Genomic DNA, 115343 nt, shown 5'->3' on the forward strand with positions numbered 1-115343 from the left:
CTTGCCTGCGAGGCCGCCGTCTGTGCCTGCAGGCGATCGGCGGGCGTTGCAGTCCCGACCTGATAGCGCAACTCTGCGGCGGCCAGACTTTCCTGTGCCGAACGCTCATTCTGCTGCGCAGCCACAACCGCAGCCTGGGTTGCCTGAGCATTGTAATAGGCCTGCAGAGCAGCGAGAAAAACCGCCTGCGCAACACTGTCACGATTGGCCAGCGCCATATCCAGCAAGGCTGCCGCGTTGTCTTCGTTGGCACTGCTTTCCCCGCCATCAAACAAAAACCAGGACAAAGAAAGGTTGGCATTTTGCTGCTTGCTGCTGCGCCCATCGATCGTATTGCGGCTCGTCGCCAGACGTGCGTCCAGCGTCGGCAACCAGGCGGCGCGCGCCACACCCAGTTGTGCCGCCTGCGCCCGCGCTGCAGCCCAGGCCTCACGCGTCTGCGGTTGCCGGCACAACGCTATATCCACCACATCGGCAGCAGTCAATGGCCTGCCTGGCAACACATCGGCACAGGGACGCTCGGCCACGCGACTGGCAAGCAACGAGGCGCCACGCAAGTGCAAAGCCTCCTCTGTCCGCAGAGGATCATCAAAAAACGGTTCTGCGGCACCGGCCAGGCCGGAAAACACACCACAGGCAACGAACAATAGTTTTTGCAAGCGAGACATGGAGGCAGTTTAACGTCCACCCTATCGTCATGGCTGTTACAAATTGTTGATTCCCCTTCGCAGATACCTTGCGGCAAATATCGGCACTTCCTCTTGGCACGCCGCCTGCTGACTGGCACAATCGCAATGGGAGCTCAATCGGCGGCAGTGTTTTCTCGGCACGGCCCAGCCTGAAATCATAAAAAGGTCACAACAATGTCACGTTTTTCCGACTTGAAAATCTGGGTCCGTCTCACTGCTGCCATCTGGCTTGCCCTGGCGCTGATCTGGGCCGGTGCCATTGTCTGGACCACGCAGGTCAACCGCGACACGTCGATCAAACAGGCCAAGGAATTTGCGCAAAGCATTCACGAAATGACCATGGCTGGCCTGACCGGCATGATGATCACCGGTACAGTCGGCCAGCGGGAAGTGTTCCTCGACCAGATCAAGCAACTCTCCATCATCAAAGATTTGCACGTCGCCCGTAGCGAAGCGGTGAGCAAGTTGTATGGCCCGGACAGCAAGAGCAACCGCTCGCTCGATGCACTCGAACAGCAGGTCATGCAAACGGGTGAGCCCTACATGGCGGTTGAGCACGAGGACGGTCATTCCTTCCTGCGCGTCATCAATCCGACCAATGCGGCCAAAAACTACCTCGGCAAGGATTGCATCATTTGTCACCAGACCCCGGAGGGGACGGTACTGGGGCTGGTGAGCATGAAGGTTTCGCTTGATTCCGTGGAAACGGAAGTCTCGGCCTTCCGCCTGAAAATTGCCGGAGCCGCACTCGGCGCGCTGGGGCTGTTGCTCGTCATCGTGTACGGCCTGACCCGCCATTTCGTCACCGTGCCGCTGGAACATCTGCGCAACGGCCTGAGCGACATCGTCCGTGGCGACGGCGATCTCACCCGCCGCCTGCCGGTCAATGGTCAGGATGAAGTGGGGCAGGCATCCGCTGTTTTCAACGATCTGATGGCCAATTTCCAGCAACTGATTAGTCAGGTACGCGACGCTGCGAGCCAGGTTTCGGTGCGCATCAGCAGCCTTTCGGATAGCGCCGACCAAGTGGCCGACAGTTCGCGTCAGCAAAATGAAAAATCCAATGCTGCTGCCGCCTCTGTCGAACAGCTGGTGGCAAGCATCTCTGCCATTGCGGAAAGCGCCGAGCGGGTACAGAAACAATCGCAGGAAAGCCTGGATCGCGCCAACGAAGGCAATCAGAACCTGCAAACCCTGCTCACTGAAATGGCTGTCGTTGAGCGCGCGGTCAGGGAAATGGCCGAATCAGTCGAGAACTTCGTGCACAACACGGACGCCATCAGCGCCATGACGCGGGAAGTCAAGGACATCGCCGACCAGACCAACCTGCTGGCTCTCAATGCCGCCATCGAAGCAGCCCGCGCGGGTGAACAGGGACGAGGTTTTGCTGTCGTCGCCGACGAGGTTCGCAAACTCGCCGAAAAATCAGCTCGTTCAGCCAGCGAAATCGACACCATTACCGCTGCTCTCAATGCACAGTCGGTCTCTGTACGCCGCAGCATCGAAGCCGGGGTGAGCCACCTGAACAGCAGTCAGTCCGCCGTTGCCGCCGTTGCCAGCGTACTCGAAGCGACCAGTGGTTCGGTGGCCGAAGTGGATCGCGGCCTTGACGAAATCGCCGCGGCGACCGAACAACAGCATCACTTCTCCGGTGACGTCGAGCACAACATCGAAGCCATTGCCGGCATGGCGCGTGACAACGACAGTGCCGTCGGCCGTACCACGCATACTGTGCACGATCTCAAGCGTCTGGCAGAAAGCCTGGCCAATCTGGTCGGCCGCTTCCGGGTGTAACAAGGAAAACCCAAGCCAGACGAGAGACATCCCCCCACGGTCCATGACCGGGGGGGGGCCAGCTAGCCGCTACCGCCTCGTCAGTCGACCAGCTTCAAACCGAAACCGCTTCCGTATTGCGAGCTTTGCAGCGGATCTACCGCCCGCGCGCCCTGCGCCGCGACAAGTTTATTGACGTTGCGGAAACGCTCGATCAAGCGCACCAGCAAACTGTTGCGCATTCGCTCCAGGAGTTCCTCCGAAGCCAGCAGGAGTGCCGAGGCATTGATTTCGAGGAAGCGAGTCGGCTCCAGCGTCACCACGCTGCCATGGCGCAGATCGCTCGACGGATGCAGAAAAGCCACCTCACCCACCGGTTCGCCGGGGCCCAGGCGACAGATCGACTTGCCCCCCTGCGAAACCTCCACATTGCCTTCGATGATGATACCGAACAGCCGGTTGTGTTCGCCTTCGCGGATCAGGGCCACATTGGCGGCCACCTCGCGCCAGACCGCGACACGCAGCACTTCCCACAGTTCGACATTCTCGAATTCGGTGAAGAACGGCAGGCGGCGTAGGCATTCGAAATGGCTCTGGTCATTGACCGTTTCGTCTTCTTCCAGAATCTGGAAACGGACTGAAGAAAGATCCTTTGCCATTTCCGCCCCATTACGGTAGCGGCTGTACAAATCCTTTTCCAGCGCCTTTTTCACCACCGCATTCAAGCCTTCGGGCAGATTCGGGTTGAGCGCAGTCACCGAGGGCGCATCGGTGTTGATGATTTTGTATACCAGAGTCGCCTGGTTGTTGGCCCGAAATGGCAGACGCCCTGTCAACAACTGGAACAGCAGCACCCCAAGCGAATAGAGATCGGTTTTCTGGTTGAGCGGGTAACCCTTGATCTGCTCCGGCGACATGTAGGCCGGCGAGCCCACTCCCATGATGAAGGTCGAATCGCGGTCGAGGTCCTTGTTGAGATTGAGGGCCAGGCCGAAATCGGCAATTTTCGGTTCGTCATTCGCCGCAATCAGGATATTGGCCGGCTTGATATCCCGGTGGATGATGCCCTGGCGGAATGCCGCATCCAGGGCCATGGCGCATTTGAAGATGATGCCGACCACCCGGTGCATGGGGAGCAGCCTATCGATCCGGCAATGATCTTCCAGGCTGAAACCATCGACAAACTCCATCGCCAGATAAGCGTAATCCGCCTCCACCACCGCATCGTACACCTGTACGATATTCGGGTGATTGAGGCGGCGCGACACCATCCCCTCGTTCTGGAACAGCTTGCGCAAGCGGCGCGACATGGCGGCGCAGTCCTTGCCAAACTGGATCACCTTCACCGCCACCTGACGATCCGCATCGGGGTCATCGCACAGATACACCGTAGCCGTCGCGCCCTTGCCCAATTCGCGAATGACGCGGTATTTGCCGATTGTTTCCATAGCCGTCGCTTTCCAGGTCACCTTTCTGTGCGGCGCGGCACCACTAAAGGTACGCCGCCTGTTTTCGCCGATGCTAGCACGCCGGGGAAATCCGCAATACGCAGCCTGTGTGAAAAATGTCGCACACAGACTTGAAATGCGTCACTACACCCCCATGTAGGTAAGAGTTTTTTTGGAGAATGACGCATGTCCCACGAAGCACCCCAGCCGGAAAACCACGAACTTTCCCCGCCCCCGACGGATGACAGCAGCGCCCCCCCTGCTGCTGCCAACGATTTACAAACCGCCAACGACGCCCTGACTGCTCAGGTTGCCGAACTGCAGGACGCCTGGCTACGCGCCAAGGCAGAAGCGGAAAACGTGCGCCGGCGGGCGCAGGAAGACGTCAGCAAGGCACATAAGTTCGCCATCGAGAAATTCGCTGCCGATCTCCTCGCAGTCAAGGACAGCCTGGATGCTGCCCTGGCGGTCGAAGAGCAGACTGTGGATACCTTCCGTACCGGCGTCGAACTGATTGCCAAACAGTTGATCGCTGCATTCGACAAGAATGCGCTGCAGGAAATCAACCCGGTCGGACAAAAGTTCGATCCGCACCAACATCAGGCCATCAGCATGGTGGAATCGGAGCAGGAAGCGAACACCGTGGTCAGCGTGCTGCAAAAAGGCTACCTGATCGCCGATCGTGTCCTGCGCCCGGCCATGGTCATGGTTGCCAAAGGTAAATAACAGCGCAAAACGCTCTTGAATTCCCGGGGCCACGCCCCATCTCACGAACATCGACAATTTCTTTGAAGGAACACCAACATGGGCAAGATCATCGGTATTGACCTCGGCACCACCAACTCCTGCGTCGCCATCATGGAAGGCGGTACGCCCAAGGTCATTGAAAACGCAGAAGGTGCTCGCACCACGCCATCGGTCATCGGTTACACCGAAGACGGCGAGATCCTGGTTGGGGCCCCGGCCAAACGCCAGGCCGTGACCAACCCGAAGAACACGCTGTACGCCGTCAAGCGCCTGATCGGCCGCCGTTTCGAAGAGAAGGAAGTGCAGAAGGACATCGCCCTGATGCCGTTCAAGATCGTCAAGGCCGACAACGGCGACGCCTGGGTCGAAGCGCGCGACAAGAAGATCGCGCCGCCGCAGGTTTCTGCCGAAGTGCTGCGCAAGATGAAGAAGACCGCCGAAGACTACCTCGGCGAGGAAGTCACCGAAGCGGTCATCACCGTGCCGGCCTACTTCAACGACAGCCAGCGCCAGGCGACCAAGGACGCCGGCCGCATCGCCGGCCTGGAAGTCAAGCGCATCATCAACGAGCCGACCGCCGCCGCACTGGCCTTCGGCATGGACAAGGTCGCCGGCAAGGACAAGAAGGTGGCGGTATACGACCTTGGCGGCGGCACCTTCGACATTTCGATCATCGAAATCGCCGACGTCGATGGCGAAATGCAATTCGAAGTACTGGCCACCAACGGCGACACCTTCCTCGGTGGTGAAGACTTCGACCAACGCCTGATCGACTACATCATCGGCGAATTCCAGAAAGAACAGGGCGTCGACCTGAAGAAGGACGTGCTCGCCCTGCAACGCCTCAAGGAAGCGGCCGAAAAAGCCAAGATCGAACTCTCTTCCAGCCAGCAGACCGAAGTCAATCTGCCGTACATCACCGCCGACGCTTCCGGCCCCAAGCACCTGGCCGTCAAGATCACCCGCGCCAAACTGGAAGCTCTGGTGGAAGATCTGGTTGATCGCTCCATCGAGCCGTGCAAGACCGCGCTCAAGGATGCTGGCGTGAAGGCCAGCGACATCGACGACATCATCCTCGTCGGCGGTCAGTCGCGCATGCCCAAAGTTCAGGAAAAGGTGAAGGAATTCTTTGGCAAGGAACCCCGCAAGGACGTCAATCCGGATGAAGCCGTCGCCGTGGGCGCTGCCATCCAGGGTGGCGTGCTGCAGGGCGACGTCAAGGACGTGCTGCTGCTCGACGTCACGCCGCTGTCGCTCGGTATCGAAACCCTGGGCGGCGTCATGACCAAGCTGATCCAGAAAAACACCACCATCCCGACCAAAGCCAGCCAGGTGTTCTCCACCGCCGACGACAACCAGTCCGCGGTCACCATCCACGTGCTGCAGGGCGAACGGGAGATGGCCGGTGGCAACAAGAGTCTCGGTCAGTTCAACCTGGAAGGCATCCCCCCAGCACCGCGCGGTCTGCCGCAAATCGAGGTCATTTTCGACATCGACGCCAACGGCATCATGCACGTCACCGCCAAGGACAAGGCCACCGGCAAGGAAAACAAGATCACCATCAAAGCCAACTCCGGCCTGAGCGAAGAAGAAATTCAGCGCATGGTGAAGGATGCTGAACTGCACGCGGAAGAAGACAAGAAGGCGCACGAACTGGCGGATGCCCGCAACCAGGCCGACAGTGCTGCCCACATGGCGAAAAAATCGCTGACCGAGCATGGCGACAAGCTCGATGCCTCCGAGAAGGAAGCCATCGAAAACGCCATCAAGGAAGTGGAAGAAGTGCTGCGCGATGGCGACAAGGACAAGATCACCGCCAAAACCGAAGCCCTCACCCAGGCCGTGATGAAGGTCGGCGAAAAGCTTTACGCCGCGCAGCAGGCCCAGGAAGCTCCGGCCCAAGGCCAGCCGCAAGGTGAAAAGACGGTCGATGGCGACGTGGTCGATGCCGAATTTACCGAAGTGGAAAAAGACAAGAAGCAATAATCCTTGGCCTGACCACACGGCACCGAGCCTCCCGGAATCCTCCGGCGGTGCTCGGTGCCTTTGTCACATAGACGGTATACAACATGTCAAAACGCGATTTTTACGAAATACTCGGCGTCAACCGCGATGCGGGCGATGACGAAATCAAGAAGGCCTACCGCAAGCTGGCCATGAAGTACCACCCGGACCGCAATCCGGACAATCCGTCTGCCGAGGAAAAATTCAAGGAAGCCAAGGAGGCCTACGAAATTCTCTCCGACAGCCAGAAACGGGCTGCCTACGACCAGTACGGACATGCCGGGGTAGACCCCCAGGCTGGCATGGGTGGCGGTTTTGGCGGTGGTGCCGGCATGGGTGGCTTCGCCGATGCCTTTGGCGGCATCTTCGACGAGATTTTCGGTGGCCGTGGCGGCAGTGGTGGTGGCGGTAGCCGCTCCAACATCTACCGTGGGGCCGATCTACGCTACAACCTGGAAATCACGCTGGAGCAAGCTGCCAAAGGAACGGAAACCAAGATCCGCATTCCCACCATGGAAGTCTGTGAACCATGCAAAGGCAGCGGCGCCAAGGCCGGCACCCAGCCCAAGACCTGTCCGACCTGTAACGGTTCTGGTCAGGTCCGCCTGCAGCAGGGTTTCTTCTCCATTCAGCAAACCTGCCACAAATGCCACGGCACCGGCCGCTTTGTTGCCGACCCTTGCAAGAGTTGCGGCGGTGCTGGTCGCACCAAGCAGCACAAGACGCTGTCAGTAAAAATTCCGGCGGGTGTCGATACCGGTGACCGCATCCGGCTGGCCGGCGAAGGCGAACACGGCGTCAACGGCGGCCCTCCGGGCGATCTCTACGTCCAGATCCACCTCAAGCAGCACCCGGTCTTCCAGCGCGACCACAACGACCTGCACTGCGAGATGCCCATTTCCTTCACCACGGCAGCCCTTGGTGGCGAAATTGAAATCCCGACGCTGGACGGTGCCGCGGCCATCAAAATCCCACCGGAAACGCAATCGGGGCGTGTCTTCCGCCTGCGCGGCAAGGGAATCAAAGGCGTCCGCAGCAATAACCACGGCGACCTGATGTGCCACGTCATTGTCGAGACCCCGGTCAACCTTACCGACCGCCAGAAGGAACTGCTGCGCGAACTGGAAGAATCGAGCAAGGATTCCGACCACAAGCACAACCCGCGCGCCAAGTCATGGATGGACAAGGTCCGCGAGTTCTTCGGCGAATAAACAGGACAAAAAAGGCCGGGCTATCACCCGGCCTTTTTTTGAGTGCCCACTTCACTGGCGAGCATTGAAGATGGCATTTGCCAGCAGCAGATAGACCAGGATCAACACCGCCGAGATCACGATATAAGCAGTCGCCGACAGGTCGAAAATGGCGAATAGGGTATTCAAGCCCAGTGCAATCCCGAAGAAAACCCCGCTGACCACACGGAGATTGACCCCGCGCCGAGCACTGGCATACCCCCCCAGCAGCAAGGGCAGCAAGGTAGCAATGAAGAAGATCGCACTCCCGGCTGCCACGTAGTTGCGTAATGGCCCATCCAGGCTCCACAAACCGTAACTGAGAACAGCGCCCAACAGAACGGCAATCAATGCATTGACTGGATTAAGCCTCATGCTTGCACCTCGGGCGGCAGGGGGGGCGGGCACAGGGCAACCAGCTTGAGCACTTCCGGCACATCCTGGCAATGCGCCCAGCCGGCCATACCGGCACGCCAGACATACGTCATCTTGTGGATCCGGCCTTGCACAATCAGTCGACTCAGTTCCTCGGCGGAAAACGGCCCCGCCTGCTTGCCGTCGAGCACCACGAAATAGCTGACGGGCAGGCTATTCACCTCTCCTGGCATGGCGGCCAGGCCATTCATCGGCCCCGGAATATGCACATTCTTCATGGCCTGATTCATCGAATTGACCATCTGCTGGGCAATCCCCATACCAAGTCCGAACTCGACCAGACGTTCGATCGAAAAGAAATTGTCATCGTTCATCTAACGATCTCCTGAAAAGTATCAAGGCGCTGGCGGCGGCGGAGGCGGCGGCGTGAATTGCTGCAGCAGGGGCGCCAGCTCGGCAACGTTGGCGAGCAACTCCCACTGACTCATGCCTGCCTTCCAGACATGCACACCGGCATGCAGCTGACCGGCCGCTGCCAGTTGCTGCAACTGGGCCATATTGAAGGGGCCGCTGTTCTGCCCATTGACCGATACGTGGTAGAGCGCCTGCGGGGGCGGCGGTGGCATGTTGGCAGGATTCATCTGCTGCCCCATAGTGCCCATCATGTTCGCCATCTGCCCGCCCATGGCGCCACCCAGTGCCATGCCCATCATCATCCCCGCCGGATTCAGGCCGCCATCGCCGCCCCCCTGGCTGCCGCCCCCAAGATCAACCTGCCCCATGCTGCCCAGATTTTCTGCGGCCGCAGTCAGTACTGCCGTCTGCTGGTTGATCTGGTGTGCCCCCAAGTATTGCTGCTGGGTCTGCAGGGCAGCCAGACGTTCGGCCTGCTCACGCTGGATGCGCAAGGTTTCGCTCATGTTTTCGGCATTGATTGCTTGCGTTGCTTCGAGGTTGCGCATGTTGATCTCGTTCTGTTTCTGGCGCATTGCCGTTTCCAGATCGGCAGTCACTGCACGCAGCTGACGGTATTCCTCGGAATCCTTGTTCGGCTCGATGCTGCTCAGATCGAAGCTGTGCAGGTTCACCCCGAACTGCTCCTGGAATACCTGACTCAGCTGCGGTGTAATCAGGTCATTCACCTCGGCCAGCTTGCGCTCCAGCTGCAGCACGGGCAAACCATGCTCGGCAGGTGCGTTGGCAACAACCTGCTTGACACGGCGCACCACAGCATCGCGCACCAGATCGGCAAAGGCCGAAATTTCGAAATTCACCAGCCGATGCAGGCGAATGAACGCCCGGTAATCGGTGATGTTCATCCGCAATGAACCCCCGGCGGCCATACGCACCGGGAAATCCAGGGCCCGCGGATCGAACACGTCGAAATAAGGTACCCGGAAGTCGATCTTGATGTTCCCGGCCAGGTTGATGAAATACACCTCGGCCTGAAACGGCGAGTCTCCGGCATAGGCCATGCCGAGGATATTTGACAGCACAGGAAAGTTGGCCGTCCGCAGGGTATCGTCAAACGGGCCCTCGATGAAATCCTGAACTGCCCCACTCTCCTGCTTGTAGACAAAAACGGCCACCTCGCCGTCCTTGACCCGCAGGCTGCTCCCCCAGCGAATGGCGTTTTCCTTGCGCGTAGCTGCACCGTCACCCGGTCGCCATTTCCAGACCAGATAGGTCGGCTCATCGCAGCGTATGACGTCAAGCACGCCGCCTTCGTTTTTCTTGCCAAACAAAGCCATGCCAGCTCCTTTTACCGTTGTTCGGTGCGTGCCTGAGGCACGTCACACAACATGATCATTAGTCCCTTGCCTGGCGCGTTTCTGCACCACGCCGTGCCCGCTGGGCCAGCTCAGCCTCGGCCCTGGCAATGCGCCGGGCCTCTGCCTGCGCGGCCACAGCTCGCTGCTGCTCAGCTTCCCGCGCTTTTTCCTGGTCGAGCTCAGCTTGCTGGGCCGCTTTTTCGCGCGCAATCTCGGCCGCTGCCTGTTCCCGTTCAGCCGCCTGAGCCGCTTCGATACGCGCGGCCAGTGCCTGTCGGCGTGTTTCCCAGGCCGCCGTCTCCTGCGCAACCGCTTCCGCCTTGCAGGCTTCCTGGTATTGCCAGCGCAACTGCGCCAGTTCAGCCTGGGCCGCAGCGTAGTCCTTCTGTTGCAGCTTGCCGTCAAAAATAGCCACAATGCTTTCCAGACGCGCCGTTTCAGCCTGGGCAGCGGGTGTATAGGCCGCCGTGCAGCGAGCTTCCTGCCAGCCTTGCCATTGCGTGCTGATCAGACCGACAACCGCCAGCACGGCAACCCCGCCAACTAGCAAAAAAAGCATCGGATTACGCCGGGTACGCTCCTTCACCGCCTCGGTAAAACCAAGATTGGCACTGCGCTCAAGCGCTTCCAGTTCCTCCCGCGTTTTCACGTCGCCACGGTAGGCGTTTCTGGCCAGGTTCATCACCTCGGTGAACTTGACCCGCCAGTCTTCTTCGTTGGGGTCGCGTTTACCCACCCCTTGCAGTTTGGGCAGGATGAAATGGATCAGACTCAACAGATCTTCGCGCGCATTGGGAATGGGCAGATCGCGGATCACCCGCGCCCGCCGGGCGCTGACTTCCTTTTCCAGCTTGCTGCCCTGCAGGCCAGCAGCCACCAGCGTAGCCTCAATTTCATTAAATTTATTGACCAGCTCAACCACCGTACGATTGGCGCCCACGCCGGTCAGTTCATGACCACACAGCTCGCAGCGTGCGGCAAAGGCTTTCAGCGCGCCACCGCAGCTCGGGCATTTAGGGACCACCCCGTTTTGCTCACTCATGTTCGCCTACTTTCATTCAGTTCATCATCGCAAAACAAACACCGCCCCGGGCGGGGGCGGTGTCAAGACAGCACCTTTTCAACGGAAGATCATCACTTCTTCCTGCCGCGACTGCCCACGCTCCATTACCGTTTCCCGCTGCACCGGAGCTTCTCCCCCCAGCGCCGCGAGCTGCTCCTCCATCTGGCGGATGACGTCTTCACCCAGACTCTTGGAGACTTCCGACACGACCTTGCCGCGGTTGAGGACAAGGCGGCCGCCGCGTGAAGACATCAGCTTCACATCACTCCCCTCGCCCATGGCAGAAAAGGCTGCTTTCACTTCGTAGGTCCGGGTACTGATCAGGCTGAACTCTCCCACGAGCTCAAGACTCAGCGTATGCGATACGGTGTCGGTATGGTCAATCGGGTTGGCCTCCTGGCGAAACTGGATGTTATTGACCGAACCAAACAGCACGTAATCGGCGCCCGGATACATCCCCTGCTTGATGCGGGCAATCACGTCGTACAGTTTCTCAGTGTTCTTGGCAGTGAAGGGCTTACCCTGCACCACCTTGAAATACCCCGACTTGACGATCTCCCCCTTGATATCGGCAGTGAACTTGCGCAGCTCACCCCGCTCGATATAAGAATAGACCCCTTCGTCATAGGAGTAGGTCGACTCCGAACGGGCATTGAGCGAACCGCTGGCACGACGGGAATAGGAATGATCGCTGTCCCGCTCGCTCTCGCGTGCAGAAGCCCGCAGCGAGGACTTTTCCGTCGCCCGGATCGAACGGAAATACTCCTGCACCCGTTCCTCATAAGCCAGATCGGTAACGGCCACCTTGAGACTGGGGCCCGCCTGCGCCAGCAGGGTAGCCCCCAGCAAGACACTCCCGAGCAACGCTTTCTTCAAGATTTGCATGATGCGACTCCCGACTCAGCGCTTGGCCGATTTGCGAATTTCCTTCTCGTCCGACCACTCGACGATGCCGCTTTCGATCTCGATCAGGCGCATGTTGATCTTGTAATAGACATCCTTCATCGAACTGTTGCGCTTGACGATGGAAGACACGCTACCGTCGATCCGGTATTTGGCCCCCTGCATGTTGCCCATCTTGGCCGTTTTGGATTTCTTGTACAGACCGCTTTGATTCTGGCGACGCAATTCATCCACCTGATTCTGCATGTCTTCGCCCTCGATCACGTAACGGATACCGTTCTTCTGCAGTTGGGTCAGGATGGTATCGGTAATCAGCCGGGTGTCGAAATATTCGCTGGTCTTGTTCTTTACCGGCGAGGCCATGAGCAATTCGCGCTTCCTGATGGCGGTCTGAATCACCGGATGCTGGATCATGGACTGGGTCATCTTTTCCGACGTCATCTGGATGTCGGTGGATCCCAGGTCGGTAGTGACTGCTTCCACCGCTTTGGCATCGCCATAGCTGACACTACCGTCGCCCAGTGTCGGTGAAGTGGTCTGGCAGGCGGACAAGGAAAAACCAAGCACTGTAGCCAACAACAGGGCACGGGAAGAAGATGCGGATTTCATGAAATACCTTTCAGTCAAACAAATGAACAATCACAACGCACGGCGAGCATCGGGCAAGCGCCCCCGATCCCCCGGCGAAAAAAAACAGCAAACATTTTGCTTCAGCGCCCGGACATACCTTCCATACCGGGGCTGTTGCCGGAATAAGGCGCCCCGGCATTTTTCGGACTCTGCAGTTCGATACGGAAGTCCGTCGCCTTGAAACTGGGCGACACGGCATTGATCACTTTTTTCTGCAACCCATAAACGGTTTCCGGCTTCCAGGGTTCTTCCTCCCAAACCACGAAACCGTCTTCATCCAGCCAGCGGAAACGGTAGTACAGCTGCTGCACATCGCTGCTGCTGTTCTCCAGAGTGGCCTGGATACGCAGCAGCCCGTCACGTTTGACGGCACGCAAATCCACCACTTTCAAGTACGTCATTTTCCCCAGTTCTTCAACCTTGCTGGCGATCGTACCGGGCTCAGCCGCCAGAGCCGCAAGCGGCGTCAAGCCAAGAAGGGCGCAGCCGAGCAAGCCACGGATGAGCGTCTGTTTCATGAATAAAACCTCCAGAAAATTTTCCCTAAATACAATGTCGCGGAACAGCAACAGCAGGCTTCCCGCCACCGTGACAATCATTAACCGTCAAGCTACTGCGCCGCAGCACCTGCCTTCTTCGGCGCTTGCTTCGCACCTGCCCGACGCGCCCGCGGCGGCGCCTTGACCGGTTCATCAGTAAACGCGTCGGCCCACGCCTCGATCCGCGGCTGACCGACATACACCGTGCCATTGGCCAGGCGGATCGGAATCACCGTCACCCGATTACCCACCATCACCTCACCTCGAAACAGGCCATTACCCGTATCGAATTCAAGCGCAGCACTCCCCCGTGGCAGAACTGCCCGCGCCACCGCCAGCCGCTCGGGCAACGTTCGCCAGGCACGCTCATCAGCCTGCTCGGTCACCACCGAAGCAATGCCGGTGATGATCCCCGCCACTGCTCCGCCTTTTTTCTGCGCCTGGTATTGCAGGGCCGATTTGGCAACTGCACGGACGACAGTGCGTCCCATGATCCCCGGCAGCTGATCCCTGAGCTGACGCCGGGCCATGGCATCCACATCGACCAGAGTTTCCACCGGATAGTCTTTGCCATTGATGCGCAGCGCATTCGGCATGTAGCCCTTACCCTCCGACTTGACGATAGGAAAGGATAGTGGCGTTGCGACGAAACGGCCATTTACCGGGATCGGCAAGGGAATGGTGACCGACTTCCAGGCCGGCGCAAACCCGCTTTCAACAACGAACAGCACATCGGTCTGCCCCGGGCCAGCGCGCCGGCTGCCTGTCCGCCCGAGTTTTTCCTTGATCAGCTTGCTATCTGGTTGCAATGCCAGAGCATTGCGATAGCCCGGCTCGGCCATCGACGGCTCGCCGGTGACCTCGAAGAAATAGCCCGCCAGATAATGGGCAAAGGCATTCTGGTAACCGTTCTTCAGCCGCCGCACTTCGGGCGCATCAAGTTCGTCGAGTGGATAACCGTGCGCCGACAGATCCTTGGTGTCGGTCTTGACGCCTTTCTGTTTCTGCTCCTCCTGCAGTTTTTCATACTCCTTCTCGCGGAAGCTCTCGATCAGCTTCTCCCGCTCCACCGTTTTCTTCATCTCGACCCGAGCGTGGTCGAAATTGCCGAGCAGGATGTGGTCGAGGGCAAGTTTCGCCGACAAAAAGACCTTTTCGTAATCCTGGCCGTCATAGCGGCGGACCCGGTCACTGACCAGGAAAGCACCGATGTCGCCCAGCAGCTTGGTCGGGTTGGTGCGGTAGTCATCTTCCCAGGTGCGTACGATTTCATCAGCCATCAACCAGCTGTCGCGACTTCCCTCGTAATCGGTCTTCAAGCTGAGCAGTTCGCCCTTCTCGAAGTAATAGAGGATATCGCGCCCATTGACCGAATCCAGTACGGTTTTTTCCTTGGCACGTCCTTCCTTGTCCCTGGCCTCATCGGCTGCGAACAAGGGCTTGTTGTTCTTCTCAAGAAGCTGCAGCGCCTGCTCCAGCTGCCCTCCCTGCACCAGCGCCACCGTCGTACGCATTTCACTATCGTAGCTGCGCAAGGGATTCCCCGCACAGCCCGCCAGCACAAGCAGCCCGGACAGCAAAATGGGCAGACGGCCCCGTTTAAATAATTTAATGGAATTGTTTGTGCGCACTATAAAACTCACCGGAATATGCTATTTTGAAATGTGACGGATTGTTTGTGTTTCGTAAATTTTTGTCAATAAACTCGTTACGCACATCCCAAAGCAGCCACCACGACAGCACTCTCGGTCCATTCATCCTTGCTCTCCTTCCCAATTCAACTGCTAGAATCAGCGCATATTTTTCGGGGGAGACGCCAACCATGCTGAGTCTGAAACACCTTGCCGCCGCCGCACTGCTGGCCTTGTCAACAATTTGCGCCGCCGAACCCGGCGTCACCGACACGACCGTCACGCTCGGCATGTCTGCTCCTTTCAGCGGGCCCAACGGCGCTTATGGCGAGGACATGCGGCAGACCATTCAGGCCTACTTCGGACAACTCAACAAAGCCGGCGGTGTCAATGGCCGCAAGATTGAGCTGATCGCCCTTGATGATGGCTATGAAACCGACCGCGCCCTCGCCAACACCAAGACCCTGATCAAGGACAAGCAAGCCTTTGCCCTGCTGGGTTTTTTCGGCACCACCCCCACCGAAGCGACCATGAATACCGTGTTCGGCCCCGCCGGCGTTCCCCTGGTCGGCACCATCTCCGGCGCGCCCAGCCTGCGCCAGCCAATTTCCAGCAATCCGCATGCGCGTTTCATGTTCCACATTCGTGCCAGCTACAACGACGAAACCGAAGCCATCGTCAACCAGATGGTCGCCATCGGCCTGCGTCGCATCGCCGTGTTCTACCAGAACGATGGCTTCGGCAAAGCCGGCCTGGACGGTGTCACTGCGGCCCTCAAGCGGCACAACCTGACTCCGGCAGCGGTCGCCACCGTCGAACGTAACTCGCTGGATGTCAATACCGCCGTCCAGAGCGTTGCCAAAGCCAACCCGCAGGCAGTGGTCATGGTCACGTTGTACAAACCCAGCGCTGCCTTCATCCGGGCCATGAAGCAGGCCGGACAACACCCGATGTTCATGACGCTCTCCCCGGTCGGCACCGAGCAACTGGTCGACACCCTGGGCAATGAGGCCCGTGGCATCGGTATTTCACAAGTCGTTCCCTACCCGTGGAATGACACTATTCCGGTCGTGCGCGACTATCAAAAGATTGCGCCCAAGCCCGGCAAATACTCCTATTACGGGCTTGAGGCCTACCTCACCGCGCGTGTCATGGTGGAAGGACTGCGCCGTGCCGGACGCGACCTGACCCGGGAAAAACTGGTCAGCGCTCTGGAGAGCATCAACAATGTGGATTTCGGTGGTTACCGGGTGAATTACTCGACCACCGCCCGCGGTGGTTCGCGCTTTGTTGAAATGACCGTCATCGGCCCAGGCGGTAAGGTATTGCGCTGATATCAGGCAACAGATCGGAGCGGGCAGGCGCAAGCCTCGGCAGTACGAAGAACACGTCTGCCTGTCCCTCCTGATTCGGAAAGACCATTTGTCGCAGCGCCAGCACGGCAAGCATTCAAAAAAGACCGGAGCCGTGAAAGTAGCGCGTTACCAGCAATTGGCGTACGAAACAGAAAAGCTGATCGCTGACGGCATCCTGCGCCCCGGCGACCGGCTCCCCTCGGTACGGCAGACCTGCCGTACCTACGCCATCAGCCCGGTCACCGTCACCCAGGCTTACTACCTGCTGGAAAGCCGAGGTCTGATTGAGGCACGCCCGAAATCCGGCTATTTCGTGCGCCCTCGTCTTGGCCAACGCCTTGACGAACCGCAGATGAGTCATCCACGCAGCCAATCGACAGCACTCCAGGTCAGCGACTTCATCTTCCAGATTCTCAATAGCGTCAAAGATCCGGCGGTAGTCCCGCTGGGATCGAGTTTTCCCAGCCCGTTCCTATTTCCACTCGACAAATTGGGCCGTTTTCTCGGTCAGTCAGCACGTAACAGCAACCCTTTATCCACTGTCACCGACCTGCCTCCGGGCAATGCTGAGCTGCGCCGCCAGATCGCGCTGCGCTATCTGGCGCGGGGCGCGACCGTCTCAACCGATGAAATTGTCATCACCTCAGGCGCAATGGAAGGAATCAATCTGTGCCTGCAAGCCGTCACACAGCCAGGCGACCTGATCGCCATTGAATCCCCGACCTTTTATGCCGGACTGCAGGCCAGCGAGCGACTCGGACTGAAAGTCATCGAAATCCCTTCACATCCGCGCGAAGGGATCGATCTGCAGGCCCTGGCGGCTGCCTTGCAACAGCACCCGATCAAGGCCTGCCTGCTCATGCTCAACTTCGGCAATCCAACCGGTTGCCTGGTCAGCCCGGAACGCAAGCGGGCGCTGATCGACCTGCTGGCACGGCACGCCGTGCCGCTCATCGAAGACGATGTCTATCAGGAACTCTACTTCGGAACGCAACCGCCCCTGTGCAGCAAATCGGTCACGCCAGCAGACCATGTGATGCACATAGGTTCATTCTCCAAGTGCCTGGCCCCTGGTTACCGCCTAGGCTGGGTGGCGGCCGGTCGCTACGCGGAAAAAATCATCCGCCTCAAGCTGGCTACCAGTCTGGCCACGACCATTCCGGTGCAGATTGCCATCGCTGAATATCTCAAACACGGTAGCTATGACCTTCATTTACGCCGCCTGCGGCAGCAGTTGATGCTCCAGGAAGCCCGCCTGATCGAGGAAATTGAACGGCATTTTCCTGCCACCACCCGTCTGGCCAGGCCTGCCGGAGGATATTTCGTCTGGATCGAACTGCCGCAAACCGTCGACGCATTGAACCTGCAACGGCAAGCCCTCGAGCAGGGCATCAGCATCGCCCCCGGGCCGATTTTTTCTGCCAAGAAGGAATTCCGCCACTGCATCCGCCTCAATTTTGGTCATCCACCCGACACCCACACACAGCAGGCCATCGCTACCCTGGGCCGGATCATCAGCAGTCATATTTGATCCTGCAGAGCCACTTCCGGCATCTCCATCTGTGCTTATTGAAAACATGAACATCTGAAACTGTTACCCGGTGCGTTTCAATGTTCTACTCGCGTCCATTCGCCAAAGAAGGAAATGGACATGAACAAGCCACTCGGCAAAGCCCACGAAGCAAGGCTGACACGCCACCGCGCGCAGGGAAAAATTCACGCCAAAGCAGTGCAGGGCCGCTTCAATACGGCGCGCTGGGTCATGGTATGGCTCACCCAGATTGTCTTTTATGGGCTGTGCTGGCTGAACTGGGATAGTGCCGACGGCCGTCGCCAGGCCGTATTGTTCGACATTCCAGGGCAGAAGCTCTATGTCTTCGACCTGATCCTGTGGCCGCAGGACGCCCTGATCCTGGCCTTCGTCCTGATCATCGCCGCCACCGCGCTGTTCCTCGTCACCGCGCTGGCCGGACGCCTGTTTTGCGGCTTTGCCTGTCCGCAGACGGTCTACACCAGCATCTTCACCTGGATCGAGGCACGCATCGAAGGCGATCACCTTGCCCGTCGCAAGCTCGATGCCAGTCCGTCGCATCCGCGCAAACTGCTGCGCAAGGCGGTCAAGCACACCCTCTGGTCTATCGTCGCCGGATGGACCGCGATCACCTTCGTGGGCTATTTCACCCCGATCCGGGAACTTCTACCCGCGCTGGCTCAATTGAACATCAGCCCATGGGAAACATTCTGGCTCATCTTCTACGCCGTCTTCACCTACGTACAAGCCGGCTTGGCCCGCGAAGCCGTGTGCCAGCACATGTGCCCCTATTCGCGCTTTCAAGGCGTCATGTTCGACCCCGCCACACGTAACGTCGCTTATGACCGGAGACGTGGAGAACCTCGCGGTCAGAAACAACAGGACGGAAAGTGCATCGACTGCGCCATCTGTGTTCAGGTGTGTCCTACCGGAATCGATATCCGCGATGGTTTGCAATATCAGTGCATCAACTGCGGCCTGTGCATCGACGCCTGCGACCAGGTCATGGATAGAATCGGCGCCGCCCGGGGCCTGATTCGCTTTGCTTCAGAACATGAATTGAGCGCGGCAGCATACAACCCCCCTTGGTACTCGCGCCCGCGGGTGCTCATCTACTCCATCCTCGGCGTGATTTTCTGCACGTTAGCCGCATGGACATTGCATGAACGGCCGGAACTACGGCTCGACATCCTGCGCGACCGGGGGGCCCTGCTGCGGGAAACGCCAGACGGTCTGATCGAGAACGCCTATACCCTGAAACTGATCAACTTTGCCGAACGGCCGCGCGAATTTGCCATCAGCGTCACTGGCGTTCCCGGTGCCGAGATCGTCGGCACACACCGCTTCAGTGCAGACCCAGGTAGCCTGCGCACGCTCTCGTTAACGGTTGCCGCGCCCGCCGACACGACCTTATCGGGCATCCAGCCGCTCTATTTCAAGGTTCAGGCGGAGGATGATCCCTCGGTCCACATTCGCGAGAAGAGCAGCTTTGCCCTGCCAGGGCTCCGCTGAGCGTAGCCCGCGCGGCGGAACAAGTTGCAGCGGCGCAGCATGGGGCGAGAGATTGCCCCATTGCCCAACACCACCGCAATAGCTCAGCCCGCCCGCCGCCAGGTCGTCCCCTGCGGGCTGTCATCAAGGATCACGCCAGCGGCCTTCAATTCATCCCGCAGCCGGTCGGCGCTGGCAAAATCACGCGCCTTCTTGGCTTCGGCACGCGCCACAATCATCGCCTCGATCTGTGTCGCATCAAGCTCGCCGCCGGGAGCCGCTTGCAGGTAAACCTGCGGGCTACGTTCCAGTAACCCGATCACTCCGCCCAGCGCCTGCAGCAGTCCGGCAAGCTCTGCCGACTTCTGGCGATTGGCGTCAGCGGCCAGCTCAAACAACACGGCAATGGCCCCGTGCGAATCGAAATCCTCGTTCAAGGCCGCGGCAAAACGAGCCGCATATCCTTGCGTCCAATCGATCGTCACCGCTGCGGGTGGCACATCGCGCAGGGTGAAATACAAGCTGTCGAGCGAGCGCTTGGCGTCGTCGAGATGGGCATCCGAGTAGTTGAGCGGGCTCCGATAGTGCGCACGCAAGATGAAGAAGCGCACCACCTCGGGATCGTATTTTTTCAGCACCTCGCGGATGGTGAAGAAATTACCGAGTGATTTCGACATCTTCTCGTTATCGACGCGCACGAATCCGTTGTGCATCCAGTAATTGACGTAAGAACAGCAATTGGCGCCTTCCGACTGGGCAATTTCGTTCTCGTGGTGCGGAAACTGCAGATCCTGACCGCCGCCGTGAATGTCGAAATGCTCGCCGAGCAGGGAAGAACTCATCGCCGAGCACTCGATATGCCAGCCCGGACGACCGCTACCCCAGGGCGAATCCCAGGCCGGTTCACCCGGTTTTGCACGTTTCCAGAGCACGAAGTCGAGCGGATCTTCCTTGGCCGTATCGACCTCGACCCGCTCGCCGGCCCGCAGATCATCCAGCGATTTGCCCGACAACTTGCCATAGCCCGCAAATTTGCGGACCGCATAATTCACATCCCCGTCGCCGGCCTGATAGGCCAGACCTCGTGCTTCGAGGCGGCGGATGATGTCCTGCATCTGCGGCACGTAATCCGTCGCGCGCGGTTCATGATCAGGGCGCTGGACGCCGAGCGCATCAGCATCTTCGTGCATGTAGGCGATGAAACGGTCCGTCAGCTGAGCGATGGACTCACCGTTTTCGACAGACCGGCGGATGATCTTGTCGTCGATATCGGTAATGTTGCGCACATAAGTCACCTGGTAGCCGGAAGCCTTCAACCAGCGGTACACCATGTCAAAAACCACCATCACCCGCGCGTGACCGAGGTGGCAATAGTCGTACACCGTCATGCCACAAACATACATACGCACCTGTCCGGAACGGATCGGTTCGAACACTTGCTTCTCACGTTTAAGCGAATTGTATATTTTTAGCATGTTGGAATTAAAAATAGTTGCGATGAAACGCTTGGAAAATCAATAAAACGCCCGGATATTTGCTAGAATCCGTCGATTCGAAACTCACGGATTGTAACACGGCAATGAATACCCCTCTGCGCTCTCGTTCCCGCATCGACACATCGATTCCGTCCAGTTTTAAAACCCTGCGTGCCATCGCGCTCGGCCTTACGATCAGCTTAGCGGCACCCGCTTTTGCCGACAATCTCCCCGAAATCCAGCGCCTCATCAAGCAAGGACAACACGCTCAGGCCCTGGAAAAAACGGAGCAATACCTGAGCAGCCGCCCAAAAGATGCACAAGGCCGTTTTCTCAAGGGCCTGATCCTGACCGAAATGAATCGCCCCACCGAGGCGATCGGGGTATTCACCAAGCTTTCCGAGGACTACCCGGAACTCCCCGAGCCCTACAACAACCTTGCCGTGCTCTACGCTCAGCAAAAACAGTACGACAAGGCACGGACCGCTCTGGAAATGGCCATCCGCACCCACCCGTCGTACGCCATCGCCTATGAAAACCTGGGCGACGTTTATGCCAAACTCGCCAGCCAGGCTTACGACAAGGCCCTGCAACTCGATGGTGCCAACACCAGCATGCAGAACAAGCTGGCGCTGATCCGCGACCTCATCAGCACCTCCGGCAAAGGTAATGTCCGCCCGCCAGCCGCCCTCGCGGCAAACACCGAGCAGCCGCCAGCCACCCGCCCGGCGGCACCTGTCAACCAAACCCCCACCAGCAAACCGGCCGCTACCGCCACCGTCGTCACCACCACTCCCGGCGCTGCCGCACAACCCCCGCAGGCAACGCCCCCCGTTACCACCCCGGCAGCAAGTGTCGCGCCGGCTGAAAAACCGCAGGTTGCCGAGAAGCCCGCGAACAGCAAGACTGCCGCCGCAAACAGCGATACCGAGGGTGTCAACAAGGCGATAAAAAACTGGGCAAACGCTTGGTCAAACAAGGACATGAAAGCCTATTTCGCCGCTTACACCAGCAGCTTCGCCCCCAGCGGCATGAGTCGGAAAGCCTGGGAAAACGAACGGCAACAGCGTATCGGCAAGCGGGGCGGAAAAATTTCCGTGACAGTGGAAGAGCCGACCATCAGTATCGACGGTGACGAGGCAAAAGCCCGCTTCCGCCAGCATTACAAGGCCCCGGGATTGAACAGCTCCAGCACCAAGACCCTGGTTTTCGTGCGTAGCGGCAGCAAGTGGCTGATCAAGGAAGAAATCGCCCGCTGATGCAGAAGAAGTCCTGGTTACCGCTGCTCCTGATCGGTCTGGCAGCGGCGATCGCCATCCCCTCGGTCATACAACTCGCTACCCGCCAGACGCCGGCCCCTGAGCCGGCGTTGCCGCGTAGTGCCGAGACCACCCTGCCCGTATGGCCAAGCAAGCCGACAACCAGTGCAAACCCGTCGGACACGCCGGCACAATCGCTCGCCAGCAACCCGGAACTTGCCCTGACGCAGATCTTTGCGGAAATCGAGCAAAACAATCTTGGCCTGGCCCTGCAGCACACTGAAGCCCTGATCGAACGCCACCCCAATTACCGTCTGGCGCATCTCATCAAGGGTGACCTGTTGCTTGCCCGCAGGCACCCCCTCACCACCTTTGGCGCCGCCCCCTCCGGCACGGAAAAAATTTCCGATTTGCGCGCCGAAGCGCTGCGCCGTCTACAGGCCTACCGGGAAAAACCAGCTCCCGAACAAGTACCGCGCTATCTCCTGCAGATGCGGCCAGATCAGCGTTACGCCGTCGTCATCGACACCCAGCGCTCGCGCCTCTACATCTACGAGAACGACCTTGCCACCGGCGGTCGACCGCGCTTCGTCGCCGATTACTATGTCACCCAGGGCAAACTGGGCGCTGACAAGTTTTACGAGGGTGACAAGAAAACCCCTCTTGGCGTCTATCACGTCACCGCCGACCTGTCGCGCCAAAAACTACCCGATCTTTACGGCAGCGGAGCTTTTCCGATCAACTTCCCCAACGAATGGGACCGCCGCCGTGGTCGTGGCGGCAGTGGCATCTGGCTGCATGGCACACAATCGGACACCTTTGCCCGCCCCCCGCTCGCCTCTGACGGCTGCGTGGTCCTCACCAACCAGGATCTCGATGCCATCCGCGACCACCTCCAGGTCGGTCTGACACCGGTCATCATCAGCCCGCAAGTCGAATGGCTGTCGCTCGACGACTGGGCCAAAGAGCGGGAAGAGTTCAACCGCACCATCGAAGCCTGGCGCGCCGACTGGGAAAGCCGCGATACGGACCGCTACCTTGCCCACTATTCGCGGCAGTTCAGCGCCGGCGGCCAGGATTTCACGCAATTCGCAGCGCAAAAACGCCAGGTCAACGCCGGAAAAACCTGGATCAAGCTCAAACTCGATAAAATCTCCATCCTGCGGAATCCCGGCGCGGAAGAAATGGTGGTCGTCACCTTCGAGCAGGATTACCGCAGCAACAACCTCGACAACCGCATGAAGAAGCGCCAGTACTGGGTGCGCGAAGGCGGTCAATGGAAAATCATTTACGAAGGAGCCGCCTGATGCGCAAACTGATCCCTACCCTCGCCCCCACCCTGCTTCTGCTCAGCAGCCTGAATCTCAATGCAGCCTGGGCAGCGCCGACGCTGGAACTGGAAACCAGCCTGGGCAACATCACCGTTGAACTCGATGCTGAGAAAGCGCCAAAATCCGCCAGCAATTTCCTGACTTACGCCCGTGAAGGCTTCTACAACGGCACGGTATTTCACCGCGTCATCCCGGGCTTCATGATCCAGGGCGGCGGTTTTGATGCCAGCATGAATCAGAAGAAAACGCACTCCCCGATCGAAAATGAGGCCAAAAATGGCCTGAAAAACCGGCGGGGCACGCTCGCCATGGCCCGAACCGGCGATCCACACTCGGCCACCGCGCAGTTCTTCATCAACCATGCCGACAACCTGCCGCTCGATTATCCAAGCCGCGACGGCTGGGGTTATGCCGTATTCGGCAAGGTCACCAGCGGCATGGATGTCGTCGACAAGATTGCCAAGGTACGCACCGGCAATGCCGGCTTCCATCAGGACGTTCCGACCACCCCGGTGGTCATCAAGAACGTCCGCATCATTTCGGATAAATAAGGAACAGACATGATCAAACTCACCACCAACCACGGCACCATCACCCTCGAACTGGATACCGTCAACGCGCCCAAGACCAGTGCCAACTTCATTGCATACGTCGAATCCGGCCACTACGACGGCACCATCTTCCACCGCGTCATCAAGAACTTCATGATCCAGGGTGGCGGCATGACCCCAGACATGGAACAGAAACCGACCCAGGCTCCGATCGAGAGCGAAGGCGAGCAGACCGCCAAGGCCGGCCTGAAGAACGTGCGTGGCAGCATTGCGATGGCCCGCACCAATGACCCGCACTCGGCGACCGCCCAGTTCTTCATCAACACCGTCGACAACGACTTTCTCGACTTCAAGGCACCTTCCGGCCAGGGTTGGGGTTACTGCGTTTTCGGCAAGGTAGTCGAAGGCATGGACGTGGTCGACGCGATCCGCGCTCTGCCCACAGGTAACAAGGGTTTCCACCAGGATGTGCCCAAGGAAAGCGTAATCATCGAAAAGGCCGAAGTCCTGGCCTGATCGCTGTCGAAGAAGACCGGGCAATGTGCTGAGCACTACCCGCTCGGTCTCTCTTCATCACCATGCATCTGTTCGCTTCCGATCTCCATCTGTCGCCCCGCTCACCCGGGGCGACTGCGTTGTTCCTCGACTTTCTCGCCGGCCCGGTGCGGCAGGCAGAAGCCCTGTACATCCTCGGCGACCTGTTCGAGGTCTGGGTCGGCGACGATGTCGCCGACGCCTGGCACCGCAACATCATCGCCGCCCTGCGCCAGACCAGCGATGCCGGCGTGCGCCTCTACGTCATGCACGGCAACCGCGATTTCGCCCTCGGCGAGGCGTTTGCCGCAGCAGCAGGCGTCCAGCTGATTCCCGACCCCTTCGACCTGCACCTGCCAACATGGTCCTTCGTCCTGGCCCACGGTGACGCACTCTGTCTCAGTGACCCGGCCTATCTGGCCTACCGCGCGAAAGTGCGCGATCCCGCCTGGCTCGCCCGCATGCTGAAAAAACCACGCTGGCTGCGTACCCTGCTCGGCCGCTACATCCGCTGGCGCAGCAGCCGCAACAAACGCGGCGGGCAGACATACGCCGACCTCAGCCCGGATGCCACCGACGATTTCCTGCGCACCCACGGCTACGCCACCTTCATTCATGGCCACACCCACCAGGCGGCGACGCATGATCACATCGTTGACGGCATTCACGTCGAACGCTGGGTCCTGGGCGACTGGCACGAGGACCGGGGGGATTATCTCCGCTGGGACGGGGAGCGCCTGCAACGCCTGAGCATCACCGCCGCCGCAGTCTGAGCCTTGCACGTGAACACTCCCCTCGCCCTCCTGCGCGACATCTTCGGCTACCCCGCCTTTCGCGGCGCGCAAGCCGAAATCATCGACCACATCTGCCAGGGCGGCGACGCACTAGTCCTCATGCCGACGGGTGGCGGCAAGAGTCTGTGCTATCAGATACCAGCCCTGCTCCGCCCCGGCTGCGCCGTCGTCGTCTCCCCCCTGATCGCCCTGATGCAGGACCAGGTCGATGCGCTGACCCAGCTCGGCGTCAAAGCCGCCGTCCTCAACTCGACACTCGACTGGCGTGACGCACAAACCGTCGAACAAGCCATGTTCAGCGGCCAGCTCGACCTGGTCTACATTGCTCCCGAGCGCCTCATGCTCGAACGCACCCTGGCTCTGTTCGATGCCCTCTACGCGGCAGGAAAACTCGCCCTGTTCGCCATTGACGAGGCCCATTGCGTATCCCAGTGGGGGCACGATTTCCGCCCGGAATACCTGCAGCTCTCCGCCCTGCACGAGCGTTATCCCAAGGTACCGCGCATTGCGCTGACGGCCACCGCCGACCAGGCGACACGCGACGAGATGCTGCACCGCCTCGGCCTGGGCGAAGCACGCGTCTTCCTGTCCAGCTTCGACCGCCCGAACATCCGCTACAGCGTGGTTGAAAAGGATAATGCCCGCCGCCAGCTGCATGCCTTTCTCGCCAACCGCCGGGGGCAGGCTGGCATTGTTTACTGCCTGTCGCGCAAGAAGGTGGAGGAAACCGCCGCCTGGCTGTCGTCCCAGGGCTATCCCGCCCTGCCCTACCACGCCGGCTTGCCGGCGCCCGAGCGGGCCGCCAACCAGCGCCGCTTCCTGCGCGAGGAAGGCCTGATCATGTGCGCCACCATTGCCTTTGGTATGGGCATCGACAAACCCGATGTGCGCTTCGTCGCCCACCTCGATTTACCCAAGAGCATCGAAGCCTACTATCAGGAAACCGGCCGTGCCGGCCGTGATGGCGAACCCGCCGAGGCCTGGATGGCCTACGGCATGCAGGATGTCGCCCTGCAGCAGGCCCGTATCAGCGATTCCGGAGCGGAAGAACGCCAGAAACGCCTGGAAGCGCAACGCCTCACCGCCCTGCTCGCCTATTGCGAGGCACCACGCTGCCGGCGCCAGGTACTGCTCGACTATTTCGGCGAGCAGCACGCGCCCTGCGGTAACTGCGACGTCTGCGCCGATCCGCCCGAACTCTGGGACGGCACTCTGGCCGCACAAAAAGCGCTGTCCGCCATTTACCGCACCGGCATGCGCTTCGGCGTCAGCCACCTGATCGACCTGCTACGCGGCAAGGCAAACGACAAAATGCGGCAATGGGGGCATGACCGCCTGCCCACTTTCGGTGTCGGCAGCGATCTTGATGAACGCACCTGGAAAAGCGTCTTCCGGCAGCTGGCGGCAGCCGGCCTGGTACATGTTGACCTGAGCGAACATGGCGCGCTGCAACTCACCGAGGACGCCCGCGAAGTACTCAAGGGCCAGCGCAGTGTGCAATTACGCCGACCGGCGGCAAGTAGCGAACGCAGCCGCCGCCCCACTACCGCGAGCGCCACGGCAACCGCGCTCGCCCCCGCCGACGAAGCCCTGTTTCAGATCCTGCGCAGCTGGCGCACCGACACCGCGCGCGAGCAAGGCGTTCCCGCTTATGTCATCCTGCATGACAAAACCCTGCGCGAACTTGCCGAATGCCGGCCCGTCAGCCATGGTCTGCTGGCCCAGATCAGCGGCATGGGCAGCGCCAAGATCGAGCACTACGGGGAAGAATTGCTGCAGTTGATCCGGGCAACCGAGTCTCAGGCGAACTGAAGACTCAACCCAGCGTGGTATCAAGCACCATCATCAAGGCAAAACCCGTCATCAGGCCGAGCGTGGCACTGGTCTGGTGACCATTGCGGTGCGTTTCAGGGATCACCTCGTGCGACACCACAAACAGCATAGCCCCTGCCGCCAGCCCCAGCCCGATCGGATACGCCACCGCCAAACCGCCCGCCAGGCCGACACCGAGCAATGCCCCCACTGGCTCAAGCAGGCCACTGGCCGCGGCAATCAGCACCGAGTAAATGGCGCTGACACCGGCACTGCGTAACGCCAGCGCGACTGCCAGACCCTCCGGAATGTCCTGTAGCGCAATCGCCGTCGTCAGCGGCAGCCCCACGCCCATATCGCCCTGAGAAAAGCTGACACCGATGGCCATACCTTCTGGCAGGTTGTGCAAGGCAATGGCGAACACGAACAGCCAGACACGGCCGCAGATTTCATACCCTGGCCCACAGGGACCGCTCTGGTCGTGCGCATGGGGCGTGAACTCGTCCAGCCCGAGCATCAGCAACACCCCCAATGCCATCCCGAAGACAACGACCGCAGCCCCGCTACCACGATGCCCGAGCAGAGAGGCCCCTGCCTCCAGCCCCGGCAGCAGCAGGGAAAACGCGCTGGCAGCCAGCATCATGCCAGCCGCCAGGCCCAGCATGCTGTCTTCGATCTGCTGCGGCAGGCGGCGCAGCAAAAGTGCCGGCAAGGCCCCCAGCCCGGTGGCAACAAAACCTGCCAGGCCACCATACAGCGCCAGACGCAGACCCGCAGCGGCCTGTCCGGAAAACACCTGGAACGCGCTCTGCACGAACAGGGCGACGACCGCCAGCAAAGCCAGCGCGAGGCCAGCCGCCACCCACTTATGCGCCAACACATGCCGGTACAGCAGGAACCACCAGGATGGCCGGGCAGTTTCGATACCGCGCGCCGGCGCTTGCTCGCTGATGTGTCCACCAGCCATTTCCACCCCCTATTCAATTTCAAGCAAACGTAAAACCATCCTCTGTCCGCCACGTTGTGCGCATGATACGAACTCGATCCGGCACCGTGACAAGCGACAAATCATAAAGGCCGCCCCCCGTGGCTGTCCAATGCAACAAGGCCATGCACTCAGGCGGAATTATCCGTGGCAGCTTCCAGCAATTCGGTATCGGCGTGATCGTAAGCCGGTGCGCAGCAGCACAGCAGGGTCAGTGGTGTATCACCAAGCGCGGCGATGCAGTGGGGCGTGCCCGGTGGGATGCAGATGGTATCGCCTGCCGCGACGGTGAATTCGCTATCCGCCAGTGTCATGCGGCCACTGCCGGCGGTGATGTGATACAGCTCCTCGGTCCGCAGATGGCGATGCAACTGGGTCCGCTGGCCGGGCTGAACAGTCGCTTCGGCCAGGCTCTGCAGCTGGTTGCCATGAACCGCTGGGTGCATCAGCTCCCGAATGACCGAGCCATCCTTGGTGATATAAGGCGTCACTGCGGCGTAGGCTTGCCGCCGGACAGGGGTTTCAAGCACGGTCATGTCGGACATGGTGGGAATTTCCGTAATCAAGTTGGCCGAGTATGGCGCGCTGGCAAACTGGCGTCGAGTCCCGGTGACAAATACGACGACTGGCAGAAAAGCACAGCAGGCAAGCACGAGATTTGCATACAATTGAAACAAACCAACTTCAGCGAGACCCGCATCATGGACCGATTCATGCAAGCCGCAATTGCCGAAGCCAAGCAGGGGCTGGCCGAAGGAGGCATTCCGATTGGCTCGGTGATCGTGCATCAGGGCCGCATCATCGGGCGCGGCCATAACCGCCGGGTGCAGCGCGGCAGCGCCATCCTGCACGGGGAAATGGATGCTTTTGAAAATGCCGGACGCCAGCCGGCGACGGTGTACCGGGAGGCCGTCCTCTACACCACCTTGTCACCGTGCTCGATGTGTTGCGGGGCCATTCTGCTGTACGGCATCCCCCGCGTGGTGATTGGCGAAAACACGACCTTCATGGGCGATGAGGCCCTGCTGCGCAGCCGTGGTGTCACGGTGGAAGTCCTGCAGGACGCCAGCTGTATCCGCCTGATGCAGGATTTCATCGCCGCCCGGCCGCAGCTGTGGAATGAGGATATCGGCGTCGACTGAGCCTGTGGCCCGGTCAGCCAACGCCTAATTCCGCTTATCGATGTCGGCTGCCGGAATGGCGTTGCTGCCTCGGGCTGGCATTCCTGGCGCCGGCAGGTTTGCCCGCTGCCGCAGGTTTGCGCGGCGGACGCGGCTGCGGCGCAGGACGCGGAGCAGCCACAGCGGCCGGCTCGAAGCCGGCGATTTCCAGCCGCTCCAGCGTCCGTTTGATCAGTTTTTCAATATCCTTCAACTGCGGACGCTCATCGTGGCAGACGAGAGAAATCGCCTCGCCCTCCATGCCGGCACGACCGGTTCGGCCGATGCGGTGCACGTAATCTTCCGGCACGTTGGGCAATTCGTAGTTGATGACGTACGGCAGCGCATCGATGTCGATGCCACGGGCAGCAATATCGGTAGCCACCAGCGCCGCCAATTTACCCTCCTTGAATTCCGACAACACCCGCGTGCGTGCGCCCTGTGATTTGTCGCCATGGATGGCAGCCGCCTTGATGCCGGCCTTGTCCAGAGTCCGGGCCAGCGCATCGGCGCCGTGCTTGGTGCGGGCAAACACCAGCACCTGATGCAGGCTGCGCGACTCGAACAGATGCTTGAGCAGATCCTTTTTCTGCTCGCGGTTGCACTCGATCACCTTCTGCACCACCGTTTCAGCGGCAGTATTGCGCGGGGCCACATCGACCGAAACCGGCTGATGCAGCAAGCCCGCGGCCAATTCGCGGATTTCCGGCGAAAACGTGGCGGAAAAAAGCAAATTCTGACGATTTTTCGGCAACAGGGCGATGATCTTGCGGATATCGCGGATGAAGCCCATGTCGAGCATGCGGTCGGCCTCATCCAGCACGAAAATTTCAATGGCCGAGAGATCCACTGTCTTCTGCTGCACGTGGTCAAGCAGACGCCCGGGTGTCGCCACCAGAATGTCTACCCCGCGCCGCAGGTGGGCAATCTGCGGATTGATGCCCACCCCACCGAATACAGCCAACGAATTGACGGGCAGATATTTGCCGTAAGTCCGCACGCTTTCCTCGACCTGAATGGCCAATTCGCGTGTCGGCGTCAGCACCAGCACCCGTGGCATACGGGCTACCCGTGACAGCTTGTCGTTGGCCGCCGCACTCAGACGTTGCAGGATGGGCAGGGTAAAGCCGGCGGTCTTGCCGGTACCGGTCTGGGCAGTGGCCATCAGGTCATGGCCGGCGAGTACGGCGGGGATGGCCTGCTGCTGAATCGGCGTGGGCGTGGTATAGCCCTGCTCGGCAACGGCGCGCTGAATTTCGGCCCTCAGGCTGAGATCGGAAAACTGCATGGAATACTCCAGAAAATACTGCGGAAAGCCGGATAAGCGGCGGTGAAGGTCAATGAACGCCTTCGATGTAATAGTCGACACGGCCGCGCGGTGCCAGGTATTCAACCGCTGCCAGCGGCAGCTTGCCGGGGTTGACCGCACTTTCAATCTTCAGTGCGCCATCGGCGAGATCAATCAGCAAGGCTTCGTTACGCGGCACATCCGGATCGTAGAGCATGATCAGCGGCCGCAGCAGGTCGGCGGTATTGGCTTCCACCACCAGTCCGACGCTGCCATCGTCAAGTACGACAAAACAGCCGGGAGGGTAGACCCCCACGGTCTTGACGAAAAGTTGCAGCAACTCGGGATCGAAGTGGCCGGCCTCATGCCTGAACATGTGCGCCACCGCCTCGCTGGGCGTACGTGCCTGCGCCAGATCGAACGGGTTGCACAGATTGTCGTAGCGGTTGGCAATTGCCGCCATGCGGGCCAGCAGGGGAATCCTGGTAGCGGCCAGGCGGTTGGGAAAACCGGAGCCATCCCAGTGCTCATGGTGGCAGGCGATGATGTTGCGTGCCGGCGTCGCCATGTCGCTCATCGGTGCGGCATGCTTGATGCCATAGCCGACATGCGCCTGGTAAAACTGTTCCTCGGCGGGCGAGCGCTGCGGGTTGCGCAAGACGCGTGCCGGCACATCGACCTTGCCGATATCGTGAAACAGTGCCCCCAGCCCCAACTGGCGCAACTGCTCTGCATCAAGCCCGGCCTCCTTACCCAGCAGGAGCGACAGCACCGTCACGTTCATCGCATGCTGGGCAGCGCCGGCCTCTTTGCTTTTCATATTGACCAGATGGATGGCCACACTCTGCGCCCCGATCAGACCATTGACCAGGCGACCGACAGTGGCGCGGGCATGCGCGTGCGCCTCCGCCGGCCGGCTGCCGAGTTGCTGCAGAATACCCTGCATGCCGTTCGCTTCCTGTTCATACAAACGCTCGCAGCGGGCCAGCGATTCACGCTGCTGGCGTATCCTTTCGGTCCGCTCACGCTTGCTGTCCAGCATCGAGGCCATCGCCGTCGCGGAAAAATCTTCCTCAACCTCTACCGACTGCGCTTCAGGCAAGGGCTGGGCACTGCTGCGAGCCGGATCCCATTCCACTTCCTTGACGCCCAGGCTGCGCAACACCCTGATCTGTTCGTGATCGGCAAGACGAAAACGGTTGAGCAGAAAGGGATGGTCGAGCCAACGCACGCTGGTGATCGAAATGAATACACCAGGTTGCAGCCGGTCGACCGAAACCAGATGCTTCATGCCGGAATTAGCGCCAGCCCACGGTCAAGATCGGCCTGCAGATCGGCCACGGCTTCCAGGCCGACGGCCACGCGCAGCAGGCCTTCACTGATGCCGGCCGCAGCGCGGGCCTCTGCCGAGATACGCCCATGCGTCGTGGAGGCGGGGTGGGTGATGGTGGTCTTGGTATCGCCCAGATTGGCGGTGATGGACAGCAGCCGGCACTGATCGACCACCGTCCAGGCTTCCTCACGCGCACCGCGCACTTCGAAGGAGACAACCGCTCCACCACTGGCCTGCTGGCGTTGCGCCAAGGCATGTTGCGGATGCGAAGGCAGCCCCGGGTAATGCACGCGCGCCACTTTCGGGTGCGCCTGCAACCATTGCGCCAGTTCAAGCGCTGCCGCCGACTGGGCATGCATGCGCAGTTGCAGGGTTTCCAGGCCCTTCAGCAAGACCCAGGCATTGAAGGCGGACAGGGTCGGCCCCGCCGTGCGCAGATATTTGAACACCTCATCCGTCAGATGCTTCGGGCCGCACACGGCCCCGCCCAGGACACGCCCCTGGCCGTCGATGTATTTGGTCGCGGAATGCACCACCAGATCGGCCCCCAGGGCCAGCGGACGCTGCAGAATGGGGGTACAGAAACAGTTATCCACCGCCAGCAGGATGTCATGCGCTTTGGCAATAGCACTCAGGGCGGCAATGTCGGCCAACTCGGTTAACGGATTGGAGGGTGTTTCGAGGAAAAAGAGGCGGGTCTGCGGTGTGATCGCCGCTTCCCACGCGGCGGGATCGTTCAGTGGCACGTAGCTCACCGTGATGCCGCAGCGGGTAAGGATGTTGTTGAACAACTGCACGGTCGCGCCGAAGAGACTGTTGGCCGTGACGATATGATCGCCTTGCTTCAGGTGCGCCAGCACCAGCGCCATGATGGCCGACATGCCACTCGCTGTCGCAACGCAGGCCTCAGCCCCTTCCAGCGCCGCCAGACGCTGCTCGAAGGCACTCACGGTAGGATTGGAAAAGCGCGAGTACACGTTGCCCGCCTCTTCTCCGGAAAAACGCCGGGCCGCCTGGGCAGCGTTTTCAAAGACAAAACTGGAGGTCAGGTACAGCGCTTCTCCGTGTTCGCCGAACTGGCTGCGCTCCTGCCCGGCCCGCACGGCCAGGGTCGGCAGCTGCCATGCCGCTGCCGTCATTCCTGCCCTCCGTTGGCCAGACCAAGCACCATCTGATGCGAAGCGCGGCCTTCACCATCATCTTCGTTGCGCGGCCTGTCGTGCCGCCCTTCCAGATGATCGAGGTAGGCGTCATCGATATCACCGGTGACATAAGTCCCATCGAAACACGAGGCATCAAACTCGGTCAGATCGGCCCGCAGGCGGGTGACGGACTGCTTGAGCGCGGCCAGATCCTGGTACACCAGGGCGTCCGCACCGATTTCGCTGGCAATTTCGGATTCCTTGCGCCCGGTGGCAATCAGTTCGGCACGCGTCGGCATGTCGATACCATACACATTGGGGAAGCGCACCGGCGGCGCGGCGGAAGCGAAATACACCTTGGTCGCCCCAGCTGCGCGCGCCATCTCGACGATTTCCCGGCTGGTGGTACCACGGACGATGGAATCATCAACCAGCAGTACCCGTTTACCCTTGAACTCGTGACCGACGGTATTGAGCTTCTGTCGCACCGATTTGCGGCGCTTGGCCTGCCCCGGCATGATGAAGGTGCGCCCGACATAACGGTTCTTGACGAAACCTTCGCGGAAAGGAATACCCAGCGCCTGCGCCAGTTCCATTGCCGAAGGGCGGCTGGAATCCGGAATCGGGATCACCACGTCGATTTCCTCGACCGGAATCGACTGCTTCACCTTCTCTGCCAGCAATTCGCCCATCGCCAGCCGCGCTTCGTAGACCGGCACGCCATCCATCACGGTATCCGGGCGAGCGAGGTAGACATATTCGAACAGACAGGGTGAATACATGGGTTGCTGCGCGCACTGGCGGCTGTGCAACTGGTGCTTGAAATCGATGAAGATGGCTTCGCCCGGCTCGATGTCACGCACCACCTCAAAGCCCAGGGTATCGAGTGCCACAGACTCGGAGGCGACAAGATATTCCGTTCCTTGCGGCGTTTCGTTGCGGCCATAGATGAGCGGGCGGATACCATGCGGATCGCGGAAGGCAAGCAAGCCATAGCCTGCAATCAGCGCCACCACGGCGTAAGCACCGCGACAGCGGCGATGCACGCCGGCCACCGCCTGGAAAATGCTGTCCACATCGAGCTCGTAACCATGTGCCGCCGTTTGCAATTCATGCGCCAGCACATTGAGCAACACTTCCGAGTCGGAATTGGTGTTGATATGCCGGCGGTCCATGCGGAACATCTCTTCCTTCAACTGCTCGGCGTTGGTCAGGTTGCCGTTGTGCCCAAGCACGATGCCAAACGGCGAATTGACATAAAAAGGCTGTGCCTCGGCAAAATTGAAGGCGGAACCCGCGGTCGGGTAGCGGACATGGCCGATGCCACAATTACCGGGCAGTGCCCGCATATTACGGGTACGAAAAACGTCGCGCACCAGCCCGGGGCCCTTGTGCAGGTGGAAGGTATTGCCTTCGGCCGTAGCGATACCTGCCGAGTCCTGCCCCCGGTGCTGCAGCACCATCAGACCGTCATAGAGCAATTGGTTGACCGGAGAGGTTGCCAATACACCGAGAATCCCGCACATGATGTTTTCCTGAGTTAACTGAAACGAATTCGTTTGGCCAGATCATTCGGCAGCAAAGGCTTCATCGCCAGCACCACCGTTTCCAGGGGCGGCGCGAACATCGCGTTACGCCACCAGGGCTGGCTGGGGGCACTGGTCAGTCCGCCAACCGCGACAAGCAAAAGCAGGATCAACGCCCCCCGCGCAAGACCAAAAAACATCCCGAGCAGGCGATCCGAAGCAGTCAGTTTGAGTACCTTGATCATTTTCAGGATGAGCAGGCGCAGCAAGGCCATCACGATCAATACGGCGAAAAAGACCAGCAGGCAACCGAGCAGCAGACGCAGGATGGGCTCGCCCACAACAGCTGCGAACAGGCTGCTGGCGCCGGGGCCGAACAGGAAAGCGGCATAAATCCCCAGACCCCAGGCAACCAGCGCCAGAACTTCGCTGACCATGCCACGCCACAGGCCAAAGCACAGTGACAGCACCAGAATGGTGAGGGCGATGTAATCAAACAAGGTCATGGTGCGCGATCACGGTTTGGCTGCCACGACACCGGACACACCGATCTGCTGCATTTTCTTCAATGCCTTTTCCGCTGCCTCACGGTTCGGGAAGGGGCCGGCACGGACGCGGGTCTTCTTGCCCTGCGGCGAATCAAGCGCCTCGGTGTACACCTTGATCCCCTGCTCCCCGAGTTTCTTGCGCAGGTTGGCCACATTGGCCTCGTTGCTGAAAGCGCCGATGAGGACCACATGTTGCCCGGCAGCAGAGGCCGGAGCATCCGCCGCCTTGCCGGCGAGGATGGCTGCCGCACGACTCGCCTCATCCTTCAGCGCCGGCGTGTCCTTGTCGCCAGCTTTCGCAGGGGCCTCCTTGGCTGGCGCCGGCTTTTTCTCCGCTTTTGGCTCTACCTTTGGCTCTACTTTTGGCTCTACCCTGGATTCGGTTTGCTTCGGTATCACCACCGCCGCTGGTGGTTTTATCGCGGGAGTTTCCGGTACCGGGTCCTGCCGTACCAAGGGGGGCATTTCCGGCGTCTCTGGTGCGGATTTACTACTCGCCGCCACCGGTTCGGCTGGTGGCACCAAGGCGGGTGTAAAAGCCTTGTCATCCTGACCGGGGATGCGAATATCGATATCCTGCGCTGGCGGACGCGGTTCGCTATCCATCAGCGTAGGCACCAGCACGGCCACCAGGGAAACGAAAAAAATGGCCCCCACCAACCGGCGGCGGGCACGTTTCTTGAGATGTTGCTGGACGTCGTTGTCTTCCATGTCAGGCGGTACGGCCGAGCACCTGAAGAGCGCCGGCAACAGTGTAAAACGATCCGAAGGCCAGAATTCTATCACTTTCAGCCGCCGCTTCCCGGGCTGCTTGCATCGCCTGCTGCGGCGAATCGTGGCAGAACACTTCACCCGCCACGCCCAGCCCGGCGAGAATTTCCGCCAGCGTCGCGGCTGGCGTACCGCGCGGACCGGGCAGGCTGGCCAGGTGCCAGACATCGATTTTGTCCCGCAGGGGCAACAAGGCGTTTTCAATATCCTTGTCCGACAACATACCGAGCACGGCGTGCGTTCGATTGAAAAACCCCATGTTGCCCAGATTGTCGGCCAGTACCGCCAGTGCCTGCGGGTTGTGGCCAACATCCAGGACGATGCTGGGCTTGCCCGGAATGACCTGAAAGCGCCCACACAACTCAGTTTCGATCAGTCCGGGACGAATCGCCTGCATGGTGACCGGCAGCCGGTCACCAAGCGCTTCCAGTGCCGCCAGGGCAACACTGGCGTTGAACAATTGCGTGGCCCCACGTAATCCGGGATAGGCAAGCGGACGACGCAACACCTGCCCATCCGGTCGACGACACCACCAGCGCCACTGCCAGCGGTTTTCCGCCGTGCCGGCGGCCGCCTTTTCAAAACCGAAATCACGCCCCAGCAGCCGCAGATCGGCACCAAGCGCCGCCGCTTGCTGCAGCAAACCTTGCGGCGGATGCGGATCGGCGCACAAGGCCGGTTTGCCGGCACGAAAAATGCCGGCCTTCTCGTAACCGATGCTGTCACGGTCGTCACCCAGCCAGGTAGTATGGTCCAGCGCCACGCTGGTGATGACGGCCACATCCGGTTCATAGACATTGACCGCATCAAGTCGTCCACCCAGGCCGACTTCCAGAATCGCCACCTCGACGCCTGCTGCCGCAAACACTTCCCAGGCGGCAAGCGTGCCAAATTCGAAGTAGGTCAGCGCCACACCGCTGGCCTGCCGCGCAGCTTCCACCCGGGCAAATGCCGCGCACAGGAGATCGTCGTCGGCCGGCACACCATTCAGCCGTACCCGCTCGTTGTAACGCAGCAGGTGCGGCGATGTATAACACCCCACCTTGTAACCCGCGCGCAACAGAATGTTCTGCAGGTAAGCGCAGGTCGATCCCTTGCCATTGGTGCCGCCAACGGTGATGACCGGGCAATGCTGCGACTGCTGCAACAGATCTTTGACCTGACGTACCCGCTCCAGACCGAGCTCGATCCCCGCCTGCCCGAGCGGATGCAACTGCTCCAGGTGTTCGAGCCAGTCCGCCAGGGAGGCCGGAGCGGGTGCAGCGCTCACGCCGCGTCGCTCCGGTTGAGCAGAAGCGACAAGGTAGCTGCGAGTTTGTCGCGCATCTCGCGACGATCCACGATCAGATCGATGGCCCCTTTGTCGAGCAGGAATTCAGCCCGCTGGAATCCTTCCGGCAGCTTCTCGCGTACCGTCTGTTCAATCACGCGCGGCCCGGCAAAGCCGATGAGGGCATTGGGCTCAGCCATGACCACATCGCCGACAAAGGCAAAGGACGCAGAAACGCCACCCATGGTCGGATCGGTGAGAATGGAAATGAAGGGCTGGCCGATTTGCGACAAGCGGGTCAGCGCCGCGGTGGTTTTGGCCATCTGCATCAGCGAAAACAGCCCTTCCTGCATGCGCGCGCCGCCGGAAGCGGTGACGCAGACAAAGGGAATCTGCTGTTCGACCGCCGCGTTCACACCTCGGACAAAGCGCTCGCCGAGCACCGAGCCCATCGAACCGCCCATGAAGTCGAATTCAAACACCGCCGCCACCAGGGGAATACCCTTCACGGTCCCCTGCATGGCCACCAGGGAATCGCTTTCGCCACTGTCCTGATGCGCTGCCATCAGGCGTTCCGGGTATTTTTTGGAATCCTTGAACTTCAGACTATCGACCGGCAACACCTCGGCGCCAATCTCGCTGCGCCCTTCCGGATCCAGCAGCAGATCGAGCCGTTCGCGCGCATTCAGCCGATTATGGTGACCACACTTCGGGCACACCTGCAGATTATTGGCCAGATCGGTCGCGTACAGCACCGCCTCGCAGGCCGGACACTTGCTCCACAGGCCTTCCGGCAAGGTACTGCGGCGCGGCGCCTGACCGCTCTCGCGTTTGATTTTGGGGGGAAGCAGCTTGTTCAACCAGGTCATTTTTTCACCTCATCCATAGCCCGGCGCATGTCAGTCAGCACTGCCGCCACCCGGGTACAACACGCCTCAAGCGAGGATTGTTCGATTTCTTCGATCAGTCGGCTACCGACGATCACGGCATCGGCAAACGCTGCGATGCGCGCCGCAGCTGTCGCATCACGGATACCAAAGCCAACGCCGACCGGCAAGCCGGTCTGTGCACGGATCTGCGGCAACTTCTGCGCCACCGCATCGACATTAAGCGCCCCCGATCCCGTCACACCGACCAGCGACACGTAATAAACATAGCCGCTGGCGATAGCCGCCGTATGGGCGATCCGTTCCGGAGAAGAGGTCGGCGCAATCAGGAAAATGGGATCGATATCAACGGCGCGCATGGCCGAGCCAAAGTTTGCTGCCTCTTCCGGCGGGTAATCCACCACGAGCACCCCATCCACGCCGGCCTGCGCCGCGGCGGCGGCAAATTTCTGCACCCCCATCGCCTCGATCGGGTTGGCGTACCCCATCAGGACGACCGGAGTATGCGGATCCTGCTGCCGGAACTCGGCCACCTGGGCGAGCACGGTCGACAAGCGCATTCCCTGCGCCAGGGCTTTTTCCGAGGCACGCTGAATGCTTGGCCCATCAGCCATCGGGTCGGAAAAAGGCACACCGAGTTCGATCACATCAACCCCGGCAGCCACCATGGCATGCATCAGCGGCACGGTCAGCGCCGGGCTGGGAAAGCCGGCGGTCACGAAGGGAATGAGCGCAGCGCGTTGCTCGCTGGCAAGACGTCTGAACGTTGTTTGAATTCTGGACATGGGCGTAAGTCGCGGAAGGTTTCAGAAGGTAATGCCGGATTGTTCGGCAACCGTGTGCATGTCTTTATCGCCACGCCCGGAAAGATTGACCAGCAGAATCTTGTCGGCAGCAAGTGTCGGCGCGAGTTTCATGGCGTACGCCAGGGCATGGCTAGACTCGAGCGCCGGAATGATGCCCTCGTAGCGGCAGAGATCGTGAAACGCCTTGAGCGCTTCGGCATCCGTGACGGGCTGGTACTGCGCCCGTCCGGTATCCTTCAACCAGGCATGCTCCGGGCCCACGCCGGGGTAATCCAGCCCGGCCGAAATGGAATGAGTTTCGATGATCTGGCCATCGTCATCCTGCAGCAGATAGGTCCGGTTACCATGCAACACCCCCGGCACACCTGCCGTCAGCGAAGCCGCGTGGCGACCCGTCGCCACGCCGTCGCCAGCCGCCTCGACACCGACCAGGCGGACCTCCGGGTGATCGAGGTAGGGATAGAAAATCCCCATCGCATTCGAACCGCCACCTACTGCAGCAATCACAACATCAGGCTGGCGTCCGGTCATTTCCGGCAGTTGCACCAGGCATTCTTCGCCAATGATTTTCTGAAAATCACGCACCAGCATCGGATACGGATGCGGCCCAGCCACCGTCCCGATGATGTAGAAGGTGTTGTGGATGTTCGCAACCCAGTCACGCATGGCTTCGTTGAGGGCATCCTTCAGCGTACGCGAACCGGACTCCACCGGCACCACGGTTGCCCCGAGCAGTTTCATGCGGTACACATTGGCCGCCTGACGCCGCACGTCCTCCGCGCCCATGTACACCACGCATTCAAAACCATAGCGGGCGGCCACCGTCGCTGTCGCCACACCATGCTGACCAGCACCGGTTTCGGCGATCACACGCGGCTTGCCCATGCGTCTGGCCAGCAGAGCCTGGCCGATGCAGTTATTCACCTTGTGGGCGCCGGTATGGTTCAAATCCTCACGCTTGAGGTAGATCTGGGCGCCGCCAAGCATCGTTGACAGGCGCTGGGCGTGGTAAACCGGCGATGGCCGGCCAACGAAATGCTTCAATTCATATTCATATTCGGCATGAAAGGCTGGATCGGCCTGTGCCGCAGCATAGGCCGCCTTCAGTTCATCGAGCGCACCAAACAGCGTCTCGGCGACAAAAACGCCACCGTAAGGTCCGAAATGACCGCTGGCGTCGGGAAAGTTGTAATGCGATTGGGACATGGCGAAACTCCTGAAAAATGAATGAACGGGACAGTGCAGCCATCCCGTTTCAGGGATGGTTCGCCAGATGACGCCGCCAACAGGTTCGGGTGATACCGCCCACCGATTTGCGCATAACTTTCCTAAATGACGCCGCTCGCCGCATCGGCCGCCCGTACGGCAGCGACAAAAGCAGTGATCCGGTCATGATCCTTGATACCCTTGCTCACTTCGACCCCGGATGACACATCGACTGCCACCGGGCGCAGTTTTTCCAGCGCCGCCGCCACGTTGCCAGCATGTAAGCCCCCGGACAAAATCCAGTGCCCGGGCAGATCAGGCGGAATCAGGCTCCAATCAAACACGTGCCCGCCACCGCCGTACCCCTCCACAAACGCATCGAGCAACAGCGCACGAGCCTGGCCGAACGCAGCGGCGAATTCTACCAGATCGAGCCCCGGCTTCACCCGTGCCGCACGTAGCCAGGGACGCGCAAACTGGGCACAGTAATCTGGTGTTTCATCACCATGAAACTGCAGCAGATTGAGCGGCACCTGCCGACAAACCGCCTCTACCTGCGCCGCCTCGGCATTGACGAACAGCCCCACCAGATCAACGAAAGGCGGTACCCGGCGCGCCAGTTCGGCCGCCTGCTGCGGCGCAACATAGCGTGGGCTGGACGGATAAAAAACAAAGCCCAGCGCATCGGCGCCGGCAGCAACTGCGGCGTCCACATCCTCGGCGCGGGTCAGACCGCAAATCTTGATGCGTGTTTTCCCCTGCATCCTCAGCTCTCTCCTAGATCGACCAAGTCGTCCAACGGTTCCGGAATATTCCAGCACTCCGGATAAACCGGACCACGAAAATAAAGACCATCGGCGGCAAACGTCGGGGCGGCCAGACTGCGGTCACGCTGCCGCAGCAGTTCATCAAACCAGTCCGGCGACTGCGCCGCTTTCCCGACATAGACCAGCGCTCCGACAAGATTGCGCACCATGTGATGCAAAAACGCTGACGCCATGAAATCGAAAATGAACAGATCGCCCCGACGCGAAACAGACGCTTCATGCATCAGCTTGACCGGCGATTTGGCCTGACATTGCGCGGCGCGGAAGGCAGAAAAATCGTGCTCACCCAGCAGACGCTGCGCCGCATCCTGCATGCTTTTCAAGTCCAGTGGCACGTGCAACCAGCCCACCCGCCCCTGCCACAAACCCGGGCGCTGGGCGCGGTTGAGTAAAAGGTAGCGATACCGACGCGCCTGGGCAGAAAAGCGTGCATGGAAGGTAGCATCGACCTCCAGCGCCCAGCGCACCGCGACTCCTTCGGGCAAATGACTATTCACACCGCGCACCCAGGCTGTCAGCGGTCGCCTGGCTCCCGTATCGAAGTGCACCACCTGCTGGATGGCATGCACCCCGGCATCGGTCCGACCTGCACACAAGGCTGCAACCGGCTCGCCTGCAATGGCAGCCAATGCCGCTTCCAGTGCGTCCTGTACCGTGCCACCGCCAGCCTGACTCTGCCAGCCATGAAAAGGCTGGCCAAAATACTCAACACCAAGCGCAATACGAGTCAAGGATGTGATTCTCCTGATACGGGGTCAACAACAAACGGCCCGAAAGGGCCGTTTGCCATGGTTGGGGCATGCATTCTACCCCGGCTTGCGGCAGACTCAGCCGCCGATCTGCGCCAGAACTTCGCGCGCCTTTTCGACCAGATCGACTGGCCCCTCACCAATGACTTCCTGCAGCAATTCACGCGCCCCCTCGAGATCACCCATTTCCTGATAGGCCTTGGCCAGATCAAGCTTGGTATTGACCTCTTCCCAGCGTCCATCACGAACCGGGGTGGCCGCTTCAGTCTCCGGCGTCGTGGCAGCCGGCGCAGGTTCAGCAGCCAGGTCGAGATTGATCGAACCGATATCGAAATCCGAAGCCATCGGCTGACCAAGAAATACCGAGTCACTGAGTTTGACGTCGAAATCGATATCCTCGGGGGCTCCCACCGGCGTATTGATGACGGTGCTCGTCAAATCCGGCATGTTGACCACTGTACTGGCAAAGCTCGGAGCCGTTTCTATGCTCTGCGCCAGATCGGCCAGGTTCTGCTCGGCTACAGCATCGTCGCCAGCAAAAGTCGACATATCGGTGGGCACTTGTGTCGCAACCAGGGTTTCCGGCAAGGCATCACGCTCAGCCACGAGTTCCGTGGACGCGGGTGCTGCAATCCCAGGCTGCGCAAAATCGAGCCCATCCAGATTCAGGTCATTCTCGGTCTCATCAACCGTGAAATCGCTGCTTGGTGCAACGACCAAGGTTCCTTCCGGCGAGAACTGGTGCATGCCGTCAGTTGCGACGGGGGCTTTGGTCACAGCAGCAGCCGGCACATCGGTTGACGGTACCGGCGACTCGGCAGCAGCCAGCTTGCTATCGCCAAGGTCGAAGTCAAGACTGATGTCGCTTGCCACGAAAGGATCTTCCGCCACTTCCTCCGGCACAGACACCTCCGGCGCCGCGAAAGACAGCGGCTGAGTTTTTTCGGCCGCAAATTCAAGCACCGTATCCTTTGCCGGAGTTGTCGCCATCGTGGGTACAACAGGCGCTTCGGGTTCGGCGGCCGGAAAATCGAAGGATAAATCAGCATCGGCCGCCCGCTCTGGCGAGGCCTGCGGCAATTCAGGCACAGGCGCAGCCTCAACGGCAACGGAATCAGATTCGCTGGCCGGCACCTCGAAAGCTGACACAGCGACTGGCTCCACTGTGGCCACCGGGGCTTCGGGCGGCAAAGCAATTTCCACCGGAGCACCTGGCGACACCGCAGCACTTGTTTTTGCTGCGCCATAAAGCGGGTTGCTGGGGTCGATCTGCCGTCCCATCTCCGCTACCTTGTGCCATTCTGGACCATTACCCCCCGATTGCGCATAAAGCTCACCGGCCAGGGTTTCAAATTGCTTGGTGCTACGTCGGTTCGCGTAAATCTCCAGCAATTTGGCATGAATGGCAAGACGGCTCGGATCCTTGTGCATTGCTTCGAGCAAAATCTCTTCGGCCTGGGAATCACGCCCGTAGGCCATATAAACATCCGCTTCAGCGACGGGGTCCACTTCATCGGTATCAATGGTTCCCGGACCGGCCTGGCTGAACTCGCCGGTATGAGGCGGCGCAGTACCGGTATCAACCGTCTGCCCACCATTCGTGCCAAACACAGAATTTGGCCCAAGGCTGGAGGGCGGTGGCGGCAGGGTCTCGGTCAGCGCGATTTCGGTTGCTGTATTTTGTTGCCGACGACGATAGAAGAACAAGCCTCCAAGCAGTGCCAAGGCACCTGCACCACCCACCAGAGGCAGCGGATCTTCCAGCAGGCCATCAAGGAAGCCAGCCTCTGGCACAGGCTCCGGCTCCGGCTCTGAAACTGATGCTATCGGTTTTTCAACAGGGAGCGGTGCCGGCTCGGCAACGGGCGCTGGCGCAGTCTCTTCAGCCGGCGCAGCAGCCTGTTCGGCTGGGGTTTCCGCTGCAGGCGCAGTTTCTGCGGCAGGCGCGCTTTCCTGCGCTGGAGCAGAAACCGCCTCCTTCACTACTTCAACCGGGGTTGCCGCGACCGGCGCAACCACCGCTGCAGCAGGCGGCGCTACTGCCGGTTTTTCGAGTTCTGCCAGACGCTGGTTCTTCATCTCCAGCAATTTCTGCAATTCACCCAGATTCTTTTCCAGAAGTGTTACGCGTGTCTGCGATTCCTGCAGTGACTTCTCCAGAGCGAGGCGCTCCAGATCGTTTGCCTTGTCGCCTTTACCCCCCTTGTCTGCGCGCCCGACCTTGACCTGATCCTTGCTGGCATCGATGGCTGGCGTTTTTTCTTCCACACGAGGAGTAATCTTGCCGGCAGCAGCCTGCTCAGGCGCCACGGCATCCTGCTTGCTCTCAGCCCCCTGGCTGGCTGCCGCTGCCAGTTTCTTCCGATAGGCATCAAAATCGCCCGCCGAAACATAGATCTGACGGGCCTCTTTGGGGCTGATCGCAGCGACAGCTGCCTCATCCGGAATATTCAGGATGGCGCCGGCTTTCAGGCGATGAATGTCGTTTTCGATGAAAGCTTTGCGGTTGTTGCGATAGATACCAGCCAGCATCTGCTCCAGCGTAACCCCCGCATATTGGCGCTCAGCAGCGATCTTGCGCAGATTTTCACCGCGCTCTACCGTATGCTGTCCTGGTTCGGCAGTCGCTGCCGGCGCTTTCGCCGCAGATGCCACCGGTGCGGCTTTGGCTGATGCTGCCGTATCCACAGGCTTGGGTGCCGGAGCACTGGCTACCGGTGCATCGTGCCGGTTGTCACGCACCGTTTCAACCACCCTCGCATCGACCGTGCTGCGCGCTTTGGCTGCCGGCGAAAATTCAGGAGGATCAAGGAGGAAGGTATACTCACGCACCAGGCGACCAGTTGGCCAGTTCAGCTCGACAAGAAAATCGAGGAATGGATCATTCACCGGGCGGCCGGAAGAAATCTTGAGTACTGCTTTACCGCCTTTACGCTTCTCGACATTGAAACTCAGATCATTCAGTACGCTCGAATACTCAACACCTGCCTGGCTGAACACATCGGCTGGTGCCAGACGCGCCGTCATCCCGCTCAATTCTTCCGGTGTAGCCGAGAGCGTCACCTCGGCACGTAAGGGCTGCCCCAGACCGGACAGCACCGTCAATTTACCCAGTCCTGCTGCATGCGCCGAGGCGCCCGCCAGAGACATGCCGGCAGCAACTGCAAGCGCCAGTGCGCACTTTTTGAATTTGGAAGATTTGTTCTCGATCACGGCCATGCCTTGCGCGTATTACTTGGAATAATCAAATTAACATCATGGGTTTAGCATTGCAAGCTAAACCCGCTTCTGAACAGGGGATTTTTGCATATCCCCAACAATGAAAAACGGGGCTGATGCCCCGTTTTTCATCAGTCCTGCGACACTCACGCAGCCAGCAGAATACGCAGCATGCGACGCAGCGGCTCGGCAGCACCCCACAACAACTGGTCGCCGCAAGTGAAGGCCGCCAGATACTCCGGACCCATCGCCATTTTGTGCAGACGGCCGACCGTCACCGTCAGCGTGCCGGTGACGGCCGCCGGCGTCAGTTCACGCTCGGAAATCTCGCGATCGTTCGGCACGACCTTGGCCCACGGGTTGGCCTTGGCGAGCATGTCGGAAATCTCGTCGAGTGGCACGTCCTTCTTCAGCTTGATGGTCAGCGCCTGGCTGTGGCAACGCATCGCGCCGATGCGCACGCACAGGCCGTCGATGGGAATCGAACCGGCCGTGCGGAAAGCCGGCTTGCCGAGGATCTTGTTGCATTCGGCGCCGCCCTTCCACTCTTCCTTGGACTGGCCGTTTTCGTACGGCACGTCGATCCACGGGATCAGCGAGCCGGCAAGCGGCGTGTTGCGGAAGTTCTTCTTCGGGAAGCTGTCGGAGCGGATGGTCTCGGCAACCTTGCGATCGATGTCGAGAATAGCCGAGGCCGGATCGGCGAGCAGATCCTTGACCGAGTCGTGAATGACGCCCATCTGCGAGATCAGCTCACGCATGTTCTGCGCACCGGCGCCGGACGCAGCCTGGTAGGTCATGGACGTGGCCCACTCGACCAGATCGTTCTGGAACAGGCCACCAAGGCCCATCAGCATCAGGGAAACGGTGCAGTTGCCGCCGATCCAGTTTTTTCCGCCCTTGGCCAGCGCATCCTTGATCACGTGCATATTGACCGGATCGAGTACGATCACGGCGTCATCAGCCATGCGCAGCGACGAGGCGGCATCGATCCAGTGGCCGTTCCAGCCGGCGGCGCGCAGCTTGGGGAAGACTTCCTTGGTGTAGTCGCCGCCCTGGCAGGTGATGATGATCTCGCAGGCCTTCAGCGCCTCGATGTTGGACGCGTCCTGCAGCGGCAGCGAGGCTTCCTTGCCGCCGAAGACCGGCGCCTTGCCGCCAGCGGCGGAGGTCGAGAAATAAACCGGATCGATATGAGCGAAATCGCCCTCTTCGACCATACGCTGCATCAGCACGGAACCGACCATGCCACGCCAACCGACCAGACCAACCTTCTTCATTACCATTCCCTTCTAATATGAAAAACGAAGCGTGAAATGCAAAGCGCAAGGTTCGCCCAACGCAGCGATTACGCCTGCCATGATTCACATTTCACAGATTTTTAAGGACCGCCTCACCCATTTCCCGCGTGCCCACTTTGTTCGTGCCGCGTTCGTAGATATCACCGGTGCGATAACCCTGAGACAGCACTTTCTTGACTGCGTTCTCGATCCGCTCTGCTTCTTCCTCACGGCCGAAGGTGTAGCGCAGCATCATCGCTGCCGACAAAATGGTCGCCAGCGGATTCGCCAGGTTCTTGCCGGCAATATCAGGCGCCGAGCCGTGCGACGGTTCGTACAGCCCCTTGTTCTTTTCGTCGAGCGAAGCCGACGGCAGCATGCCGATCGATCCGGTCAACATCGAAGCTTCGTCGGACAGGATGTCGCCGAACATGTTGCCGGTCACCATCACGTCAAACTGTTTGGGCGCCCGCACCAGTTGCATGGCGGCGTTATCGACCAGCATATGGCTGAGTTCAACGTCCGGATAATCCTTGCTGACTTCGATCATCACATCGCGCCACAACTGTGTGCATTCAAGGACGTTCATCTTGTCCACCGAACACAGCTTCTTGTTGCGCTTCTGTGCGGCCTGGAAGGCGACGTGACCGATGCGGCGGATTTCCGACTCGCTGTAGACCATGGTATTGAAACCGACGCGCTCGCCATTCTCCTCGCGCACGCCACGTGGCTGACCGAAATAGATATCACCGGTCAATTCACGCACGATGAGGATGTCCAGCCCCGCCACGACTTCCGGCTTCAGGGTGGAGGCGTTGGCCAGTTCCGGGTAAAGAATGGCCGGGCGCAGGTTGGCGAACAGGTTGAGATCCTTGCGGATACCCAGCAGACCGCGCTCTGGACGCTTTTCGCGCGGCAGGCCGTCCCACTGCGGGCCACCAACGGCGCCGAGCAGTACGGCGTCAGCCGCACGCGCCAGCTTCTGCGTGGCTTCCGGGTAAGGATCACCCGTCGCGTCAACAGCACAACCGCCCAGCAGCGCTTCTTCCATTTCGAATTTCAGATCCAGCGCATGCAGAACGCGGACCGCTTCGGCCATGATTTCCGGGCCGATGCCATCACCTGGCAATACACAAATCTTCATGTCATCTCCTTGTCAAGCAAACAGCCAGGGCTGCTGAATGCGGCGGTTGGCTTCGAACGCCTTGATTTTCTCGGCATGGCGCAGGGTCAGACCGATATCGTCCCAGCCATTGATCAGACATTCCTTGCGGAATGCGTCCACCTCGAATGTGCAGGCATGGCCATCCGGGCGGGTGACTGTCTGCGCCGGCAGATCGACACGCAGGCGATAACCGGGCGTTGCTTCGACCTGCTGCAGGATGGCCGCAATTTCCGCGGCCGGCAGGACGATGGGCAAAATGCCGTTCTTGAAGCAGTTATTGAAGAAAATATCGGCAAACGATTCGGCGATGATGGCCTTGAAGCCATAATCCAGGAGCGCCCAGGGCGCATGTTCGCGCGAGCTGCCACAGCCGAAATTGGCCCGGGTGAGGAGGATTTCTGCCCCCTGATAACGCGGCTGGTTGAGCACGAAATCGGGATTCTTCGGACGCTGAGAGCAATCCTGGCCCGGCTCACCCACATCAAGGTAGCGCCATTCATCGAACGCATTCGGACCGAAACCGGAGCGCTTGATCGACTTCAGGAACTGCTTGGGAATGATGGCGTCGGTATCGACGTTGTTGCGATCAAGAGGCGCCACCAACGCATCAAGCTGTACGAATTTTTCCATTTACTCCACCGCTTTCTGAACGGCCTCGCCGCCCTTTTTCATGGCCTCACCGACCACTTCACCACCTTTTTTGATGACTTCCCCGGTTTTTTCCGCGCCGATGGCGACGTCTTTCTTCACCCCTTCGGCCGTATTGCAGGCCGCGAGCAGCAGGAAGACAGCAATGCAGAATCCGTGTTTCATCGCCACTCCTCAGCGCAGATCGCGCACATCGGCGAAATGTCCGGCAATCGCCGCCGCCGCTGCCATGGCCGGGCTGAGCAGGTGCGTACGTCCACCGGCGCCCTGCCGCCCTTCGAAATTACGGTTCGAGGTCGAGGCGCAGCGCTCGCCAGGTTCCAGACGATCGGCATTCATCGCCAGGCACATCGAACAGCCCGGTTCGCGCCATTCAAAGCCAGCGGCAATGAAGATCTTGTCCAGACCTTCGGCCTCGGCCTGACGCTTGACCAGCCCTGAACCCGGTACTGCCAGCGCCAGCTTGACGTTGGGAGCAATATGCTTGCCCTGGATCACTGCCGCGGCCTCGCGCAGATCCTCGATACGCGAATTGGTGCACGAACCGATGAACACCTTGTCGATAGCAATCGAGGTCATCGGCGTATTCGCTTGCAGCCCCATGTATTTCAGCGCCCGCTCCATGCCCTCGCGCTTGACTGGATCGTTTTCCCGTGCCGGATCGGGCACTACGGCATCAACCGGCACGACCATTTCAGGCGAAGTCCCCCAGGTCACCTGCGGTCGAATGTCTTCCGCCCGCAGCGTCACGGTCCGGTCGAACGAGGCACCGGCATCGGAATGCAGGGTACGCCAGTAGGCCACTGCCTGCTCCCAGATATCGCCCTTCGGCGAGAAGGGGCGGTCCCTGAGGTATTCGATGGTCGTATCATCAACGGCCACAAAGCCCATGCGCGCCCCGCCTTCGATCGCCATGTTGCACAGCGTCATGCGGCCTTCCATCGACAGACTGCGAATGGCGCTGCCACCGAACTCGATGGCGTAGCCGGTCCCACCCGCCGTACCAATGGTACCAATGATGGCCAGGGCGACGTCCTTGGCGGTCACGCCCGGGCCCAACTGGCCCTCTACCGCCACCAGCATGGTTTTCGACTTCTTCTGCACCAGACACTGGGTCGCCAGCACATGCTCGACTTCCGAAGTACCGATGCCATGCGCCAGACAGGCGAAAGCGCCGTGCGTCGACGTGTGCGAATCGCCACACACCACGGTCATCCCCGGCAGGGTGGCGCCATTTTCCGGGCCAACCACGTGCAGGATGCCCATCCGCGCATCCTTGAACGGGAAATAGGCCAAGGCACCAAACTCCCGGATATTGGCGTCGAGTGTCTCGACCTGCAGGCGGGAAATCGGATCCTTGATACCTTCGTCCCAGTGATCGGTCGGCGTGTTGTGATCCGGCGTCGACACGATGGAGGAAACCCGCCACGGCTTGCGCCCGGCCAGTTTCAAACCTTCAAAAGCCTGCGGGCTGGTGACTTCATGCACCAGGTGGCGATCGATGTAAAGCAGCGCCGTGCCGTCCTCTTCCTGATGGACGACATGGTTCTCCCACAATTTGTCGTAAAGTGTCTTGGGCATGGCTGACCTGAAAAATCGGCAAAACGCTGGATTATTGCACAGGACTCAGGCGTTTTCGGGAAGATTTTCGCCCCTCACCCCAGTGGCCCCGGCTTCGGCAAACCAGCGCCAGATCAGGCAAAAACCGAGCAACCCGAACACCGCTGCCAGGGCAAAAACCCAGCCTGCCCCCCACGGCTCCCAGAAAAGCCCGCTCAGCAGCGCACCGAGCAGGCCGCCGGCACCAAAGGACAAGCTCGAATAAAGCGCCTGCCCGCGCCCCCGCAGCTGCTGAGGAAAATACTGGTTAACCGCCGCAATGGCGGCCGCATGGTAGGCACCAAACGTCAGCCCGTGCAGTGACTGCACCAGCAGCATGGTCAACAACGAGTCGACGGCCCAGCCCATGAGCAGGAAACGCGGTACCGCCGCAGCAAAACTCACCAGCAGGATGGCGCGCAGGGAAAACCGCCGCAGCAGCCGTGGCATCAACAAAAACACGCCAATCTCGGCCAGCACCCCCAGCGACCAGAGCAAACCGATCATGGCCTTGCCATAACCATGATCGCTCAGGTGGATGGAGAAGAAAACATAGAACCCACCATGCGCGGTCGACATGGCGGTGCACGCCAGCATCAGCGCCAGCACCGGCGGCCGGCGCAGGACCACCATGATGGGCGCTGCCGGTGAACCTGCCGGATGGGGCGGCGCTTCTGGCAGGCTAAGCGCCAGCAGCAGCAAACCTGCCAGGATCAGGGTGCATGCCCACAACACGCCAACAGGTGGCATGAAATCGAGCAGCAGGCCGGTCGCCAGCACCGCAACGATGAAACCGACCGATCCCCAGACCCGCACCGGGCCATAACGCCCGCCTTCCTCGCGCAGATGATCGAAAGTCAACATTTCGACCAATGGCAGGGCGCCGCTCCAGAAAAACGCCAGCACGGCCATTGCCAGCAACATGCTAGGCAAACGGTCGAGCCAGAAGAAGCTGACAAAACCGAGCAGGCCGATCAAGCCCGCCAGGCGAATAATGCGCAAGCGGTAGCCAAAGCGGTCCACCACCCAGCCCCAGACATTGGGACCGAAGACGCGCATCAACTGCATCTGCGACATCAGCAGGCCGATATCCAGCGCCGAAAACTCGATCGCTTGCAGGTACAGGCCGAAATAAGGCGAGAAAGCGCCAATGAAGGCGAAATAGAAAAAATAGTACGCGGCCAACCGCGCGTAGGGAAAAGCCTTGTGCGCCGTCATAAGCAATGCGGCTGCAGGGAAGCTGGCAATTCTGTGTCTCTCTGCGCTGCCGCGCCTAGTTCAGGCAATACCGCTGCCGCCGCAGGCAGGACGGAACGCCCCAACCCGGCCACGGTTCAGGCGATACGCGGTGTCGTGCAGCGCACATCGGCGCACTGCGCGCGGTGCCGCAGCGCGTGATCCATCAGCACCAGCGCCAGCATCGCCTCGGCAATCGGTGTCGCGCGAATGCCGACACACGGGTCATGCCGCCCCTGTGTCGCCACGTCGACGGCATTCCCCGCCACATCAATCGAGCGCCGCGGCTGGGCAATGGAGGAAGTCGGTTTGATCGCCATGTTGACAACGATTTCCTGCCCCGTGGACAAGCCGCCAAGAATGCCGCCCGCGTGATTGCTGAGAAACCCCTGCGGCGTCATTTCGTCGCCATGCTCGCTGCCTTTTTGCGCCACTGACGCAAAACCCGCACCGATTTCCACGCCTTTCACCGCATTGATGCTCATCATGGCGTAAGCGATCTCGGCATCCAGCCGGTCGAATACCGGCTCGCCCCAGCCCGGCGGCACGCCCTGGGCCGTGACCGTGATGCGGGCGCCCACCGAGTCAAGCGACTTGCGTAGCGCATCCATGTAGTTTTCCAGCTCCGGCACGATGTCGGCGTTGGGTGCAAAAAACGGGTTCTGCTCGATGGCTTCCGCGCTGATAAAAGGAATGTCGATCGGCCCGAGCGCACTCATCCAGCCGCGAATACTGATGCCATGGTGTTCCCGCAGCCATTTCCTGGCGATCGCCCCGGCTGCCACGCGGACCGCGGTTTCGCGCGCCGATGAACGACCTCCGCCACGATAATCGCGGAAACCATATTTCTGCGTATACACATAGTCGGCATGGCCGGGGCGGAAGGTACTGGCAATGTTGCCGTAATCCTTGCTGCGCTGATCCTGGTTGCGGATCAGCAGGGCAATCGGCGTGCCGGTCGTCTTGCCCTCGAAAACACCGGAAAGAATCTCCACCGTATCCGGCTCACGGCGCTGCGTCACATGTCGGGAAGTGCCGGGTTTTCGCCGGTCCAGCTCCTGCTGGATGTCTGCCGCATCCAGTGCCAGGCCCGGTGGGCAGCCGTCGACAACACAGCCGATCCCCTGACCATGCGACTCGCCAAAGGAAGTGACTGTAAATAAAGTCCCGAAAGTATTGCCTGACATCGCTCACCACCGCACGCTCAAGAGGGTGCGGATTTTAGCACGGCGACAATGCACCGCTCCGGTTGCACTCAGGCTTCGGCTGCTTCTTCCGGCCAGTTCTTGATGTAGTTCTTGAGCAGCGTATTTTCCAGGCTTTGCTCTTCGAGCACGGCTTTCGCCACATCAAGGAAGGAAATCACGCCCTGCAAATCGCCATCCTCGACCACCGGCACATAGCGCGAATGTTTTTCGATCATCAGGCGGCGCAGGCTAAAGGCATCCATGGCCGGGGGCACAGTCACCGGAGCGGACACCATCACTTCACGCACAGTAGGCCAGAGCCCCGTCTGGTTCGCAGCTTTCACGGCCTGCAAAACCTCACGGAAAGTCACCAGCCCCACCATCTTGCCCCCTGCCATGACCACCAGCGAACCGACATCGAGATCAGCCATGGCTGCCACCACGGCCTCCAGGTTCTGCTCAGGCGTCGTCGTATACAGCGCCCCGCCCTTCACCCGCAAGATTTCCTTGACCAGCATATTGATTCTCTCCGTGTTCCCACAACTCGAATCTGGGGGATATTAGTGGAAGCCAAGACGATACGCAAAACCGGGAGCGGGCCAGAGATGCAATGCACCATTGATCGCGCCATCGCCCAACCGTGCAGGTATCACCCCTTGGCCGCATCCCCCAGCTCGATGTTCTCTGCGGTCTCGGCTTCGAGACGCGCCAGCTCGCGTTCCCTATCCTGTTCGCTGTCGGCAAAGCGCTGGGCAATCGACTGGAACTCATCTTGGATGGCCAGAAAGGCGTCCACCACGTCCGGATCGAAGTGACTGCCCAGCCCGGCCAAGATGATTTCCGTCGCCGCGGCATGACTCATCGGCGCCTTGTACACCCGCCGACTGATGAGTGCATCGTACACGTCCGCCAAGGCCATGAGCCGGGCCGAAAGGGGAATGTCCGTTCCCGCAAGCCCCTCCGGATAGCCGCTACCATCCCATTTCTCCTGGTGGCTGTAGGCAATCTCCTTGGCGCAGGCAAGAAAGTCCACCGTCATTCCCAACTGTTTCTCGGCGTGCTCGATGGCATCCCGCCCCAAGGCAGGGTGGGTCTTCATGACCTCAAACTCTTCCGTTGTGAGTCGGCCTGGCTTGAGCAGAATGCGGTCAGGAATGCCCACTTTACCGATGTCGTGCAGCGGCGCGGATTTGTACAGTGTATCGATGTAGGCATCGGTCAGCCTGACCGCCCAGAAAGGATGCGACCGCAGGTGCTGCGCCAGCGCACGCACGTAATGCTGGGTACGACGGATATGGTTGCCGGTTTCGTTATCCCGCGTTTCGGCCAGCGATGCCATGACCAGGATGGTCACATCCTGAATCGCCTGGAGTTCGCGGGTGCGTTTGGCCACCTCGCTTTCCAGAAAGGCCGCTTTGTCGCGCAGGAAATCGGCGCTTGCCTTCAGTTGCAGATGCGCAGCAACACGCGCCAGAACGATGGGCGGACTGATCGGCTTGGTGATGTAATCGACCGCCCCCAGTTCCAGCCCACGTCGCTCATCTTCCACCTCCGCCTTGGCGGTCAGGAAAATGATGGGAATGTTCCAGCTCGCCGGATTGGCCTTGAGCCGCGAGCAGACTTCGTAGCCATCCATGTCCGGCATCATGATGTCGAGCAGGATCAGGTCCGGAGGATGATCGGAGAGCGCGATTTTCAGGGCTTTCTCACCATGGTTGGCCACCTTTACCTTGTACTCGTCCTTGAGCAGCTTACTCATCAAGGTCAGATTGTCCGGCAGATCGTCCACCACCAGCACGGTGGGCTTGCTGGTGAAATCCAGTGCTTGCGTCATGACAAGTCTCCCAGGGTAATGCCACCCGCCGCAGCCGCCTGCTTCAGGCCAGCCAGCGCCGTCTCGAATTCAAACCCGCGCATGGCGCGCTCCACGGCCGCAAAATGCGGCCCCAGGCCGCGCTCCAGCAGCATCCGCTCGGCATCCAGGACATCTGCGGCCTCGGCATCATCGTCCGCCAGCAACCCAGCCAGCCGCTGCAACACCTGTGGCAGACGGGCCGCATCCTGAGGAGACACATTGCCCGCAGCAGGCTGTGCGGCAGCTGGTGCTGTGTTGGCCAGAAAAGCCTGCAGCGCCGTACGGCAGGCTTCAAGCTCAGGCGCCAGGCGGGCCAGCCCGGTACGTGCGGCCTGCGCATCGCGTTCGCGACACGCATGTTCCAACGCTGCGGCAGCAACCTGTACCGGTTGCGCCCCTATGTTGCCGGCACCTCCTTTGATGTTGTGTGCCAGACGCTCGGCCAGTGTCCAGTCCTCCTGCCCCAACGCGGTTTGCAGCTGTGCCACCGCATCCGCCTGACCACTGACGAATTTCTCCAGCATGGTCCGGTACAGGGCAGTCTTTCCCATCACCCGAGCCAAGCCAGAACGCACATCCAGCCCGGCAATCGCACCGGGCCGGGGTATCTGCGCAGCATTCACGGGGTCTGCGCGTGCAGATTTATCCCCCACGCTGCCCGCCGCGCCCCCATCCCCCAACCCTGGCCGGGGTTGAATCCAGCGACGCAGGGCGGCCCACAACTGGACCGGCTCGACTGGTTTGGCGACATGATCATTCATGCCGGCCTCAAGGCAACGCTCCCGGTCACTCTGCATGGCATTTGCCGTCATTGCCACGATGGGCAAAGTACAGCCCTGGGCCCGCAAGCGGCGGGTGGCCTCCAGACCATCCATCACCGGCATCTGCATGTCCATGAGAATGAGGTCATAGGACGGCAGGGCGCTGCCCACTTTCTCCACTGCCTGGGCACCATCTGCCGCCAGATCAACCTGAAAACCCGCATCGGCGAGCAGCTCACTGGCCACCTGCTGATTCATCTCGTTGTCTTCAACCAGCAGGATGCGGGCCCCCGCCAGAGTCTCCAGGCCATGCCGGGAAGCAGGAAGCGGCGAAATCACACCTTCCTCAACGGCCTCGCCCCCTCCGCCCAGCAGGCGCCGCATCTCGTCATAAAGCAAGGAAGCGCTCACGGGCTTGATCAGCACATTTTCCATACCGGCCTGACGCGCCCCATGCAGCACTTCCTCTCGCCCATGTGCCGTCACCATGACCAGGCGCGGGCACTGGTTTCCCAACTGGGCGCGCAGGACACGAGCCACTTCGACGCCATCCATGCCGGGCATCTGCCAGTCCAGCAGCACCACCTGGAAAGGTTTTTGCTGTGCCAGCGAGGACTGGATCAAGGCGATCGCTGCCGGGCCGCTATCCGCCTCCGCCACCGTCAGCTGCATGGCCTTGAGCATCTCACCGATGACCTTGCGTGCATTCTCATTGTCATCCACCACCAGCACCTGCTGGCCACACAGTTCATGGGGGAACACACGGGGCTGACTGGCCTGCGTGCCGCGCCCCAGCCGGGCAGTGAACCAGAAAGTGGAGCCCTCACCCAATGTGGACACCACCCCCACCTCGCCGCCCATGAGTTCGGCCAGACGCCGGGAAATCGCCAACCCCAGCCCGGTGCCGCCGTAGCGTCGGGTCGTGGACGTATCGGCCTGCTGAAAACTCTGGAACAGTCGCTCCTGCTGTGCCGGACTCAACCCGATACCCGTATCACGCACAGCGAAGTAGAGCACGACCTCATCCACGCTGCTTTCCTTGAGCTGGACCAGAATGTCGATTTCGCCCTGCTCCGTAAACTTGACCGCATTGTTGGCGTAATTGATGAGCACCTGCCCCAGCCGCAAAGGGTCACCCAGCAAATTCCGTGGCACATCCTGGTCTACCTGGAAAATCAGCTCCAACCCCTTGTCTGCGGCTTTCTCGACCACCAGGTTGCTCACATTTTCCAGGACCTGTTCCAGATCGAACTCGACCCGTTCGACAGTGAGTTTGCCGGCTTCGATCTTGGAAAAGTCGAGAATGTCATTGATGATGCCCAGGAGGTGCTGACCAGATTGCTGGATCTTGCGCAGATAATCCTGCTGCCGGGGTGTCAGCGCCGTCTTCAACGCCAGGTGGGACATGCCGATGATGGAATTCATCGGCGTCCGGATTTCGTGGCTCATATTGGCCAGGAAATCCGATTTCATCCGCGTCGCCTCTTCCGCCACTTCTTTGGCGCGCAGCAGCGCTTCCTGCGCCTGTTTCAGCGGACTGATATCGACCAGCACGCCGATCAGCCCCCCCGGACGCCCATCAGCGAGCCGGAAACCACTGACCGAGTACATCACCTGATGGCGGCTGCCGTCGCCAAAACTGATTTCCAGCTCCCGCACCACCGCTGCCGAGCGCCGGATCAGGTCCATGTCTTCGGCGTGGAAGGTCTGACGATCCGCCACAGGCAGATAATCAAGCTCCAGCACTGTCTTGCCAAGCAGGTAGTCGCGTCGCGTCGCAAAAGCCTGCTCGTAAGCCTTGTTGCAGCCAAGAAACCGCCCTGCCGGATCTTTGAAGAAGAGGGGATTGGGCAGGGTATCGATCAACCCGGCCTGAAACAGCAGCTGATCGGCCAGCTCCTGCTTGGCCAGCTGCTGCTCGGTCACATCCAGCCAGTAGCCGTTCCAGCTCTGGCCACCATCCGCCGTAGAGGTCATTTCCAGGCGCGTTTCCACCCAGCGCAAGTGTTGCCCGGGAAGCTGGACACGCTCCACGAAACTCCCCCCGCACCCTTCCTTGATGGCGCTCTGCAGCAGTATCTGGCCCCGCTGGCGATCTTCCGGCAGTACATGGTTCCAGCGCAGCTCAGGCTCAGCCAGAATTTCCAGGTGGTTGTAACCGTAAATCTCACTGACTTTGCTGCTGATGAAGACAAATCCTTCATCTCCATCTATCGGCCGTTCATAGCGGAAAACCGCACACGGTAGTGAATCCGCCATATCCATCAGCAAACGGCGTGAATGCTCAGCCGCCGACTTGATTTCCGCCAGCTGGTGCGTCCGCTCCAGCACCTTCTCCTCCAAATTCAGATTGCTCTCCGCGAGCGAACGAGTAGCTCCCAGCAATGCGCGGCGCATGGCATCCTGAGCGACGGCGAGCGCATCAATTTCACGCCAGGAAGACGCCACCTGTACCGGCGCTTCCAACTGCATAGCGCCCAATCTCTGGCTTTCCGCCGTCAACTGTTCCAGCGGCCGGGAAAACCGCGCCGCCATGCGCCAGGCAACGACAAAAGCAAAAGCCAACGCGCCCAACGCCAGCACGCCGAGCAACACCACCTCGTCCGCCTGTCCTGGCATGAAATCCTCCTCGGGCGCAAACACCCCTAGCCAGAATTTCTGTTCCCCCAGATCCAGGGGCCGAAAATAGGCAAACCAGTCCTTCCCATCTAGGCGATAAGGCAGCAGGCTGTTCTGCGGCTCCTGCGCCGCCTGCCATTTGGCGAAACCCTGCGACAGGGAAGGGATATCGAGCTCATCAGGCGTTTTCAGCACCGCCCCACGGATGGCATCGATCTGCTGGAAACGCGGATGATTCGGCAAACCGATCAGCTTGGAATCTGCCGCCGCCATCAGCATGGCCAGACCATGCTGCCCTACCTGCAGAGTGGTGGTGAATCGGGAAATATCAAGCAGCCTGACATCATGCGCAATGACATAACGCCCGCCATCGGCATCTGTCCAGCGCCGCGCTGCGGTGATACCGGGTTCCCGTGTCGTAAAGAAAGTATACGGCTGGGTCCAGAAACGTTCCCCCTCTTCCGCCAGCGCCATGGCACCCATGAACCAAGGACGGGTACGCGCGTCGTAATCGTGCTCCCGCATTTCAACCGTTTCCAGTTGCCCGTCCGGACTCCAGGTCAGCCAGAAGGTCTGCTTGCCCCAAGCCTCCGGATGACTGATGCGATTAACCCAACGGCCATCATCCTGTTGCAGGAGCAGGATTTCCTGCCCGGACTCACGTGCAAAAATGACGGAAGAAATCTCTTTATGATTCTGAATGACCGGAAAGAAGAACTGATTGAAACGCAGCAGCTCATCGTGTTTCAGCGTGCCATCCCGGCCCCATTGATAACTGGTATCGAGTGTCGTCTCCACCGTCGCCAGCAACCGTTGCATGCGCGCCTGAATCTGGGTGACGCCTTGGTCAAGCTGGGATTGAGCAATATTCTCAATCGCCGGCACGATGATGAAACGATAGGCGCTGAAGGCAAACAACAGCAAGGTGGCCAGCACAATCAGGAAAGCCTGCAGCACCAGGCTTTCTCGTATGCTCAGACGGGGTGAGGCCATGGCTTTTCGTTCCGGGCGGCGGGGCTTTCAGTATGCCAGTCAGAACCGCACCTCACAATCCTGAAACAATCGCACTGCGAACAGCAAGAAGCCCGCCTTGATTCGGTGCATGACTCACTCATGAACGGTGACACTTGTAGCAAAAACCGTCACACAACACCGTGAGCCGTTTGATACTTTTGCGACTCTAAGCTACGCTGCACGCCATTCACATTTTCTGGAACCCGTTATGACCACTCCGTACGAAATCAATCGCTCCGGCACGCTGGCCGAAACCCCCCAGCAAAACCGCGTTCTGCGCAACACCTACATGCTGCTCGGCATTTCCATGGTACCGACCGTACTGGGTGCTCTGGCAGGCATTCAGATGGGCTTTTCCTTTTTTGCCGGCAGCCCGCTGATTTCCTTCCTGCTGTTCATGGGCATTGCCTTCGGCTTCATGTGGGGCATTGAAAAGAACAAGAACAGCGGCCTGGGCGTTGCCCTGCTGCTTGGTTTCACCTTCTTCATGGGCCTGATGCTCTCACGCATCCTGCAGTATGCCCTGGGCTTCAGCAACGGCGGTTCGATGATTGCCCTCGCCGCCGGAGGTACCGGCGCAATCTTCCTGACGCTGTCTTCGATTGCCGCAACCACCAAGCGTGATTTCAGCGGCATGGGAAATTTCCTGTTCGCCGGAGTGATCCTGGTGCTGCTGGCCATTGTCGCCAACATCTTCTTCCAGATCCCCGCCCTGTCCCTGGCCATTTCTGCCGCCGTGGTCGGCATTTTCTCGGCCTACATCCTGTACGACATCAACCGCATCGTGCATGGTGGCGAAACGAGCTACGTTACCGCCACCCTGGCCGTGTATCTTGATGTTTACAACGTGTTCGTCGGCCTGTTGCAACTGATCATGGCCTTCACTGGCGAACGCGACTAAGCAGGCGCAGATTCTTTCTGCAACCAGTTCAAGCGGCGGGTCTGGCACCCGCCGTTTTTTATTCCCGCTCGAACAAGGCGATCGACTCCACATGCGCCGTATGGGGAAACATGTTAACGATCCCCGCTGCCTGCAAGCGATATCCCTTGAGACTGGTCAGCACACCCGCATCGCGTGCCAGCGTCGCCGGATTGCAGGACACATACACCAGACGCCGAGGCGCGTCGCCGCCCAGCGCCTTGCATAACTCAAGTGCCCCCTCGCGTGGTGGGTCGATCAGCATCTTGTCGAACCTGCCCAGCCCGGCCAGCCAGTCTTCCGTACTATTGAACAGATTGGCCGCGACAAAGGACACTTTCTCGGCCAACGCATTTGCCCGCGCCGCCTGATGCCCACGCGCCACCAGCGCGGGACTGCCCTCGACACCCACCACCTCGGCCCCTCGTCGGGCAATCGGCAGGGTGAAATTGCCAAGACCACAGAACATGTCAGCAATACGTTCGCCCGGCTGAGGATCAAGGAGTTGCAGGGCACGCCGCACCATGACCCGGTTCATGGCGTGATTTACCTGGGTGAAATCAGTCGGGCGAAACTCCAGCTCCAGATCGAACTCCGGCAGCAGATATGACAGGCGCGGACCCGGCAACGGATAAAAGCGCACCACACTGTCCGGACCTTTGGGCTGCAGATAAAACACCACCTGATGTCGATCTGCAAACGCCCGCAATGCCTCTTCGTCGCGGCGGCTCAACTGCTGCAGAATCCGCAGCACGATCGCCGTGCATTTTTCGCCGACAGCAATTTCGATTTGTGGCAAACGCTCGGCAATGCTCAACCCCCCGAGCAATTCACGCAGCGGCATGAGCAGGTTCGACGCCTGCGGCAGCAACACCGGGCAAGTACGAATGTCGGCAATATAACTGCTGCGCCACTCGTGAAATCCAATCAACATGCCACCGCGCGACGCCAGTTTACGCACACCGAGACGCGCACGATGCCGATACGCCCAGGCCGCTCCCTGTATCGGCGGCAAGACCTGCGCCGGACGCACGCGGCCGATATGCCACAGACTGTCTTCCAGCACCCGCTGCTTGGCTGCCAGCTGACCCGCCGGATGCATATGCTGCATTGCACAGCCGCCGCAGATGCCAAAGTGCGGGCAAACCGGTTCGACACGCGCCGCCGAAGCGCGCTGTACTTTCACTAGATGCGCCAGCTCGTATTTTGGCTTTTGGCGAAAGCTCGCATATTCGACACATTCGCCGGGCAAGGCACCATCAACGAAAATTGTCTTGCCCTCGCGCCGGGTAATGCCACGCGCTTCATGATCCAGTGATTCAATAATCCCCGTGGGCACGATAGGCTCCGCAAAAAGGGCAGATTCTATCAATTCGGTTATAGTCCGGGACATGGCGCGCACATTGCTCACTACCTGGGGAGACTACCTGGCCGCAGCGGATGCCTTGCTGGCACGCTGCGCGCACAGTATCTGCGTCTTCGATGGCGACCTAGCCAATCTGCACTGGGAAAACCCGCAGCGTCTGGCGCTTCTGACCACACTCCTGGCCACTCAGAACGAAGCCCCCTTACGCGTGGTGCTACGTGACAGCCGGCATTTTCTTGTCAAAGCACCGCGTATTTACCAAACGTTACAAACTTGGTCACACCGCGCGCAGGTCCGCCAAACGTCAAGAGCACTCTCCGAACTGCGTGATGCAATTTTGATTGTCGACCGACAAAATGCGCTGATCCGCTTCGAAAAAACGCTGCCACGCAGCGTATTGATCGAAAACAGCCCGGAAGAAGTTTTACCCTATCAGCAACGCTTCGATGAAATCTGGCAGGAATCGGGGAAAAACCTGTTGCAAACGTCTCTCGGCTTATGACATTCTTGGGGCCACTAGCGCATCTCGCTGCATTGCAGCACGATTTTTCGCTATAATCGCGGCCGGATCGGCGCTTGCTGACCGGCCCAACACCGAATCGGATTGTGTAATCTCTTTGTAGTTGTTTCTTGTCGATAAGGAAATCTCATGAACAAGCTGTCTATTCTCTTTGCTGCCCTGTTTGCCGTCGCCCTGAGCGCTTGCGGTAAGAAGGAAGAACCGGTTGCTCCGGCTCCGGCTCCGGTCGAACAAGCTGCCCCGGCCGCTGAACAAGCTGCTCCGGCCGCTGAAGGCGAAGCCGCTGCTCCGGCCGCTGAAGGCGAAGCCGCTGCTCCGGCTGCTGAAGGCGAAGCCGCTGCTCCGGCTGCCGAAGCTGCTGCCCAAGCTGTTGAAGAAAAGAAGTAATTCACTTCTAGCCTTGCAAAAACGGGACTTCGGTCCCGTTTTTTTCGTCTTCTGTTTTCGTCCAGTGATAAGAACGTCGCCACAAATCACACCCCGAAAAGATTTACTTCGGGCAATAAAAAACCGGGACCAGCCCGGTTTTTTATTGTCCAGAGAATTATCTTCTCCAGGATGCAGGTCAGCGCAATTCTTTCTGCAGCAGACCGAGAATACGGCGTGCCGTTTCGGAGCGATCGACACCACCTTCGTTCGTCAGCACCTGCACCGAAGTGTTACTACCGGAAGCATCCAGGAAAATCCGGTACTGACCACGGGTATCGACAGGTTTTTCAGCACTCCAGAAATTCAGCTTGGACAACCAGCCATCCTGCTTCTTGCTGGCATTATCCTTGTCAGGGTCGACATAGCGGACAAAATAGAGACCACGCGAGCGGTCGCGGTCCTCGACAGTGAAACCAATGCGATCAAGCGCCAACCCGACACGACGCCAGGCGCGGTCAAAGCGGTCAAAGACTTCCAGTTTGCCACTGCCATCCTCAGCACTTCCCAGACGCGCCCGCGGCTCGACTTTCTGCGTGACCAAAGCCGCTTCGGCACGTTTTTCTTCCGCCCCCAAACGCACCATCAGGCGCCGCAGCATTTCTGCTTCCAGCTCCGGATCAGCAGGACGCGGTTGCCAGCGGGTATCGTCTTTGGCCGCCGAGGTGTAGACCTCTTCCATCCCTCGGTGGCTGATGTAGATTTCCGTCGTTCCAGCCTCACTACCGCGCTCCAGCCGGGTACGGAACTTGTCACGTTCGCCCGTGGAGTAAAGGGAATCGAGAATCCGCCCCAGCGTGTTGCGAATGATGTCGGAAGGAATCTTGGCCCGGTCTTCCGCCCAATCGGTTTCCATCACACCTGCTTCCGGGCGCTCGACATTGACGATAAACCCCGTTTCCTGCCAGAACTCCTTGACCGTGTCCCACAGTGCCTCTGGCGGCATGGCAGCGACCAGCCAACGCTGATTGCCGGAACGCTCGACACGAATCTTGTCCACTTGCGGCAGAATCGCGGATTGCCCTGCCTGCGCGCCCGGCTCACGCTCTGCGGCATAAGCCGAGAATGTTGCCGAACCACGACCTGCATCGTCAGGAACCAGATAACGGTCGTCGCGTTGCAGGCTGGAAAGATCCGGCGGCACTTCCAGAGTAGGAACCTTGCCCGCCGATTTGTATTCGATCTTGCGCCCTTCCGGAATGATGTTGCCGCTGCATCCAGCAACGGCCGCGGCCAGCACACACAGAGTCAAGCCGGGCAAACGACGATTTTGTAATTTCATGCCTTTTTTATACCTCTATCCCTGCCTGGCGCAAGGCCGCCAGAACACGTCCATGGTTAGCATCAGCCAGCGGTGTCAGCGGCAAACGAATGCCCTCACCCATCAGCCCCATGCGCTGCACCGCCCACTTCACGGGAATCGGATTGGCCTCGCAGAATAGATCCCGGTGCAAGCCAAGCAGGCGGAAATGCAATTCGCGCGCCTTGCCGACATTGCCCGCCGCCGCCGCCGCACACATCTCATGCATCAGGCGCGGCGCCACATTGGCGGTTACGGAAATATTGCCATGGAAGCCCATCATGATCGACAGCACACAGGTAAGGTCGTCGCCGCTGTACAGGGCAAACTCCTTGGGAGCACGCTGGATCAGGTCATAGGCGCGATCCATGTTGCCGGTGGCGTCCTTGACGCCGACGATTCCCGGCACTTCAGCCAGACGCAGGATGGTGTCGTTCGCCATGTCGGCGACGGTGCGGCCGGGCACGTTGTAGAGCAGCACGGGCAGATCAACCGCTTCGGCAATCGTACGGAAATGACGGTACAAGCCTTCCTGGGTGGGTTTGTTGTAATACGGCACCACTGACAGCGCCATATCGGCACCCGCCGTCTTGGCAAACTTCGTCAGCTCAATGGCTTCAGCGGTTGAATTGGCACCGGTGCCAGCAATCACGGGAATGCGTCCGGCAGCATGCTCAACCGTTGTTTTGATCAGGGTGCAATGCTCTTCGACATCGACAGTAGGCGATTCGCCGGTCGTGCCGACGACGACGATGGCATCACTGCCTTCCTGCACATGGAAATCGACCAGACGCCGCAGGGCATCGAGATCAAGACTGCCATCTGCATGCATGGGGGTAACGATGGCGACGATGGATCCGGTAATCATGAAGTTTGGCTCAAAAATAACTCGGGGATTGTAACTGAAAGCCGTTCCGCAAACGAAACGCTATACATTTTGCAATTTTTCACGACACAGACCACACAAAAAACCCGCCGGATAAGGCGGCGGGTTTCTATGCAAATCAGTGCTTACATACGTTCGAAGATACAGGCAATACCCTGACCACCACCGATACACATGGTCACCAGGGCATACTTGCCGCCGACTCGCTGCAATTCATAAACCGCTTTGGTGGCAATGAAGGCACCGGAGCAGCCCACCGGGTGGCCCAAGGCAATTGCGCCGCCGTTCGGGTTGGTTTTCACCGGGTCCAGGTCCAGCCCCTTGGAAACGGCGATAGCCTGTGCCGCAAAAGCTTCGTTCGATTCGATGACATCCATCTGATCGAGTGTCAGACCGGCTTTCTTCAGCGCCAGCTTGGTCGCCGGGATCGGGCCTTCACCCATGACATCGTTCGGAACGCCTGCAACTGCGTACGACACCAGACGGGCCAGCGGCTTTTGACCCGCCTTGGCCGCCAGGTCGGCAGCAGCGAGCACGAAGAAAGCCGCGCCGTCGTTGATGCCCGAAGCGTTACCCGCAGTCACCGTGCCATCCTTCTTGAAGGCCGGTTTCATCTTGGCCAGCGACTCCAGCGTGGTAGCCGGCTTCAGATGCTCATCGGCATCGAACACCACTTCACCCTTGCGGGTCTGCTTGACGATGGGCACGATCTGCGACTTGAAGTAACCGGCAGCTTGGGCGGCAGCAGCACGACGCTGCGATTCAAGGGCACAGGCATCCTGATCTTCACGGCTGATGCCCCACTTGGTGGCGAGATTCTCGGCGGTGATCCCCATGTGACCCACACCGAACGGATCAGTCAGCACGGCAACCATCATGTCGATCGCCTTGGTATCGCCCATGCGAGCGCCCGTACGCAATGCCGGCATCAGATAGCCGCCGCGCGACATGACTTCGACGCCGCCACCAATACCGTAATCGCAATCGCCCAGCATGATCTGCTGGGCAGTCGTCACAATCCCCTGCAAACCGGAAGAGCACAGACGATTGACCTGCATGGCCACGGAGTCCATGGACAGACCGGCCTGAATGCTGGCAACACGGGGCACATAGGCATAACGCGAGTCGGTCGGGATGCAATTGCCCACGGTGACATAGTTGATCTGCTGTGGATCAACACCGGAACGCACCACAGCTTCCTTCATCACGCTGCCGGCAAGCTCAGCGGGCTCCATGTCGGACAAAGAACCGCCAAAAGCACCAATGGCAGAACGCACTGCGCTCAGAACAACGACTTCTCTAGTCATGAACAACCTCCTCGAAAAAACCGATCAACCCACCACAGCGGCGAGTCCCAGGGAAAAAAGCAAAATAACCCATAACACTGTCGCCCGCCAGACCAAACCTACCGCGCGCTGAAGTGTATCCGGGTCGGCGGTCTCACCGACACCGAACTCCGGCACAGCAGAAACCTCGCCTTCGGCAAAACGGTCTCCACCCAGGCGCACACCGAGCGCACCCGCTCCACTGGCCAGCACGATAGCCGATTCCGGCTTGGCAAAAGCTTGCTGCACCTGATTGCGCCAGCAATGGATGGCATCTTCAAAATTACCGACGATGGCGAAAGCCACCGCCGTGACACGCTGCGGCAACCAGTCCAGCCAGGCAAAAACACGACGGGAAAAATGTGCGAAGTCACCGGTTTCTGCGTCCTGTTGCGCCCACCGCTCCTGCACGATCTGCGCCAGTCGATACAAAATGATGCCGCAAGGCCCGGGGAGAAGGACAAACCAGAGCATGACCGCAAAGACATGCCGATGCGCTGCCAGCAACGCTGTTTCGATAGCTTCCGCCGCAACCTCCTCGGCACTCAGCAGCTCTCGTGTGCGGCCCTGCCAGTCGGCCAGCGCCTGCCGCGCCCGCTCAATATCCCCCAGGCGCAAAGCCAGTTGAATCTCACTGAAATGGTGGCTGAATTGACGAAAGCCCATGCCGAGGTAAAGCACGCACACGGTCAACAGGAAGCCGAGGAGGACGTTCACCTTCGCCAGCACAAAATAAACCAGCCCCAACGCCAGCACTGGCAGCAGCACCGCCACCAGCCAGGCGGCAATTCCGTGGCTGCGTTGTCCGGCATTGAATTGCTGGGCAATGAAATCCGCCCAATGCTGCAATGGCTCTCCGACCACCCTGCGATACGCCAGCGGCTGGTATTGCTCGATGAAAAAAACGGCAATCAGGGCAAGAAGATTCATGCAAAAACAGCGCTCGTGGCCACCAGAGTCGACAGGCGTATCAAGATACCACAAGCCTTTCCGACAAAGAACGGATCATGCCGGCGGTAGCGCCCCAGATGAAATAGCGCCCATAAGGCATGGCGTAGTAGTGGCGCAAGGCACCACGCAAAAAAATGGAATGCCGCTGGTGATTGGCGGGATCAAGCAGGAAAGACAGCGGCACCTCGAAAATCTCAGCCACTTCGAATGGGTCCGGCTGCAATTCAAAAGGCGGCGTCAGGAGCCCGACCACAGGCGTCACAACGAAACCCGTCCCCGTGTAGTACTGCGGCAGATAGCCAAAAATCTCGATGTGACTCGGCGACAAACCGATTTCTTCCTGCGTTTCACGCAAGGCCGTCGCCTGTGGCGACACGTCCACAGCATCAACGCGCCCCCCTGGGAAGCTGACCTGACCCGCATGATCGCGCAAGTGGTCGGTGCGCTGTGTCAGCAACACGGTATGCCCCTGCGGGCGCTGAACGATGGGAAACAAGACCGCGGCAGGCGTCGCTGCCACTCCCGTCGCGCCATCTTCCAGCACCTTCACTTCACCGGTCGGCTCCGGCAAAAGCCGCTGACGCAAACGATCGAGAGAAAAATCAGACATCCGTTCAGAAGCGTTTCTTCAAGGTCATGGTGGCACCGTCGCGCTGCATTTCCATGCGATTCAGGAAGCTCATGCCCAACAGCGCAACCGGCATGTCGGTCGAGTGAATCGCCGCATCCACCTGGTGCAGCACGATACCGCCAACACGCACCTGATCGAGTTTAACGATACTGATCTGGGTCTGACCATTGGCCGTTTGCGAAATACCCTGCCGCCCCTTGCGCGGATCCAACCCCAACCGGCGCGCATCGCTTGCCCCCAGGGAAATCATGCTGGCCCCCGTATCCACCAGGAAGCGTACGGAATTTCCATTTACCGTACCGGTCGTCACGAAATGCCCCTGCCCATCGGCGGTCAGAATCACCTTGCCCGCACCATCTGACGCCAGCCCCACCGCATGCTGCCCCACCCGCAACGGCCGCTTGCGCCCGGCAATCTCGACGACGACCTGATCGCTCTGGACCGAGAGCAGCTTGATGCCGTCAATCGTCGCGCCCGCCTGCACAGCCCTGGGAGGCGCACCATTGATCATCAGCAAGGCCTTGCTGCCCATGATGCCGGCCAGTCCGACTTCCTGCGCCTGAACCGCAGCCCCAGGCAGCGCCAAGCCTGCCAGCAACAGCACCCGCCAACCTGGTTTACGGAACCGCATGTTTGCCCCTTAAAAATGCCCAACGATTGAAATCAGAGGAGCATTTTGCCACAAGCCATTGTCTTGCTGATGTCCTCACTACGCGCGATCCATTCCTGCCGCATGGCTTATCATTGCCGCCATCATGAACATCCTGATCGTCGACGACGAACCGGCCATCGCCGATACGCTGAGCTACGCGCTGCGCGCCGAGGGCTTCGCCACCGAGTGCTGCACGCTGGGCAGCGAGGCGCTGGCGCGGCTGCAACGGGGCGGCGTCGATTTCGTCGTCCTCGATGTCGGCCTGCCCGACATCACCGGCTTCGATGTCTGCCGCGCGCTGCGCCGCGACTCCGACCTACCGGTGCTGTTCCTCACTGCCCGTTCCGACGAGGTGGACCGCATCGTCGGCCTCGAACTGGGCGGCGACGACTACGTGACCAAGCCGTTCAGCCCGCGCGAGGTCGCCTCGCGGGTGCGCGCCATCCTGCGCCGCCTGCACGCCAACGGCGAATCTCGCGGTCAGCCTGAAAAACCGGCGAAATTCGCCGTCGACCGTGACGGCCTGCGCATCGCCTACCACGGACAGTGGCTGGCGCTGACCCGCTACGAATACCTGCTGCTGGCGCTGCTGCTCGAACGCCCGGGGCGCATCCTGAGCCGGCCGCAGATCATGGCGGCGGTCTGGCAGGACGACGGCGAAAGCCTGGAGCGCACCGTCGACACCCACATCAAGACGCTGCGCGGCAAGCTGCGCGCGGTGCGCGACGACGAGGTGATCCTCACCCATCGCGGCCTCGGCTACAGCCTGGCAGCCTGAGCATGAACATCTCGGTCCGCCTGTTTTTCGGCTACTTTCTGGTGGTCGGGCTGGCCGCCTGGTTCGTGCTGTACACCTTCGTCAAGGAGAGCGAGCCGAGCATCCGCCAGGCCACCGAGGAAAGCCTGGTCGACAGCGCCAACCTGCTCGCCGAACTGGCCGCCGGCGAACTCGCCGCCGGGCGCATCGAGGACGGCGCCTTCGCCAACGCCGTCGCCGCCGCACTGCAGCGCCATCCGAATGCCGAGATCTACGGCATCAGGAAGGACAGCGTCGACCTGCGCATCTACCTCACCGACGCGCGCGGCGTCGTCGTCTACGACTCAGCCGGTCAGGCGCAGGGTACTGACTTCTCGCAATGGAACGACGTCGCCCGCGTCCTGCGCGGCGAATACGGCGCCCGCCAGAGCCGCTACAACCCGGACGACCCGAGCACCTCGGTGATGCACGTCGCCGCGCCGGTGCGCCGCGACGGCCAGTTGATCGGCGTCGTCTCGCTGGCCAAGCCGATGACCTCGATCGCCCCCTTCGTCGACCGCGCCACCGACCGCGTGCGCGCCTCCGGCCTGACGCTGCTGCTGGCGACGGCGGTGATCGGCCTGGTGTTCACCGCCTGGCTCAGCTGGTCGATCCACCGCCTGCGCGACTACGCCCGCGCCGTCAGCGAAGGGCAGAAGGCCGAACCGCCGAGCGGCGGCGGCCGCCAACTCTCCGAACTGGCGCAGGCGCTGGCGACAATGCGCGAAAAACTCGAAGGCAAGCAGTACGTCGAACGCTACGTGCAGAACCTGGCGCACGAAATGAAAAGCCCGCTGACGGCGGTGATCGGCGCCGCCGAAATCCTCGAAGACGAGCTCCCGCCGGAAGACCGCCGCCGCTTCGCCGCCAGCATCGGCGAACAGGCCGGGCGCCTGCGCGACATCATCGAACGCATGCTGCAACTCGCCCGCGTCGAACAACTGCAGGCGCCCGGCGCCAATCTGACGGTCGACCTCGCCGAACTCCTGAAAACCGCCGTCGCCGACCGCCAGCTGGCGCTCGCCGCGCGTGACCTGCATTGCGTGATCGACGCCGAACCGGGCATCAACATCAACGGCGACGCCTTCCTGCTCCGCCAGGCCGTCCTCAACCTGCTCGACAACGCCATCGAGTTCTCGCCCGACGGCGGTGAAATCGCGCTGACTCTCCGTTCAACCGCAGAATCCGCCGAAATCCGCATCCGCGACCACGGCGCCGGCGCCCCCGACTACGCCCTGGCGCAACTCTTCAACCGCTTCTACTCCCTGCCCCGACCGGCGACGGGGAAGAAGAGCACGGGGTTGGGGTTGGCGTTGGTGCGGGAGGTGGCGCGACTGCACGGTGGCGAGGCGGGGTTTGCGAATCATCCGGAGGGTGGCGGGGAAGCGCATCTGACGCTGCAGCGTGCCTAGGACTCCGGTTGCAATTGGGTCGAAGAGGCGTTTCAGCCGCTGATTTCTAGACAGCAGCTATCGACCCTGAGCGGTCAGTCTATGCTTTGGTGATGCAACGACCGGTCTGGAGTAGCGTCGCGGTGTAGCGTTAGCTACCTCGGCGGCTGGCTTGCTCCTTGGTGGCCAGTAATCCTGCCAAAGCAAAATGCTTGAGATGGCTTTTGAGTTCATCTGCGGGCCGCGTCATCAATGCGCGAAATGGAGTAGGCGTATCGCGGTCCACTACCAGCATCATCAACATCGGTGCGATGACGCTCAGAACGCACCGCAACAACGCCGGGTCCTGTGCGCTGAATCCAGTAACTTCCGAAAGGATGTCGCTCATGAGCTTGAAGCGCGGCATCACCCCTTCTCGAACGAGGGCTGCTAGGTGGGTAGAAGGTGCAACCAACTCCCGGGCGAATACACGTCCATGCCAGCCCCCTTCGTCGTAAAGCCGGTCGACAATCATGTCGATGGCTGCGGATAGTTTGTTCTCCGCAGAATCCTGCCGAGCGTGAATTTCCTTGAGCTTCTGAAGGTTAATCAGCTGCTCATATCCTTCGAAGAGCACTGCTTGATACAACCCGTCGCGGCCGCCAAAGTGGTAATTGATGGCGGCAAGGTCTGTTCCGGCCGCTTCGCAAATCGCTTTGTTTGCGGCCCCTGCATAGCCAAGTCGTGCAAATAGCTGCCCGGCAACTTCCAGGAGGCGGGCTCGAGTTGCATCTCCATCGGCACGCGCTGCTCTCTTACGTCCAGCCATAGTTTTCAACCCAATCTTGATGCCCGAATGCTACCATAGTTGCAATTCAAATTGAATTTGAATATAGTGCGTCTATCGAGAACGTCAAGCGCAGGAGCATCGAATATGAACCGGAAAATTCTCGCCGGAGTTGCGATAGCAGTTGTTGGAGTCGTTGGTGTCAGCGCTTGGCTGTGGAGCGGAAACTCCTCGCAGAAGAACGACATCACGCTGCTTGGCAACGTCGACATCCGTCAGGTTTCACTGGCCTTCCAGGACAGCGAGCGCATTGTTGAAATGCGGGTTGAGGAAGGGGCGAAGGTCACAGCTGGCCAAGTTCTGGCGGTGCTCGACACTCGCACGCTCGAGCTTCAGGCGGCTCAGACCGAGGCTCAAATCGAGGTAAACAAGAAGGCTTTGCTGCGCTTACGCAACGGTTCGCGCCCGGAAGAAATAGGTCAGGCGCAGGCCCGGGTGGATGCTGCTACTACCGATGCAAAGTTGGCCGAGCTGGATTTCCAGCGGATGCAATCCATCGCAGAGGAAACTCATGGTCGAGGCGTTAGCCGCCAGGAATTGGACCGGGCCGCAGCGACATTAAAGGCGGCTCGTGCAAAAGTTGAAGACCAATCAATGGCCCTACGCCTCGCCAAATTAGGTCCGCGCTCTGAAGACATCGAGCAGGCGGCAGCCCAGCTCAAGGCATCGGAAGAGTCGTTGGCTTTACTCCGGCATCGCATTTCACTGGCTGAATTGAAAGCTCCGACCAATGCCGTCGTGCGTTCCAGATTAGCCGAGCCGGGCGACATGGCGTCGCCACAAAAACCGGTCTACGCCTTGGCCATCGTGCAACCCAAATGGATACGCGCTTACGTGAATGAGGCGCAGCTTGCCCGTGTCCGGCCAGGGATGTCGGCTGAGGTCAAAATAGACGGACTTCCTGACGCATCCATCGCCGGGGAGGTTGGATATATCTCCTCGGTAGCGGAATTCACGCCCAAACCCGTCCAAACGGAAGAGCTACGAACGAGCCTTGTCTATGAGGTCCGCGTACTGGTCAAGGACCCTGACGACCAGCTACGGCTGGGCATGCCAGCCACTGTCCGCTTGGTGCCCTAATCACCCCGAGGCACTCGGCAAATCATGACCACAACTGCTCTCACCGTTGATGCAAAGGATGTCGTCAAACGCTTCAAAGGAGCGGTTGGCGGGCCGGCATTGAACGGCATCACCCTCTCGATTCCCAAAGGGCAGCTCACCGCCCTCGTGGGGCCTGATGGCGCGGGCAAGACCACACTCATACGGTTAATCGCTGGTCTGATGAAGCCGGATTCAGGGAGCCTCTACACACTGGGCATTGATGTGGCCGCCAAGCCCCAGGAGGTACAAGACCTCATCAGCTACATGCCTCAACGCTTTGGCCTCTATGAAGACCTGAGCGTCATGGAGAACCTTAATCTCTATGCCGACCTGCACGGCGTACCAATGGATGAGCGTCGAGAACGCTTTGACCGCATGCTGTCCATGACAGACATGGCCGCATTCACCAATCGCCTGGCAGGAAATCTATCGGGCGGCATGAAGCAAAAGCTTGGGTTGGCCTGCACGCTGGTACGTTCCCCCCGGCTACTTCTTCTCGACGAACCGACCGTCGGCGTTGACCCGCTCTCCCGCCGTGAGTTGTGGCGCATCGTGCAGCAGCTAGTCGAGGAAGAAGGTCTTCCGGTGATTGTGAGCACGGCTTACATGGACGAAGCAGAGCGTTGTAAGCACGTCATCGTAATGACTGAAGGGCAAGTGCTAGCCCAGGGCACACCGGATGAACTGTGCCGGCCGGCCAAGGGCCGTTGCTTTGTTGCCTATCCGCGGGAAGGTGAGTTGGCTAGGACGCTACAGGCGAGACTTATCGACGATAAGAGGCATGTTCTCGATGCTGTGCCGGAAAGCGGCGCGGTGCGCTTTATCCAGGCTGGGGGCACGGAGCCTCGTGACCTTGAAGGAATACTTCTGGGAGCTCGATGCGAGGCCACTCCCTCCCGCCTCGAAGATGGAGTGATGACCCTCCTGCGCGAGCGTGCGACCCAGGACGGCCACGAGGATGCGGTTGAGACCAAGAGTTCGTCTGTACAGCTCGACACGAAGGACTCAATCGAGTTAATCAAGGTCCGCGACCTGGTTCGCCAATTTGGCAGCTTTACAGCGGTTGCCAGTACCTCGTTCAGCGTTCGCCGAGGCGAAATCTTCGGTCTACTCGGGCCCAATGGCGCGGGGAAGACGACCACATTCCGCATGCTTTGCGGCCTGCTCCCGGCGACCAGTGGCTTCCTCGAGGTGGCGGGTTTCAACCTGAGAACCGCCCGAGCACCTGCTCGCGCTCGCATCGGCTATGTCTCCCAGAAGTTTGCCCTGTATGGAAATCTGTCCGTCACCGAAAACCTCACGTTCTTCGGAGGCGCCTATGGCTTGGGCAGACAGGAGCTGAATGCCCAGGTAGAGCGAGCGCTAGACGAATTTCAGCTGCGGGAAAAGAAAGACGAACGAAGCGGTGAGCTTCCCGGCGGTTTCAAGCAACGGCTGGCCATGGCCACGGCCCTGATACATCGCCCCGAGATTCTCTTCCTCGACGAGCCCACCAGCGGCATCGACCCACTCGCCCGTCGTGCTTTCTGGCGGCGCATCACGACCCTTGCGGCCGAAGGCACCACCATCATCGTCACAACCCATTTCATGGAGGAAGCGGAGTATTGCGACCGCATCGTCATCCAGGATGCTGGGCGCTTGCTGGCGATTGGAACACCTCACGAAGTTCGCAGCCAGGCATCGGGTGCGGCGAACATGAATGAGGCGTTCCTGGAGATTATCAAGAAGGCGCGCGAAAGCAGGCCGACCGGTGCCACCGCGGTGGAGGCCTGATGATGCAAACCCAATCGACTTGGCTCCCACGAAACTTGAGTCATTTTTGGCGACGGCTCAGGGCGCTCACCATCAAGGAGTTTCGCCAGCTGATACGCGACAAGAGCAACCTGGCGATAGGTATCTTCCTGCCCATCGCACTGATACTGCTCTTCGGGTACGGACTCTCGCTCGATATTCGGAATGCGCCAGTCGCCATCGTCCTAGAAGATGGCGCGCCCATGGCGCGCGATGTTGTGGCGGGATTGCGTGGCTCGGACTACATCGCCCCTCGTTACGTCACGACGATGGCCGAGGCGGAAGCCCTGATGCGTGGCCGCCAGGTCGACGGCATTGTCCGCATCCCCTCCGACTTTTCTCGGCAACTGGCTCAGGGCCGAGGAACGGTACAGCTTGTCGTCCATGGAACGGATGCAGCGACGGCCGCCAGTCTTCGTGGTTATGTGTCCGCAGCCATTGATGGATGGAACAAGCGCCGCGCCGATAGCGCCGGCAGGGTCAGTGCTGCTCCAGGCGTGGAGCTTGTTGACCGTCTCTGGTTCAACTCGGCCAATTCGAGCACCTGGTATCTGGTTCCTGGGCTGATAGTCCTCATCATGACCCTGGTTGGCGGATTCCTAACCTCGATGGTCATCGCCCGGGAATGGGAGCGCGGAACGATGGAGGCCCTTTTCGTCACCCCGGTGCGTTCCCTCGAAATACTGCTCGCCAAAATCATCCCGTACTTCGCGGTGGGTATGGGAGGGCTGACGCTCTGCCTGGTCGCCGCCCGGGGGTTGTTCCATGTGCCGCTTCACGGTTCGCTCTGGGTGCTGATGGTCAGTTCAATGCTTTATCTGATGGTCGCACTGAGTCTGGGGTTGTTGATTTCAGCGGCCGCCCGCAATCAGTTTCTTGCAAGCCAGGTCGCCGTCATCATTACCTTCCTGCCGGCCCTGATGCTCTCCGGCTTCCTGTTTGACCTGCACAACGTACCGACCGGCATCCAGAAGGTCGCGTCCATCCTGCCTGCAACCTACTACGTTGAACTGGCGCGCATGAGCTTCCTGGCCGGCGACAACCTCAACCTAATCGTGCGCGACTGGACAATCCTTGTCGTGCAGTTTGCCGTGCTCATCACGGGCGCGCGTCTACGAACCAAGAAGACATTGGACCGATGATGACTCTGCTCGAATCCATTACTGGTTCTCTTCGCCGAATCTCCTTCCTGTTCCGCAAGGAAGTCTTGGCGATTTTGAAGGACCCCGCCATCCGGGTAATTCTCATCGTCCCGATTGTTATCCAGTCGCTGGTCTTCGGTTACGCGGCCACCTACGACCTCAATCATGTGCGATACGCCGTTCTAAATGAGAGTCATGGCGCAGCCTCGACAAATCTGCTGGCTCGTCTGGAGGGCTCAAAGGTCTTTGTACGGGCGGCGACGCTGCGCAATTCAAGCGATATTGCTCGTGCTATCGACAATGGCGAGGCGCTGCTGGTTCTCCACTTCGCGCCCGACTTCGACGCGAAACTAGCATCAACGGGTAGCGCACCTGTTCAGCTCATTCTCGATGGGCGTAACTCGACCACTGCCAATATGGCGGCTGGCCACCTGAGCACCCTGATTGGCCAATTCAACGCTTCACTACCCAACGCGGTACGTCCACCCGTCAACATTGAAATCCGAGCCTGGTTCAATCCCAACCTGGAATCTCGGTGGAACATCGTTCCCGCCCTGATTGCTTCCCTGAGCATGATTCAAACTTTGCTGTTGGCCGCATTGTCGGTGGCCCGTGAGCGTGAACAGGGCACGTTCGACCAACTGCTCGTGACGCCACTGCGACCCATGGAGATTTTGATTGGCAAGGCGTCGCCGGCCATCACTATCGGACTGGTGCAGGCAAGCCTGGTTTTCTGCGTGGCGCTGTTCTGGTTCCGGATTCCGTTCCAGGGGTCCTTGGTTGTGCTCTATGTGGGGCTTGTCGCCTTTACAACGGCCTGCGTTGGTATTGGTCTCTCCATCTCGGCGCTGTCCCTGAATATGCACCAGGCAATGGTTTACGCCTTCGTACTCATCATGCCGCTCATCCTGTTGTCCGGGCTCGTCACGCCCGTTGGCAACATGCCTACCGCACTACAGATTCTGACTTACGCCGACCCGTTGCGATTCGCCATCGACCTGGTTCGCCGGGTCTATCTGGAGGGTGCTGGTTGGCAGGACGTAGGAATGGATTTTGTCCCGATGCTGGTGATAGCCGCGATAACGCTTCCCGTTGCCGCATGGCTTTTCCGAAATCGGCTGACCTAAGGGGAATGCAATGAAGAACACCTTAACCTTGCGTGTGCATCGGTCGCTGTGGCTCCTGAGCACGAGCATTCTATTGTCGGCATGTGCAGCCGTTGGCCCTGACTATAAGGCACCTGAGCTTTTGTCTCCGGCCACTTGGTCTTTATGGTCGAGCTCGAGCAAAGAATTGCCCAGGAACGAGGGGATGCAGGGAGCCCCCGAGCATAAGTGGTGGGCTGCATTTCAGGATTCCGTGCTGGACCAGTTGGAAACCCGCGTGCTTGAGTCCAGCCCAGACTTGAAGACTGCAATGCTTCACTATGAACAGGCACGCTCTCAGAGGAGTGTCACTGCTAGCCAGCAAGTCCCCGAAGTCAAACTCCAGGGTGGCGCAATTCGCCAGCGGCAGAGCGAATACGCGGCGGGGGACCGGGTGCTGGACGTAATGGCGCCGAATAATCGGGATGCGGTTGCCAAATCACTATCCGAGCCTTACACCTCCTACCAAGGCGGATTCGATGCGTCTTGGGAAATTGACCTGTGGGGACGTGTGCGCCGAGCGGTTGAGGCTGCTGATGCAGACATCGCCAATTCGTTGGCATTACTTGACCAGACCAGACTCGTCATCTCCAGCGACTTGGCGATGGCCTATATCGACCTGCGCACAACGCAACGCCTGTTGAAATTGACGCGGGACGACATCACGGCCCTGCGCGAGCGGACATCTATGATGGAGTCCAGGAGCAAGCATGGACTCGCCAACGATTTGGACCTTGAGCGCCAGCGGCTGCAACTGGCTGACCTTGAGGCACAGATGCCCCCGCTACTTGAACAGGAGGCACAGTCCAAGAACCGTATTTGCCTGCTTCTCGGGCTGCGCCCCGGTGATTTGGCCAAAGAGCTGGCCGCCGAGAGTGCTCCTGCCGCGGCAATGGTGTTGCCTCAATACAAGCTCGGCGTGCCATCTGAGTTGGCCGGTCGACGCCCTGACATTCGTGCGGCCGAAGCGCGCTTACATCAGGCAACTGCGGCGATAGGCGAAGCCCAGGCCCAGCTTTATCCTAGTGTTCGCCTTGGTCTTCGCTTCGGTTTGGATTCCTACGAAGCTGGCAAGTTTGGTGATTGGGGTAGCCGCTTCTGGTCTATCGGTCCGAGTTTGGATTTGCCGATTTTCGATGGTGGCCGCCGTCGTGCCACCGTGACGCTTCGAGAACTGCGCCAGCAGGAAGCTGCTATCGAATTTCAACGGACGGTATTGAGGGCTTGGCAGGAAGTTGACGATGCATTGACGTCCTATGCAGCAGAACAGGAACGGCAACAGCGCCTTCTTGTTAAGGCTCAAAGCAGTGCTGATGTCTATCAGTTGGCACAAGCTCGGGAGCGTGCCGGGTTGGTCGATTACCTCAATGTTATCGACGCTCAGCGTACCGACATTCAAGCAAGGCGTGACGTTGTTGCAAGCCAGGGGCGCACGCAGCTTCGCTTCATTGCAATATACCGAGCACTGGGTGGTGGAGTGGCTGAAACTGCTGACTGATGCTCCGCTTGGGTGGAGGCAGAAACTAAGAAAGCAGCCGTTCAAATGACAGCTTTAGGGCGAAGCCTACTGGCCGCTTGTGGCCGGAGGCTGACTGACGTCCCCTTGCGGTAGCCTCCCACTTCACCCCCACTTCACAAACCCTCATAACCACCTCACCTACCCCGTCCAGACTCGCTCCCGTCAATCACCCAGGGAGCCAATCATGGACAGGAAACTGCTTTACAAGATCGTCGCCATCGTCACGATGTCGATCCTTCTGCTGATACCGCTGGCGCTGATCGAGGGGCAGATTCGCGAGCGTAGCCAGCGGCAGCACGAGGTGCAGCAGAACATCGCCGAGAGTTCGGCCGGGCCGCAGACGCTGATCGGGCCGATTGTCGTGCTGCGTTACCGCGAGCGCCTGCGCGAGACGCGGGTGGCGCCGGAGACCGGCAAGGTCACCGAGAGCACGCGGGTGGTCGAGCATCGCCGGCTGGTGGCGCCGGAGTCGCTGGAGATCGACGGCGGCGTGAAGGTCGAGACGCGCCAGCGCGGCATCTACCAGGCGCGGCTGTTTCACCTCGACAGCCAGGTCGCCAGCCGCTTCCGCTTCAACGCGCCGCCGCCGAGCGGCGATGCCGAACTGCTCGACCTGCAGGCGACACTGGTCGTCGGGCTGTCCGATCCGCGCGGCGTGGCCAGCGATCCGGAGGTGACGATCAACGGCCAGCGCCATCGTTTCGCCAGCGGCAAGGTCGATCCGGAAATCATGCCCTTGCAGCCGTTGACCGTGACCCTCGGGCGCATCGAGGCGGGCAAGCCCTACGATTTCTCGCTGGCCTTTCCGCTGCATCTGACCGGCACCACGCGCCTGGCCATCGCGCCGGTCGGCGAGAGCAACCGCATCGCGCTGAAGTCGGCCTGGCCGCACCCAAATTTCGGCGGCCGCTTCCTGCCGCGCGAGCGCAGCGTCGGCGCCGACGGCTTCAGCGCCCGCTGGGAGGTCTCCCACCTCGCCCGCAATTTCGACAACGCACTCAACCCGAACAGCGGCGAGGCGCTGGCGATCGACTTCATCAACCCGGTCAACGTCTATCTGCAGTCGGAGCGCGCGGTGAAGTACGGCGTGCTGTTCATCGTGCTGACCTTCGCCGGCTTCTTCCTCACCGAAATCCTGCGCCGGGCGCCGATCCATCCGCTGCAATACCTGCTGGTCGGGCTAGCGCTGGCGATCTTCTTCCTGCTGCTGATCGCTTTCTCCGAGCACATGCCCTTCGCCACCGCCTACGGCCTGTCGGCGGTAGCCTGCATCGTGCTGATTGGCTGGTATCTGACCGGCGCGCTCGGCGGCTGGCGCCAGGGCGCAGCCTTTGGCGCCGGACTGAGCGGGCTTTACGGCGTGCTTTTCGGCGTGCTGCGTTCGGAAGACAACGCGCTGCTGATGGGCAGCCTGCTACTGTTCGCCGCACTCGGCGCGACCATGCTGGCGACCCGGCGATTCAACTGGTACCAAGAGGATGATGGGGGAGAAAACAGCTGACGCGCCGAGCCTGAAAGCAGCAGGGTCAACCTGCGTTCAGTCGCGGTAGTTACCGTCCTTGATCGGAAAATCGGTGATCTTACTGCGGATCAGCGCGATGGCTTCGCGCAGTTCGTCGATTTTCTTGCCGGACACCCGCACGGCATCCCCCTGGATGGACGCTTGCGCCTTCAGTTTGGCATCCTTGATCAGCTTGACGATCTTCTTCGCCAGCTCACTGTCGATGCCATCCTTGATTTTCAATTCCTGCTTGACCTTGTTGCCGGAAACGCTCTGCACCTTCTGCACATCCAGACGCTTGACGCTGTCCTTTTCCTTCTTTTCCAGGGCCGGAAACAGCAGATCCTTGATCTGGTCCAGCTGGAATTCGGAATCGCCCCACAGGGTGATGACCTTGTCCTTCTCGTTCAGCTCGGCCTTGGCCGAGGTGCCCTTGAAGTCGTAGCGGTTGTCGATCTGGCGCGCGGCAACATCGACAGCGTTCTTCAAGGCGACCATGTCGGCTTCGGAGGTGAAATCAAAACTAGGCATGGAAACTCCTGAAACGTGTATTGACGGTGCTGCGGCTACCTTGGCTGCCGCAGCAGCCTGGAATGATCAAGCAAAATGACAGACGTAGTGGTAAGGCTCGTCGCAGGCGATATCGAACGACGAATTGCCTGCTACGTTGAAGGACTGACCTGCCCCATACGTCACCCACTCGCTTTCGCCCTTGAGCCGGACGCGGCAGGAACCGCCAACGCCTTCCATGATTTCCGGGGCACCGGTATTGAAGGTCAGGGTGGACGGCAGGATCACGCCGACGGTCTTTTTCGAACCGTCAGCCAGAATGATGGTGTGGCTGACGCACTTGCCGTCGAAATACACATTGGCCGCCTTGACGACGCTGACTTGATCAAATTGCGCGGACATTCAAATTCCCCATATTTTCTGGATGACGGATTTGGCGATGAAACCGAACATGCCGAAGGCCAGCACGAAGAACAGGACGAATGTCCCGGTCTTGCCCGCCTTCGACCGCCAGGCAATTTCACCGATGATGAACAGCATGAACAGGATGAAGACGCCGACCCCCCAGGTCGAGAAGAAATCGGCGATCTGTTCTTCGGAGAGACCAAACAGGCCAGTGGGCGGCGGTGCGGGTTCCATCGTGAATCAGCCTTTCCTGGTTGTTTCTCAGTTCTTGCGTGCCTTGAGATTGGCAGCAATGCGCATGCGCAGCGCGTTGAGTTTGATGAAGCCGCCGGCATCCTTCTGGTCGTAAGCACCGGCATCGTCCTCGAAGGTGGCGATGGTCGGGTCGAACAGCGAATCAGTCTTCGAGTCGCGGCCGGTGACGATGACATTGCCCTTGTACAGCTTGAGGCGGACAAAGCCATTGACGCTCTGCTGGGTGTGGTCGATCAACGTCTGCAAGGCAATGCGCTCCGGGCTCCACCAGTAGCCGTTGTACACCAGACTGGCATAGCGCGGCATCAGATCGTCCTTGAGGTGAGCGACTTCGCGGTCAAGGGTCACCGATTCGATGGCGCGGTGCGCCTTGAGCAGGATGGTGCCGCCCGGGGTTTCGTAACAGCCGCGCGATTTCATGCCGACGTAGCGGTTTTCGACCAGGTCGAGGCGACCGATACCATGCTTGCCGCCCAGTTCGTTCAACTTGGCGAGCAGCTCGTGGGCGGCCATTTTCTGGCCGTTGATCGCCACCAGATCGCCCTTTTCGAAATCGAGGTCAATGTACTCCGCCGCATCCGGCGCCGCTTCCGGAGCCACCGTCCAGCGCCACATCGACTCTTCGGCCTCCGCCGCCGGATCTTCTAGGTGACGGCCCTCGTAGGAAATGTGCAGAAGGTTGGCGTCCATCGAGTAGGGCGAACCGCCCTGCTTGTGCTTCATGTCGACCGGAATGCCATGCTTTTCAGCGTAGGCCATGAGCTTTTCGCGCGACAGCAGATCCCATTCGCGCCACGGTGCAATCACCTTGACACCCGGCTTGAGCGCATAGGCGCCCAGTTCGAAGCGGACCTGATCGTTGCCCTTGCCGGTGGCTCCGTGCGAAATGGCATCGGCACCGGTGGCATTGGCGATCTCGATCAGGCGCTTGGCGATCAGCGGCCGGGCAATCGAGGTGCCCAGCAGGTATTCACCTTCATAGACGGTATTGGCGCGGAACATGGGGAAGACGAAATCCCGCACGAATTCTTCGCGCAGGTCGTCGATAAAGATATTCTCCGCCTTGATGCCAGCCTTCAGCGCCTTGGCGCGCGCCGGCTCCAGTTCTTCACCCTGACCAAGGTCGGCGGTAAAAGTCACCACCTCGCATTGGTAGGTATCTTGCAACCACTTCAGAATGACCGAGGTATCCAGACCACCGGAATAGGCCAGCACTACTTTTTTCACATCGCTCATTTCGTTTTCCTTGCGCTTTTGCTGTTTGCAGCCGCCCGGCACCCGCCGTGCGGCAAAAAAATCAGACCGGAATCACACCCGGCCGAGAACCAGATACTCCATCAAGGCCTTCTGCACATGCAGGCGATTTTCCGCCTCATCCCAGACTACCGACTGCGGCCCGTCGATCACCTCGGAAGTGACCTCCTCGCCACGATGCGCCGGCAGGCAGTGCATGAACAGGGCCTGCGGATGTGCCACCGCCATCATCTCGGCATCGACGCACCAGTCGGCAAAGGCCTTCATCCGCACCTCGTTTTCCGCTTCGAAACCCATCGACGTCCAGACATCGGTGGTGACCAGATCGGCACCGCGACACGCCGCCATCGGATCGGCAAAAATCTGGTAATGCGCCGGGTCGACACCGGAAATCAGTTCAGGGTTCAAGGCATATCCGGGCGGAGTCGAGACGTGCACCTTGAAATCCAGCACCTGTGCCGCCTGCAACCAGGTATTGCACATGTTGTTGGCGTCGCCGACCCAGGCCACCGTCTTGCCTTGAATCGAGCCGCGATGCTCGATGTAGGTGAAGATGTCAGCCAGGATCTGACAGGGATGGTATTCGTTGGTCAGGCCGTTGATCACCGGCACCCGCGAATTGGCGGCAAAGCGCTCGATGATGTCCTGCTCGAAGGTGCGGATCATCACGATATCGCTCATGCGCGAAATCACCTGCGCCGCATCTTCCACCGGCTCGCCGCGCCCGAGTTGCGAATCGCGGGTATTGAGGTAGATCGCCGTACCGCCCAGCTGCTGCACCCCGGCCTCGAACGACAGACGGGTGCGGGTGCTGGCTTTTTCAAAAATCATCACCAGCGTACGGTCGGTAAGCGGCCAGTATTTCTGATAGGCCTTGAACTGCGCCTTGATCCAGCGTGCCCGTTCGATCACGTGATCGTACTCTGCGCGACTGAAATCCTTGAACTGCAGGTAATGCTTGAGCGCCATGGTTTTACCCCGTGAGAAATTCCCGGATGAGCAAGCTCAGACGACTGACCAGTTCACGCGCGTCAGCCTCGCTGAAATTGAGCGCCGGCAACAGACGAACTACCGTATCGCCAGTCACGTTGATCAGCAGACCACTTTCCAGTGCTTTGCCCACCAGCGCGCCACAGGGCCGGTCGAGTTCGATACCGATCATCAGGCCGTGGCCACGGATATCGACCAGACCGTTGAGGCCACGCAGATTTTCCGCCACGCCCTCACGAATCAGGCGTCCCATACGGTCGGCGTTGGCGAGCAGGTTTTCTTCTTCCATGCAGGCCAGCGTAGTCAGCGCGGCGCGACAGGCCAACGGATTGCCACCGAAGGTCGAACCGTGATTGCCCGGCCCGAACAACCCGGCCGCCTTCCCTCCCGCCAGACAGGCACCGATCGGCACACCGGATGCCAGCCCCTTGGCCAGCGTGGCCACATCCGGCTGCACGCCGGCCAGTTGGTAACCGAACCACTGCCCGGTACGACCCATGCCGCACTGCACCTCATCGCACATCATCAGCCAGTCGTGGGCATCGCAAACCGCGCGCACCCCTTGGTAATAGGCCGTGTCGGCAAGGTGGATGCCGCCTTCGCCCTGAATGATTTCAAACAGCACCGCCACGATGTTCTTGTTGTGCTCGGCGACCGCTTTCAACGCGTCCAGATCACCGTAGGGGACACGCACGAAACCAGTGACCAAAGGCTCGAAACCGATCTGCACCTTGCGGTTGCCCGTCGCTGACAAGGTCGCCAGGGTCCGCCCGTGGAAGGCTTTTTCCATCACCACCACGGTCGGCAGCTCGATGCCTTTTTTGTGACCATAAAAGCGCGCCAGCTTGATCGCAGCTTCGTTGGCCTCGCAACCGGAATTGCAGAAAAACACTTCCGACATCCCGGACAGGGCGCACAACTTGTCCGCCAGCGCTTCCTGGCCGCTCACGCCGTACAGATTCGAGGTATGAATCAGGCGACTGGCCTGGTCGGCAATCGCCGCCACCAGTTTCGGGTGGGCGTGACCCAGGGTATTGACCGCAATGCCGGAAACAGCGTCGAGATATTCGCGCCCTTCGGTATCGGTGAGGCGGCTCCCCTGACCCTGGCTGAAAGCCACCGGCAGGCGAGCGTAGGTATTCATGACATGTGACATGAGGCGACCCCATAAACGAAAAACGGCGGCCAGCGCCGCCCAGTTGACGCTGCAAGATTCCCTTATTTCCGGGAAAAGCTTGCAGGAATGGAGATGTTAAGTGAAAAATAGCGCCCTGTATAGAACGGGCCAGCCATGAGAATAGCGATCTTCAATCAAAAAGGCGGCGTGGGCAAAACCACCACCGCACTCAATCTGGGGGCTGCCCTGCAGCGCTCTGGAACACCGCCGTTGCTCATTGACCTCGATCCGCAAGGGCACTTGTCCAGCATCCATGGCAAGACCTCGCTGCCATCGGAGCAGAGTCTGTTCGCGTTCTTCCAGGACCAGCGCACGCTGCGCGAACTGGAAGTCGACTGGGAGAATATCGGCCAGCTGATTCCCGCCCATCAGCAGCTGATCAAGGTCGATTCTATTTTCGGCAAGGGCCCGGCGATTCTCAACAAGCTGCGCCACGGCCTGGACACCCTCGATGCCAGCCACCCCAACCGTCCCTGCATCATCGATTGCTGTCCCTACATTGGTGTGCTGGCCCTGAACGCCATTTTCGCCTGCGAGCTGCTGATCATCCCGGTCTCCACCGACTACCTGTCACTGCAGGCGGCCGAGCAGATCTCACGTACCCTGCAGGTCCTGGAGCCGGTACTGAAACGACGGGTGCCGCGCTACTACCTGCTGACCCGCTTTGACCGCCGCCGCCGCATGAGCGAAGACGTACGCAGCAAACTGCGCGAGCGTTACGGCGACGAGGTGCTGGACACCGCCATCACCGAAAACGTAGCCGTCGCCGAGAGCCCGGCCTTCAACCAGGACGTGTTCCGGCGCAACGCGAGCAGCGCGGGGGCACAGGACTACCAGCACTTGTTCACCGAACTGGTTGAACGCGGCCACCTGCCCGCTGCCCCACCCGTCACTGGCTAAACCCGGGGGCTCAGCGGGTGCTAATCAGGTCCACCACGTCTTCATAATTGACGGTGCCCAAACGGCCATTCATCGGCACGTTCTGGTACACGCAATCGAGCACCTGGCAATTGTTATAGATCTGTTCCACCTTGCGCCGCGCATCGGCCTCGTCACGCCCATGAAAGGACAGGTGCTCAACGACGACTCCGGTCCGGGTGCGAATGCGGAACTGATATTTCCCTATCGTTCCTGCCAACATAAAAACCCCGTCAGATCAATGTAGTACGACGAGTATATGCAGCGGTTTCTAGGATTTCAATAAATTTTTTCATCTCCTGCCACGACCACCTGACGCACCAGCTCCCGTCCCGCATAGGCCAGCCAGGGCAGAACGAAGGGAAACAGCGGCAAGAGCAGGGCACTCCCCACCCCCAAAACCCCCAGAATGCCCGCCCACACCAGGGCGGGCCCAGGGTTGCCAAACACCAGCCGCACGCTGCACACCACTGCCGGTACCAGTTCAGCACGGCGTTCCGCCAGCAGGGGCACGGAAAAAGCCGTCACCACGTAAACCAGGGCCGCGATGAAACAACCCGACACCCCCGCCCAGAAGGCAAAGCGCGAAGCTTCCAGCGCCCGCTCCGGAACATGGGCAAAGGTAAATGGCGTACCGCCGACCATATAGCTGTAAAGAATGGCTGCATCCGTTGCGAAAATCAGGAACAACAGCAGGCAGACCAGCGCCAGCACCCACAGGGCCGGCGCTGCCTGAAAAAACCCGGCGGCAATTGCACCGGGACCGGGTGGTTCACCACGCTCGGCCGCACGGGCAATGCCAAAAAAACCCGCCAGCATGACCGGGCCGAACAACATGAACCCCCCTGCCGCTGCCAGCACAAACGGCAGCAGACCCTGACCGTGCAACAGCACGAACATCAGCACGCCAAGCAAGGCAAACGGCAAGGCGTAGAGGAAGGACAGGATGCGCGTCCGGCAAGCCATCTGCCAGCCAGCAGCCAGCGCCGCGCGCAGGGTGGCCAGGGTGTACGGACGCAAGCTCAAGGCGGGGAGAGTCATGACAGTTGGCGGCAAGTGAACAGTGCCGTCAGCCTAGCCCGGACCAGACTTCCCCGCTGCGATGCAGATCAAGAACGCCGATGCATTTCAATAACGGGCAAACACCCGCGCCGCACCCGTTGGCTCGATCAGCAACACGGCGTAAGCATCCTTGCGGCCGCCGTAGGCCGGCCCGTCCATCCCCGGCGAACCGACCGGCATGCCGGGCACCGCCAGCCCGAGCGCTGTCGGCCGCTCACGCAACAGACGCCGGATCTCTGCCGCCGGCACATGCCCTTCCAGCAAATAGCCACCGACCTTCGCCGTATGACAGGAAGCGTAGCGGGCCGGCATGCCAAGACGCTGGCGCTGCGCATCAAGATCATCGACCTCGTACACCTTGACGGCAAAACCATTCTTCTCCAGATGCGCCACCCAATCGCCGCAACAGCCACAGAGCGGACTTTTCCAGACCTCCACACCCTGCCGTGGCGCCTCCGCCTGCAGCAGGCCGTACCAGGGCAGGAGCACCGCAGCGGCAAGCAGGCGGCGGCGTGTATTCGATACATTCATTTTTCTCTCCTCGCTCAACGCACCACGGCCCGCGCCAGCAGGGGCTTCTGCCCCGGCCAGCTGACCTGCAGCAGCAGTTTGTCCCCCGCCACCAGCTGACCATCGCCTTGCAGTAGATCCTGGCCGCTCGCCTGCAGAGCGATTTCCTGCTTCTTCGTCCCCGACAGCACGGTCAGTTTGCCGCTGGCCCCTGCCGTCGCCAGCGGTGCGCCATGGTTGCTGGCATGCACGGTAATGCGCCCACCCTCGGCAACAATTTCGAATTGCGCCTGCCCGGCTTCCGCCACGGTGCCGCCATGCACCGCCTGGCCATGGCCTTCGTGCGCTGACAGCGGCTGGGCGGCACACGCTGCCGCAAGGAACAAAGGGAAAATCAGTCGTTTCATGATGTCACTCCTGTGTATCAAAGGGTTTCGTTGAATGATTCGCCGAGCAAACGTTCGGCCGGTTTACGGCCGAAGCGCCAGAACAGGGCGGGGGTGATGAAGGTGTCAAGCAGGGTCGCGCCAATCAGGCCGGAGAAAATCACCACGGCCACCGGATGCAGGATTTCAGTCCCCGGCTGTCCGGCCTCGAAAAGCAGGGGTGCCAGGGCAAACGCCGCCACCAATGCGGTCATCAGCACGGGCGTCAGACGTTCCTGCGCGCCGCGCACGATCATCTCCCGGGTGAAGCGCTCACCTTCGAAGCGCATCAGGTTGAGCCAGTGGCTGACCTTGAGAATGCCATTGCGCGTCGCGATGCCGGCCAGGGTAATGAATCCGATCAAGGCGGCAATCGACAACGGCTGCCCCGACAACCACAGCCCAAGCACCGCCCCCACCAACGCCAACGGCACGTTGGCCATGACCAGAATCGCCAGCAGCGCCGAACGGTAGCGCCCGTACAGCACCATGAACACCAGCAGGGCCGAACCGGTCGCCAGCAGGGCAATCAGGCGCGCGGCCTCCTCCTGCGCCTGGAATTGCCCGCCCAGGGTGATGAAGTAGCCGCTGGGCAGCGGCGTCCCGGCAATCGCTGCGCGCACGTCGGCCACCACCTCGGACAGCGCCCGCCCCTGCGCATTGAGCGACAGCACGATGCGTCGCCGGCCGTCATCGCGCGCAATCTGGTTCGGCCCGTCGCTCTCCTCGATGCGCGCCAGCTGCGCCAGGGGCACCGCCCCCAACGGGGTCTCGATGAGCAACGCCTGCAGGCTCTGCGGCCCCCGCCCCTCTTCCGGCAAACGCAAGCGCAGGTCGAATCGCCGGTTGCCATCGATGATCTGGCCGATCTTTTCTCCTTCGACCAGAATCTGCAGTTCCCGCAGCAACGCCCCGGGCGCCAGACCATAGCGGGCGGCGGCGGCAAAATCGACCGCGACCCGGATCTGCGGCGCCAGCACCTGTTTCTCGATCTCGAGATCGGCCACGCCGGGAATCTGCTGCAGCTTCTCGCGCAACACATGCGCCTGACTGCGCAACAGATCGAGATCGTCACCGAACAACTTCACCGCCACCTGCGCCCGCACCCCGGACAACATGTGATCGATCCGGTGCGAAATCGGCTGCCCCAGATTCAAGCTGCCAGGCAGATGCTTCAGGCGTTCACGGATGTCCGCATGCACCGCCTCCTTGTCGCGCCCGCCAGGTTGCAAACGCAATTCCAGTTCCGACACATGCACGCCTTCGGCATGCTCATCCAGCTCGGCGCGTCCGGAACGACGCCCGATCTGGGCGATCTCCGGCACCGCACGCAACAACAGTTCGGCCTGGGTGGCCACCTGCACCGATTCAGCCAGCGTCACCCCGGGATCGAGGCGTAAGGTCACGGTCATCGAGCCTTCGTTAAACGGTGGCAGAAAAGTGGTGGGGAAAAACGGCACGGCGGCCACCGCCAGCAACACAGCGGCCGCCGCACTCATGAGCGGCCCCCGGGGGGCTGCCAGCACCCGCTCGAGCAGCGGTTGATATGCACGTTTGAGGCGACTGACCAGCGCGGTGTCCACATGCCGGCGCGCCACCAGCGCCGGCAACAAGTAGTAGGACAGCACCGGCGTCACCGTCACCGACACCAGCAGCGAGGCCAGGATGGCAACGATGTACGCCACGCCCAACGGTACGAACAAGCGCCCCTCGATGCCGGGCAAGGCGAATAAGGGCACGAACACCAGGGCGATGATGAAGGTGGCGTAGACAATCGCCGAACGTACTTCGAGCGAAGCCTTGATCACCAGCTCGCGCACATCGTACGGCTGCCCCTGCGCCGCGGCCGCGCGCATGCGCCGCAGGATGTTTTCCACATCCACCACCGCATCATCGACCAGTTCGCCAATGGCAATCGCCAGCCCGCCCAGGGTCATGGTGTTGATTGATAATTTGAACCAGTCGAACACCAGTACCGCAATCAGGATCGAGAGCGGAATGGCGGTCAGCGAAATGAGCATGGTGCGCAGGTTGCCGAGGAAAAAGAACAGCACCCCGGCGACCAGGCAGGCGGCAAACAGCAGTTTGAGTTGCAGGTTGTCGATCGAGGACTTGATGAAATCGGCCTGGCGGAAAAACACTTCCGGCGCCAGCACGCCCGCAGGCAGGTTGTTTTTCATGTCCGCCAACGCCGCTTCCAGACGCCGGGTGAGATCGATGGTGTCGGCATTGGGCTGCTTCTGGATACTCAACACCACCGCCGGCGCACCGTTGAAACCCGCATCGCCGCGCTTCACCGCCGCCGCGAAATCGACCCGGGCGACTTGCCGCAACAAGATGGGCTGTCCGTTACGCGCCCCCAGGGCGAGATTGCGCAAATCCTCCAGCTGCGCGCTCCGCCCCAGATGGCGGATCAGGTATTCGCGGCCATTGATTTCGAGAAAGCCGCCGGAACTGTTCGTCGAATACCCGCGCAAGGCGCTTTCCAGTTGTTCCAGGCTGATACCCAGTTCGTTCATGCGCCGGCTATCAGGCTGGACCTGATATTGCCGCACCGCGCCGCCGATCGGAATCACCTGCGCCACGCCGGCCACCGCCAGCAGGCGCGGCCGCAGCACCCAGTCGGCGTACTCGCGGGCAGCCATGGCATCCCCCTGCTCCGCCGCCAACGGAATCGCCAGCATCATCACTTCGCCCATCACCGAAGACACTGCGCCCATGCTCGGCGTGATGCCTGCCGGCAATTCGCTGGCCAACCCGCCCAGGCGCTCGCTCACCATCTGCCGCGCCCGGTAGAGATCGGTTTGCCAGTCGAAAGCGACGTAGACGAACGACAACCCTGCTGCCGATACCGAACGCACGCTGCTGACACCGGGCAAACCGCTGAGCGCGGTTTCCAGCGGGAAGCTGATCAACTGCTCCACCTCTTCCGGCGCCATGCCGCCCGCTTCGGTCATCAAGGTCACCGTCGGTCGGTTGAGATCGGGAAAGACATCGACTGGCAGCCGTTGTGCCTGAAAGGCGCCGTACAGCATCAGGACGCAGGCGGCGACCAGCACCGGCAAACGGGCGGCCAGACTTTTTTCCAGTAACCACTGAAACATGCGGCCTCCTCAGCGGATCTGGCTGATCAGGCCAGCCCCGGACACCACCACCCGGTCTCCCGCCTGCAGACCATCACGCACCACTACCCGCTGCCCATCAAGCGGTTCGCTGCGCACGCTCTTCAACACGAACTGCTCGGCATGCACCTTGACCCAGACCGCCGGCAGATTGGCCGGCGTACGCACCAGCGCAGCACTCGGCAACGGCACGCCCGCCACCTCCTGCGCCAGCTGCACCTGCAGCCTGACCGGTTGCCCCAGCGGCCAGTGCACACCCGCCCCCGGCGCCCGCACGCCAAACAGCAAGGGCAGCGTCTGTTCGCGCAAACGCCGGGCAGCGCCGAGAAATTCCAGCGCCAGACCGGCCTCCGCCGGGGCCGTGCCGCTACTGTCCGCAGCCAGATAGGCCCGGGCGATGTCCTGCACGCGCAAGCCCGCATACGCGCTGGCCTCGACAAACAGGCTATCGGGATCGGTGATTTCAAAAATCAGCGCGCCCGCCTCAACCACCTGTCCGGCCACGCCATTGACCGCAGCCACCACGCCATCCACCGGCGCAATGAGGGCATCACTGCCGGACAAGCCCTGATTGAGCGCGGCCACCCGGGCACGCAGGCTACCGATTTCACTGGCGGCGGCCTCGATCTCCCTGCCCGGCACACTGTCGCGCAATTCCTGCAGCCGCGCCAACCGCTTCTCCGCCAGCTGCAAGGCCGCTGTCAACTCGGCCAGCTGCGCCACCTGCCCGGCCCGTTCCAGTTGCCCGGCCGCCGGCAGAATGCGTGCCAGCACCTGCCCCTTCTTCACCCGGCTCCCCGGCAACGGCAAACCCTGCGCCCCGGCCTCCAGCCGCCCGGCCAGCAACGCCTGCACCCGCCCGCCACGTTGCGGATCAAGTACCACCTGTCCGCTCAATTCGATGCTTTGCGGCACCGCCAACTGCTGTGCCACCTGGGTCCGTATCGCCAGCTGGCGCTGAGTCGGTTTGGGTAGAAAAACACTGCCGTCGGCCAGCCGTTTCGGCTGATCACCCGTATCCGGCAACTGTACCGGCGCATCGCCGTGATCGTGCCCCTCATGCGCCAGCCCGGGTACGGCAAGGCAAAACGCCCCCCAGACGGCAACCAGTGCTGCTCGCTGCATTCGGTTCATGCCGCACCTCGCTTGCCGCGCCGCCGCCAGGCCAGAGTCACCACCAGCCCGCCCACACCCGCCAGCAGGACGAGCCAGCGCGCCGTATGCGTGCTTACCGCCGCCACGCCGGGTGACTCAGCGGAACCAACCACCAAATCGCCCGCCAGCACATCGGCCGTCTCGTCCGTCAGCACGGTAAAGGCCAGAGGGTACGCACCCGCAGGGCGCAAGCGCGCCAGCCAGGCGGCGTCATCGATCCGGTACAGACCGGCCGCTGCATCGTAAGCAGCGACAATTTCCTCGCCCTGGGCTTCGACCGTCAGTTGCGCCGCCAGCACCGGCGTATTGTCCGGCGCCGCATCGACATACAGACGCAAGCCATCCTCGTACCAGCGGCCGACGATTTCAAATGACTCGCTCTCCGCCACCACCACCGGCACCGGTTCGACCGCCGCCGCAGCCAGACCGGCCAGCAACGCCAGCACAGCCCCCAGCGCAACCCGCCTCGGGGTTGCCGTTTTTTTCTGCCCAGGACACACCATGGAAAATCTCCGACTGAATCAGATACAGTCGGTGGCCCGGCGGGCCCGTTCAGTCAAATGAACCGGGAAGGCTGCGCACCAGCGCAGCAAGGCACCGCAGGAATACCGCCGACACTCAGGCGGCGGCGTGTTTGGGCGGTCGCTCCAGGCCCTGGGGAACGCGTGAGGTAAACACCGCCGCGTCAGCCCTGATCATGGCCTGGGTTACTGTCAGCAACGACAGCTTCGGTGCCGCCGCCAGATAGACAGGCACGTGGCCCAGCGTGTGCCCAGGGCAACAATGATGTTGTGTGCTGACGCACTGTTCCGGCGTCGCGCACCCGGCATGCTCGCTGGCGTACCCGCCATCGTGCAGGGCACACGCTTCGTGCGTATCGCCGGCGGCATGCTTCAGCGCATGCGCCGTTTCGATACTGGCGTGCCCCGCCGCCTCGCCCGCCATTTCCCAGCCAAAACCGGGCGCGAGCACGGTCAATGCCAGAACGAAGGCAAGCAGACGGGAGAGAAAAGGAAGGTGGGCCGACATAGGCCGCCACTATAAACCAGCCCGCCCCTGCCGGCACGCGGCGTTACCGACAGTTACAGGAGACTCTGGCAGCGGGAACTTTCAGCGGCTGTACAGACCCTGAAGAAGGAGCACTCTGGCCAGCAGGTGGCCCCGCATGTTGTCTGTGCGATACGGACGCCCAGGAGTTGATCATGACGATCTTCACCAAACGGATTTATGCCCCCGCCGCCGTCAACGACGGCTGGCGTGTGCTGGTGGATCGCCTGTGGCCCCGGGGCGTGCGCCGGGAAGAAACCGCCCTCGATCACTGGCTGAAGGAGATCGCACCCTCCGCTGAATTGCGCCGCTGGTTCGGCCATGAACTCGACAAGTGGCCTGAGTTTTCCGCCCGCTACCGGGCCGAATTGACTGCCCTGCGCCAGCGCCAGCCACAGGTACTGGCGGAACTGCGCCGACACATGGCAAGCGGCAATATCACCCTGCTCTTTGCCGCCCGTGATTGTGAGCATAACCAGGCTGTGGTGCTGAAAGCCTGGCTGGAAGACGAATTGGCCAGATCAGCACCCAGTTGAGCAGCGTTTGTCACATCCCGGCGGTCAAACCGCCAGCAAGGTCTGCCGTCCGTACCATTCCTCACCTGCGGCCAGCGTCTGCACCGTGTCAGCCGCCGCCGCTTCGATGCAGAGAAAATGCCGCCAGTCATCAGCAGGCAGATCCGGCGTGGCAGCACAGCCCGTCGCCCACGGATTCCACAGCACCGTATCGGGAAAACCCTGCTGCTGCAGTCCCAGGCTGAGATTGCCGGCGCGCAGCAATTGCGGCCGGCGGATCTGGCGATAGACCCGGTCTGTTGCGCCTTCGAGACACAATTCGGTGCCGCTGTCACGCTGCACGACGTCATCAGCCAGCGCATCGCGATAGTGGTGGCCGTACAAACCTTCGACAGCAACATCTTCCACCTGCACCACCCGCAGATAAGTGTGCAGGGCGGCGGTGAAATCAAAACTGCGCTCGCCGGGATTCGTCACGCACAACTCGAGATCGAGACGATCCGCTTCCAGCATCACCGTCAGTTCAAGCCCAAAGGCATGCGGCCAGAGGGCACGACTGTCGGCATCGTCATTGCAGGCCAGGGTCAGCAACGCGTAATCATCGCCACTGCGCTCGCTGGCAACCGACCAGGCGCGCGTCCGCACCAGTCCATGTCGGGGCAGCGGCCCAAGCGTGCCGAATTGCGGAAAGCAGACCGGAACCCCACCACGGATGGCGCTGGCACCGTCGAAGCGCGCCTGCTCCGAAAGATAGAGGCGTTCGCGCCCGTCCGGCGTCCGCCACGACAGCACCTGGGCGCCGAACAGGCTGACAGTGGCCTCGCTGCCCTGCGGGCCGTGCAGGCGCAGCGCAGGCTGGCCGTGAAAATCGATGTGTGCGATGGAAGTCGTCATATTTCTGTATCAGAGCGGGAAGAGGAAGACACCGGAACCACGTAAAGCTGCGGCCGTAACTGCAACCATTCGATCTCGTGGCCAAGCAGGGCAACCTTGCCCGGGCGGCGGTTATCGCCGGTATCGCTGTATTCGAAAGCGTACTGGCGGCGGATTTTCAGATGCCCGGCCGCATCGCGGGCAAAACCACAAAAACGCCCCAGCACCGTCTCATCGAGCAGCTGCACCCCTTCCTCGCGGCAGGCAGCGCGCACCGCCAGCACCCCGGCCTCGCGGGCTTTCAGGCTGTCCAGCCAGTACCAGACCAGCGCAGCGACAAAGAGGATGAAAAAGCTTTCGATGAGCGGCATAGCGGCGCAGTATACTGCCCCCATGCTCAGTTACCGCCACGCCTATCACGCCGGCAACCACGCCGATGTGCTCAAACACCTGATCCTTCTGCAGATCGCCCACTACATGGGGGAGAAAGCTGCGCCCTTCTGGATCATCGACACTCATGCCGGCGCCGGCTGTTACACGCTGGATGCGCCACACGCCATGAAACTCGCCGAATGGCAGGAAGGCATCGGCCGGCTGTGGCAGGCCAGTGGCTTGCCCCCGGCGGCAGCCGATTACCTCGATTTCGTCCGCATGCTCAACCCGGACGGTGCGCTCAAGCACTACCCCGGCTCCCCCTGGCTGGCGCGCCAGTGTCTGCGCGACAGTGACCGCCTGCGCCTGTTCGAGCTGCACAGCAGCGATGCCCGGCTCCTGCGTGAAAACTTCCGCACTGCCGGTCGCCAGGTGAACATCACCGAGGGCGACGGCCTCGCCGGCCTGAAAGCCCTGCTCCCCCCGCCGCCGCGCCGGGCACTGGTGCTGATCGATCCCTCCTACGAAACCAGCAACGATTACAGTGCCGTCATCAAAACCCTGCAGGACGCGCTAACCCGCTTTGCCACCGGCACCTACGCCCTGTGGTACCCGCTGTTGCCCAAGCGCGAAGCGCGCGAACTCCCGGAACGCCTGAAACGCCTGGGCCGCGACAGCCGACACAAATTCAACTGGCTCAACGCCAGCCTGAAAGTCCGCGCACCGGACCGGCAGGGGTTCGGCATGTACGGCAGCGGCATGTTCATCATCAACCCGCCGTGGACGCTGGAAAAAACCCTGCACGCCACCCTCCCAGTGCTCACCCGCCTCCTCGCCCAAGACGACAACGCCCGTTACGTGCTGGAAAGCGAAACGGACTAGCTGGGTTCCGCCTGCGCGGCATCGCCGCCGCCTCAACCAAGCCGGGTATATTTCTCCCTCGAGCCGCGCGCTTTGGCGACCGGGTATTTGGCGGCGTTTTTTACCAGCTTGGCCTGTGCTGCCGCGCACAGGTCGATGCCGGCCTGCTCGGCGATCAGGATCAGGTAAAGCAACACATCGGCGCATTCGTCGGCCAGGGCTTCGGCCTGCACCGGGTCAGCCGGCAGCGCCTCCACTTCTTCGTCGCGCCGCCATTGCGTCAATTCCAACAACTCCGCCGCTTCCAGATTGAGCGAAACGATGAGGTTCTTCAACGAATGGAATTGCCGCCAGTCACGCGCATCGCGAAACGCGAGCACGGCGGCACGCACGGCCGCCAGGTCGTTTGCCTCCGGCATCGTCAGCCGGCCTGGTTACGCATGAAATCGGCGGTGTTGAAGAAATTCTGCAGCAGCTTCATGCGCAATTCCTCGGCGATGCCCACATCGTCCATCGCCAGCAACATGCAGGCCACCCACTGGTCGCGCTCTTTTTCGCCGATGGCGAAGGGCATGTGCCGCTGGCGCAGGCGGGGATGGCCATATTCCTCAACGAACAGATCCGGACCACCAAACCAGCCGGAAAGGAATTTGTAGAGCTTGTCACGCGAGCTGCTCAGGTCTTCCGGGTGCATGGCGCGCAACTCGGCGAACTGCGGGGCTTCCGCCATGCGCTGATAAAAACGCTCGCACAGTTGGGCAACAGCGGCAGCGCCGCCAATTTTTTCGTATGTGGTTTCCTGGGACATGGGCAGTAGGTAAAGGATTAAAAAAGGAACAGGGGAAAATAGCTACTCGTAAAATTTGGCTGAAGCTCACTTCATCGCTCGCATCTTTTCTCGCTTTGCGCCTTGGCATATTGCGCCTGAAGTTCAGGAGCAAGCCCGACAACCAAGGCCCGCACATTGTCCTGCTTCGTCTTGGTCACAGCCCCCGGGCTATGCTGGCAAATCACGTCCGCGACATCAGAAGGTGCTTGACCATTCTCGGAGATGCTTTCGACGATGGTCTTTCGCTCGACATCAGCCCAGTCCACGCCATCAAAGCCATGCACCTTGGTGGCTTCGGTAGCGTATTGCCAGAAGGTGTGTGCCGCTCCAGCACGTTTTTCCAGAAGAGGCAGGTCTGCGAATCGCTGCGCCATAATGCGTTCGCTTTCTACTTCACGCGCCAGAGCGACCGCATCCCGCAGATTTAATCTCAGCATGGCCTCTCCGCCGATGTAACCCGCCAAGGCACTTGTAGCGCGCTGTTCGATCGCATCAGCACTCGTCAGGCCAAGTCGAACCAAAGCGGCAATATCATCCTTGTCATTGTCGGCGAACCGGGCAATCTTGCTGACTGCCAAATCAAGGGGGGAGAGGACATAAAGCCGAATATTCTCTATCCCCATATCCAAGGGAATAGCATCTTCGGTATGGTCCTCGTGCAGCAAGGCAAAGGTCGAGTTGTAATTGGTGTCGAAATGGACGGCCCCGCGAGTCCCATCTTCCAGCGTGACATCGACGATCAAATCGTTGGGAATGAATACGCGCGCACCGAACTCCGCATCAACATCCGTTGTGACACGATCTGACGTGTAGAGATGAACGGCCATGCCCCCAGCCAAATAGACATTCACCGGGCTACGGAGCGAGAGTCTTTCTTCAAGTTGCCTGAACAGCTCTCTCAGCCCTTCGGCAAGGGCGGTTTGGGTATGGAATAGAGGACTTGCTGGCATCACCTCAGCCCCAGTGCAGTTGACGCGAAAGCATATCGCGCAAACGCGGCAAGCTCATCACCCAACCTCGCCTGACGACTTCAGCCGAACTTAGCCGCTCATTCGGATGCGCCGCAAAATACCGATCGCTCGCTTGCATCAGGCACTTCGACTCGGTTGGAAACTGTGACTGCACAACCATGGCGGCCAACTGAAACACGTTGGCCTCTTTCTGATCCTGTGCCGTCTGCGTGGCTTCCCGAGCGACTGCCGAGCATCGGGCAAGCAGTGCAGATTCAACATCTCTAGCCGTCATTGAAGCCACCTCCGAGACAACAAGAATTCACGATTTGCGACCACAAAACTGTACAGCGTAACCACGCTGCCAGCAAAAGCGTTTGCAACTTTTGCTTGGAGTGACGTACATACCCCGTCTTTGGCGCCCACACTTTTACAAACAGCCGGAAAATCAACGCGGCGTTTTACGTGTTGCAGGTTTGCCCGCTGGCTTGCCGCTCGTCTTGCCTGCACTCTGCCCGCTGGCAGGGCGCACGCCAGAAACACGGGCGGGATAGGCTTTCTTGCCGGGCACGGCCTTGCTGGCCGCGAAAGGCTTGGCCGGGGCGGCGGGTTTGCCGCCAACCGCTTTTTTCTGCGCACAATTCAGGCCGGTGCCGGCGGGCTGCCAGGCGGGGACGAGTTGTCGCTTGCCATTGCCGATCAGGTCAGTGCGCCCCATCTCCTGCAGCGCCTCGCGCAGCAGCGGCCAGTTGTCCGGATCGTGATAACGCAGGAAGGCCTTGTGCAGCCGGCGCTGGCGGGCACCACGCACGGCCCCGACGCTTTCACCGCCCTGGCGCTGCAGCTTGCGCAGGGGATTTTTTTCGGTGTGGTACATGGTGGTTGCCAGCGCCATGGGCGTGGGCACGAACGCCTGCACCTGATCGAGGCGGAAATTGTTTTTTTTCAGCCACAGCGCCAGGTTGAGCATGTCCTCGTCGGTCGTACCGGGGTGAGCGGCGATGAAGTAGGGGATCAGGTACTGCTCCTTGCCGGCCTCGCGCGAGAAGCGATCGAACAATTGCTTGAAGCGGTCATAGGCCCCGATGCCGGGCTTCATCATCTTTGACAGCGGGCCGGCCTCGGTATGTTCCGGCGCAATTTTCAGGTAGCCCCCGACATGGTGCGTGACCAGCTCGCGGATGTACTCCGGCGAGCGCACCGCCAGGTCGTAACGCAAACCGGAGCCAATCTGGATCTTCTTCACGCCTTTCAGGCTGCGCGCCTTGCGGTAAAGCGAAATCAACGGCGCGTGGTCAGTGTTCATGTTCTCGCAGATGTCCGGATAGACACAGGACAAACGACGGCAGGCGGCTTCGATTTTTTCGTCCTTGCACTTCAGGTGATACATGTTGGCGGTCGGGCCGCCAAGATCGGACACCACGCCGGTAAAGCCCGGAGTCTTGTCGCGCATCTCCTCGATTTCGCGCAGCACCGACGCTTCCGAGCGGCTCTGGATGATGCGACCTTCGTGTTCGGTGATGGAACAGAACGTGCAGCCGCCAAAGCAGCCACGCATGATGTTCACCGAAAAGCGGATCATCTCCCAGGCGGGAATTTTGGCCTCACCGTACGCCGGATGCGGCCGCCGTGCGTAGGGCAATTCGTAGACGCCATCGAGTTCGGCAGTCGTCAGCGGCAACGGCGGCGGGTTCAGCCAGACATCGCGCTCGCCGTGCGCCTGCACCAGCGCGCGGGCATTGCCCGGATTCGATTCGAGGTGAAAGGTGCGCGAAGCATGCGCGTACAGCACCGGATCGCCTTTGACCTGCTCGTAGGACGGCAACCTGACCACGGTATGCGCCCGCTCGCTGCGCCAGGCGCGCAAACGTTCTTCCCGGCTGACCAGCCGCACCGTCTTCTCGACCGCCACGGGCTTCGCGGCAGCCGGGCTTTCCTCGGCATCGTAGGGATTCTTCGGCCGCTCCACCGGCCCCGGCGTATCGATCTCGGTCGAGTCGAGTTGCGACCACTCTGCCCCGGGCAGCCAGCCGGGCGGCACCATGAAGGCCGTGCCACGCAAATCGCGGATGCTGCTGATCGGTTCGCCCTGCGCCAGACGGTGCGCCACCTCGACCAGCGCCCGCTCGGCATTGCCGAAGATGAGCAGATCGGCCTTCGAGTCGGGTAGTACCGAACGGCGCACCTTGTCCGACCAGTAATCGTAATGGGCGATGCGGCGCAGGCTGGCTTCGATCGAACCGATCACCACCGGCACGCCGGAGAACGCTTCGCGGCAACGCTGGGCATAGACCGTCAATGCCCGGTCCGGGCGCTTGTCGGCGACGGCATGCGGCGTATAGGCATCATCCGAGCGCGGCTTGCGGTCGGCGGTATAACGGTTGATCATCGAATCCATGTTGCCGGCGGTGACGCCGAAAAACAGATTCGGTTTGCCCAGGCGGCGGAAATCCGCTGCCGAATGCCAATCCGGCTGACTGATGATGCCCACCCGGAATCCCTGTGCCTCCAGCAAACGACCGGTCAGCGCCATGCCAAAGCTGGGATGATCGATATAGGCGTCACCCGTGATCAGGATGATGTCGCAGGAATCCCAGCCCAGCTGCTCCATCTCGGCGCGCGACATGGGCAGGAAAGGCGCCGGGCCGAAGCGGTGCGCCCAGAACTTGCGGCGGGAAAACAGGGGCGGCGTGCTGGCAAAGTCGGAAAAAGTGTGCATGCAATATTTTACATAATGGATGAAGAGAGCGTGGCATACTCCCCCGCTTGATGATTCACGCAGCCTGCGGGCGCGGTCGCTTGCCACAGCGGCGCACAGGAGTCCGGAAGCGGGTGCCACGCTGTAGTGTTGCGGTGGTCCGCCCTGCCGCCTCCGGACTTGCTGCGGCAGATTGCTTTTGCTGTTTCCGTTGCGTTCCTGGCAGGAGTGTCAGGATCAAACCTCTGTTCAATTCGATCTGACCCGACGATGAAACTCCCTGTTTACGAACAAAAAGGCACCCGCGTCGCACGTGTTACGGGGCGTATAGACCAGGCGGTCACAGAAGAGTTCACTCAGGAACTGAAACCTTTGCTGGAACAGTGCGCCGCCGGCCAACCCGCATTGATTCTCGATTTCTCCGGTGTGGTTTACATCAGTTCCGCCGGCTTGCGCGTACTCATGCTGGCCGCGCGTCAGGCCAAGGCGCAGCGCGGCAGTTTCGCCCTGGCCGCGCTGACGCCGCTGGTGCAGGAAGTGTTCACGATCAGCCGTTTCAATCTGATCGTCCCCTGTTACGCCACCGTGAACGCAGCCTGCGAGGTGCTCGGCACATGAAACAGGTCATTTTCTGGGGCACCCGCGGCTCCCTGCCCACCTCGATCACGCACGCCAACATCCGCGCCAAGATCAGCAGCGCACTGCTGGCCGCCAATGGCCGCAGTTTCCGCAAGCAGGCCGAGCTCGACGCCTTCATCGAGGCGCTGCCGTTTGCCGTGCACGGCACGTTTGGCGGCAACTCTTCCTGCGTCGAGATCGTCACCGACGGCCCGGAGCATTTCATCTGCGATGTCGGCACCGGCGCCCGCCCCCTCGGCCAGAGCAAGATTGCCCGTTACGGCGTCCCCAACCCGCAGGTGTATCACCTCTTCATTTCCCATCTGCACTGGGATCACCTGATGGGCATCCCCTTTTTCACGCCGATCTACATTCCCGGCAACCGGATCATCATTCACGGCTGCCACAGCGGGCTGGAAGAAGCGTTCCGCCGCCAGATGCGGGCCCCCAATTTTCCGGTGGATTACACCCAGGCCGGCGCCGACATCGAGTTCGACCTGATGACCCCGGGTAAAGCGCACTTCATCAGCGGCCTCAACGTCACCCCGAAACTGCAGAAACACCCGGGCGATTCCTACGGCTACCGCTTCGAAAGCATCGACAAGACCGTGGTCTACAGCACCGATTCGGAACACCGGCTGGACGACAAGGAAGACCTCAGCGGCTTTGCCAAATTCTTCCACAAAGCAGATCTGGTCATTTTCGATGCCATGTATTCGCTGGCCGAGGCAGCCTCGGTCAAGGCCGAATGGGGGCACTCCAGCAACGTGGTCGGCGTCGAACTGTGCCAGGCTGCGGCGGCCCGCCGGCTGGCCCTGTTCCACCACGAGCCATCGAACGATGACAATCAGCTCAGTCATCTACTGGAAGAAACCCGTCGTCTGGAAAAGCTCACCCGCGGCGAACGCGCACCGCTGGAGATCATTTCTGCCTATGACGGCCTCACCGTCACCCTGTAGCTGACCCATGCACAAACGGTGGTGGCGCTGGCTTCCGGTGATTCTTCTGGGCGCGGGCGCCTTCCTGCTTCACCATCTCGAAAGTACGCCGCTGCAGGCACTGCAATCGGCGTTGTTCGACCGTTACCAACGCTTTGCCCCGCGCCCGCAGCACCCCGACCAGCCAGTACTGATCGTCGGCATCGACAGCAAGAGCCTGGCTGAATACGGCCAGTGGCCGTGGCCGCGCGATCTGCTGGCCCGCCTTGTACACACCCTGCACGCCGGCGAGCCGCTGGCGCTTGGGCTGGACATGGTCTTTGCCGAGCGCGACCAGAACGCCCCCGAGCTCATTGCCCGCCGACTACCCGCCGACCAGGCCACCAGCCTGGCTGGCCTGCCCGACCCCGATGACGCGCTGCAGACAGCATTGCAGGCGCCCGCCACCGTACTGGCCACCATCGGCCTCAGCCGCCCCCTGCCCGGTGCCCGCCTGCCCGTCCACCCCCTGCCGCGCCTGCCCCTGCCGGCTGACCAGCAAGCCCCACTGCCGCATTTTTCCAGCGCCCTGTCCAGCCTGCCGCAACTGCAGGCTGCCGCTGCCGGCGAAGGTTTCATCAATGCCGGTCCGGGCGAAGCGGCCAACCACGATCAGCGCAGCGTCCTGCGCCGGGTCCCCAGCATTGCCTTCATCGCCGACCAACCCTACCTGTCGCTACCGCTGGAAATGGTGCGGCAGGCGCTGGGGCATGACGTGGTCGAAATCGACTATGACAGCCATGGCCTGCGGGCCATTCACCTCGGTGACTACCACCTGCCCACCCAGGCCAATGGCGAAATCCTGCTGCACTTCAGCCGTCCCAGCGCCGCGCATCATCTCTCGGCCGCCGACGTGCTGGCCGGTCTCTACCCCCCGGAAACCTTCAACCAGCGACTGGTGTTGATTGCCTTCAACAGCATCGGCCTGCAAGACCGTATCGTTACCCCGCTCGGCGACAGCCTGCCCGGCAGTGACATTCACGCTCAGGTCATCGAGAGCCTGCTCGCCAGCCACGCCTTGCAGCGCCCATTCTGGTTGCCCTGGCTGGAAATCGTGCTGCTGCTGGTCATCGGCAGCGCCCTCCTGTGGGTTTTGTCACGCTGGAAACCGCGCTATGCCGTGGCGACTTTCGCCGCAACCGGTGGCCTCCTCCTGACCGCCGGCTATGCTGCCTTTGCCTACGGCGGCTGGCTGTTCGACGGCGCCAGCCTGTTCCTGCTGCTGTCACCCGCCTTCATTATGCAACTGGGCAACGTATTGATCCGCGCTGACCATGCGCGCCGCGAGAATGCGCGGCAATTGCAGAAAAGCCGCGAGGAAGCCGCCCGTGTGGCGGGTGAACTCGATGCTGCCCGCCGCATCCAGATGGGTCTGCTGCCCGACCCCGGCCGCTGCTTTGCCGGCGAGCGCCGTTTCACCCTGGCGGCCCTTCTCGAACCGGCACGCGCCGTCGGCGGCGACTATTACGACTGTTTCATGCTCGACGAAACACGCCTGTGCGTCACCATTGCCGACGTCTCCGGCAAAGGCGTACCCGCCAGCCTGTTCATGGCCATGGCCAAAACCCTGGGCGCCACCTTGCTGCGCCGCCATGCCGATCTCACCGCCGGCACCCATGATCTGGAACGGGAACTGAGCCGGGAAAACCCCGCCTATCTTTTTGTCACCGCCTTTATCGGCGTCCTCGATGTCAGCACCGGCGTGCTCGAATATGTCTGTGCCGGCCACGATGCCCCCTTGCTGCTCCGCAACGGCCACGTCAGTCCACTGCCAACGGCCGACATCGCCGGCCCGCCGCTGTGCGCCCTGGGTGATTACCCCTATCCCAGCGCCCGCATGCAGTTGCAGGCGGGTGATCTGCTCTGCCTGTACACCGATGGCGTCAGCGAAGCCGGCAGCGGCGCGGCGAGTGCGCAGGATATGTACGGCAGCGCCCGCCTGCAGGCCAGCCTGGCCGACTTGCCGGCGCTGCCGCTACAGGACCGCTGTGCCTTGCTACGTGATCGCGTGCGCGCGTTCGAAGCCGGCACGGCGCCGTTCGATGATCTGACGCTGGTTCTTCTGGAATGGCACGGCAGCGACGGGCTTCCCCCGCCGCTACCTGCACAGTTCAACGAATGTTGATTTCCACCCGCCGGTTGCGCGGCTCGTCCACTTCATTGGCGGTCGGCACCAGTAATTCACGCTCGCCGCGGCCGGCAATTTCCATCTTGTCGGCAGGAAATCCGGCTTCGATCAACATGGCGCGCACACTCGCCGCCCGCTGACGGGACAACTCGTCGTTGCTTTCCCGACTGCCAACCGTGTCGGTATGGCCGATCACCACCAGTTCTGCGGCAGGCCGCTCGGCCAGCAAGCGCCGCACGGTATCGAGCTCAACCATGGATGCTTCCGTCAGCTGGTCGGCACCACTCACGAAATAAAGGACATGGCTCACTGGCCGTGGCGGCATCGCTTCCAGTGTTGCGCCATAACGCGCCTGCACTTCTTCGGCGCTCGCCTGGTACGGATGCGACAGGCCCAGACGACGCACGCTAGCGGCATACGGCTGGCTCAGCTCCTGCTCGCCGTTGGCGTCACGCAGTACCACGGCACTTTTGCCCCCCTCCGGGGAGGGCAGCAGCACCACACGCTCGCTGGCACAGCCAAACAGGAACAGTACCGCCACACAGGAAAGCCACTTATTCATCGCGACCACCGATCACTTCCACCACGAATTCCGTGCCCCGCACGCCCAGCACCGCCGTCGGCGTATGGAAATCGACCGACTCCGGCGCCCGCTTGGCAATCTTGCCAGTCGCCACGGAGAGCGTCCCCTTGCGCACCCCGACCGACAGTTTGCCGTCGTGGGTGGTGTTGTCGAAATTGAAGCGTTCCAGAGCGATCAGGGAATTCGGCCCGGCCGAGAGCAGGGTGTTGTCCTGCAGCGTCACGCCCAGAGCACCATCGGCGCCAGTGCGCAGCTTGTCCTTCTCGAACACCTGCGCCCCCACCGCTGCCGGCAGCTTCTGCCCCGCCCGCTCGATCACCGCTTCGCCCCGGCTGGTCTTCACTCGCCCCGCCGGCACGCCCGGATCTGCCTGCTCGGCAGCAAAAGCAGGCAGGCTCAAGGACGCTGCCAGCACACAGGACAACAGACTGCGCTGCAATGTATTCACCGTCATGCTCCATTTCATTGTCAATCTCTTCATTTTACGGAAAAACCCCCGGCTACGCTTGCCATCTGGTCCGCAAGAGGGCCACACATGCGCACCCGGCCTGCGACACTATGTCGCAGATACGAGAAGGAAAAAATGGTTAGCATGGCATCCGAGGTTTAGTCAGCAGTTGGTCAGCCGCACTTCCGAGGACACCGTGATGGAACAGAACAAAGTGAACCAACAACAGCCAGAAATGGCTTCCCTGCTCCTTGGCGCCGGTTTTGCACTGGCATCCCTGATCATCCTGCCCGCCGTTGCTCAACGTGTCGGCCTGGGTTCGAGCGTCACCATTGCCCTACGAGGTGCGTTGATGCGTGCCGCCAACCGTTTCTGAAGCACGCTCTGCCCGGCGCCGGGCTCACTGGCCGATACTGTGGCGTGTCGGACGCGCACGAAATATCTTGAAGTCTCGCTGACACTGACTTCAGTTATGTTCCACAGTCGCCAGTCGTGCCATGGCTTCAGGCCAGAACTTCCGACGCCAACCCAATCATCCGGAGACCGTTGCAGGTGCCGCGCCCTTCCACCGTAGTCCTGTCCTTGACCGGCCTGCTCGCCTGCAGTGTGCTGGCAGTTTCTGTGCTGTCCGGCCTCCTGACAGACATGCACACCCCCCGGCTTGATGCCAATCGTGCCTTGGTAGCGCATCTTGGCTTGACCGATCTGGCGTTATTCACTGAAGCACGTTACACCCGCCACCCATCACAGGCAGATCTGCATTCAGCCTTTCAGGATCACCCCGGTGCTTTCGAGCACTTTCCCTCGGGCTCCCTGATCGTCCCCCCTGCTCATCTCATTCATTCATCCATTTCCTCAGCGCCTTCCTCTCATGAATCTGTGGCTGGAAAAACAGCAGCATCTGATTGATTTCACACTGGCCTCACTGGCCCGGCGTAAAACCAAAAATATCGGCCTGCTCATTGCCTACACACTGCTCGTGTTCGTGCTGGCTTCGCTCACCCTTTTTTCCAATGCGCTACGCACCGAAGCGCAATATGTGCTTGCCGGTTCGCCCGAAGTCATCTTGCAGCGGATGGTCGCCGGACGCCACGATCTGATTCCACCGGGCTATCTCGACAAGATCGGCCGCATCCGTGGCGTGCAGAAAACGCAAGGACGGCTGTGGGGTTACTACTACGACGCCGTACTCAACGCCAATTACACCTTCATGGCGCGCCCGGCCAGCGAGATCGCCGATGGCCAGATCATGGTTGGTGAAACGCTGGCGCGTGAACGGGGGTTGGCACAGCAAAACACGATTTCGTTCCGCTCCTATGCCGGCGAGTTGTTTACCTTCGAAGTTGCGGCAGTGTTGTCGCCCGATGCTGAATTACTCTCCGCCGATCTCGTCCTGCTCTCGGAAAACGATTTCCGCCGCTTCTTTGCCTATCCGGACGAGCACTACACCGACATTGCGTTGTCCGTTGCCAACCCGCTGGAAGTACGCAACATCGCCGCCAAACTGACGGCCACGCTGCCCGATTCCCGCCCGATTCTGCGTGAAGAAGTGCAGCGGACCTATCAGAGCATCTTCGACTGGCGCGAGGGCATCCTGCTCACGGTACTGGCCGGGGCCATACTCGCCTTCGTCATCCTTTCCTGGGAAAAGGCTTCCGGTCTGTCAGCCGAAGAAAAACGTGAAATCGGCATCCTCAAGGCACTGGGCTGGGACACCGGCGACGTGATCCGGATGAAGATGTGGGAAGGACTGCTCATTTCCCTGACCGCATTTGGCGGGGGTTTCCTCGCCGCCTACGTGCACGTCTTCCACTTTGGCGCAAAGCTGTTCGAACCGGTGCTCAAGGGCTGGTCAGTGCTCTATCCAAAATTCACCCTGCTGCCCGCTGTTGATGGATTGCAGGTGGCAACGCTTTTCTTTTTCACGGTGATTCCCTACACGGCAGCGGTTCTGGTGCCGATCTGGCGTGCCGCAATCACCGACCCGGATACGGTGATGCGATGATCGAGCTGATCAACATCAAGAAAGCCTTCAATCAGAAGCGGCCCAATGAGTACTGGGCGCTCCACGACATCAGCCTCACCCTGGAAACCGGCAAAGTCACCGCCTTGCGTGGGCCGAGCGGTTCCGGTAAGACCACCCTGCTGACCATCATCGGCTGCCTGAGCCGGCCAACCAGCGGGCGGGTGTATTTCAAGGGCGAAGACATCTCGGCACTACCCGAGCGGTTCCTGACTGAACTCCGCCGCCGGAGCTTCGGCTTCATTTTCCAGCAATTTAACCTGATCAAGGGACTATCGGCCGTCGAAAACATCATCCTGCCCGCCTTTCCCACGGGCCGCCCGCGGGCCGAGCTCATTACGGCAGCCAACGAATTGCTGGCTCGCCTGCAACTCGGCCACCGCGCACAAGCGAAGGTGGAATGGCTGTCCGGCGGCGAACAACAGCGTGTCGCCATTGCCCGGGCACTGATCAACGATCCGGAAGTCATCATCGCCGACGAGCCGACGGCCAATCTCGATACCGCCTTGTCGCGTGAATTCATGACCATTCTGGAAAGCTTCACCGCCAGCGGCAAAACCGTTTTGCTGACCAGCCATGACCCCCTGGTTGTCGACTCGAGTGCCGTACATCGCGTGATCGGCATGCGCGATGGCCGCCTGATTCCGTCGTGATCGCGATGTAATCGCGCCAGTAGCGAACTTCGAACGCCACGCCATGCTATTTCAACCCGCCATCATCGCTCTGCTCCTGGCTGCCGGACTGGGTGTGCTCATGCTCGCACTGGCCACCCCATTTGCCCTGCAGGTCATCCGGCACTGGGACATCCACAGCGGCTCCGAATACCAGTTGCTGCTGGAGCGTCGCACCTACCTGTTCTCGACCCTCGCCACCTTTGTCCTGGTCGCACAACTCGCCGCCCTGCTCCTGTTCGTTTTCACAGCCGACCGGCTGGCGGCGATGTTCGTCGGCGCGATGTGCGCGGTCGGCACCTTGAACGTCAATCCATGGGGCTTTCCGGCGCTGATCCTGCAAATGCTGGCATTTTTCCTGGCCGCAGCCTGGCTGGCCATCAACCATGTTGATAGTGCGGCGCGCGATTATCCACTGGTGCGCATCAAATACGCCCTGCTCATCCTGCTCCTGCCGTTTCTGGTGGCATCGTTCTGGCTGCAGTTCAACTTCTTCTCCGAACTCAAAGCCAACGTCATCACTTCCTGCTGCGGCAGCATGTTCTCCAGCGAAGCCACGACCATTGTCAGTGATCTTTCGGGACTACCGCCTCAGCCGGCACTGTGGTTGTTCTATGGCGCCCTGAGCGCAGCTATCGCCCTGGCGCTAGGGCATGCGCTACGGCGCGGCCGTAGCAGCGGCGCCCTGCTCGCCCTTTTCAGTGCCGTAGCCTTCGTTGCCGCCATGAGCGGCGTGCTCTCCTTCCTCTCGCTTTACATCTACGAACATCCACACCACCACTGCCCATTCTGCATTCTCAAACCAGAGTACGACTACCGGGGTTATGCGCTCTATCTGCCGCTATTCATCGCCACCGCCGCCGGTCTGGGAGCCGGTGCCATTCAGCCGTTCGCACATCGCCCCAGCCTGCGCCACATCGCCCCCCGTGTCACCGGTCGCCTGGCCGCCCTGGCCGCAACCGGCTTTCTCTTATTCACTGCCATTGCCACCTGGTTTATTCTGGCTTCCAACCTGATCCTGATCGAACATTAAGATGTCCTTGCTGAAAAATCTCACTTCCCGCACCCCCTCCCCTCTGGCTGGCTGGCGCATTTTGCTGCTGACCGCAGTCCTGAGTACCGGCCTCCTCGCCTGCGGCGACGACAGCGTCAAACATCCGGTCAACCTAGGTGATCCCGCCCCCGCCTTCCGTACCACCGACGCTGCCGGTGCGGCTGCCAGCTTTCCTGAGGATTTCGCCGGCAAACCGCTGGTCATCCGTTTCTGGGCCGACTGGTGCAAGTACTGCGAAAGTGAAATGCAGGCCATCGAGCAGGTTTATCAACGCCACCGGCAAAAAGGATTGCGCATCCTCGCCATCAACACCGGGCAGGATGCCAAAACGGTCACCACTTACATACAGAAAATCGGCGTCAGCTATCCCGCCCTGCTCGATGAGCAATCGAACATTGCCCGTAGTTACGGTGTCGTCGGGCTGCCCACCACCTTTTTTGTTGATGCCGGCGGTGTCATCCGCGCCAAGATCGTTGGCGAAGCGGATGAGGCCACTTTCGAACGCCACGCCGTGAAGCTGATCCAATGAACAATGACCGCGCCTGTGCGCTATGCAACCTGGATGTTGGCACCAAACCCTTCGTCCTGCACGGTGCCGATCGAGACTATCAATTCTGTTGCGAAGGCTGCCGGGGCATCTACCAGATGCTGCATGACATCAAGGACACAGCGGTCCACAATGACCAGACTGAAAACCAGAAACAGTGAAAGGACACCACCATGATGAGCGACGAAATGCTGAAGAAAATGCCGCACGCGATGCTGCAGGGCGCCAATGAAATGATGAAGAAACCCCTGGCCAGCGGCGCCATGATGGCCGGCGCGGGATTTGCTGCCGGCCGTGGATTGCTCGGCAAGACCGTGCTGGGCGGCGCCCTGTTGCGCAATCCGCTGACCCTGCTGGCCGTTGGCGCAGCGGGTGGTGTTGCTGCCGGCTTCCTGCTCTTCAAGTACCAGAAGGAAATCGTCGCGGGCCTGTCCAAAGCCAGCGGCATGAGCCGGGATTTCGCCCTGCAACAGAAAGAAAACCTCGCTGACCTGATGGCGGAGGCAGAGGAAAAGATCGAAGGCGTCACCGCACCGGCCAACACCGATAGCGCTGCCGCCCCCACGCCCACAGCCTGACGGAGAGCAGCATGTCGCATGCGAATGAACTGGCACGGCGCATTGTCGTGCTGCAGCGCGGCGCCGGCTTCCTGTCTCTGGAGCTACCGCACGAACTGCAGCGGCGCGACGTTGGACAACACATCGAACAACATCTGGCCGCGATAGCCGGCATTCTCGCTGCAGCAGTCGATCCAAACGGACGGCAACTGTCGATCCGTTTTTCGGCAGCCAGCCTGAGCACGGCGCAAGTGGCTCGCGCTGTGTTCTCCGCCCTGAATGACCTGCCGCCAACAGAGGCCAGCAGGCCACAGAACACCACACCGGGCCTGCAGCCTCTGCTCGACAAGCTGAAAACCCTCCTGACCCCGGCCACGCCCCCGGCCGCCGGTTCCCTGCAGGCACGCTTCCAGCCGCTGGTCGAGAGCGCCCTGACAGAAAAAGCCGTCATCAATTTCTTCAACGACATCGTCGCCTTTTATCTGATCAGGACGCACTGGGACCTGATCAGCAAGCGCTGGCTGCAGAACCCGATTGCCCACAGCAATGCCTGGCTGACGGTGTTCTACCTGATCTTTCTCCTCATCCGCTACCGTAAGAACCAATGAAACATTTCCGGATTGCCCATCGCCTGGTTCGCCGCCTGCGTGTCATTGCCCCGCCGCTGATCGGCGAACAAGAGCGCTGCTATATCCTGGAAATCCTGCTGCGCAAGCATGCCGCCATCCGGGATGTCCGCATCGTGCCGGAAATCGGTTCGCTGACGGTACGCTACGACCCCGTTGCCTTACCGGAACAGCGCCTGCTGGCGACGCTCGATGCCATTCTCGGCAACTTGCTGTCAGCGCCACCAGCAGAGACGGTCGCGGCTGCACCCGTCGCCGGGCCGGTCAGTGAATGTTCATTGGCAGTAGAGGGAATGACCTGCGCTTCCTGCGCCCTGCTCATCGAAATGAAACTGCGGCGCGATCCACGGGTGCGCAGCGCCACCGTCAATTTCGCTGCAGCCACCCTGACCGTACACGGCGTGATGGACCGCGACACGCTTAGCGACATCGTGCGTCGACTCGGCTACGAGGCACGGCCGATGGACACCCTCAGCCAGCGTCGCCTGCTGGTCGAACGCGAGAAGGCGCGGGTCGAAGAAGCTCGCAAGCGTTTCGTGCAATCAGCCCTGCTCACTGCGCCCGTCATGATTTCGGGCATGCTGATGCATAAATCGCCGGCACTGCGCGTGATGGAATTTGCACTCTCCAGCGTCATTCTGTTCGGCAGCAGCAACAGCATCTTCAAGAAAGCCTGGGCGCTGGCCCGGCAAGGCGAAGCGAACATGGACACGCTGATTGCCATTGGTTCCGGCGCCGCCTGGGCCTACAGCATTCCCGGCGTGCTGAAAATGCACCACCACGTCTATTTCGAATCGGCTGCCGGCATCTGCACCTTCGTCCTCCTCGGTCGCTACATGGAAGAACGGGCCAAGGGCAAAGCCAGCGAAGCCATCCGCAAACTGATCGAACTGCAGCCGGACACTGCGCTGCGCGTGAATGCCGACGGCAGCGAACGTGAAATCCCCATCGATGACGTGCAACTCGGCGACGTCCTGCGCGTACGCGCCGGCGACAAGGTACCCACCGACGGCCAGGTACTCGACGGCCATTCCAGCGTCGACGAAGCCATGATTACCGGCGAATCGCTGCCGGTGGCAAAAACCGCAGGCGACCGGGTGATCGGCGGCTGCCTGAACGGCACCGGCAGCTTCACCATGCGCGTTACCGCCATCGGCGGCGACACGGTGCTATCCGGCATCGTCAAACTGGTCGATCACGCCCAGGGGAGCAAACTACCGGTGCAGAAACTGGCGGACCGCATTTCCGCACGCTTCGTACCTGCGGTCGGCGGTGTCGCCGCCCTCACTTTCGGCGGCTGGCTGCTGGCGGGCGCACCGGCTTCAGCAGCACTGGCGCATTCCGTTGCCGTGCTGCTCATCGCCTGTCCTTGCGCCCTCGGCCTGGCCACCCCCACCGCCATCATGGTCGGCACCGGTCAGGCCGCCCGACGCGGCATTTACATCCGCCACGGCGAAGCACTGGAAACGGCAGCCAAGCTGACCACTGTGGTCTTCGACAAAACCGGCACCATCACTTTAGGCAAGCCCGTCGTCACCGACAGCCACCTCCTTCCCGGCACAGATGAACCACGTCTGGCCGCCCTGGTTGCCGCAGCCGAAACCGGCTCCGAGCATTTCCTGGCCCGCGCTCTAGGCGAATGGAGTCAGCCACGCCAGCGCGAAACCCTGCGCGCAGAACACTTTGTCGCCCACCCCGGCCGCGGTGTCACTGCGGAAATTGATGGCTGCGAAATCGTGATCGGCAACGCCGCCCTGTGCCAGGAAATGGGTATTGACCACACCCCTCTGGCAGCGCTCGCCGACCGCCTCGCCACACAAGGCAAAACCCCTGTTTTTGTCGCCATCACGGGACAAGCTGCCGCCGTCTTCGGGATTGCCGATGAACCACGACCCAGCGCCGCCGAAGCGATTGCCCGCTTGCACCGGCTGGGCCTGCAGACCGTCATGGCGACCGGTGACGTCGATGCCGTAGCCCACCATGTCGCGCGCGAAGTCGGCATCGACCGCGTGCTGGCCCGCTGCACCCCGGCCGGCAAACTGGCCGCCGTGCGGGAACTGCAAGCAGCCGGCGAAAAGGTCGGCATGATTGGCGACGGCATCAACGACGCACCCGCGCTCGCCGCGGCCGATGTCGGTTTCGCCATTGGTGGCGGTGCCGACATCGCCGTCGAATCCGCCGATGTCACCCTGGTGGGCGGCGACATCGCCCGCGTCGCTGCCGGCATCGACCTGTCCCGCCGCTCGATGAACATCATCCGCCAGAACCTGTTCTGGGCGCTTGGCTACAACGTCGTCGCCATCCCGGTTGCCGCCGCCGGCCGCCTCAATCCGATGATTGCAGCGGCGGCCATGGCAATGAGCTCGGTCTCGGTCGTCGCCAATTCGCTCAGGTTGCAGCGTTGACCTTGTTTGACTGACGCTGCAATTTTTCCCGGTCATTTCCGTAACGCCGGCTGATGTAGCGGGCGTAATCCTCGAACGCGACCGTGATGGCCTCCGCAAAGGTGCCGATTCTGCCTCCCGCCACAGCGATCACAGCCTCGGCCTTGGCCTTGTCGGCGAAGGCATATTTGCTGATGGGGCTCATCACACCGCGCAGATCCGAACCAATCAGATACGTCGCTGACGACGCTTCGATCAGCGGTTTCGGTTCTCCAGCCACGCCATAGTCGGGCGCGTAAATCGCAATAAAACCGCGCCGGCGCTGACGCAACATGCATTCTGCTGTGCAATTCAGGGAACAGGTTCCTTCGACATGACCATCGCCGTAATGCAGCAAGTGCCGGGCGTAGTGATACTGCCGGCGATCCATGTTGCAGATGACACAGCGTGGATATTTTTCCAGTTCATTTTCCAGCGGCGCACTATCCGGCTTCGTTTTGGCTGTTTCGCCTTCCACTTCGGTTGCCATTGCCATCTTGTTCATGGCGCCCAGCATGGCGATTGCGCTTCCCTTCAGCAGCATGCGTCGATTCATTTGCTTGATCCTCATGTTCATCCATCATCAAAGAATCTGCCGCTCCGCAGTGCGGCAGGCCCGGAAATTGTCCTGCTTCAAAAAACGGCTTTCAGGTTGAGAAGCCAGTTTCTTGGCTCACCGTAGGTCATGTAAGTATTCAGCCCCTGGACGCGGGTGAAATAACGCCGGTCAAACAGGTTGTTGACGGAGAGGCTCAAGGCGTAGGTCTGGTTGATGCGATAACCCAGCACTGCATTGACCAGGGCATAACCCCGCTGTTCGCGCGCTTTTACCGTCGGCGTTGACAACCCGCTTGCGATATTGCTCATCCCGGTCACTCCGAGGCCAAGATTGAAACCCTGCAGCGGCTGACTGGTAAAACGGTAGTTCGACCACAGCTTGAGCTGGTGGCGTGGATACCAATAGCTGATCGGCGCCCCCACCGAGGCAGCAGTGGCTGTCTTCGTCTGCTCCGTTTCCAGGCGGGTATAGCCAGCTGAAATATCCCAATTCCGCAAGGGGCTGCCTGCCACCTCCAATTCCCAGCCTTTGCTTTCAACTTCGCCCAAAGGCAGGAAAAAACCGGGGTTCGCCGGATCGGCAAACGAACGGTTAGTATCTTTGATCTGAAAGACTGCAACCGTAGCCAGCAGCTTCCGGTCAAAGAACTCACCCTTGGCACCAATTTCGTATTGTTTGCCGACCCGCGGTTCAAGGACACTGCCATCTGCCTGCTTGGCAGTCTGGGGCACAAAGATGTCGGCGTAGCTGGCGTACAGCGAAACGTTCCTGCTGGCATCGAATACCAGGCCGGCACTGGGGGTGAACACATGTTTTTCCCTGGCACCACGGACCCATGCTGTTGGTGCGGGATCCGGGGCAACCGTCCGTGACTCGTTGTCGTAATCGCTGTAGCGCCCCCCCAGAACCAGGGTCAACGGGTCGAGCAGCTTCAGTTGAACTTGCCCGTAGACACCGCGCTGCACTGTCCGGTTTTTGCTACCCGTCCGGTACGCTTCGTTGAAGTCCGGCACCTCTGGCGGATCATTGAAGCGCACGTTATTAACGCGCAACGACGCCACGTGCAGGGATGAAACCGTCTTGCCCTGGGCGAGATACGCACTGTAATTCATGCCCAGCAACAGCTGGTGGCTGCGGCCAAACAGCTCAAATGGGCCACCCACATTGACATCCACGTCGCGTGCCGTGTAATCCCAGTCCGCCTTGCGGCGCGTGTAATTTCCGGTCATGGTCAGCGGGTCAATACCGGTCGTCAGATAGCCATCCTTGAAGAAAGAAGATGTTTCCCGGTTGCTGGCCCGGAACTTGGCCCGCCAGCCAGCGGCAAAACGATGCTCCAGCTCGCCAACGACTTCCTGGTGCTTCCAAGTGTAGCGATTCCAGTCCGGATCAGGGCTGAAAGAACGCGGCAAATCGATCAGGCGTCCATCGGTATACGTGGGCAACCCGCCATACCCTACCCGGGTACGACTTTCCTGAGCGGCAAGCGACAGGCGCAGGGTCGTCGACGGCAGCAAGTCGGCCTCGACAATGCCATAACCCAGCCATTTTTCGTTGTGGTTGCGATTAACGAAACTGTCCTTGTCATTCCCGGCGGCGACAACACGCCCACGGATGCGGCCGTCTGCACTCAGCGGGCCAGTTACATCTGCTTCGAGCCGGGTGTTGTCCCAGCTTCCCAGGGTTGCCTGTACATGACCGCCAAAGTCGGCTTTGGGCGCTTTCCTGACCAGGTTAACGGTGCCGGAAAAAGCGCCGGAGCCTTGCAAAACGCCGGCAGGTCCACGCTGCACCTCGATCCGTTCATACATGGCCAGGTCAAATTGCTGGTAGCCGGACAATGGGTAACCCGATGGCGTGCCATCATATTGCACGTTCATCGCACCGCCACGGGCGTGGTATTGCCCATGATCGGCTGTATTGCTGATCGCCTGGGTGCCGGTCATCTGGGTCATGGCATCCCAGAGCGTGACCATGTTCTGGTCATCCATCTGGCTGCGACTGAGAACCGAAACCGAATACGGAATATCCCGCGGACTCAGGGGCAGCTTGCTGGCCACGGTGATTTTTTCCGGTTTATAGGATGTTTCTCGATCAGCACTGACGACAAGCGCTGGCAGGGTTTTCGGTGGTAACTGCGGGACACTGCTGCGCTGGACTATGTAACTACCATTGCCACTCGGGCTGGCCTGCAGCCCACTACCGGACAACAGTTTCTGCAGCCCTTCGGCAGAGCTGAAATCACCATCCAGCGCAGGCGCGGACAACCCCCGCGTTTCTTCCGGGTTAAACAGGATCTGGATACCGGCTTGCCTGGCAAAGGTGGTCAGTGCGCTATCCAGCGGCTGGGCAGAAATGGTGAACGGCGCAGCGTGAGTAGCGGAGCTGCAATAGAGCGAGGCAATGAGAAGGGCGAAATGTAGCGGCTTGTGCATGGATGTAACCCCGATGATTTGGTTTTCATGGGCACGTTCAAAGGCGTGCTGAGGAGGTAGACGCAAAAACCGTTCGCACCCTGACAGCGCGCCGCAAAAAAACTCAGCGGGCGACGATCAAGGTCGCATTACCCTCCTCGATCAGGCGCAGCGGGTAGAGGCGGATGATGGCCGCGAGAAGGCCGGAGCGATCCTCGGCCGAGAAGACGCCGCTGATCCGATAGGCAGCCAGGCGCGGATCGTCGATGCGGACCGGGTGCGAATGCCGACGATTGATCTGGGCTACGACCTCGGTCAGATCGAGATCGTCGAACAACCAACGTCCCTCGGTCCAGGCGTCGGCACCTTCCACTGCGAACCGGCTGCTGCCGAGCAACCGACCGGCGCGATACGAAATCTGCTCGCCAGCACCGATTTCCTGGCCAATACCCGCTGCCGGCAAACGGACCTCGACGCGTCCTTCGGCAACGCCAACAGTGACCACCCCGGCGACACGGCGGACATTGAAACGGGTGCCGATGTCACGCGTCTCGCCGTCAGCCGCAACGACGACAAAGGGCCGCAGACCCGGGGCGACATCGATGAAGATCTGCCCCTGTTCAAGTAGCAGCCGTCGCTGCCAGAGCGTGTGTTCAACGCGGATGCGTGTGTCGCCGTCAAGCTGGATGCGACTACCGTCGGCGAGCAATGTGTCAGCCTGCTCGCCGATTTGCGTCGTTTTATACATATCGACAGCAACATTCTGCTGCAGGGCGAACAGCATCGCGGTCGCCAGCACCAGCAATCCGGCCAGCGCCTGTTGCCGACGCGGGCGTCGCGGTCTGACCTGCTCGAGGGCGCCCCACAGATGCTGGTAACGCTGGTATTCCTCGCGGTGGCGCTCTGAGCGCGCCAGCCAGGCATCGAATTCGGCGCAACGGGGGCAATCGTTGCCCGCTTCGTTGATGCGCAGGAACCAGCGCGCTGCCTCCTCGGCCAACGAATCGTCAGCGGCCGGTTCAGGGCGACTCATCAGAGACAGTCACGCAGGCGCAACAGGGCGCGAATCAGCAGCTTCTCGACGGCATTCAGCGAAATGCCGTACGCTGCCGCCAGCGTTTTCTGCGATAAACCGTCAAACTTGTGTTTGACGAAAACTTCGCGGCAACGCGGCGGCAACTCATCGATCGCGACCTGCAGGCGACGGATCTGCTGACGCGCAATCGCATAGCGCTCGGGGGGGGGCGCCGGACAGGCAATCTCGGCGCATTGATCGAGGCTGACGCAGGCGTCATGGGCGGCGTGACGGCGAAAGTGGTCAATCGTCAGGTGTTCGGCGATCCGGAACAGGTAGGCCCTGCGCTTACCCGGCTCCGGCGTGCGTTCGCTACTGAGCAAACGCACGAAGGTTTCCTGGGCGAGATCGGCAACCGTCTCCCGGCAGGCAATCCGGCGCCCGATGTAACGGCGGATTTCGCCGGCATGATCGAGGTAGAGCGCAGTAACCAGGCTATTCATTATCGCGGGGTCGATTTTTCCGAAAAACGCCCGGATGATAGGCCTGCTGCCGTATTTTCCTGTG

At 60.6% G+C, this 115343-nt stretch carries 111 protein-coding genes (1 of these 111 only partly in view); 41 read left to right on the forward strand and 70 right to left on the reverse strand.

The window, feature by feature from the left end:
• On the reverse strand, positions 1–668 hold the 5' end (the start) of the coding sequence (locus JYJ39_RS00520; protein WP_205201101.1) for a TolC family protein. 730 nt of this gene lie to the left of the window's left edge; only the first 668 of its 1398 coding nucleotides appear in the window; its start codon is at positions 666–668; its stop codon lies beyond the left edge, outside the window.
• A gap of 195 nt (positions 669–863) precedes the next feature.
• Between JYJ39_RS00520 and JYJ39_RS00525 the strand changes: the two genes are divergently transcribed.
• Positions 864–2483, forward strand: coding sequence for a methyl-accepting chemotaxis protein (locus JYJ39_RS00525; protein ID WP_205201103.1), 1620 nt, complete (start codon positions 864–866; stop codon positions 2481–2483).
• 80 nt (positions 2484–2563) lie between these two features.
• Here the strand turns inward: JYJ39_RS00525 and JYJ39_RS00530 are convergent, their stop codons facing one another.
• Entirely contained in the window at positions 2564–3910 is a 1347-nt protein-coding gene (locus JYJ39_RS00530) for a serine/threonine-protein kinase (RefSeq protein WP_205201105.1), read from the reverse strand.
• A 186-nt stretch (positions 3911–4096) separates the two neighbouring features.
• Here JYJ39_RS00530 and grpE point away from each other — a divergent pair, with 186 nt between their 5' ends.
• The 3 genes from grpE to dnaJ all read left to right on the forward strand — a co-directional run bounded on the left by grpE (position 4097) and on the right by dnaJ (position 7872).
• Positions 4097–4636: a nucleotide exchange factor GrpE gene (gene grpE / locus JYJ39_RS00535; protein ID WP_205201108.1), complete on the forward strand. Its 540-nt coding sequence runs from the start codon at positions 4097–4099 to the stop codon at positions 4634–4636.
• 78 nt (positions 4637–4714) lie between these two features.
• Positions 4715–6643, forward strand: coding sequence for a molecular chaperone DnaK (gene dnaK / locus JYJ39_RS00540; protein ID WP_205201111.1), 1929 nt, complete (start codon positions 4715–4717; stop codon positions 6641–6643).
• Positions 6644–6726: 83 nt separating this feature from the next.
• On the forward strand, positions 6727–7872 hold the full coding sequence (gene dnaJ / locus JYJ39_RS00545; RefSeq protein ID WP_205201114.1) for a molecular chaperone DnaJ: 1146 nt from the start codon (positions 6727–6729) through the stop codon (positions 7870–7872).
• Positions 7873–7923: 51 nt separating this feature from the next.
• Here the strand turns inward: dnaJ and JYJ39_RS00550 are convergent, their stop codons facing one another.
• The 8 genes from JYJ39_RS00550 to JYJ39_RS00585 form a co-directional block, all read right to left on the reverse strand.
• Positions 7924–8265, reverse strand: a complete 342-nt coding sequence (locus JYJ39_RS00550) for a hypothetical protein (protein WP_205201117.1) — start codon at positions 8263–8265, stop codon at positions 7924–7926.
• Positions 8262–8639 (reverse strand): DUF4339 domain-containing protein, encoded by a 378-nt coding sequence (locus JYJ39_RS00555; RefSeq protein WP_205201120.1) that lies wholly within the window; start codon positions 8637–8639, stop codon positions 8262–8264. The genes JYJ39_RS00550 and JYJ39_RS00555 overlap by 4 nt, the downstream gene beginning before the upstream one ends.
• A gap of 21 nt (positions 8640–8660) precedes the next feature.
• Positions 8661–10016 carry an SPFH domain-containing protein gene (locus JYJ39_RS00560; protein WP_205201122.1) on the reverse strand — a complete coding sequence of 452 codons (1356 nt, stop codon included), beginning with the start codon at positions 10014–10016 and terminating at the stop codon, positions 8661–8663.
• Between the two features lie 58 nt (positions 10017–10074).
• Positions 10075–11079 (reverse strand): hypothetical protein, encoded by a 1005-nt coding sequence (locus JYJ39_RS00565; protein ID WP_205201124.1) that lies wholly within the window; start codon positions 11077–11079, stop codon positions 10075–10077.
• A 78-nt stretch (positions 11080–11157) separates the two neighbouring features.
• Complete coding sequence (locus tag JYJ39_RS00570; protein ID WP_205201126.1) at positions 11158–11985, reverse strand: hypothetical protein; 828 nt, start codon at positions 11983–11985, stop codon at positions 11158–11160.
• 15 nt (positions 11986–12000) lie between these two features.
• Complete coding sequence (gene lpoB / locus JYJ39_RS00575) at positions 12001–12612, reverse strand: penicillin-binding protein activator LpoB (protein ID WP_205201128.1); 612 nt, start codon at positions 12610–12612, stop codon at positions 12001–12003.
• A 101-nt stretch (positions 12613–12713) separates the two neighbouring features.
• Positions 12714–13151 (reverse strand): YcfL family protein, encoded by a 438-nt coding sequence (locus JYJ39_RS00580; protein WP_205201130.1) that lies wholly within the window; start codon positions 13149–13151, stop codon positions 12714–12716.
• A 92-nt stretch (positions 13152–13243) separates the two neighbouring features.
• Positions 13244–14707, reverse strand: a complete 1464-nt coding sequence (locus tag JYJ39_RS00585; RefSeq protein ID WP_205201132.1) for a COG3014 family protein — start codon at positions 14705–14707, stop codon at positions 13244–13246.
• Between the two features lie 287 nt (positions 14708–14994).
• Here JYJ39_RS00585 and JYJ39_RS00590 point away from each other — a divergent pair, with 287 nt between their 5' ends.
• From JYJ39_RS00590 to ccoG, 3 genes are all read left to right on the forward strand, one after another.
• Positions 14995–16137, forward strand: coding sequence for an ABC transporter substrate-binding protein (locus JYJ39_RS00590; RefSeq protein WP_205201134.1), 1143 nt, complete (start codon positions 14995–14997; stop codon positions 16135–16137).
• A gap of 133 nt (positions 16138–16270) precedes the next feature.
• A complete protein-coding gene (locus JYJ39_RS00595) occupies positions 16271–17689 on the forward strand; it encodes a PLP-dependent aminotransferase family protein (protein ID WP_205201136.1) in 1419 nt (472 codons plus the stop codon).
• A gap of 120 nt (positions 17690–17809) precedes the next feature.
• Entirely contained in the window at positions 17810–19201 is a 1392-nt protein-coding gene (ccoG, locus tag JYJ39_RS00600) for a cytochrome c oxidase accessory protein CcoG (protein WP_205201138.1), read from the forward strand.
• Between the two features lie 83 nt (positions 19202–19284).
• Here ccoG and cysS read toward each other — a convergent pair whose 3' ends face one another.
• The gene (gene cysS, locus JYJ39_RS00605) at positions 19285–20655 is read right to left on the reverse strand and encodes a cysteine--tRNA ligase (RefSeq protein WP_205201141.1); all 1371 of its coding nucleotides are present in this window, start codon (positions 20653–20655) and stop codon (positions 19285–19287) included.
• A gap of 104 nt (positions 20656–20759) precedes the next feature.
• Here cysS and JYJ39_RS00610 point away from each other — a divergent pair, with 104 nt between their 5' ends.
• The 6 genes from JYJ39_RS00610 (at position 20760) to recQ (ending at position 26936) form a co-directional block, all read left to right on the forward strand.
• Entirely contained in the window at positions 20760–21914 is a 1155-nt protein-coding gene (locus JYJ39_RS00610; protein WP_205201144.1) for a tetratricopeptide repeat protein, read from the forward strand.
• Positions 21914–23221, forward strand: coding sequence for a L,D-transpeptidase family protein (locus JYJ39_RS00615; RefSeq protein ID WP_205201146.1), 1308 nt, complete (start codon positions 21914–21916; stop codon positions 23219–23221). Before JYJ39_RS00610 ends, JYJ39_RS00615 begins: the two co-directional genes overlap by 1 nt.
• Positions 23221–23796 (forward strand): peptidylprolyl isomerase, encoded by a 576-nt coding sequence (locus tag JYJ39_RS00620; RefSeq protein ID WP_205201150.1) that lies wholly within the window; start codon positions 23221–23223, stop codon positions 23794–23796. Before JYJ39_RS00615 ends, JYJ39_RS00620 begins: the two co-directional genes overlap by 1 nt.
• Positions 23797–23805: 9 nt before the next feature.
• Positions 23806–24312: a peptidylprolyl isomerase gene (locus JYJ39_RS00625; RefSeq protein WP_205201152.1), complete on the forward strand. Its 507-nt coding sequence runs from the start codon at positions 23806–23808 to the stop codon at positions 24310–24312.
• Between the two features lie 62 nt (positions 24313–24374).
• On the forward strand, positions 24375–25103 hold the full coding sequence (locus tag JYJ39_RS00630; RefSeq protein WP_205201154.1) for a UDP-2,3-diacylglucosamine diphosphatase: 729 nt from the start codon (positions 24375–24377) through the stop codon (positions 25101–25103).
• 9 nt (positions 25104–25112) lie between these two features.
• Entirely contained in the window at positions 25113–26936 is a 1824-nt protein-coding gene (gene recQ, locus JYJ39_RS00635; RefSeq protein WP_240189483.1) for a DNA helicase RecQ, read from the forward strand.
• Between the two features lie 4 nt (positions 26937–26940).
• On the opposite strand, the gene JYJ39_RS00640 is transcribed toward recQ, so the two are convergent.
• Both JYJ39_RS00640 and JYJ39_RS00645 read right to left on the reverse strand, forming a co-directional pair.
• Positions 26941–27903 carry a ZIP family metal transporter gene (locus tag JYJ39_RS00640; RefSeq protein WP_205201158.1) on the reverse strand — a complete coding sequence of 321 codons (963 nt, stop codon included), beginning with the start codon at positions 27901–27903 and terminating at the stop codon, positions 26941–26943.
• A gap of 149 nt (positions 27904–28052) precedes the next feature.
• Entirely contained in the window at positions 28053–28466 is a 414-nt protein-coding gene (locus JYJ39_RS00645; RefSeq protein ID WP_240189484.1) for a cupin domain-containing protein, read from the reverse strand.
• A 123-nt stretch (positions 28467–28589) separates the two neighbouring features.
• Here JYJ39_RS00645 and JYJ39_RS00650 point away from each other — a divergent pair, with 123 nt between their 5' ends.
• Positions 28590–29063, forward strand: coding sequence for a nucleoside deaminase (locus tag JYJ39_RS00650; RefSeq protein WP_240189485.1), 474 nt, complete (start codon positions 28590–28592; stop codon positions 29061–29063).
• Positions 29064–29097: 34 nt separating this feature from the next.
• On the opposite strand, the gene JYJ39_RS00655 is transcribed toward JYJ39_RS00650, so the two are convergent.
• From JYJ39_RS00655 to JYJ39_RS00765, 23 genes are all read right to left on the reverse strand, one after another.
• On the reverse strand, positions 29098–30369 hold the full coding sequence (locus tag JYJ39_RS00655; RefSeq protein WP_205201160.1) for a DEAD/DEAH box helicase: 1272 nt from the start codon (positions 30367–30369) through the stop codon (positions 29098–29100).
• A gap of 49 nt (positions 30370–30418) precedes the next feature.
• The gene (locus JYJ39_RS00660) at positions 30419–31660 is read right to left on the reverse strand and encodes an HD-GYP domain-containing protein (RefSeq protein WP_205201162.1); all 1242 of its coding nucleotides are present in this window, start codon (positions 31658–31660) and stop codon (positions 30419–30421) included.
• A complete protein-coding gene (locus tag JYJ39_RS00665) occupies positions 31657–32841 on the reverse strand; it encodes an O-succinylhomoserine sulfhydrylase (protein ID WP_205201164.1) in 1185 nt (394 codons plus the stop codon). Before JYJ39_RS00665 ends, JYJ39_RS00660 begins: the two co-directional genes overlap by 4 nt.
• A complete protein-coding gene (gene purF, locus JYJ39_RS00670) occupies positions 32838–34370 on the reverse strand; it encodes an amidophosphoribosyltransferase (protein WP_205201166.1) in 1533 nt (510 codons plus the stop codon). Before purF ends, JYJ39_RS00665 begins: the two co-directional genes overlap by 4 nt.
• A gap of 14 nt (positions 34371–34384) precedes the next feature.
• On the reverse strand, positions 34385–34876 hold the full coding sequence (locus JYJ39_RS00675; RefSeq protein ID WP_205201168.1) for a CvpA family protein: 492 nt from the start codon (positions 34874–34876) through the stop codon (positions 34385–34387).
• A 9-nt stretch (positions 34877–34885) separates the two neighbouring features.
• On the reverse strand, positions 34886–35629 hold the full coding sequence (locus tag JYJ39_RS00680; RefSeq protein ID WP_205201170.1) for an SPOR domain-containing protein: 744 nt from the start codon (positions 35627–35629) through the stop codon (positions 34886–34888).
• A gap of 1 nt (position 35630) precedes the next feature.
• Positions 35631–36959 carry a bifunctional tetrahydrofolate synthase/dihydrofolate synthase gene (folC, locus tag JYJ39_RS00685; RefSeq protein WP_205201172.1) on the reverse strand — a complete coding sequence of 443 codons (1329 nt, stop codon included), beginning with the start codon at positions 36957–36959 and terminating at the stop codon, positions 35631–35633.
• Positions 36956–37828: an acetyl-CoA carboxylase, carboxyltransferase subunit beta gene (gene accD / locus JYJ39_RS00690; protein WP_205201174.1), complete on the reverse strand. Its 873-nt coding sequence runs from the start codon at positions 37826–37828 to the stop codon at positions 36956–36958. The genes folC and accD overlap by 4 nt, the downstream gene beginning before the upstream one ends.
• Positions 37825–38631 carry a tryptophan synthase subunit alpha gene (gene trpA, locus JYJ39_RS00695; protein WP_205201175.1) on the reverse strand — a complete coding sequence of 269 codons (807 nt, stop codon included), beginning with the start codon at positions 38629–38631 and terminating at the stop codon, positions 37825–37827. The genes accD and trpA overlap by 4 nt, the downstream gene beginning before the upstream one ends.
• Before the next feature lie 21 nt (positions 38632–38652).
• Positions 38653–39858, reverse strand: coding sequence for a tryptophan synthase subunit beta (gene trpB / locus JYJ39_RS00700; RefSeq protein WP_205201177.1), 1206 nt, complete (start codon positions 39856–39858; stop codon positions 38653–38655).
• 122 nt (positions 39859–39980) lie between these two features.
• Complete coding sequence (locus JYJ39_RS00705) at positions 39981–40622, reverse strand: phosphoribosylanthranilate isomerase (RefSeq protein WP_205201179.1); 642 nt, start codon at positions 40620–40622, stop codon at positions 39981–39983.
• A 2-nt stretch (positions 40623–40624) separates the two neighbouring features.
• Positions 40625–41416: a tRNA pseudouridine(38-40) synthase TruA gene (gene truA / locus JYJ39_RS00710; RefSeq protein ID WP_205201181.1), complete on the reverse strand. Its 792-nt coding sequence runs from the start codon at positions 41414–41416 to the stop codon at positions 40625–40627.
• A 96-nt stretch (positions 41417–41512) separates the two neighbouring features.
• Complete coding sequence (locus JYJ39_RS00715) at positions 41513–44647, reverse strand: FimV/HubP family polar landmark protein (protein WP_205201183.1); 3135 nt, start codon at positions 44645–44647, stop codon at positions 41513–41515.
• A 152-nt stretch (positions 44648–44799) separates the two neighbouring features.
• Complete coding sequence (asd, locus tag JYJ39_RS00720) at positions 44800–45933, reverse strand: aspartate-semialdehyde dehydrogenase (protein WP_205201185.1); 1134 nt, start codon at positions 45931–45933, stop codon at positions 44800–44802.
• Between the two features lie 91 nt (positions 45934–46024).
• Entirely contained in the window at positions 46025–47077 is a 1053-nt protein-coding gene (leuB, locus tag JYJ39_RS00725) for a 3-isopropylmalate dehydrogenase (RefSeq protein ID WP_205201187.1), read from the reverse strand.
• Positions 47078–47089: 12 nt separating this feature from the next.
• The gene (gene leuD, locus JYJ39_RS00730; RefSeq protein WP_205201189.1) at positions 47090–47728 is read right to left on the reverse strand and encodes a 3-isopropylmalate dehydratase small subunit; all 639 of its coding nucleotides are present in this window, start codon (positions 47726–47728) and stop codon (positions 47090–47092) included.
• Positions 47729–47911 (reverse strand): hypothetical protein, encoded by a 183-nt coding sequence (locus JYJ39_RS00735; RefSeq protein WP_205201191.1) that lies wholly within the window; start codon positions 47909–47911, stop codon positions 47729–47731. It lies immediately after the preceding gene.
• A gap of 9 nt (positions 47912–47920) precedes the next feature.
• Positions 47921–49327, reverse strand: coding sequence for a 3-isopropylmalate dehydratase large subunit (gene leuC / locus JYJ39_RS00740; protein WP_205201193.1), 1407 nt, complete (start codon positions 49325–49327; stop codon positions 47921–47923).
• 45 nt (positions 49328–49372) lie between these two features.
• Positions 49373–50563, reverse strand: coding sequence for an MFS transporter (locus JYJ39_RS00745; protein ID WP_205201195.1), 1191 nt, complete (start codon positions 50561–50563; stop codon positions 49373–49375).
• 116 nt (positions 50564–50679) lie between these two features.
• Positions 50680–51768, reverse strand: a complete 1089-nt coding sequence (gene aroC, locus JYJ39_RS00750) for a chorismate synthase (RefSeq protein ID WP_205201197.1) — start codon at positions 51766–51768, stop codon at positions 50680–50682.
• A gap of 68 nt (positions 51769–51836) precedes the next feature.
• A complete protein-coding gene (locus tag JYJ39_RS00755) occupies positions 51837–52286 on the reverse strand; it encodes a CBS domain-containing protein (RefSeq protein WP_205201206.1) in 450 nt (149 codons plus the stop codon).
• 131 nt (positions 52287–52417) lie between these two features.
• Positions 52418–53602, reverse strand: a complete 1185-nt coding sequence (locus tag JYJ39_RS00760; protein ID WP_205201209.1) for a response regulator — start codon at positions 53600–53602, stop codon at positions 52418–52420.
• Complete coding sequence (locus JYJ39_RS00765) at positions 53599–57996, reverse strand: response regulator (protein WP_205201211.1); 4398 nt, start codon at positions 57994–57996, stop codon at positions 53599–53601. The genes JYJ39_RS00760 and JYJ39_RS00765 overlap by 4 nt, the downstream gene beginning before the upstream one ends.
• Positions 57997–58225: 229 nt before the next feature.
• On the opposite strand from JYJ39_RS00765, the gene JYJ39_RS00770 reads away from it, so the two are divergent.
• Positions 58226–58918 carry a Bax inhibitor-1/YccA family protein gene (locus JYJ39_RS00770; RefSeq protein ID WP_205201213.1) on the forward strand — a complete coding sequence of 231 codons (693 nt, stop codon included), beginning with the start codon at positions 58226–58228 and terminating at the stop codon, positions 58916–58918.
• A 58-nt stretch (positions 58919–58976) separates the two neighbouring features.
• Here JYJ39_RS00770 and rlmD read toward each other — a convergent pair whose 3' ends face one another.
• Positions 58977–60275 carry a 23S rRNA (uracil(1939)-C(5))-methyltransferase RlmD gene (gene rlmD / locus JYJ39_RS00775; protein WP_205201215.1) on the reverse strand — a complete coding sequence of 433 codons (1299 nt, stop codon included), beginning with the start codon at positions 60273–60275 and terminating at the stop codon, positions 58977–58979.
• A 106-nt stretch (positions 60276–60381) separates the two neighbouring features.
• Between rlmD and JYJ39_RS00780 the strand changes: the two genes are divergently transcribed.
• On the forward strand, positions 60382–60804 hold the full coding sequence (locus JYJ39_RS00780) for a hypothetical protein (RefSeq protein ID WP_205201217.1): 423 nt from the start codon (positions 60382–60384) through the stop codon (positions 60802–60804).
• A 147-nt stretch (positions 60805–60951) separates the two neighbouring features.
• A complete protein-coding gene (locus JYJ39_RS00785) occupies positions 60952–61209 on the forward strand; it encodes a hypothetical protein (protein ID WP_205201220.1) in 258 nt (85 codons plus the stop codon).
• Positions 61210–61387: 178 nt separating this feature from the next.
• On the opposite strand, the gene bamC is transcribed toward JYJ39_RS00785, so the two are convergent.
• From bamC to JYJ39_RS00815, 6 genes are all read right to left on the reverse strand, one after another.
• Positions 61388–62530, reverse strand: a complete 1143-nt coding sequence (gene bamC / locus JYJ39_RS00790; RefSeq protein ID WP_205201222.1) for an outer membrane protein assembly factor BamC — start codon at positions 62528–62530, stop codon at positions 61388–61390.
• 7 nt (positions 62531–62537) lie between these two features.
• Positions 62538–63416 (reverse strand): 4-hydroxy-tetrahydrodipicolinate synthase, encoded by an 879-nt coding sequence (dapA, locus tag JYJ39_RS00795; protein WP_205201225.1) that lies wholly within the window; start codon positions 63414–63416, stop codon positions 62538–62540.
• A 143-nt stretch (positions 63417–63559) separates the two neighbouring features.
• The gene (locus JYJ39_RS00800; RefSeq protein ID WP_205201227.1) at positions 63560–64741 is read right to left on the reverse strand and encodes an acetyl-CoA C-acyltransferase family protein; all 1182 of its coding nucleotides are present in this window, start codon (positions 64739–64741) and stop codon (positions 63560–63562) included.
• A 24-nt stretch (positions 64742–64765) separates the two neighbouring features.
• The gene (locus tag JYJ39_RS00805) at positions 64766–65689 is read right to left on the reverse strand and encodes a CobD/CbiB family protein (RefSeq protein ID WP_205201229.1); all 924 of its coding nucleotides are present in this window, start codon (positions 65687–65689) and stop codon (positions 64766–64768) included.
• Positions 65690–65729: 40 nt separating this feature from the next.
• Complete coding sequence (locus JYJ39_RS00810; protein WP_205201231.1) at positions 65730–66320, reverse strand: CoA pyrophosphatase; 591 nt, start codon at positions 66318–66320, stop codon at positions 65730–65732.
• Positions 66321–66324: 4 nt separating this feature from the next.
• Positions 66325–66972, reverse strand: coding sequence for a retropepsin-like aspartic protease family protein (locus tag JYJ39_RS00815; protein WP_205201233.1), 648 nt, complete (start codon positions 66970–66972; stop codon positions 66325–66327).
• A 124-nt stretch (positions 66973–67096) separates the two neighbouring features.
• Here JYJ39_RS00815 and creB point away from each other — a divergent pair, with 124 nt between their 5' ends.
• Both creB and creC read left to right on the forward strand, forming a co-directional pair.
• Complete coding sequence (gene creB, locus JYJ39_RS00820) at positions 67097–67771, forward strand: two-component system response regulator CreB (RefSeq protein WP_205201235.1); 675 nt, start codon at positions 67097–67099, stop codon at positions 67769–67771.
• 2 nt (positions 67772–67773) lie between these two features.
• The gene (gene creC, locus JYJ39_RS00825) at positions 67774–69201 is read left to right on the forward strand and encodes a two-component system sensor histidine kinase CreC (protein ID WP_205201238.1); all 1428 of its coding nucleotides are present in this window, start codon (positions 67774–67776) and stop codon (positions 69199–69201) included.
• 130 nt (positions 69202–69331) lie between these two features.
• Here the strand turns inward: creC and JYJ39_RS00830 are convergent, their stop codons facing one another.
• Complete coding sequence (locus JYJ39_RS00830; RefSeq protein ID WP_021250123.1) at positions 69332–69988, reverse strand: TetR/AcrR family transcriptional regulator; 657 nt, start codon at positions 69986–69988, stop codon at positions 69332–69334.
• Positions 69989–70093: 105 nt separating this feature from the next.
• On the opposite strand from JYJ39_RS00830, the gene JYJ39_RS00835 reads away from it, so the two are divergent.
• The 6 genes from JYJ39_RS00835 to creD all read left to right on the forward strand — a co-directional run bounded on the left by JYJ39_RS00835 (position 70094) and on the right by creD (position 78205).
• On the forward strand, positions 70094–71086 hold the full coding sequence (locus JYJ39_RS00835) for an efflux RND transporter periplasmic adaptor subunit (RefSeq protein ID WP_021250124.1): 993 nt from the start codon (positions 70094–70096) through the stop codon (positions 71084–71086).
• Between the two features lie 24 nt (positions 71087–71110).
• Positions 71111–72880 (forward strand): ATP-binding cassette domain-containing protein, encoded by a 1770-nt coding sequence (locus tag JYJ39_RS00840; protein ID WP_205201240.1) that lies wholly within the window; start codon positions 71111–71113, stop codon positions 72878–72880.
• The gene (locus JYJ39_RS00845; protein ID WP_074246031.1) at positions 72880–74040 is read left to right on the forward strand and encodes an ABC transporter permease; all 1161 of its coding nucleotides are present in this window, start codon (positions 72880–72882) and stop codon (positions 74038–74040) included. The genes JYJ39_RS00840 and JYJ39_RS00845 overlap by 1 nt, the downstream gene beginning before the upstream one ends.
• Positions 74037–75167, forward strand: a complete 1131-nt coding sequence (locus JYJ39_RS00850) for an ABC transporter permease (RefSeq protein WP_240189486.1) — start codon at positions 74037–74039, stop codon at positions 75165–75167. Before JYJ39_RS00845 ends, JYJ39_RS00850 begins: the two co-directional genes overlap by 4 nt.
• Before the next feature lie 10 nt (positions 75168–75177).
• On the forward strand, positions 75178–76683 hold the full coding sequence (locus tag JYJ39_RS00855; protein ID WP_022675481.1) for an efflux transporter outer membrane subunit: 1506 nt from the start codon (positions 75178–75180) through the stop codon (positions 76681–76683).
• A gap of 205 nt (positions 76684–76888) precedes the next feature.
• Positions 76889–78205, forward strand: coding sequence for a cell envelope integrity protein CreD (gene creD, locus JYJ39_RS00860; protein ID WP_205201242.1), 1317 nt, complete (start codon positions 76889–76891; stop codon positions 78203–78205).
• Positions 78206–78241: 36 nt separating this feature from the next.
• On the opposite strand, the gene JYJ39_RS00865 is transcribed toward creD, so the two are convergent.
• From JYJ39_RS00865 to JYJ39_RS00890, 6 genes are all read right to left on the reverse strand, one after another.
• The gene (locus JYJ39_RS00865; RefSeq protein ID WP_205201244.1) at positions 78242–78736 is read right to left on the reverse strand and encodes a YajQ family cyclic di-GMP-binding protein; all 495 of its coding nucleotides are present in this window, start codon (positions 78734–78736) and stop codon (positions 78242–78244) included.
• Between the two features lie 66 nt (positions 78737–78802).
• On the reverse strand, positions 78803–79117 hold the full coding sequence (locus JYJ39_RS00870) for a pyrimidine/purine nucleoside phosphorylase (RefSeq protein ID WP_205201246.1): 315 nt from the start codon (positions 79115–79117) through the stop codon (positions 78803–78805).
• Positions 79118–79354, reverse strand: coding sequence for a DUF2788 domain-containing protein (locus tag JYJ39_RS00875; RefSeq protein ID WP_205201248.1), 237 nt, complete (start codon positions 79352–79354; stop codon positions 79118–79120).
• Between the two features lie 27 nt (positions 79355–79381).
• Positions 79382–80611 (reverse strand): argininosuccinate synthase, encoded by a 1230-nt coding sequence (locus JYJ39_RS00880; protein WP_205201250.1) that lies wholly within the window; start codon positions 80609–80611, stop codon positions 79382–79384.
• Between the two features lie 72 nt (positions 80612–80683).
• Positions 80684–81598, reverse strand: a complete 915-nt coding sequence (argF, locus tag JYJ39_RS00885) for an ornithine carbamoyltransferase (RefSeq protein ID WP_205201252.1) — start codon at positions 81596–81598, stop codon at positions 80684–80686.
• Between the two features lie 4 nt (positions 81599–81602).
• A complete protein-coding gene (locus JYJ39_RS00890) occupies positions 81603–82775 on the reverse strand; it encodes an aspartate aminotransferase family protein (RefSeq protein ID WP_205201254.1) in 1173 nt (390 codons plus the stop codon).
• A 135-nt stretch (positions 82776–82910) separates the two neighbouring features.
• On the opposite strand from JYJ39_RS00890, the gene JYJ39_RS00895 reads away from it, so the two are divergent.
• Entirely contained in the window at positions 82911–83696 is a 786-nt protein-coding gene (locus JYJ39_RS00895) for a ParA family protein (protein ID WP_205201256.1), read from the forward strand.
• Positions 83697–83706: 10 nt separating this feature from the next.
• Here the strand turns inward: JYJ39_RS00895 and JYJ39_RS00900 are convergent, their stop codons facing one another.
• The 8 genes from JYJ39_RS00900 to JYJ39_RS00935 form a co-directional block, all read right to left on the reverse strand.
• Positions 83707–83937 (reverse strand): hypothetical protein, encoded by a 231-nt coding sequence (locus JYJ39_RS00900; RefSeq protein WP_205201258.1) that lies wholly within the window; start codon positions 83935–83937, stop codon positions 83707–83709.
• A gap of 56 nt (positions 83938–83993) precedes the next feature.
• Complete coding sequence (locus JYJ39_RS00905; RefSeq protein ID WP_205201260.1) at positions 83994–84755, reverse strand: DUF2189 domain-containing protein; 762 nt, start codon at positions 84753–84755, stop codon at positions 83994–83996.
• An 87-nt stretch (positions 84756–84842) separates the two neighbouring features.
• Positions 84843–85307: a DUF411 domain-containing protein gene (locus JYJ39_RS00910; RefSeq protein ID WP_205201263.1), complete on the reverse strand. Its 465-nt coding sequence runs from the start codon at positions 85305–85307 to the stop codon at positions 84843–84845.
• A 14-nt stretch (positions 85308–85321) separates the two neighbouring features.
• A complete protein-coding gene (locus JYJ39_RS00915) occupies positions 85322–85693 on the reverse strand; it encodes a hypothetical protein (RefSeq protein WP_205201265.1) in 372 nt (123 codons plus the stop codon).
• A gap of 17 nt (positions 85694–85710) precedes the next feature.
• On the reverse strand, positions 85711–88815 hold the full coding sequence (locus tag JYJ39_RS00920) for an efflux RND transporter permease subunit (RefSeq protein ID WP_205201267.1): 3105 nt from the start codon (positions 88813–88815) through the stop codon (positions 85711–85713).
• A gap of 9 nt (positions 88816–88824) precedes the next feature.
• On the reverse strand, positions 88825–89967 hold the full coding sequence (locus JYJ39_RS00925; protein ID WP_205201269.1) for an efflux RND transporter periplasmic adaptor subunit: 1143 nt from the start codon (positions 89965–89967) through the stop codon (positions 88825–88827).
• Positions 89964–90491, reverse strand: coding sequence for a hypothetical protein (locus tag JYJ39_RS00930; protein ID WP_205201271.1), 528 nt, complete (start codon positions 90489–90491; stop codon positions 89964–89966). Before JYJ39_RS00930 ends, JYJ39_RS00925 begins: the two co-directional genes overlap by 4 nt.
• 115 nt (positions 90492–90606) lie before the next feature.
• The gene (locus tag JYJ39_RS00935; protein WP_205201273.1) at positions 90607–91017 is read right to left on the reverse strand and encodes a hypothetical protein; all 411 of its coding nucleotides are present in this window, start codon (positions 91015–91017) and stop codon (positions 90607–90609) included.
• Between the two features lie 173 nt (positions 91018–91190).
• Here JYJ39_RS00935 and JYJ39_RS00940 point away from each other — a divergent pair, with 173 nt between their 5' ends.
• The gene (locus JYJ39_RS00940; protein ID WP_205201275.1) at positions 91191–91571 is read left to right on the forward strand and encodes a DUF488 domain-containing protein; all 381 of its coding nucleotides are present in this window, start codon (positions 91191–91193) and stop codon (positions 91569–91571) included.
• A 24-nt stretch (positions 91572–91595) separates the two neighbouring features.
• On the opposite strand, the gene JYJ39_RS00945 is transcribed toward JYJ39_RS00940, so the two are convergent.
• Both JYJ39_RS00945 and JYJ39_RS00950 read right to left on the reverse strand, forming a co-directional pair.
• A complete protein-coding gene (locus JYJ39_RS00945) occupies positions 91596–92444 on the reverse strand; it encodes a D-hexose-6-phosphate mutarotase (RefSeq protein WP_205201277.1) in 849 nt (282 codons plus the stop codon).
• Positions 92441–92794, reverse strand: a complete 354-nt coding sequence (locus JYJ39_RS00950) for a DUF3301 domain-containing protein (protein WP_205201279.1) — start codon at positions 92792–92794, stop codon at positions 92441–92443. The genes JYJ39_RS00945 and JYJ39_RS00950 overlap by 4 nt, the downstream gene beginning before the upstream one ends.
• 22 nt (positions 92795–92816) lie before the next feature.
• Here JYJ39_RS00950 and JYJ39_RS00955 point away from each other — a divergent pair, with 22 nt between their 5' ends.
• Entirely contained in the window at positions 92817–93677 is an 861-nt protein-coding gene (locus JYJ39_RS00955; protein WP_205201281.1) for a 23S rRNA (adenine(2030)-N(6))-methyltransferase RlmJ, read from the forward strand.
• Positions 93678–93709: 32 nt separating this feature from the next.
• Here the strand turns inward: JYJ39_RS00955 and JYJ39_RS00960 are convergent, their stop codons facing one another.
• From JYJ39_RS00960 to JYJ39_RS00975, 4 genes are all read right to left on the reverse strand, one after another.
• Complete coding sequence (locus JYJ39_RS00960) at positions 93710–94075, reverse strand: nucleotide pyrophosphohydrolase (RefSeq protein ID WP_205201283.1); 366 nt, start codon at positions 94073–94075, stop codon at positions 93710–93712.
• 2 nt (positions 94076–94077) lie between these two features.
• On the reverse strand, positions 94078–94464 hold the full coding sequence (locus tag JYJ39_RS00965) for a group II truncated hemoglobin (RefSeq protein WP_205201285.1): 387 nt from the start codon (positions 94462–94464) through the stop codon (positions 94078–94080).
• Between the two features lie 71 nt (positions 94465–94535).
• Positions 94536–95435, reverse strand: coding sequence for a DUF6036 family nucleotidyltransferase (locus JYJ39_RS00970; protein WP_240189487.1), 900 nt, complete (start codon positions 95433–95435; stop codon positions 94536–94538).
• Between the two features lie 448 nt (positions 95436–95883).
• Positions 95884–98061, reverse strand: a complete 2178-nt coding sequence (locus JYJ39_RS00975; protein WP_240189498.1) for a YgiQ family radical SAM protein — start codon at positions 98059–98061, stop codon at positions 95884–95886.
• Between the two features lie 342 nt (positions 98062–98403).
• On the opposite strand from JYJ39_RS00975, the gene JYJ39_RS00980 reads away from it, so the two are divergent.
• From JYJ39_RS00980 to JYJ39_RS00990, 3 genes are read left to right on the forward strand one after another with little or no spacing between them, the layout of a single operon-like run.
• Positions 98404–98751, forward strand: coding sequence for an STAS domain-containing protein (locus tag JYJ39_RS00980; RefSeq protein WP_205201292.1), 348 nt, complete (start codon positions 98404–98406; stop codon positions 98749–98751).
• Positions 98748–99710: an MBL fold metallo-hydrolase gene (locus tag JYJ39_RS00985; RefSeq protein ID WP_205201294.1), complete on the forward strand. Its 963-nt coding sequence runs from the start codon at positions 98748–98750 to the stop codon at positions 99708–99710. Before JYJ39_RS00980 ends, JYJ39_RS00985 begins: the two co-directional genes overlap by 4 nt.
• Before the next feature lie 7 nt (positions 99711–99717).
• Complete coding sequence (locus JYJ39_RS00990; RefSeq protein ID WP_205201298.1) at positions 99718–101853, forward strand: CHASE2 domain-containing protein; 2136 nt, start codon at positions 99718–99720, stop codon at positions 101851–101853.
• Here JYJ39_RS00990 and JYJ39_RS00995 read toward each other — a convergent pair.
• Both JYJ39_RS00995 and JYJ39_RS01000 read right to left on the reverse strand, forming a co-directional pair.
• Entirely contained in the window at positions 101840–102418 is a 579-nt protein-coding gene (locus JYJ39_RS00995) for an OmpA family protein (protein WP_205201300.1), read from the reverse strand. The two genes, JYJ39_RS00990 and JYJ39_RS00995, sit on opposite strands and share 14 nt — an antisense overlap.
• Positions 102411–102905, reverse strand: a complete 495-nt coding sequence (locus JYJ39_RS01000; protein ID WP_240189488.1) for a FecR family protein — start codon at positions 102903–102905, stop codon at positions 102411–102413. Before JYJ39_RS01000 ends, JYJ39_RS00995 begins: the two co-directional genes overlap by 8 nt.
• 181 nt (positions 102906–103086) lie before the next feature.
• Here JYJ39_RS01000 and JYJ39_RS01005 point away from each other — a divergent pair, with 181 nt between their 5' ends.
• The 10 genes from JYJ39_RS01005 (at position 103087) to JYJ39_RS01050 (ending at position 110770) form a co-directional block, all read left to right on the forward strand.
• Positions 103087–103263: a hypothetical protein gene (locus tag JYJ39_RS01005; RefSeq protein ID WP_205201304.1), complete on the forward strand. Its 177-nt coding sequence runs from the start codon at positions 103087–103089 to the stop codon at positions 103261–103263.
• Between the two features lie 206 nt (positions 103264–103469).
• Positions 103470–103796 carry a hypothetical protein gene (locus JYJ39_RS01010; RefSeq protein WP_240189489.1) on the forward strand — a complete coding sequence of 109 codons (327 nt, stop codon included), beginning with the start codon at positions 103470–103472 and terminating at the stop codon, positions 103794–103796.
• Positions 103759–104892, forward strand: coding sequence for an ABC transporter permease (locus tag JYJ39_RS01015; RefSeq protein WP_205201307.1), 1134 nt, complete (start codon positions 103759–103761; stop codon positions 104890–104892). Before JYJ39_RS01010 ends, JYJ39_RS01015 begins: the two co-directional genes overlap by 38 nt.
• Positions 104889–105563: an ABC transporter ATP-binding protein gene (locus tag JYJ39_RS01020; protein ID WP_205201309.1), complete on the forward strand. Its 675-nt coding sequence runs from the start codon at positions 104889–104891 to the stop codon at positions 105561–105563. The genes JYJ39_RS01015 and JYJ39_RS01020 overlap by 4 nt, the downstream gene beginning before the upstream one ends.
• Positions 105564–105606: 43 nt before the next feature.
• Positions 105607–106614 (forward strand): hypothetical protein, encoded by a 1008-nt coding sequence (locus JYJ39_RS01025; RefSeq protein WP_205201311.1) that lies wholly within the window; start codon positions 105607–105609, stop codon positions 106612–106614.
• Position 106615: 1 nt separating this feature from the next.
• Positions 106616–107164, forward strand: a complete 549-nt coding sequence (locus JYJ39_RS01030; RefSeq protein WP_205201313.1) for a TlpA family protein disulfide reductase — start codon at positions 106616–106618, stop codon at positions 107162–107164.
• Positions 107161–107343: a heavy metal translocating P-type ATPase metal-binding domain-containing protein gene (locus tag JYJ39_RS01035; protein ID WP_205201315.1), complete on the forward strand. Its 183-nt coding sequence runs from the start codon at positions 107161–107163 to the stop codon at positions 107341–107343. Before JYJ39_RS01030 ends, JYJ39_RS01035 begins: the two co-directional genes overlap by 4 nt.
• 12 nt (positions 107344–107355) lie before the next feature.
• Entirely contained in the window at positions 107356–107760 is a 405-nt protein-coding gene (locus JYJ39_RS01040) for a hypothetical protein (RefSeq protein WP_205201317.1), read from the forward strand.
• A gap of 11 nt (positions 107761–107771) precedes the next feature.
• A complete protein-coding gene (locus tag JYJ39_RS01045) occupies positions 107772–108347 on the forward strand; it encodes a hypothetical protein (RefSeq protein ID WP_205201319.1) in 576 nt (191 codons plus the stop codon).
• Positions 108344–110770: a heavy metal translocating P-type ATPase gene (locus tag JYJ39_RS01050; protein WP_205201322.1), complete on the forward strand. Its 2427-nt coding sequence runs from the start codon at positions 108344–108346 to the stop codon at positions 110768–110770. Before JYJ39_RS01045 ends, JYJ39_RS01050 begins: the two co-directional genes overlap by 4 nt.
• Here JYJ39_RS01050 and JYJ39_RS01055 read toward each other — a convergent pair.
• The 4 genes from JYJ39_RS01055 to JYJ39_RS01070 all read right to left on the reverse strand — a co-directional run bounded on the left by JYJ39_RS01055 (position 110754) and on the right by JYJ39_RS01070 (position 115279).
• Entirely contained in the window at positions 110754–111344 is a 591-nt protein-coding gene (locus tag JYJ39_RS01055; RefSeq protein WP_240189490.1) for a nitrous oxide reductase accessory protein NosL, read from the reverse strand. The two genes, JYJ39_RS01050 and JYJ39_RS01055, sit on opposite strands and share 17 nt — an antisense overlap.
• Positions 111345–111421: 77 nt before the next feature.
• Complete coding sequence (locus JYJ39_RS01060; RefSeq protein WP_205201324.1) at positions 111422–113782, reverse strand: TonB-dependent siderophore receptor; 2361 nt, start codon at positions 113780–113782, stop codon at positions 111422–111424.
• Positions 113783–113885: 103 nt separating this feature from the next.
• The gene (locus tag JYJ39_RS01065; protein ID WP_205201326.1) at positions 113886–114794 is read right to left on the reverse strand and encodes a FecR family protein; all 909 of its coding nucleotides are present in this window, start codon (positions 114792–114794) and stop codon (positions 113886–113888) included.
• Positions 114794–115279: an RNA polymerase sigma factor gene (locus JYJ39_RS01070; RefSeq protein WP_205201329.1), complete on the reverse strand. Its 486-nt coding sequence runs from the start codon at positions 115277–115279 to the stop codon at positions 114794–114796. The genes JYJ39_RS01065 and JYJ39_RS01070 overlap by 1 nt, the downstream gene beginning before the upstream one ends.
• Between the last annotated feature and the right edge of the window lie 64 nt (positions 115280–115343).

Origin of the sequence: Azonexus hydrophilus, from assembly GCF_905120355.1 — a bacterium.
Classification (GTDB): Bacteria; Pseudomonadota; Gammaproteobacteria; order Burkholderiales; family Rhodocyclaceae; genus Azonexus.

Bases quoted from the DNA above. Each gene is read 5' to 3' on its own strand.
- JYJ39_RS01060 (WP_205201324.1), bottom strand. From the start codon at position 113,782: ATGCACAAGCCGCTACATTTCGCCCTTCTCATTGCCTCGCTCTATTGC.
- ccoG (WP_205201138.1), top strand. From the start codon at position 17,810: ATGAACAAGCCACTCGGCAAAGCCCACGAAGCAAGGCTGACACGCCAC.
- JYJ39_RS01045 (WP_205201319.1), top strand. From the start codon at position 107,772: ATGTCGCATGCGAATGAACTGGCACGGCGCATTGTCGTGCTGCAGCGC.
- JYJ39_RS01070 (WP_205201329.1), bottom strand. From the start codon at position 115,279: ATGAATAGCCTGGTTACTGCGCTCTACCTCGATCATGCCGGCGAAATC.
- JYJ39_RS00770 (WP_205201213.1), top strand. From the start codon at position 58,226: ATGACCACTCCGTACGAAATCAATCGCTCCGGCACGCTGGCCGAAACC.
- JYJ39_RS01020 (WP_205201309.1), top strand. From the start codon at position 104,889: ATGATCGAGCTGATCAACATCAAGAAAGCCTTCAATCAGAAGCGGCCC.
- grpE (WP_205201108.1), top strand. From the start codon at position 4,097: ATGTCCCACGAAGCACCCCAGCCGGAAAACCACGAACTTTCCCCGCCC.
- JYJ39_RS00620 (WP_205201150.1), top strand. From the start codon at position 23,221: ATGCGCAAACTGATCCCTACCCTCGCCCCCACCCTGCTTCTGCTCAGC.
- JYJ39_RS00965 (WP_205201285.1), bottom strand. From the start codon at position 94,464: ATGTCCCAGGAAACCACATACGAAAAAATTGGCGGCGCTGCCGCTGTT.
- JYJ39_RS00960 (WP_205201283.1), bottom strand. From the start codon at position 94,075: ATGCCGGAGGCAAACGACCTGGCGGCCGTGCGTGCCGCCGTGCTCGCG.
- JYJ39_RS01000 (WP_240189488.1), bottom strand. From the start codon at position 102,905: ATGAAATGGAGCATGACGGTGAATACATTGCAGCGCAGTCTGTTGTCC.
- JYJ39_RS00655 (WP_205201160.1), bottom strand. From the start codon at position 30,369: ATGCAGTTTTCCGATCTCAGCCTGAGGGCCGAAATTCAGCGCGCCGTT.
- JYJ39_RS00755 (WP_205201206.1), bottom strand. From the start codon at position 52,286: ATGCTGGTCAAGGAAATCTTGCGGGTGAAGGGCGGGGCGCTGTATACG.
- JYJ39_RS00530 (WP_205201105.1), bottom strand. From the start codon at position 3,910: ATGGAAACAATCGGCAAATACCGCGTCATTCGCGAATTGGGCAAGGGC.
- JYJ39_RS00855 (WP_022675481.1), top strand. From the start codon at position 75,178: ATGAAGAACACCTTAACCTTGCGTGTGCATCGGTCGCTGTGGCTCCTG.
- JYJ39_RS00735 (WP_205201191.1), bottom strand. From the start codon at position 47,911: ATGAAACACGGATTCTGCATTGCTGTCTTCCTGCTGCTCGCGGCCTGC.
- JYJ39_RS00865 (WP_205201244.1), bottom strand. From the start codon at position 78,736: ATGCCTAGTTTTGATTTCACCTCCGAAGCCGACATGGTCGCCTTGAAG.
- cysS (WP_205201141.1), bottom strand. From the start codon at position 20,655: ATGCTAAAAATATACAATTCGCTTAAACGTGAGAAGCAAGTGTTCGAA.
- JYJ39_RS01025 (WP_205201311.1), top strand. From the start codon at position 105,607: ATGCTATTTCAACCCGCCATCATCGCTCTGCTCCTGGCTGCCGGACTG.
- JYJ39_RS00980 (WP_205201292.1), top strand. From the start codon at position 98,404: ATGAAACTCCCTGTTTACGAACAAAAAGGCACCCGCGTCGCACGTGTT.
- trpA (WP_205201175.1), bottom strand. From the start codon at position 38,631: ATGTCCAGAATTCAAACAACGTTCAGACGTCTTGCCAGCGAGCAACGC.
- leuC (WP_205201193.1), bottom strand. From the start codon at position 49,327: ATGCCCAAGACACTTTACGACAAATTGTGGGAGAACCATGTCGTCCAT.
- JYJ39_RS00615 (WP_205201146.1), top strand. From the start codon at position 21,914: ATGCAGAAGAAGTCCTGGTTACCGCTGCTCCTGATCGGTCTGGCAGCG.
- JYJ39_RS00805 (WP_205201229.1), bottom strand. From the start codon at position 65,689: ATGAATCTTCTTGCCCTGATTGCCGTTTTTTTCATCGAGCAATACCAG.
- bamC (WP_205201222.1), bottom strand. From the start codon at position 62,530: ATGAAATTACAAAATCGTCGTTTGCCCGGCTTGACTCTGTGTGTGCTG.
- JYJ39_RS00985 (WP_205201294.1), top strand. From the start codon at position 98,748: ATGAAACAGGTCATTTTCTGGGGCACCCGCGGCTCCCTGCCCACCTCG.
- JYJ39_RS00835 (WP_021250124.1), top strand. From the start codon at position 70,094: ATGAACCGGAAAATTCTCGCCGGAGTTGCGATAGCAGTTGTTGGAGTC.
- leuB (WP_205201187.1), bottom strand. From the start codon at position 47,077: ATGAAGATTTGTGTATTGCCAGGTGATGGCATCGGCCCGGAAATCATG.
- JYJ39_RS01015 (WP_205201307.1), top strand. From the start codon at position 103,759: ATGAATCTGTGGCTGGAAAAACAGCAGCATCTGATTGATTTCACACTG.
- JYJ39_RS00875 (WP_205201248.1), bottom strand. From the start codon at position 79,354: ATGGAACCCGCACCGCCGCCCACTGGCCTGTTTGGTCTCTCCGAAGAA.
- JYJ39_RS00895 (WP_205201256.1), top strand. From the start codon at position 82,911: ATGAGAATAGCGATCTTCAATCAAAAAGGCGGCGTGGGCAAAACCACC.
- JYJ39_RS00570 (WP_205201126.1), bottom strand. From the start codon at position 11,985: ATGCAAATCTTGAAGAAAGCGTTGCTCGGGAGTGTCTTGCTGGGGGCT.
- JYJ39_RS00525 (WP_205201103.1), top strand. From the start codon at position 864: ATGTCACGTTTTTCCGACTTGAAAATCTGGGTCCGTCTCACTGCTGCC.
- JYJ39_RS00930 (WP_205201271.1), bottom strand. From the start codon at position 90,491: ATGGTGTGTCCTGGGCAGAAAAAAACGGCAACCCCGAGGCGGGTTGCG.
- JYJ39_RS00760 (WP_205201209.1), bottom strand. From the start codon at position 53,602: ATGACGCAAGCACTGGATTTCACCAGCAAGCCCACCGTGCTGGTGGTG.
- trpB (WP_205201177.1), bottom strand. From the start codon at position 39,858: ATGTCCCAATCGCATTACAACTTTCCCGACGCCAGCGGTCATTTCGGA.
- JYJ39_RS00910 (WP_205201263.1), bottom strand. From the start codon at position 85,307: ATGAATGTATCGAATACACGCCGCCGCCTGCTTGCCGCTGCGGTGCTC.
- JYJ39_RS00940 (WP_205201275.1), top strand. From the start codon at position 91,191: ATGACGATCTTCACCAAACGGATTTATGCCCCCGCCGCCGTCAACGAC.
- JYJ39_RS00900 (WP_205201258.1), bottom strand. From the start codon at position 83,937: ATGTTGGCAGGAACGATAGGGAAATATCAGTTCCGCATTCGCACCCGG.
- JYJ39_RS00550 (WP_205201117.1), bottom strand. From the start codon at position 8,265: ATGAGGCTTAATCCAGTCAATGCATTGATTGCCGTTCTGTTGGGCGCT.
- JYJ39_RS00915 (WP_205201265.1), bottom strand. From the start codon at position 85,693: ATGAAACGACTGATTTTCCCTTTGTTCCTTGCGGCAGCGTGTGCCGCC.
- JYJ39_RS00665 (WP_205201164.1), bottom strand. From the start codon at position 32,841: ATGACGGCAGCGGCATGGCAGCTGCCGACCCTGGCCGTGCGGGCCGGG.
- JYJ39_RS00990 (WP_205201298.1), top strand. From the start codon at position 99,718: ATGCACAAACGGTGGTGGCGCTGGCTTCCGGTGATTCTTCTGGGCGCG.
- JYJ39_RS00970 (WP_240189487.1), bottom strand. From the start codon at position 95,435: ATGCCAGCAAGTCCTCTATTCCATACCCAAACCGCCCTTGCCGAAGGG.
- JYJ39_RS00765 (WP_205201211.1), bottom strand. From the start codon at position 57,996: ATGGCCTCACCCCGTCTGAGCATACGAGAAAGCCTGGTGCTGCAGGCT.
- creC (WP_205201238.1), top strand. From the start codon at position 67,774: ATGAACATCTCGGTCCGCCTGTTTTTCGGCTACTTTCTGGTGGTCGGG.
- JYJ39_RS00950 (WP_205201279.1), bottom strand. From the start codon at position 92,794: ATGCCGCTCATCGAAAGCTTTTTCATCCTCTTTGTCGCTGCGCTGGTC.
- JYJ39_RS01005 (WP_205201304.1), top strand. From the start codon at position 103,087: ATGGAACAGAACAAAGTGAACCAACAACAGCCAGAAATGGCTTCCCTG.
- JYJ39_RS00745 (WP_205201195.1), bottom strand. From the start codon at position 50,563: ATGACGGCGCACAAGGCTTTTCCCTACGCGCGGTTGGCCGCGTACTAT.
- JYJ39_RS00935 (WP_205201273.1), bottom strand. From the start codon at position 91,017: ATGTCGGCCCACCTTCCTTTTCTCTCCCGTCTGCTTGCCTTCGTTCTG.
- JYJ39_RS00815 (WP_205201233.1), bottom strand. From the start codon at position 66,972: ATGCGGTTCCGTAAACCAGGTTGGCGGGTGCTGTTGCTGGCAGGCTTG.
- argF (WP_205201252.1), bottom strand. From the start codon at position 81,598: ATGGCGCTCAAGCATTACCTGCAGTTCAAGGATTTCAGTCGCGCAGAG.
- dnaJ (WP_205201114.1), top strand. From the start codon at position 6,727: ATGTCAAAACGCGATTTTTACGAAATACTCGGCGTCAACCGCGATGCG.
- JYJ39_RS00580 (WP_205201130.1), bottom strand. From the start codon at position 13,151: ATGAAACAGACGCTCATCCGTGGCTTGCTCGGCTGCGCCCTTCTTGGC.
- dapA (WP_205201225.1), bottom strand. From the start codon at position 63,416: ATGATTACCGGATCCATCGTCGCCATCGTTACCCCCATGCATGCAGAT.
- asd (WP_205201185.1), bottom strand. From the start codon at position 45,933: ATGAAGAAGGTTGGTCTGGTCGGTTGGCGTGGCATGGTCGGTTCCGTG.
- JYJ39_RS00945 (WP_205201277.1), bottom strand. From the start codon at position 92,444: ATGACGACTTCCATCGCACACATCGATTTTCACGGCCAGCCTGCGCTG.
- JYJ39_RS00555 (WP_205201120.1), bottom strand. From the start codon at position 8,639: ATGAACGATGACAATTTCTTTTCGATCGAACGTCTGGTCGAGTTCGGA.
- JYJ39_RS01050 (WP_205201322.1), top strand. From the start codon at position 108,344: ATGAAACATTTCCGGATTGCCCATCGCCTGGTTCGCCGCCTGCGTGTC.
- JYJ39_RS00830 (WP_021250123.1), bottom strand. From the start codon at position 69,988: ATGGCTGGACGTAAGAGAGCAGCGCGTGCCGATGGAGATGCAACTCGA.
- JYJ39_RS00630 (WP_205201154.1), top strand. From the start codon at position 24,375: ATGCATCTGTTCGCTTCCGATCTCCATCTGTCGCCCCGCTCACCCGGG.
- JYJ39_RS00785 (WP_205201220.1), top strand. From the start codon at position 60,952: ATGAACAAGCTGTCTATTCTCTTTGCTGCCCTGTTTGCCGTCGCCCTG.
- creB (WP_205201235.1), top strand. From the start codon at position 67,097: ATGAACATCCTGATCGTCGACGACGAACCGGCCATCGCCGATACGCTG.
- JYJ39_RS00800 (WP_205201227.1), bottom strand. From the start codon at position 64,741: ATGACTAGAGAAGTCGTTGTTCTGAGCGCAGTGCGTTCTGCCATTGGT.
- JYJ39_RS00920 (WP_205201267.1), bottom strand. From the start codon at position 88,815: ATGTTTCAGTGGTTACTGGAAAAAAGTCTGGCCGCCCGTTTGCCGGTG.
- JYJ39_RS01055 (WP_240189490.1), bottom strand. From the start codon at position 111,344: ATGAATCGACGCATGCTGCTGAAGGGAAGCGCAATCGCCATGCTGGGC.
- creD (WP_205201242.1), top strand. From the start codon at position 76,889: ATGGACAGGAAACTGCTTTACAAGATCGTCGCCATCGTCACGATGTCG.
- JYJ39_RS00660 (WP_205201162.1), bottom strand. From the start codon at position 31,660: ATGAAGCATCTGGTTTCGGTCGACCGGCTGCAACCTGGTGTATTCATT.
- JYJ39_RS00640 (WP_205201158.1), bottom strand. From the start codon at position 27,903: ATGGCTGGTGGACACATCAGCGAGCAAGCGCCGGCGCGCGGTATCGAA.
- JYJ39_RS00590 (WP_205201134.1), top strand. From the start codon at position 14,995: ATGCTGAGTCTGAAACACCTTGCCGCCGCCGCACTGCTGGCCTTGTCA.
- JYJ39_RS00645 (WP_240189484.1), bottom strand. From the start codon at position 28,466: ATGTCCGACATGACCGTGCTTGAAACCCCTGTCCGGCGGCAAGCCTAC.
- JYJ39_RS00840 (WP_205201240.1), top strand. From the start codon at position 71,111: ATGACCACAACTGCTCTCACCGTTGATGCAAAGGATGTCGTCAAACGC.
- JYJ39_RS01035 (WP_205201315.1), top strand. From the start codon at position 107,161: ATGAACAATGACCGCGCCTGTGCGCTATGCAACCTGGATGTTGGCACC.
- JYJ39_RS00850 (WP_240189486.1), top strand. From the start codon at position 74,037: ATGATGACTCTGCTCGAATCCATTACTGGTTCTCTTCGCCGAATCTCC.
- JYJ39_RS00995 (WP_205201300.1), bottom strand. From the start codon at position 102,418: ATGAATAAGTGGCTTTCCTGTGTGGCGGTACTGTTCCTGTTTGGCTGT.
- purF (WP_205201166.1), bottom strand. From the start codon at position 34,370: ATGTGCGGGATTCTCGGTGTATTGGCAACCTCTCCGGTCAACCAATTG.
- JYJ39_RS00845 (WP_074246031.1), top strand. From the start codon at position 72,880: ATGATGCAAACCCAATCGACTTGGCTCCCACGAAACTTGAGTCATTTT.
- lpoB (WP_205201128.1), bottom strand. From the start codon at position 12,612: ATGAAATCCGCATCTTCTTCCCGTGCCCTGTTGTTGGCTACAGTGCTT.
- JYJ39_RS00890 (WP_205201254.1), bottom strand. From the start codon at position 82,775: ATGTCACATGTCATGAATACCTACGCTCGCCTGCCGGTGGCTTTCAGC.
- JYJ39_RS00925 (WP_205201269.1), bottom strand. From the start codon at position 89,967: ATGAACCGAATGCAGCGAGCAGCACTGGTTGCCGTCTGGGGGGCGTTT.
- JYJ39_RS01030 (WP_205201313.1), top strand. From the start codon at position 106,616: ATGTCCTTGCTGAAAAATCTCACTTCCCGCACCCCCTCCCCTCTGGCT.
- JYJ39_RS00870 (WP_205201246.1), bottom strand. From the start codon at position 79,117: ATGTCCGCGCAATTTGATCAAGTCAGCGTCGTCAAGGCGGCCAATGTG.
- JYJ39_RS00675 (WP_205201168.1), bottom strand. From the start codon at position 34,876: ATGACCTTGTTTGATTACATCGCCCTCACCATTCTGGTGCTGTCACTG.
- JYJ39_RS01065 (WP_205201326.1), bottom strand. From the start codon at position 114,794: ATGAGTCGCCCTGAACCGGCCGCTGACGATTCGTTGGCCGAGGAGGCA.
- JYJ39_RS00810 (WP_205201231.1), bottom strand. From the start codon at position 66,320: ATGTCTGATTTTTCTCTCGATCGTTTGCGTCAGCGGCTTTTGCCGGAG.
- JYJ39_RS00680 (WP_205201170.1), bottom strand. From the start codon at position 35,629: ATGGAAGACAACGACGTCCAGCAACATCTCAAGAAACGTGCCCGCCGC.
- JYJ39_RS00975 (WP_240189498.1), bottom strand. From the start codon at position 98,061: ATGTCGCGCGCCGAGATGGAGCAGCTGGGCTGGGATTCCTGCGACATC.
- JYJ39_RS00955 (WP_205201281.1), top strand. From the start codon at position 92,817: ATGCTCAGTTACCGCCACGCCTATCACGCCGGCAACCACGCCGATGTG.
- JYJ39_RS01040 (WP_205201317.1), top strand. From the start codon at position 107,356: ATGATGAGCGACGAAATGCTGAAGAAAATGCCGCACGCGATGCTGCAG.
- leuD (WP_205201189.1), bottom strand. From the start codon at position 47,728: ATGGAAAAATTCGTACAGCTTGATGCGTTGGTGGCGCCTCTTGATCGC.
- dnaK (WP_205201111.1), top strand. From the start codon at position 4,715: ATGGGCAAGATCATCGGTATTGACCTCGGCACCACCAACTCCTGCGTC.
- JYJ39_RS00625 (WP_205201152.1), top strand. From the start codon at position 23,806: ATGATCAAACTCACCACCAACCACGGCACCATCACCCTCGAACTGGAT.
- accD (WP_205201174.1), bottom strand. From the start codon at position 37,828: ATGACCTGGTTGAACAAGCTGCTTCCCCCCAAAATCAAACGCGAGAGC.
- JYJ39_RS00610 (WP_205201144.1), top strand. From the start codon at position 20,760: ATGAATACCCCTCTGCGCTCTCGTTCCCGCATCGACACATCGATTCCG.
- JYJ39_RS00705 (WP_205201179.1), bottom strand. From the start codon at position 40,622: ATGCAGGGGAAAACACGCATCAAGATTTGCGGTCTGACCCGCGCCGAG.
- JYJ39_RS00880 (WP_205201250.1), bottom strand. From the start codon at position 80,611: ATGAGCGATGTGAAAAAAGTAGTGCTGGCCTATTCCGGTGGTCTGGAT.
- JYJ39_RS00565 (WP_205201124.1), bottom strand. From the start codon at position 11,079: ATGAGTGAGCAAAACGGGGTGGTCCCTAAATGCCCGAGCTGCGGTGGC.
- aroC (WP_205201197.1), bottom strand. From the start codon at position 51,768: ATGTCAGGCAATACTTTCGGGACTTTATTTACAGTCACTTCCTTTGGC.
- JYJ39_RS00560 (WP_205201122.1), bottom strand. From the start codon at position 10,016: ATGGCTTTGTTTGGCAAGAAAAACGAAGGCGGCGTGCTTGACGTCATA.
- JYJ39_RS00905 (WP_205201260.1), bottom strand. From the start codon at position 84,755: ATGACTCTCCCCGCCTTGAGCTTGCGTCCGTACACCCTGGCCACCCTG.